86 protein-coding genes, 1 tRNA gene and 1 pseudogene (1 of these 88 only partly in view) are annotated in these 115,343 nt (G+C 42.9%); 28 read left to right on the top strand and 60 right to left on the bottom strand.

Annotated elements, in window-relative coordinates; genetic code table 11:
- From dnaG to IQO02_RS04105, 4 genes are all read left to right on the top strand, one after another.
- Nucleotides 1–1,039, top strand: partial view of a DNA primase gene (gene dnaG, locus IQO02_RS04120; protein ID WP_010434609.1) — the 3' portion only. It extends 713 nt beyond the left edge of the window; the window shows 1,039 of its 1,752 coding nt (coding positions 714–1,752); the start codon falls outside the window, past its left edge; the stop codon is at nucleotides 1,037–1,039.
- Nucleotides 1,040–1,138: 99 nt separating this feature from the next.
- Nucleotides 1,139–2,983: an RNA polymerase sigma factor RpoD gene (rpoD, locus tag IQO02_RS04115; protein ID WP_010434608.1), complete on the top strand. Its 1,845-nt coding sequence runs from the start codon at nucleotides 1,139–1,141 to the stop codon at nucleotides 2,981–2,983.
- A 163-nt stretch (nucleotides 2,984–3,146) separates the two neighbouring features.
- A tRNA-Ile gene (locus tag IQO02_RS04110) sits at nucleotides 3,147–3,222 on the top strand.
- A 203-nt stretch (nucleotides 3,223–3,425) separates the two neighbouring features.
- Nucleotides 3,426–4,694: an O-acetylhomoserine aminocarboxypropyltransferase/cysteine synthase family protein gene (locus IQO02_RS04105; RefSeq protein WP_102282634.1), complete on the top strand. Its 1,269-nt coding sequence runs from the start codon at nucleotides 3,426–3,428 to the stop codon at nucleotides 4,692–4,694.
- A gap of 575 nt (nucleotides 4,695–5,269) precedes the next feature.
- Here IQO02_RS04105 and IQO02_RS04100 read toward each other — a convergent pair.
- The 11 genes from IQO02_RS04100 to IQO02_RS04045 form a co-directional block, all read right to left on the bottom strand.
- Complete coding sequence (locus tag IQO02_RS04100) at nucleotides 5,270–7,063, bottom strand: hypothetical protein (protein WP_193838506.1); 1,794 nt, start codon at nucleotides 7,061–7,063, stop codon at nucleotides 5,270–5,272.
- Entirely contained in the window at nucleotides 7,063–9,585 is a 2,523-nt protein-coding gene (locus tag IQO02_RS04095; protein ID WP_193838505.1) for a sensor histidine kinase, read from the bottom strand. The genes IQO02_RS04100 and IQO02_RS04095 overlap by 1 nt, the downstream gene beginning before the upstream one ends.
- A gap of 1 nt (nucleotide 9,586) precedes the next feature.
- On the bottom strand, nucleotides 9,587–10,912 hold the full coding sequence (locus IQO02_RS04090; protein WP_193838504.1) for a DNA methyltransferase: 1,326 nt from the start codon (nucleotides 10,910–10,912) through the stop codon (nucleotides 9,587–9,589).
- Nucleotides 10,913–11,205: 293 nt separating this feature from the next.
- Nucleotides 11,206–13,278 (bottom strand): ATP-binding protein, encoded by a 2,073-nt coding sequence (locus tag IQO02_RS04085; protein WP_228005997.1) that lies wholly within the window; start codon nucleotides 13,276–13,278, stop codon nucleotides 11,206–11,208.
- 281 nt (nucleotides 13,279–13,559) lie between these two features.
- Nucleotides 13,560–15,191, bottom strand: coding sequence for a Tn7-like element transposition protein TnsE (locus IQO02_RS04075; protein WP_193838503.1), 1,632 nt, complete (start codon nucleotides 15,189–15,191; stop codon nucleotides 13,560–13,562).
- Between the two features lie 9 nt (nucleotides 15,192–15,200).
- Nucleotides 15,201–16,718 (bottom strand): TnsD family Tn7-like transposition protein, encoded by a 1,518-nt coding sequence (locus IQO02_RS04070; RefSeq protein ID WP_193838502.1) that lies wholly within the window; start codon nucleotides 16,716–16,718, stop codon nucleotides 15,201–15,203.
- Nucleotides 16,719–16,720: 2 nt separating this feature from the next.
- On the bottom strand, nucleotides 16,721–18,379 hold the full coding sequence (locus IQO02_RS04065; protein ID WP_193838501.1) for an AAA family ATPase: 1,659 nt from the start codon (nucleotides 18,377–18,379) through the stop codon (nucleotides 16,721–16,723).
- On the bottom strand, nucleotides 18,379–20,463 hold the full coding sequence (locus IQO02_RS04060; RefSeq protein ID WP_193838500.1) for a DDE-type integrase/transposase/recombinase: 2,085 nt from the start codon (nucleotides 20,461–20,463) through the stop codon (nucleotides 18,379–18,381). The genes IQO02_RS04065 and IQO02_RS04060 overlap by 1 nt, the downstream gene beginning before the upstream one ends.
- Complete coding sequence (locus tag IQO02_RS04055) at nucleotides 20,450–21,280, bottom strand: TnsA endonuclease N-terminal domain-containing protein (protein WP_193838499.1); 831 nt, start codon at nucleotides 21,278–21,280, stop codon at nucleotides 20,450–20,452. Before IQO02_RS04055 ends, IQO02_RS04060 begins: the two co-directional genes overlap by 14 nt.
- A gap of 139 nt (nucleotides 21,281–21,419) precedes the next feature.
- Nucleotides 21,420–23,252 carry a glutamine--fructose-6-phosphate transaminase (isomerizing) gene (glmS, locus tag IQO02_RS04050; RefSeq protein WP_016767767.1) on the bottom strand — a complete coding sequence of 611 codons (1,833 nt, stop codon included), beginning with the start codon at nucleotides 23,250–23,252 and terminating at the stop codon, nucleotides 21,420–21,422.
- A 105-nt stretch (nucleotides 23,253–23,357) separates the two neighbouring features.
- A complete protein-coding gene (locus tag IQO02_RS04045) occupies nucleotides 23,358–24,128 on the bottom strand; it encodes a DeoR/GlpR family DNA-binding transcription regulator (protein ID WP_010434523.1) in 771 nt (256 codons plus the stop codon).
- Between the two features lie 429 nt (nucleotides 24,129–24,557).
- Here IQO02_RS04045 and pykF point away from each other — a divergent pair, with 429 nt between their 5' ends.
- Together pykF and IQO02_RS04035 are read left to right on the top strand one after the other, a co-directional pair.
- Entirely contained in the window at nucleotides 24,558–25,970 is a 1,413-nt protein-coding gene (pykF, locus tag IQO02_RS04040) for a pyruvate kinase PykF (protein WP_010434521.1), read from the top strand.
- Nucleotides 25,971–26,145: 175 nt separating this feature from the next.
- On the top strand, nucleotides 26,146–26,817 hold the full coding sequence (locus IQO02_RS04035) for a GntR family transcriptional regulator (RefSeq protein ID WP_080572722.1): 672 nt from the start codon (nucleotides 26,146–26,148) through the stop codon (nucleotides 26,815–26,817).
- A gap of 661 nt (nucleotides 26,818–27,478) precedes the next feature.
- Here the strand turns inward: IQO02_RS04035 and IQO02_RS04030 are convergent.
- The 10 genes from IQO02_RS04030 to IQO02_RS03985 form a co-directional block, all read right to left on the bottom strand.
- Entirely contained in the window at nucleotides 27,479–29,362 is a 1,884-nt protein-coding gene (locus IQO02_RS04030) for a diguanylate cyclase (RefSeq protein ID WP_016788294.1), read from the bottom strand.
- Nucleotides 29,363–29,473: 111 nt separating this feature from the next.
- The gene (gene ilvN, locus IQO02_RS04025; protein ID WP_008219984.1) at nucleotides 29,474–29,968 is read right to left on the bottom strand and encodes an acetolactate synthase small subunit; all 495 of its coding nucleotides are present in this window, start codon (nucleotides 29,966–29,968) and stop codon (nucleotides 29,474–29,476) included.
- A 1-nt stretch (nucleotide 29,969) separates the two neighbouring features.
- A complete protein-coding gene (locus IQO02_RS04020) occupies nucleotides 29,970–31,709 on the bottom strand; it encodes an acetolactate synthase 3 large subunit (protein WP_016788295.1) in 1,740 nt (579 codons plus the stop codon).
- A gap of 460 nt (nucleotides 31,710–32,169) precedes the next feature.
- Complete coding sequence (locus IQO02_RS04015; protein ID WP_010434506.1) at nucleotides 32,170–33,978, bottom strand: AMP-dependent synthetase/ligase; 1,809 nt, start codon at nucleotides 33,976–33,978, stop codon at nucleotides 32,170–32,172.
- Between the two features lie 201 nt (nucleotides 33,979–34,179).
- Complete coding sequence (gene leuO / locus IQO02_RS04010; RefSeq protein WP_010434501.1) at nucleotides 34,180–35,139, bottom strand: transcriptional regulator LeuO; 960 nt, start codon at nucleotides 35,137–35,139, stop codon at nucleotides 34,180–34,182.
- 346 nt (nucleotides 35,140–35,485) lie between these two features.
- A complete protein-coding gene (locus IQO02_RS04005; RefSeq protein WP_016767771.1) occupies nucleotides 35,486–36,541 on the bottom strand; it encodes an MJ1255/VC2487 family glycosyltransferase in 1,056 nt (351 codons plus the stop codon).
- A 51-nt stretch (nucleotides 36,542–36,592) separates the two neighbouring features.
- Nucleotides 36,593–37,117 carry a phosphatase PAP2 family protein gene (locus IQO02_RS04000; protein ID WP_193838498.1) on the bottom strand — a complete coding sequence of 175 codons (525 nt, stop codon included), beginning with the start codon at nucleotides 37,115–37,117 and terminating at the stop codon, nucleotides 36,593–36,595.
- A gap of 265 nt (nucleotides 37,118–37,382) precedes the next feature.
- Complete coding sequence (locus IQO02_RS03995; RefSeq protein WP_016789710.1) at nucleotides 37,383–40,490, bottom strand: efflux RND transporter permease subunit; 3,108 nt, start codon at nucleotides 40,488–40,490, stop codon at nucleotides 37,383–37,385.
- Complete coding sequence (locus tag IQO02_RS03990) at nucleotides 40,487–41,824, bottom strand: efflux RND transporter periplasmic adaptor subunit (RefSeq protein ID WP_010434494.1); 1,338 nt, start codon at nucleotides 41,822–41,824, stop codon at nucleotides 40,487–40,489. Before IQO02_RS03990 ends, IQO02_RS03995 begins: the two co-directional genes overlap by 4 nt.
- Nucleotides 41,824–42,483, bottom strand: a complete 660-nt coding sequence (locus IQO02_RS03985; protein ID WP_016767775.1) for a TetR/AcrR family transcriptional regulator — start codon at nucleotides 42,481–42,483, stop codon at nucleotides 41,824–41,826. The genes IQO02_RS03990 and IQO02_RS03985 overlap by 1 nt, the downstream gene beginning before the upstream one ends.
- Before the next feature lie 567 nt (nucleotides 42,484–43,050).
- On the opposite strand from IQO02_RS03985, the gene leuA reads away from it, so the two are divergent.
- From leuA to IQO02_RS03960, 5 genes are all read left to right on the top strand, one after another.
- Entirely contained in the window at nucleotides 43,051–44,598 is a 1,548-nt protein-coding gene (gene leuA / locus IQO02_RS03980) for a 2-isopropylmalate synthase (RefSeq protein WP_010434490.1), read from the top strand.
- A 96-nt stretch (nucleotides 44,599–44,694) separates the two neighbouring features.
- Nucleotides 44,695–45,786: a 3-isopropylmalate dehydrogenase gene (gene leuB, locus IQO02_RS03975; protein WP_010434488.1), complete on the top strand. Its 1,092-nt coding sequence runs from the start codon at nucleotides 44,695–44,697 to the stop codon at nucleotides 45,784–45,786.
- A 117-nt stretch (nucleotides 45,787–45,903) separates the two neighbouring features.
- The gene (gene leuC, locus IQO02_RS03970) at nucleotides 45,904–47,316 is read left to right on the top strand and encodes a 3-isopropylmalate dehydratase large subunit (protein WP_016767777.1); all 1,413 of its coding nucleotides are present in this window, start codon (nucleotides 45,904–45,906) and stop codon (nucleotides 47,314–47,316) included.
- A gap of 14 nt (nucleotides 47,317–47,330) precedes the next feature.
- Complete coding sequence (gene leuD / locus IQO02_RS03965) at nucleotides 47,331–47,933, top strand: 3-isopropylmalate dehydratase small subunit (RefSeq protein WP_016799829.1); 603 nt, start codon at nucleotides 47,331–47,333, stop codon at nucleotides 47,931–47,933.
- 189 nt (nucleotides 47,934–48,122) lie between these two features.
- The gene (locus IQO02_RS03960) at nucleotides 48,123–48,905 is read left to right on the top strand and encodes a DUF547 domain-containing protein (RefSeq protein WP_016799830.1); all 783 of its coding nucleotides are present in this window, start codon (nucleotides 48,123–48,125) and stop codon (nucleotides 48,903–48,905) included.
- Nucleotides 48,906–49,005: 100 nt separating this feature from the next.
- Here the strand turns inward: IQO02_RS03960 and IQO02_RS03955 are convergent, their stop codons facing one another.
- Together IQO02_RS03955 and djlA are read right to left on the bottom strand one after the other, a co-directional pair.
- On the bottom strand, nucleotides 49,006–49,551 hold the full coding sequence (locus IQO02_RS03955) for a DUF924 family protein (protein WP_016792094.1): 546 nt from the start codon (nucleotides 49,549–49,551) through the stop codon (nucleotides 49,006–49,008).
- A gap of 57 nt (nucleotides 49,552–49,608) precedes the next feature.
- Nucleotides 49,609–50,463, bottom strand: a complete 855-nt coding sequence (gene djlA, locus IQO02_RS03950) for a co-chaperone DjlA (protein ID WP_016767779.1) — start codon at nucleotides 50,461–50,463, stop codon at nucleotides 49,609–49,611.
- A 149-nt stretch (nucleotides 50,464–50,612) separates the two neighbouring features.
- On the opposite strand from djlA, the gene lptD reads away from it, so the two are divergent.
- The 6 genes from lptD to IQO02_RS03920 all read left to right on the top strand — a co-directional run bounded on the left by lptD (nucleotide 50,613) and on the right by IQO02_RS03920 (nucleotide 57,399).
- On the top strand, nucleotides 50,613–52,955 hold the full coding sequence (gene lptD, locus IQO02_RS03945) for an LPS assembly protein LptD (protein WP_080572721.1): 2,343 nt from the start codon (nucleotides 50,613–50,615) through the stop codon (nucleotides 52,953–52,955).
- 43 nt (nucleotides 52,956–52,998) lie between these two features.
- Nucleotides 52,999–54,294: a peptidylprolyl isomerase SurA gene (gene surA / locus IQO02_RS03940; protein ID WP_010434450.1), complete on the top strand. Its 1,296-nt coding sequence runs from the start codon at nucleotides 52,999–53,001 to the stop codon at nucleotides 54,292–54,294.
- Nucleotides 54,284–55,273 carry a 4-hydroxythreonine-4-phosphate dehydrogenase PdxA gene (gene pdxA / locus IQO02_RS03935; RefSeq protein ID WP_016767782.1) on the top strand — a complete coding sequence of 330 codons (990 nt, stop codon included), beginning with the start codon at nucleotides 54,284–54,286 and terminating at the stop codon, nucleotides 55,271–55,273. Before surA ends, pdxA begins: the two co-directional genes overlap by 11 nt.
- Nucleotides 55,270–56,085: a 16S rRNA (adenine(1518)-N(6)/adenine(1519)-N(6))-dimethyltransferase RsmA gene (gene rsmA, locus IQO02_RS03930; protein WP_010434444.1), complete on the top strand. Its 816-nt coding sequence runs from the start codon at nucleotides 55,270–55,272 to the stop codon at nucleotides 56,083–56,085. Before pdxA ends, rsmA begins: the two co-directional genes overlap by 4 nt.
- Before the next feature lie 98 nt (nucleotides 56,086–56,183).
- Complete coding sequence (gene apaG, locus IQO02_RS03925) at nucleotides 56,184–56,564, top strand: Co2+/Mg2+ efflux protein ApaG (protein WP_016767783.1); 381 nt, start codon at nucleotides 56,184–56,186, stop codon at nucleotides 56,562–56,564.
- Nucleotides 56,565–56,595: 31 nt separating this feature from the next.
- Complete coding sequence (locus IQO02_RS03920) at nucleotides 56,596–57,399, top strand: symmetrical bis(5'-nucleosyl)-tetraphosphatase (protein WP_016767784.1); 804 nt, start codon at nucleotides 56,596–56,598, stop codon at nucleotides 57,397–57,399.
- A gap of 109 nt (nucleotides 57,400–57,508) precedes the next feature.
- On the opposite strand, the gene folA is transcribed toward IQO02_RS03920, so the two are convergent.
- The 6 genes from folA to rplU all read right to left on the bottom strand — a co-directional run bounded on the left by folA (nucleotide 57,509) and on the right by rplU (nucleotide 61,522).
- Nucleotides 57,509–57,988, bottom strand: a complete 480-nt coding sequence (gene folA, locus IQO02_RS03915) for a type 3 dihydrofolate reductase (protein WP_016792997.1) — start codon at nucleotides 57,986–57,988, stop codon at nucleotides 57,509–57,511.
- Between the two features lie 40 nt (nucleotides 57,989–58,028).
- Nucleotides 58,029–58,502 carry a threonine/serine exporter family protein gene (locus IQO02_RS03910; RefSeq protein ID WP_016767785.1) on the bottom strand — a complete coding sequence of 158 codons (474 nt, stop codon included), beginning with the start codon at nucleotides 58,500–58,502 and terminating at the stop codon, nucleotides 58,029–58,031.
- The gene (locus tag IQO02_RS03905; protein ID WP_010434431.1) at nucleotides 58,502–59,269 is read right to left on the bottom strand and encodes a threonine/serine exporter family protein; all 768 of its coding nucleotides are present in this window, start codon (nucleotides 59,267–59,269) and stop codon (nucleotides 58,502–58,504) included. The genes IQO02_RS03910 and IQO02_RS03905 overlap by 1 nt, the downstream gene beginning before the upstream one ends.
- Before the next feature lie 166 nt (nucleotides 59,270–59,435).
- Nucleotides 59,436–60,608, bottom strand: a complete 1,173-nt coding sequence (cgtA, locus tag IQO02_RS03900; RefSeq protein WP_010434429.1) for an Obg family GTPase CgtA — start codon at nucleotides 60,606–60,608, stop codon at nucleotides 59,436–59,438.
- A gap of 325 nt (nucleotides 60,609–60,933) precedes the next feature.
- Nucleotides 60,934–61,191: a 50S ribosomal protein L27 gene (gene rpmA, locus IQO02_RS03895; RefSeq protein WP_004735905.1), complete on the bottom strand. Its 258-nt coding sequence runs from the start codon at nucleotides 61,189–61,191 to the stop codon at nucleotides 60,934–60,936.
- A 19-nt stretch (nucleotides 61,192–61,210) separates the two neighbouring features.
- A complete protein-coding gene (gene rplU / locus IQO02_RS03890) occupies nucleotides 61,211–61,522 on the bottom strand; it encodes a 50S ribosomal protein L21 (RefSeq protein WP_004740823.1) in 312 nt (103 codons plus the stop codon).
- Between the two features lie 268 nt (nucleotides 61,523–61,790).
- Here rplU and ispB point away from each other — a divergent pair, with 268 nt between their 5' ends.
- Nucleotides 61,791–62,762, top strand: a complete 972-nt coding sequence (gene ispB / locus IQO02_RS03885) for an octaprenyl diphosphate synthase (protein WP_016789716.1) — start codon at nucleotides 61,791–61,793, stop codon at nucleotides 62,760–62,762.
- 100 nt (nucleotides 62,763–62,862) lie between these two features.
- On the opposite strand, the gene IQO02_RS03880 is transcribed toward ispB, so the two are convergent.
- Nucleotides 62,863–63,054: a hypothetical protein gene (locus IQO02_RS03880; RefSeq protein WP_016792996.1), complete on the bottom strand. Its 192-nt coding sequence runs from the start codon at nucleotides 63,052–63,054 to the stop codon at nucleotides 62,863–62,865.
- 124 nt (nucleotides 63,055–63,178) lie between these two features.
- Nucleotides 63,179–64,114 carry a malate dehydrogenase gene (gene mdh, locus IQO02_RS03875; RefSeq protein WP_010434414.1) on the bottom strand — a complete coding sequence of 312 codons (936 nt, stop codon included), beginning with the start codon at nucleotides 64,112–64,114 and terminating at the stop codon, nucleotides 63,179–63,181.
- Between the two features lie 351 nt (nucleotides 64,115–64,465).
- Here mdh and argR point away from each other — a divergent pair, with 351 nt between their 5' ends.
- From argR to IQO02_RS03855, 4 genes are all read left to right on the top strand, one after another.
- On the top strand, nucleotides 64,466–64,936 hold the full coding sequence (gene argR, locus IQO02_RS03870; protein ID WP_010434411.1) for a transcriptional regulator ArgR: 471 nt from the start codon (nucleotides 64,466–64,468) through the stop codon (nucleotides 64,934–64,936).
- Between the two features lie 343 nt (nucleotides 64,937–65,279).
- Nucleotides 65,280–66,248 carry a TAXI family TRAP transporter solute-binding subunit gene (locus IQO02_RS03865; protein WP_010434410.1) on the top strand — a complete coding sequence of 323 codons (969 nt, stop codon included), beginning with the start codon at nucleotides 65,280–65,282 and terminating at the stop codon, nucleotides 66,246–66,248.
- Between the two features lie 251 nt (nucleotides 66,249–66,499).
- Nucleotides 66,500–69,079, top strand: coding sequence for a TRAP transporter permease (locus IQO02_RS03860; RefSeq protein WP_016796055.1), 2,580 nt, complete (start codon nucleotides 66,500–66,502; stop codon nucleotides 69,077–69,079).
- Between the two features lie 107 nt (nucleotides 69,080–69,186).
- Nucleotides 69,187–69,624 (top strand): universal stress protein, encoded by a 438-nt coding sequence (locus IQO02_RS03855; RefSeq protein ID WP_010434405.1) that lies wholly within the window; start codon nucleotides 69,187–69,189, stop codon nucleotides 69,622–69,624.
- Nucleotides 69,625–69,697: 73 nt separating this feature from the next.
- On the opposite strand, the gene IQO02_RS03850 is transcribed toward IQO02_RS03855, so the two are convergent.
- Together IQO02_RS03850 and rluA are read right to left on the bottom strand one after the other, a co-directional pair.
- Complete coding sequence (locus IQO02_RS03850; RefSeq protein ID WP_016792995.1) at nucleotides 69,698–70,699, bottom strand: D-2-hydroxyacid dehydrogenase; 1,002 nt, start codon at nucleotides 70,697–70,699, stop codon at nucleotides 69,698–69,700.
- Nucleotides 70,700–70,733: 34 nt separating this feature from the next.
- On the bottom strand, nucleotides 70,734–71,468 hold the full coding sequence (gene rluA, locus IQO02_RS03845) for a bifunctional tRNA pseudouridine(32) synthase/23S rRNA pseudouridine(746) synthase RluA (protein WP_016788306.1): 735 nt from the start codon (nucleotides 71,466–71,468) through the stop codon (nucleotides 70,734–70,736).
- A gap of 156 nt (nucleotides 71,469–71,624) precedes the next feature.
- Here rluA and IQO02_RS03840 point away from each other — a divergent pair, with 156 nt between their 5' ends.
- Complete coding sequence (locus IQO02_RS03840) at nucleotides 71,625–72,902, top strand: NRAMP family divalent metal transporter (RefSeq protein WP_010434396.1); 1,278 nt, start codon at nucleotides 71,625–71,627, stop codon at nucleotides 72,900–72,902.
- A gap of 110 nt (nucleotides 72,903–73,012) precedes the next feature.
- Here IQO02_RS03840 and rapA read toward each other — a convergent pair whose 3' ends face one another.
- Entirely contained in the window at nucleotides 73,013–75,922 is a 2,910-nt protein-coding gene (gene rapA, locus IQO02_RS03835) for an RNA polymerase-associated protein RapA (protein WP_010434393.1), read from the bottom strand.
- Nucleotides 75,923–76,387: 465 nt separating this feature from the next.
- Here rapA and IQO02_RS03830 point away from each other — a divergent pair, with 465 nt between their 5' ends.
- The gene (locus IQO02_RS03830; RefSeq protein WP_010434391.1) at nucleotides 76,388–77,767 is read left to right on the top strand and encodes a PhoH family protein; all 1,380 of its coding nucleotides are present in this window, start codon (nucleotides 76,388–76,390) and stop codon (nucleotides 77,765–77,767) included.
- Between the two features lie 110 nt (nucleotides 77,768–77,877).
- Here the strand turns inward: IQO02_RS03830 and tldD are convergent, their stop codons facing one another.
- The 26 genes from tldD to IQO02_RS03700 form a co-directional block, all read right to left on the bottom strand.
- Nucleotides 77,878–79,323, bottom strand: a complete 1,446-nt coding sequence (gene tldD / locus IQO02_RS03825) for a metalloprotease TldD (protein WP_016796057.1) — start codon at nucleotides 79,321–79,323, stop codon at nucleotides 77,878–77,880.
- Nucleotides 79,324–79,342: 19 nt separating this feature from the next.
- A complete protein-coding gene (locus IQO02_RS03820; RefSeq protein ID WP_010434386.1) occupies nucleotides 79,343–80,155 on the bottom strand; it encodes a carbon-nitrogen hydrolase family protein in 813 nt (270 codons plus the stop codon).
- A gap of 137 nt (nucleotides 80,156–80,292) precedes the next feature.
- Nucleotides 80,293–84,165, bottom strand: coding sequence for a YhdP family protein (locus IQO02_RS03815; RefSeq protein ID WP_065099492.1), 3,873 nt, complete (start codon nucleotides 84,163–84,165; stop codon nucleotides 80,293–80,295).
- A gap of 10 nt (nucleotides 84,166–84,175) precedes the next feature.
- Complete coding sequence (rng, locus tag IQO02_RS03810; RefSeq protein ID WP_010434379.1) at nucleotides 84,176–85,645, bottom strand: ribonuclease G; 1,470 nt, start codon at nucleotides 85,643–85,645, stop codon at nucleotides 84,176–84,178.
- 20 nt (nucleotides 85,646–85,665) lie between these two features.
- Complete coding sequence (locus tag IQO02_RS03805; protein ID WP_016789720.1) at nucleotides 85,666–86,352, bottom strand: Maf family protein; 687 nt, start codon at nucleotides 86,350–86,352, stop codon at nucleotides 85,666–85,668.
- A 7-nt stretch (nucleotides 86,353–86,359) separates the two neighbouring features.
- Nucleotides 86,360–86,848 carry a rod shape-determining protein MreD gene (gene mreD / locus IQO02_RS03800; protein ID WP_010434372.1) on the bottom strand — a complete coding sequence of 163 codons (489 nt, stop codon included), beginning with the start codon at nucleotides 86,846–86,848 and terminating at the stop codon, nucleotides 86,360–86,362.
- Nucleotides 86,838–87,725 carry a rod shape-determining protein MreC gene (mreC, locus tag IQO02_RS03795; RefSeq protein WP_010434369.1) on the bottom strand — a complete coding sequence of 296 codons (888 nt, stop codon included), beginning with the start codon at nucleotides 87,723–87,725 and terminating at the stop codon, nucleotides 86,838–86,840. The genes mreD and mreC overlap by 11 nt, the downstream gene beginning before the upstream one ends.
- Nucleotides 87,726–87,819: 94 nt before the next feature.
- Nucleotides 87,820–88,863, bottom strand: a complete 1,044-nt coding sequence (locus IQO02_RS03790) for a rod shape-determining protein (RefSeq protein WP_010434366.1) — start codon at nucleotides 88,861–88,863, stop codon at nucleotides 87,820–87,822.
- Between the two features lie 150 nt (nucleotides 88,864–89,013).
- A complete protein-coding gene (locus IQO02_RS03785) occupies nucleotides 89,014–93,963 on the bottom strand; it encodes a DUF6701 domain-containing protein (RefSeq protein ID WP_016798617.1) in 4,950 nt (1,649 codons plus the stop codon).
- Between the two features lie 2 nt (nucleotides 93,964–93,965).
- Nucleotides 93,966–94,394, bottom strand: coding sequence for a hypothetical protein (locus tag IQO02_RS03780; protein ID WP_016799834.1), 429 nt, complete (start codon nucleotides 94,392–94,394; stop codon nucleotides 93,966–93,968).
- A complete protein-coding gene (locus IQO02_RS03775; protein ID WP_102282635.1) occupies nucleotides 94,384–95,130 on the bottom strand; it encodes a prepilin-type N-terminal cleavage/methylation domain-containing protein in 747 nt (248 codons plus the stop codon). Before IQO02_RS03775 ends, IQO02_RS03780 begins: the two co-directional genes overlap by 11 nt.
- Nucleotides 95,130–95,699 (bottom strand): prepilin-type N-terminal cleavage/methylation domain-containing protein, encoded by a 570-nt coding sequence (locus IQO02_RS03770; protein WP_102282636.1) that lies wholly within the window; start codon nucleotides 95,697–95,699, stop codon nucleotides 95,130–95,132. The genes IQO02_RS03775 and IQO02_RS03770 overlap by 1 nt, the downstream gene beginning before the upstream one ends.
- The gene (locus IQO02_RS03765; protein ID WP_016796771.1) at nucleotides 95,696–96,187 is read right to left on the bottom strand and encodes a prepilin-type N-terminal cleavage/methylation domain-containing protein; all 492 of its coding nucleotides are present in this window, start codon (nucleotides 96,185–96,187) and stop codon (nucleotides 95,696–95,698) included. The genes IQO02_RS03770 and IQO02_RS03765 overlap by 4 nt, the downstream gene beginning before the upstream one ends.
- 146 nt (nucleotides 96,188–96,333) lie before the next feature.
- The gene (locus tag IQO02_RS22415) at nucleotides 96,334–96,801 is read right to left on the bottom strand and encodes a prepilin-type N-terminal cleavage/methylation domain-containing protein (RefSeq protein WP_016799129.1); all 468 of its coding nucleotides are present in this window, start codon (nucleotides 96,799–96,801) and stop codon (nucleotides 96,334–96,336) included.
- Between the two features lie 35 nt (nucleotides 96,802–96,836).
- Nucleotides 96,837–97,412, bottom strand: a complete 576-nt coding sequence (locus IQO02_RS03755; RefSeq protein ID WP_010434354.1) for a prepilin-type N-terminal cleavage/methylation domain-containing protein — start codon at nucleotides 97,410–97,412, stop codon at nucleotides 96,837–96,839.
- Between the two features lie 79 nt (nucleotides 97,413–97,491).
- The gene (locus IQO02_RS03750) at nucleotides 97,492–97,947 is read right to left on the bottom strand and encodes a hypothetical protein (protein WP_016790950.1); all 456 of its coding nucleotides are present in this window, start codon (nucleotides 97,945–97,947) and stop codon (nucleotides 97,492–97,494) included.
- A 3-nt stretch (nucleotides 97,948–97,950) separates the two neighbouring features.
- The gene (locus tag IQO02_RS03745; protein ID WP_010434347.1) at nucleotides 97,951–99,174 is read right to left on the bottom strand and encodes a type II secretion system F family protein; all 1,224 of its coding nucleotides are present in this window, start codon (nucleotides 99,172–99,174) and stop codon (nucleotides 97,951–97,953) included.
- 12 nt (nucleotides 99,175–99,186) lie between these two features.
- Nucleotides 99,187–100,911 (bottom strand): GspE/PulE family protein, encoded by a 1,725-nt coding sequence (locus IQO02_RS03740; protein WP_010434345.1) that lies wholly within the window; start codon nucleotides 100,909–100,911, stop codon nucleotides 99,187–99,189.
- Nucleotides 100,901–102,049: a tetratricopeptide repeat protein gene (locus IQO02_RS03735; protein ID WP_102282637.1), complete on the bottom strand. Its 1,149-nt coding sequence runs from the start codon at nucleotides 102,047–102,049 to the stop codon at nucleotides 100,901–100,903. The genes IQO02_RS03740 and IQO02_RS03735 overlap by 11 nt, the downstream gene beginning before the upstream one ends.
- Before the next feature lie 2 nt (nucleotides 102,050–102,051).
- On the bottom strand, nucleotides 102,052–102,891 hold the full coding sequence (locus IQO02_RS03730) for an ExeA family protein (RefSeq protein ID WP_010434338.1): 840 nt from the start codon (nucleotides 102,889–102,891) through the stop codon (nucleotides 102,052–102,054).
- Nucleotides 102,892–102,944: 53 nt separating this feature from the next.
- Nucleotides 102,945–104,582, bottom strand: a complete 1,638-nt coding sequence (gene mshL / locus IQO02_RS03725) for a pilus (MSHA type) biogenesis protein MshL (RefSeq protein ID WP_016789728.1) — start codon at nucleotides 104,580–104,582, stop codon at nucleotides 102,945–102,947.
- A gap of 15 nt (nucleotides 104,583–104,597) precedes the next feature.
- Nucleotides 104,598–104,930 (bottom strand): MSHA biogenesis protein MshK, encoded by a 333-nt coding sequence (locus IQO02_RS03720; protein WP_016788320.1) that lies wholly within the window; start codon nucleotides 104,928–104,930, stop codon nucleotides 104,598–104,600.
- A complete protein-coding gene (gene pilO, locus IQO02_RS03715; RefSeq protein ID WP_010434330.1) occupies nucleotides 104,923–105,570 on the bottom strand; it encodes a type 4a pilus biogenesis protein PilO in 648 nt (215 codons plus the stop codon). The genes IQO02_RS03720 and pilO overlap by 8 nt, the downstream gene beginning before the upstream one ends.
- Nucleotides 105,570–107,012, bottom strand: a complete 1,443-nt coding sequence (locus IQO02_RS03710; RefSeq protein WP_102282638.1) for an MSHA biogenesis protein MshI — start codon at nucleotides 107,010–107,012, stop codon at nucleotides 105,570–105,572. The genes pilO and IQO02_RS03710 overlap by 1 nt, the downstream gene beginning before the upstream one ends.
- Before the next feature lie 2 nt (nucleotides 107,013–107,014).
- Nucleotides 107,015–109,030: an RNase E specificity factor CsrD gene (gene csrD / locus IQO02_RS03705; RefSeq protein WP_016767796.1), complete on the bottom strand. Its 2,016-nt coding sequence runs from the start codon at nucleotides 109,028–109,030 to the stop codon at nucleotides 107,015–107,017.
- A 161-nt stretch (nucleotides 109,031–109,191) separates the two neighbouring features.
- Nucleotides 109,192–109,746, bottom strand: coding sequence for a single-stranded DNA-binding protein (locus IQO02_RS03700; RefSeq protein WP_010434324.1), 555 nt, complete (start codon nucleotides 109,744–109,746; stop codon nucleotides 109,192–109,194).
- A gap of 278 nt (nucleotides 109,747–110,024) precedes the next feature.
- Here IQO02_RS03700 and IQO02_RS03695 point away from each other — a divergent pair, with 278 nt between their 5' ends.
- From IQO02_RS03695 to IQO02_RS22035, 4 genes and pseudogenes are all read left to right on the top strand, one after another.
- Entirely contained in the window at nucleotides 110,025–110,672 is a 648-nt protein-coding gene (locus tag IQO02_RS03695; protein ID WP_016767798.1) for a LuxR C-terminal-related transcriptional regulator, read from the top strand.
- A gap of 157 nt (nucleotides 110,673–110,829) precedes the next feature.
- The gene (gene galU, locus IQO02_RS03690; RefSeq protein ID WP_004735975.1) at nucleotides 110,830–111,702 is read left to right on the top strand and encodes a UTP--glucose-1-phosphate uridylyltransferase GalU; all 873 of its coding nucleotides are present in this window, start codon (nucleotides 110,830–110,832) and stop codon (nucleotides 111,700–111,702) included.
- 184 nt (nucleotides 111,703–111,886) lie between these two features.
- Complete coding sequence (gene uvrA / locus IQO02_RS03685; RefSeq protein ID WP_016792986.1) at nucleotides 111,887–114,718, top strand: excinuclease ABC subunit UvrA; 2,832 nt, start codon at nucleotides 111,887–111,889, stop codon at nucleotides 114,716–114,718.
- Between the two features lie 96 nt (nucleotides 114,719–114,814).
- Nucleotides 114,815–115,343, top strand: a pseudogene (locus IQO02_RS22035) (ligase); the annotation flags it as partial.

Raw genomic sequence — 115,343 nt, 5'->3', positions numbered from 1 at the left:
AGAAACGCCTATCTTCCATAAAGGTAAAGAGCTTTACGGCCTTTATGAAGTGATGCAAGCCTACCGTGAACCGCCTCAGATACTTGTTGTAGAAGGTTACATGGATGTCGTCGCTCTCGCGCAATATGGTGTCGATTATTCAGTAGCCTCACTGGGCACCTCAACTACAGGTGACCACGTTCAAATGTTATTCCGACAAACCAGTACCGTGGTTTGTTGTTATGATGGCGACAGAGCAGGTAAAGAAGCGGCGTGGCGCGCATTAGAAAACGCATTAGAGTTTCTAAAAACAGGTAATACGCTGAAGTTCCTATTTTTGCCTGATGGCGAAGACCCTGACAGCTATATAAGAGAACACGGTAAAGACGCTTTTGAACAACTGGTACAAAATGCGACCCCGCTCTCGACTTACTTGTTTGATAACCTCATCGAACTGCATAAGCTAAACTTAGGAACAACCGAAGGAAAATCGGCCCTGCGTGCACACGCCAGTGCCCTGATTAATAAAATTCCTGACAGTTACTTCCAAGAACTGCTCGAAAAATTACTCGATGAGCGTACTGGATTTGATAACCAATTGAGACGTGCTCGCGTTCATACAAAGAACCCGACACCTCAACCGCATAAAGAGCTCAAGCGCACTCCAATGCGTGAAGTTATCGCTTTGCTTATCCAAAATCCGAGCTATGCTGATATGGTACCGGACTTATCAAGCGTCAAAGGCTTACAGTTGCCTGGACTAAGTTTATTCGTTGAAGTACTTGATAAATGCCACGCGCATCCCCATATCAACACAGGCCAATTATTAGAGCATTGGCGACATAATAAACATGAGGCACTTCTGTCTCGTCTCGCGAGCTGGGAAATCCCCCTCGACGAAGACAATCAAGAAGACATATTTTTAGATTCATTGGACAATATCCTTGCCCAGTGCGTTGAAAAACAAATTGAAAACCTGCAGGCCAAAGCAAGAAGTGTCGGTTTATCAGCCGAAGAAAAAAGGGAGCTACTAGCTTTAATGCTAGATCTAAAAGCGTAACCCTGTTTGATTAGTCAGCATTTAATAAATTTGTTAACATAATTGGTTTGCATTTGAGAATGCAACGTCCTTCACCAGACCTGAAGTTGGATATCATCTATGGATCAAAATCCGCAGTCACAGCTAAAATTACTTGTTATTAAAGGCAAGGAACAAGGCTATCTGACCTACGCCGAAGTAAACGACCACCTACCTGCAGAAATCGTGGATTCTGAACAGGTAGAAGACATCATTCAAATGATTAACGACATGGGTATCAAGGTAGTAGAAACTGCACCTGATGCTGATGATCTAGCTCTTAATGATGACGATGCCAATATAGATGAAGATGCAGCTGAAGCTGCTGCTGCTGCGCTTTCAAGCGTAGAGAGCGAGATTGGCCGTACTACTGACCCTGTTCGTATGTACATGCGTGAAATGGGCACAGTTGAGCTACTAACTCGTGAAGGCGAGATCGACATTGCTAAGCGTATTGAAGACGGTATTAATACCGTTCAACTATCCGTTGCTGAGTACCCAGGCACCATTCCATATATCTTGGAACAGTTTGACCGCGTACAAGCAGAAGAGATTCGCTTAACAGACCTAATCAATGGCTTTGTTGACCCAGACGACGATGGCACAGCTGCGCCAACGGCAACACACATCGGTTCAGAACTTGCTGAAACTGATCTGGAAGACGAAGACAAAGAAGAAGCTGAAGACGACGAGGAAGAGGAAGAAGAAGATACAGGTATTGATCCTGAGCTTGCTCTTGAGAAGTTTACAGCGCTTCGTACTAGCTACCAAAACCGTCAGCTAGCAATCAATGAATACGGCCACGAAAGCCCGAAAGCAACGATTGCAACAACAATGATGCAAGACGTATTCAAAGAATTCCGTCTGACACCAAAACAGTTTGACTACCTAGTAAATGAACTTCGCACTTCAATGGATCGTGTACGTACTCAAGAACGCCTAATCATGCGTCAAACGGTTGAGTACGGCAAAATGCCGAAGAAATCATTCATTGCCTTATTTACTGGCAACGAATCTAGCGAAGCATGGTTGGATGAAGTTCTTGCTTCAGATAAGCCATACGCAGAAAAAATTAAACGTAACGAGCACGACATTCGTCGTTCTATCCAAAAACTGGATATGATCGAACGCGAAACCTCTCTTACTGTTCAAAGCATTAAAGACATCAGCCGTCGTATGTCTATCGGTGAAGCGAAAGCTCGTCGTGCGAAGAAAGAGATGGTTGAGGCGAACTTACGTCTAGTAATCTCGATTGCTAAGAAGTACACAAACCGTGGTCTACAATTCCTGGATCTAATCCAAGAAGGTAACATCGGTCTGATGAAAGCCGTAGATAAGTTTGAATACCGTCGTGGTTACAAGTTCTCTACTTACGCTACGTGGTGGATCCGTCAAGCAATCACTCGTTCGATTGCCGACCAAGCTCGTACTATCCGTATTCCGGTTCACATGATCGAAACGATCAACAAACTAAACCGTATCTCTCGTCAAATGCTACAAGAGATGGGTCGTGAACCACTTCCGGAAGAATTGGCTGAACGCATGCAAATGCCTGAAGACAAGATCCGCAAAGTACTGAAAATCGCTAAAGAGCCTATCTCAATGGAGACACCAATCGGTGACGACGAAGATTCGCACCTAGGTGATTTCATCGAGGATACAACTCTTGAGCTTCCTTTAGACTCAGCAACGGCAACCAGCCTACGCGGTGCAACTAAAGACGTTCTTGCGGGCCTAACTCCTCGTGAAGCTAAAGTACTACGTATGCGTTTCGGTATCGACATGAACACAGACCACACTCTTGAAGAAGTGGGTAAGCAGTTCGACGTAACTCGTGAGCGTATCCGTCAAATCGAAGCAAAAGCACTACGTAAACTTCGTCACCCAAGCCGTTCAGAAACTCTGCGCAGCTTCCTAGACGAGTAATCACACGCTTTAATGTGATTAGCTTTTAAGCTTAAAATAGAAAAGGTGAGCGTTGGTTCACCTTTTTTGTGCCTACATGATTTAAGTGGCTAAGATGTAAGCGGAATTGGCCCCTATAGTGTCTAGACACCATTGAGCGCTTCCCCTATAATCTATGCCCTACGGCCCCTTAGCTCAGTGGTTAGAGCGCACGACTCATAATCGTTCGGTCCCCAGTTCAAATCTGGGAGGGGCCACCAAATTAGAAAAGCCAGAACAGTTTATACTGCTCTGGCTTTTTGCTTTTCTGAAGCAGTACAACTCAATAGCTATATTTCCTACAAATAGCGAATCGTCCCGAACACAATTCCAATTGCCTCTCTGTGACTGAGCTTACTTTTCTTTTATAAAAAAATCGGCAATATGAACGTACATAAATCGTTCAATAGTTCAGGGAAGACACATGAAAGACGAAACACTCTCGATTCACTTCGGTTACGACACAGATCCAACAACTAAATCCGTTGCCACACCTATTTACCAAACCGTAGCTTACGAATTCGATGATGCACAACACGGCGCCGACCTGTTTAACCTTGCGGTGCCAGGCAATATCTACACTCGCATAATGAACCCAACCAACGATGTGTTGGAAAAACGTATGGCGGCCTTAGAAGGCGGGATTGCTGGCTTAGTCGTGAGTGCGGGCAGCGCTGCGATCAACTACGCGATTCAAACGTTGGCACAGATCGGTGACAACATTGTCTCCACACCTCAGCTTTACGGCGGTACTTACACCCTGTTTGCTCACATGCTACCAAACCAAGGCATAGAGGTTCGCTTTGCCAAAGACGATAAACCTGAAAGCTTAGCTGCACTGATCGATGAAAAAACCAAGGCGGTTTACTGCGAGAGTATTGGTAACCCAGCAGGCAATATCATCGACTTAGAGCGTGTGGCCGAGCTTGCTCACGCACAAGGTGTACCTGTGATTGTTGATAACACCGTAGCAACTCCGGTGCTGTGTAAGCCTATCGACTTTGGCGCAGATATCGTGGTGCACTCACTCACCAAATACGTGGGTGGTCACGGAACAACGCTGGGTGGCGTGATTGTCGACTCTGGCAAATTCCCATGGGCAGAGCACAAAGATCGCTTCCCAGTATTTAATCAGCCAGAACCTTCTTACCACGGTGTGGTGTACACCGAGGCTTTTGGTGACGCTGCGTTTATTGGTCGTGCTCGAACGGTTCCACTGCGTAATACGGGTGCAGCACTGTCACCCATGAATGCCTTCATGTTGATGCAGGGTCTAGAAACGTTGTCGCTACGCATGGAGCGACACACAGAGAATGCACTGAAAGTAGCTGAGTACCTTCAGCAACATGAGAAAGTGAGTTGGGTGAGCTACGCTGGTTTACCCACGTCTGAGTTCTATCCTCTGGCTGAGAAATACATGCAAGGTAAGCCGTCTGCCATTTTATCTTTTGGCTTAAAAGATGGTTATGAAGCCGGTGTGCGTTTCTATGATGCGCTGCAAATCTTCAAGCGCTTGGTGAACATTGGCGATGCAAAATCTCTCGCTTGTCACCCTGCTTCTACAACACACCGTCAATTAAGCGAAGCGGAACAAAAGCAAGCAGGTGTATCACCAGAGATGATTCGCCTCTCAGTAGGTATTGAACACATTGACGATATCTTGGCTGACCTAGAGCAAGCACTTAATGCTTAGCACTTAATGACGCTACCGCTAGCTCTAACACTGATCGTTAATTAACAGACACAAAAAAAGCCCATCACAGGATGGGCTTCTTATTATCTAATTGTCGGTGGACATTAAAGATTAAAACTTTTCTTTCTTCCAGAGCTTGTTGTTATGTAGATATACGGGGAATGAAGTAACAATAAAGATTGAAACTAAGTCAATATCCCGACCTTCCAAAGTCTAAAGTTATGACAATAAAGTTTAAAACTTTTAGAATACTTCTACTTAATCTCCATAAGCAGGGCGGGATCACACTTCGCTCACTTCTTAATCAAGCCGTATTCGAGCTTAAAATCTAAGTCGAATTTCCCGAAAACTGCCGAGAAAATACAAACTCCTCAGTTTGAAAAGCGACCAATATGTTTGCGGATTGAACGATTAAGTTAGTATGCTCTCACCCTGATCTCCATAAGGGCTTTGCCCCTAACCATAATACTTCTCAAAGATATGCATACATACCTCGCTACAAGTTTAAATCATAAGTCATCGTCATCAGACTCAACCCAAAACCAATAATTTTGCAAACGTATTATACAAAATAGTTAAATTGAAAAATCTTTCTCAAGTGCAATACGTGCTTTGTATCCTACGAAATAACTTCTAAGCAACTTATTGGAGAAGATTTCACGAAGGTGGGACACACGTTGACCGTTCATTAACAGTTTGTTGCTGAGTACCTTGATATCAAAGTTCTGAGCGTTACTCAATGTAAATGAAGAATACTGTTGAACTATTATTTCACTTAATGGCTCGTTGGTTAAAACACATGGAGCGACTGGAGAATAATGAGAGGGCTCTACTTGAGCACTCTTTGCCATTCTGAGAGCTTCTTTGAGTTGGTTAAACTTTTTGATCCACCCTGGTAGGAATACTAACGGTGGTAATTCCTGGTTATAATCAAAACTAATAAGGCCGGATGAATTAAATACACACAAGTCTAACCAATTGATATTTGCAGAAATCGCTTTACCAAAATTGAATGTATAGTAAATATTATTATTACTGTCTTTAGGAAGAACTATAAAGTCACAACTCTCACGTGAGTTTAATTGACGCTCATGAGCATCCTTACGCTTCTTTGTATTGCTAACTAATTCAGTTTTAAATGGAATTAATAACACTTCATTAACTGACCGTTCCCCCAATTCATCCGGCTTTCCCCTTACCATTAGGTCACAGGCTTGTTCCAAGAGAATGTATTTCTGCGCACCTATATCGAATATATCACCAGAACGTATAGGTGTATGTGTGATGTTTATTGTTTCATCAAAAACTTCTTGGTGACGAAGTTTAGAAAAATTGTTATTGGGTAAAATCAATCCTTTTAAATATTCCACATACGCTTCATCCCTCAAAATAGGAGAGGTTTGTACAGAACGGTAAGCTACTATCTTTTCTAGGATAGAATTCTGTTCATTCAAATATTGACTAATAGCTTCATACTGTTTAATTGAAAATAAGCGATGTAGTAAATCAATTTCAGAAGCACCTTCATCAAGTGAGCTCTTAAAAATTGAAGAATCAACTTCATAAATAGAATGTTGACTCAAATCTGATTTTAAATTGTTAATTGATTCAATAAGTTTCTCCGAAACGCTTTCAACCATTTCGGAGCTTAATTTTCTAAGAAATATTCGTTTTACAAACTCAGATGCTTTAAATTTAATACATATCTTTTTGTCATCTTCCATGATATCTTTGGATAGAACGGAAAAGTATTGAGAATTAATATGACTTGCTACTTCTTTTGTTATTTTAAATCGCTCATTTTCTTCTTCTGAACCGTTTTTTGTTTCGCTAGTAAATAAAACACAATAAATATTACTTAACTCGCTATTAAGCACATCAAATACTATTAATTTACCATGATCTTTAGGAAGGTTTTCACGAGAAAAATCATAGTCAATGAGGAAAAGATTTTCATCAGAATTCTTAAGCCAAAATTCCTTTTCTTGTTGCCATTTTTTATTGCTTAACGTGTGTACTCTTTTATTTGTGTGATCTTCAAATATATCTTTGAGATTTTGAAATTCTTCTGGAGTGAAATCGGGAAGATCTTTCTCGATATATTTGTAGAACTTTTCAATACTATCCTCATCTTCTGGTAACTGGTCTTTCCATATATCAAAAGGAGAATTCGATTGTAACTCTGCTATAGTTGAAAAAGGTTCAAACTCTTGAATCAAAGTTGGTTCTACTTCATAGTAGTTTTTAACTTCAGTTAAAAACTCATCTTTAAAGTCACCACTGTTAGGAGCAAATCGGTCGTCCACCCAAATTACATTATCTAATTTAATTGCGTCGAAAACGCTTTGTTTAAATTGTTCTACAGCCATTACACCAACGCCTCGATTAAATCAATTTCAAACTTATATCTTCTACCAAATTTATTTCTTTCTTCTAATAATTTGATAGAGCACCCTCTTTCTTTGAGTAGGGTTTGTACAATATATAACCCTAAGCCTTGGCCATATTCTTTATCTGATGCGAACATATCAAATAGCACATCTTCCAATGCAGGTCTAACGCCTTTAGCACTATCCCAAATTGTGATGATGCTATTGTCTACAGAGATCGTTATTGAATGTTCGTCTTGAGGGTAGTGAGCTTTATATACCGTTAACCAGTGCTCAGAGTTTCGCACAATGTTATCGATGATTTGGTATAGCTTACCTCGGTTATATGATACTGATTTGGAATTTTTCTTATCGTCTAATTTTATTTCAAGCCCTTTACTTGAAAAGTAACCCTTTCGTAACTCAAAATATTCATGAACGAAATCAGAGATACTAATTTCTTCCATTACTTGTCGTTGAGCTTTTACTAGAGGGTTAAGTGATGAAATAGCTTTTGACAAAACTTGAGTGTCACCCCTAATACCGTTAAGTTCTTTGGTCAATGGAACATCTTTAATACCTAAATCTTCTACTCGTTTTTTGGCTGCATTTAGGTGTAATCGCGTATTTCTGATCTGCTCATTGGCTTCGTGAGCCAATGTTTGTGCAGATAAACCAATCGCTACGTGATCATAAAAGTTCTTAATTTGATTCTCGTAGCTTTTAATTTCATCAATAACTTTTGTAGTCGAGTGAATGTGGCTAGCTAAGTCATCAGTAAAGGCTTTGTACTGCTTTAAACTCGAATTTACTTCAGACTCTAAAGATGTCACCAGATCTTTAATGGACGCTAGTTTCTCCGCTAAGATAGGGTCACTAAACATATCTTTCTGGTTTTCATCTATCGCCTTATCAATCTCAGCGCGCTTTTCGGTAAATGTTTTCTGAATGCGTGAAGTAGATTTAGTCACCTTCGGTTGAAGCTTTATACTCTTTTTGACAATATTATCGAGCTCAACAGTCGCTTGTTTTGCCGAGTAGCCTTTAGGCTTACCAGCATCTTCTAGAATCATTTCATCTAAGAACTTGTGTGTACTTCTTCTACTGTCGTTTAAAAAATGGTTCACTGTCTCAATGAAGTGACGACAGAGAACATAAAAAGCACGATATTGAGGGTTATCTACAAAGCTTTCACGGTCAGATTTTTCGATTAAGTATTTATTATTGTACCAGCTTAGATTGACATACCCTGTAACATTACCAGGTCTTAGTGAGTATGCAGCAGAACCCGATGTCATATCTTTTGATAACCCAAGCCAGTCTTTTCCTCCGGAACCAACCTTAAATCCATCGCGATAAACGGAGATATCACCAGAAATCGCTTTTATAGTTTCTCGCATTTCTTGGAGAGAGATATCTTCGACATTGAGCGCTTCTTTCATTAATGAAAAGTTAAATAGCTTTGCTTCAAAAACACCTGGAAAGTTTTCCGAGATTAATGTTGTGCTCATCTCATCAAAGGAAGTTCTATGTTCAAAATTCAGGAAATATTTGTTTTCGGAGTGAGTAAACTCATAACCTTGCAAGCGAGGTTGTCTTTTTATGTAGTCTAGAAGTGCAATTCCATTGTCTGACAAGACATGATTGTCGAAAGGAGCTCTTCGAGAGTCTGTCGTATTAGGTTTATAAGGCATAAGGTCTATCTTGCCTTTTACAACTGCCTCGGTTTCAGTGACTGCGAATTCAAATATACTGGACGCTTGTTCTAGTAGTTTATTCGAAACGATTTCTAATTCTTCGTTGACTCCATTACAGACATAAAATGTTTTGAAGTCTGAGATTTGACCGTGAGGGGACACCATAGAAGCTATCTTGTTCTTTATAGAGTTCGACTCTTGGCTTTCCCAGAAATCTATATTTCTAAGCCCAATAGCTTCAATGATGGTGCCACTTGAAGGTTTTGGTGAAAGGGGCTTTTCTTCAATATGAATGGTGTCAATGGTTTTACCGTGAGAGAAGTCGTCCCAATTAAACGAAACGGCAATACCAGGTTGGTTAGCTTGATCATGTGTTGATATTCGGCATAAAGAGCCTAGTTGCATAGAACCTAATCGACCTAAACCTTTGTCACCGACTAAAGTTCGATCGTATTTTTTGGTTACAACCCCTTGTTCTTTTGCTGCCTTTTTTTCTGAGTAACTAACTGTAAGCCAAGAGCGATCTATCCGGTTTCTGTTCATACCGTGACCATTGTCTTTTACAGAAATTCGACCTTTATAAACCTTCTTCTCTTTTACTTCTTTACCCTCAACCATTGTGATGTGTTCAACGGTTTCGGTATATCCAGTATCAACTTCTATATAGCAAAAACTCGCATCAGCATCGTGCGAGTTTTTAATAAGTTCGACTAGAGCTATATCTGGGCCACTGATTAACTCAGCACCTAGTTGCTGAATGACATGGGCATCGATTTTAAGCTTTAGTGGGTCTGGTTTTTTTTCTTTTTCTGACGTTGTTGCCATATTATCTCCGCATTATCAGGACAGTTTCTTTGCCCATCGTTGTCGCGACTTTGTTTCTTGAAGGCATTCGTTTAGCGGGTATGTCTCTTTCAAGCTGGTAAACAAATTTACAGCCAAAACTTTCAAGTACTTCACGCATAATTTTGTCTAGTGGTACTTCAATATTTGAGATTCTTCGATTGCCTAGGGTCCAAATCATATATGCATTATCACGCAGTTCATCAACTGCATTTTCAAGAGCTAGAGAGAGATCATAAACAAAGCTAATGAGCTTTTTTGTATTGTCTGGATTCACTAGATGAATAGTCTCGATGCATTGATTTAATGAAGGGGACTTATCTTTAAGTGCTTCATGCTTCTCCGCTGACTCTTTCAACGAACCACCTAAACTAGAACTATCAATCGTGTTTTGTTGGCTCAGCAGCTGCGGTTGGGTACTTTCATTAATGTCGTTCATATCTATCCATTGCAATGGTAAATATGAAAACTGGCCATATGTTACTGTAGTAGCATTATCACCATATGGTGGTGAACTAATTAGCAGGTCGTATTTCGTTTTAGAGCGCGTGCGAGCTTTTGCATCGACATTCTTAATGCTAACTTTGCTTACACCTTTTGAACGGACTAAATGTCCGTTGTCAGCAAGCAGTTGCTTTTGAGCTTTGATGTTTTCAACACTTTTCAGAACATTACGTTTGAAGATTTCTTCAGGCGATCCAATCTTTTCAATTTGTTCTTCAGATTTAATATGAAGCTTATATGTTGAGCTTCTGGAGTTACACGTAGAGCGAACTGTGTTACTAAGTGCTAGCCAGAAGATCTTACGCGCCCATTTTGAAGGTTCGGCTTTAATTGCCAAATAGATCGTACTCAGTTCAATTTGAACATTCGGTAAGAACCATTTATCTATACCTGTGAAATTTACGGCAACAACATCTGCTTTGCTTGTTTCAATAGTGAAAAGAAGGTTAGCTACTTTCTCTTGAAGCTTTTTGATGTATAGAGGGCCACTTTTAACTTCACAAGCTAAGATTGCGAGAGGGTTTATATCATGGCCCACAAAATCGAGCCCACGCATCATTGCTTCACCTAATGTGGTGCCGGAACCCACAAATGGGTCAAATACAGTCTTAATATCATTATCTTCACTACAAATCGCATCAATAAGCTCGCCCTGCATTTGAGGAACCATCATCGCTGGGTATTGAATAAGAGCATGGCAGTGTTGTCGACTTGAACGACCTTTGAAAGACCAGTACGAGTCATCTGCCAATGAGTAAGCCTTGATTTTATTGATAATTGTTTTGTCATGTACAGTTAAAGGCATTTAGGTCGAGCTCAAATTAAGTGAATGATTAAGAATCTAATGTATCTACATCGTTATTATCTAAGACATTTTATCATCATTTGGGCATAGACACCAGGAAGAGTAATCGTATTAAGCATCTATCATAACTTGGGCGCAGCTCTCGTTTCCCAATCCGATATCGATTCTACAGGGACTCCATTGAGTACCTTTCTTATGGCTCAGGGTGATAAATCGCAAACTACTTTTGAAAGCACGCTTAGCAACCACCTCTTACGTTGGTCTCACCAAAGCCATGCCTTCTACTCAAGAAACTAATTCTCAAACTGTTGATTAATATCATTCTCACTTACTTTAACTATGTGTAGGGCGCTCAATTCATCTTTATCTAAATGAACCAAAACATCACATACTGCCGCAAAAAAACCACAAGCATCAGCACATTCTTCTATTTTGGGCTTTGACAAAAATCTAGTAGATTGATGCGCTCCAACATGAGACAACTTAACTCCTAGTTTAATATTTCTGACATCTATTAGATTGGAAAACGTCCCATAGCTAATATCTAAAACTTCAGAGATTCTAGTTCTTAGCTTATTGTTTTTATTAACTAATGTCATTATTTGAACAACATTCTTACTAAGGCTATCGGGAATTTCTCTTTTTGTGGTTGATGTGAATTTTTTTACATCAAGCATACTAATTAGTTGTTTTTGTTTTTTCAGTACTTTATCAGCAGAAATTTCAAAGATAGCTCTAATCGAGCACGCTATAAGGGGTAAGTACTCATCACGTTTTTTGGTTGAATAAGCTTTATCAATTGCATAAATCAGATCTGACACTGTTTCTAACCTGATTTTATATTCAGCAGCTGAAGGCAGTGTAAACAATGAATTACCTAACACTTTGCCAGATATATTTGATACTTTTTTTTCAAATGAAAAAATTACTTCCACTGAAACAAGGCCTGTCAGTTCATCTTTGTAACGGTATCTAACAATAACCTCTTTGGGTTCTTCGATAGAATTTAATACTCTACTGGATGACTCTTCATCATTGATAGTAATAGATACTCTGCTCTTATCTACTCTTTCACCTTTACTATCCCTTACTTGAAATATATAGTCATCTAGCCCAATTTGACTAGAAGGTATATGAAAATTTGTATGCTTCTTTCTATCTATTGATATAGATGCAACTTTAATTTCATTCTCACAAAGCTCAGCTTCGGGAATCGCTTTTCCAGTTGGATACAGTTTGCTATCTTTTTTTAATTCTTTCTTTAGTTCTGCACCTTTAGTTTGAATCAGCTCATTTAAAGCTCTAAGATCATTTGTTAAGCTTTTTGTTAAACCATTTTCAACAAAGTTAGTTCTATCCGAGTTAAATTCAATATCACTACTTTCGCTTCTAATCAGAACATGACCTATTATTTGAGCTAGAGTATCACTTGATTTTTTCCTACGAAGTAAGTCTGGGTCAAAAAGCATTACATTGTTGAATAAGTTATTATTGACATACACAAGTGGGAAAAGTGCATTATCATGAACTCTTTTATACAAAGCAGAAATACCTTTTGAATTTCTTCCTTTCTGAAATTGGAAAACAATTAGTTCAACATTAACGCTATAGTCGCTTCTACTAATATCAAACGGTGTTTCATTTATTAACTTACCTAAATGATAGAATTCAATTATCCCTTTAAAAGAATTATACTTAACATAAAATAATTGATTTTCTTCACTTTCATTCTTAAACAATTTAAGCCCATTTGATGAAAGTACTTTTTCTCTATTTTCAACCTTTAATTTTATATTAAACCCTTCATTTATTATTGATGAAACCAACTTCTCTGATATCTTATTATCAGAGAGTTCAATAAGCAAATCGTCCATCTCTTCTTTGCTAGTTGATATTATAATTTCAGTTCCATCTTCCTTTCCCACATCAGTAGTTATCGGTATTTCTACTCCTGAAACATCATCCCTAGATACTAAATCTGATTTTCTAGCAGAAAACATGTTGACCTCTCCATTCTTACATGTTTTCCATATGACTTTATCACCAAATTTAAAAGCAGAAAGAAAACCAAGACCTTTGGAACCTTGTGTAATTCTAGTTTTACCATCTTGCGTTATTTCTTTGCCATAAGTCTTTGTACTTCTTGATACATGGAAGAGAGAATTAATATCATGTCTTTCCATGCCATTCCCTTTGTCAACAATAGTTATCTTATTCTTGGATGGTATTACGGTTATTGTTACTTCTGGTGAAAATGCATCGTAAGCATTTTTAATAAGTTCATTCAAAGCAAACAAGGAGGTAGGAATTTTGTTAGAGAGCTCGTTTATAATCTCTCCACCAAACCTTATTGATACAGATGTCATTTAACAGTAACCTTTTTATACAGATAAATAGCTGTAATGTACCCCTGATGGAGTAAACTTTCTAGCTTGTTGCTACAGATAAGAGATCTAAAGAGCTAATAGAAAGATAAATGCATCACTTATGCTTCCATCATTTAAGATACTTTCTTTTATAACTCAATTTAATTGAATTTTAAATAGACAGAAAATTATATTTTAAGTCAAAATACAACACACTAATGTTGCTAAAACAATCGATATCTATGCTCTAACGTTCGTAACATCTGTTAGCAAAGATTAATTTACAACTTGTTTGCAACTCTGGTAGCCCAATCTAAGATTGAATCGGTCGGAATACCTGTCGGATGCCCCTCTACTGACTTAGGGTGAGAAATACCAATATGCTTTTTGAAGCCAAACATGGCATCCATTTCTTGTGTTGGCCATCCCAGAGACTTTGTCACTACGCCTTTTTTGATTCGAGAAAACTGCTCTTTCCAATTGCGAGTATCAATCTGCCGTATACACTTTGTTGAGATCCATTTATTCAGTCCAGTGACATCAACTTCGAGCAAGTAATTCACATGACCATTACGCTCCACGACAACACAACGAATTGTTCTTTTTGCGCAAGAGTCAATCAAATGGCACTTACTGCGCCCGACTTGGTCTAGTTCATGAGTGTAAGAATCAATGATTGTGCAGGTGTACTTTTCCTCTAGCATTTTCACCATCATGTTAAAGGCTGTAAAACGAGACGCATACTCCTCTGATCGATCAGTGCAATCTTGCATACCTCCCCCCATATCTGCCGAAGGCATCTCACCGTTACTGCCTGGCTCATTGGTACTTACCTTATCACCAGCTTTCTCGGGGGCATCTTTGCTACTATCTGGCCGATGACTCCTTTTTGGGGTTGTTACTTTCGATGTTGAAAAACGATTTTTAAACCTTATTGAGCAAGTATTTTCTCCCAGTAAGAATGCTTGGTTCACATTGGAAGCTTCTCTATCGTCATCGATGATATGATCTTCTGGGCGCTCATACGGTTCAGGACCTTCTCCACCAATGGTTGGTTTTTGCCCTTCATCTGGGTGCGTAAAAGACGTGTTATGGAAGTAGACCCTAGACGGCATTTGAGCGTTAATTTCAATATCCGTGATCTTTTCAACTAGAAAGTAGCGGCCACTTGCATCAAGCCTTCCTTCGAACTCGAAAGACCACCCAGCCATTTGGGGAGGGTCAAAATGAAATAGCCAGCGCTTAAACTTCGGAGTTACATCTTTGTCCTTCTCGACGTTAAAATACCTAAAAATCGACTCAAATGAACGTTTTGCATTGCTATCAATAAGCAACCAGCTCAACATTGCTCTTGTTGCAGAATCATTGAATGCCGAAGGAGGAAAGTTTGATGTTTGCAACACTTCGATGTTGGCATAATTCTCCTTGGTGTTGACTTCGACTTTGAAGTCGGTGAGCAAACGAGTAGACATCAATGAGGCTCGTGATAAGTAAGAGCTGGCATAAAATAAAACCCTTGCCAACTCAAGCTGAGGTATTACTAGTTTAGGGGCAGTGCCTCGGTCTAATACAAATGCATGTTGTTCTGACTCCTTCTTTCTCAAAGACTCTGCTGACTCTGAGTCAGGGAACTCATTTAAGGTACTGTGTCGAAAGAACTCATTACTTCTAAATTTATGACGTCCTCGTTTAGCGTAACTTTCTGATACCCCTCTTTCATTAATTATTTTTCCTCGGTACAAAGCTGGGACGTTAGAAAATGCAGTCGCACGAAAATCATTTTTTTTCTGCTGTGGGGGATAGCACCAAACTTCAATTGAAGGCCGGTAAGATGAATCACTAGTTGGTACTAATATTTTACCTGTATGGACTATACGTACATCTTCGTCACACTTTTTAAACCTAGCTCCCATGTCATTTCCTTATTTGTAATCTGAACCTGTAGTTACCCAGCCAAGTAAATCATCGATAACTGGCATTATTTTCTCTTTAGGGAGGCTTGCTGAGCGCATTAATTGCCAGCGACTAATTCCTGAACCTGTTTGTGAATTTGCGATGACAGCCATGGTCAGCCGACGAGCTTGAAACTCAAAGACACTTTCTTGGTACTTATTTAAAGCAAAAGATAGCAAGGGTAATAAGTTCAGTTTTTTGCTCACAGAGCCGTAATCATCTAGCTGCTTGAGTAAGAAATTTTTGCTTCTTCGGGGGCCATCAATAGCAGTATCTAATCGCTCAACAACCCTAATAAGCTGCTTAGTTAATGAACGGTCTCTTACTCTCCAATCTACTTTTTTCTGTCTTACATGAGATTGGGATTGATGGGCTTGATTGAAAGCTAATAGCCAATCTCGATCATTTCGGTACAGCCATGAATACAGAGCACCACCACCTGGAAGCTTGCGTGCTTTCTTAATCGAAGTCTTGCCTATTAAGTTACGCCACAGCTCACGTTTCTCTTCACTTGGATTTGGCACAAGGTGAGCATTGTCCTTCGGGAGCGTTATCGTCACTTTACCTTTTGATTTTACTTCTTTTATGATTTCACTAGCCGACATTTCAGGAATAAAAGCAGACCAAACCGTTAAATGCTGTAGATAACTGAAAGCTTTGCGATGGTGGCGAAATATCGTGCGAAGCCAGTGAGTATCTCTATCAGAATTGATGGTTAGCTCAGGGGTAACGATCTTACTTACAATTAAGTCTGCAATCTTATCGTGTGCGATCTGTTTAGTGCCTTTTCCACATCCAAAGTCGTGCGCTAGATGATTGTAGAAAAGACTCCATTGATGCTGAGTCGGGGAACATTGGGCTGGTAAATGCATTACCTGTTGAGCTTTGCTAGCTAAGTAAGCAAACTGCTGCGCTGTTCTATTCTGGTCGTTACATAAAAAGGGCTGACATTGTATTCGGTCACATGCATGATAAGTGTGCCTACTACCATGGTAAGAGGTTGTCGATTGGCTCAGAACCCCATGCTCAGGGCAGTAAGTTAAAGATGGCAAGAACCACAATCTAGACCAATAACTTTCTCCATATTTTTTCTTTTGCTCTGCTATACAAGCTGGGCAAACACGAAAGTTGTCCGATGTTTTTACAATAGAAGCTGGGGATCCTAGCATTAGATGAACAGAACCCCTAGCGCAATGTTCCATTCGCTCCATCGCTCTAATCCTGATACTTTCATCAACAAAAGGAGCGTAAATCGGGAACATTGTATGTTCATAAATAAGCTGTTGGACGTCAAATCGTCCTGTGTTAATTAGCAGCTCTGATATCGAAGACAAATGACTTGGCAGGTCAATTGTCGCAATCACTTTTCTATCACCATACACTTCATCTATCAGTTGTTTCGAGCTTGTTATCGCACTGCGAATTCCAGCTCTAGCCACCAAGCTATAGATTAATTCATCTGGGTAAGGGACAGGGAAGCAACGCAATATTAAACCGCCTTTTCTAACAGTGACTGAATGTCTAGAATCAAACCTGACTTTGACATTGCAGCGTACACTTCGCTTCCAGAATCAGATTGAGAGTGAACAAACCTCAAATCCTCACTATCTAGGGTATGCCATTGCGTCTGTTTAATTGAGGATGCCCTTATACCTTTACTTGGTTTAACCTCTTTTTTCAATTGTAACTGTTCAGGATTGGTGAGTTGCCCATGTACCAGTGGTATTAAACTTATCCATGTCAAATCAGAGTGTTGAACAAATAGCTGTCGTATTACAGGAGCTAAAAGCGTTGAATCAAACTCATCTTTTAGGGCCATATATACACGCCGTTCCTCATCAGTTCTCAGCTGTTGATATGCGAACTCTTCTGGTGTCTGTTGAGCCGTCACAGCAACTTGCTGCTGGAGTTCTAACAACCGTTTATCGGTATCACTTAATTTAAGATCTGAAAACTTGATAATCTCTTCAGGGTCATCTGATCTTAAAGCTGCTAGCATTGGATGGACGGGTTTTAATTCATCTTCGTAAACCTGTTGCATTAATTTAGGCGTGATCCTTTCCACTTTTGTCGCGATTGCTCTCAACTGACACAATACGAATAACTTGACCACAATATCCAGTACACCTTGGCTCAGGTCATACCATAAAGAACGAATTTCATCTGACAATACCTCATCACGTTTTTGTAGCCATTGGAGGGCCCATAACTTATCTGTAAGTGCTTTCCACTCTCTTCCTTCTTCCATTGGGTCCCAAAAAATCGCACCAAGGCCAGAGCCTCTCCTTGCAGATCTCATATCAGCTTCAAATATCTCACGGGCTCGTGGCGTCCCGACCAAAATCACAGGAAGACCAATGGTATTTACTAATGTCACAAAGAAATTGAGCATTTTCTCAGAGCCACCAGAGCGGGAACGGCTTAAATGCTGTATTTCATCAATAATAAGAACACCTACTGCATGAGCATTTGCAACTTGAGCCATTGCAGCCAAGAGTGTTTCAATACTGGGCCTTTTGCTCATCGAGTATTGTCTTTCGTAGTTTGATGTTCCTAATGCCCTATCCATGGCACGAAAAAAGTTCAAGCACAGTTCTTTAAGTGATCCATCATGGGAGCAGTCAATTTTTAAATAAACGACTTGCTCAAGATTTCTGTCAGGGTGGTAAATAACTTGAGGGTATAACGACAAAAGCTGCTTGATCGCTGTTGTTTTGCCATTTCCGCTACATCCAATCAATGTCATGCTTTGAGCTGTAGAACTAACTTCCGTGAATTTTATCGCCTTCAAATCACCGGTTAAAACACGCTCGTAACCATTTTGAATGTGCCTTGCCCAATCTCCTGTTTCAGGGTTTCTTCCAACATAACCACGCCGTATCATCAATGACAGTCGTTCGTGCAACTGTATGTGTTGACTTAGGGGCTGGAAAAAATCATCAATAACACGACAAACACTATGCGCTCTTTCAATGCCATTTCGATGGATATCTTCTGCGGTACACCTTAACGAGCCCTTTAAAGCAATCGAGTCGTCCAGGAAACTATTTATCGGTGGTAATGCCTCTATCAGCGGGTTATTTCGATAAGCTGAGAGTGTTGCTCTTTGATAGACGGCAACTACACGATGATCTTGGCTTTTCTTCATCAGTTATCATCCTCATCATCAAATAGCTCAGGTATGAAGTCAGGCAGTTGATAGCTTTCCTCCTCTCCCTTTATAGGTATCACCGACGCAACTTCTTCTTGTTTAGCCCTCGTTGGTTGTATTGCTAGTTCCTTTCTCTCTTGCTCTCGCGCATTCCGTTTATTTTCTTTAATCTCATTTATCTTTTGTGCGTTGCTCAATGAACTGGTTTTACGATTCTTTTTAGCCTTCTTCAGTTTCTTTTCAAGAAGATCATCAAAATCTCGTTCTACTGGTGCAAATTGATAGCTAGCTTCAGCCAAAGTCTGTTTTTGAGCCGCTTGACGTTCCCATACTTGATACCACGTTAGATCACGGAACTCTCTACTTCGACTTGAAAGATCACAAACCCAAAATGTATTTTTTCCTTCTTCAGGAAACAAATATATGTGATTAGCAGAACCAAGCTCATAAGCTGCAAATAGTTTTTGGGGTCTCGAAACTTCCGAAGAGCGGTGCATCCAACCTGTCTGAATAATTTCTTTTCCTGTATAGGTTAATCCCCATAACTTTACGCCTAACTCGGATACAGTGACTTTTTGACGCGGTAACAGCAGTATCTTTGCAATATCCGTATCGATGGCTCGTAAACGTCCAGTTCGATGTTGAAGTCCCCACTTCCAAAGCTCAATTGGGATCGAGGGAAGGCTTTCTGGCATATCCGGAGCACGATCGTACTTTTCTAACGGTTTGTTTAAGTTGTGAGCAAGTATTGAATAGAGCAATATTTCAACAAAGTCAGACCTTGCCACAGCAGCCTCAACTCTATAATCTTTTTCACCGTGCTTCTTAACCTTGTTACCCGTTACGACACCAGGCATATAGGGCTTAAACTTCGCCTGTAACGTGCCAAATGATCTCTCGACAATACCTTTAGCATCGCCTCTTCGAGGGGGAGCACTCTCAAGCCGAACACCAATAGCGTCAACCAAATAATTTGCTTGGTGGCTCATCAATTCACCGCGATCGGCCAGCAGCACATCGGGAATACCTACGCATGGCCACTGTTCTTCTGAAATATCGATACCAAACTCTGTGCACGCTTTTACTTTGCTATCAAAGCTGCATATCAGTGCTTTCATTGCAACGGGGAAAGATGGGTTATCGAAACCAATGTAAAAACCAGCAACCATACGACTAAAAACATCAATGACCATATAAATAGTCGGCCGACCGATAACCTTGTCTGAGTCGTTGTCATCTACTAAGTAAATATCTGCAATGGTGGCATCAATCTCATATCGACTACCAGGGCCTAAAGCTTGCTCGGTCGCAGTTCCATGTAGTGGCCTAACATCTTTATTGTAATTGCCTTGAGGTGTTTGAACGGTAAGCTTTGTGACCTTGCTATACTCGGTTTTGTAGAAATATCTAAATTGGCGTAGTGTTGGAATTTCATGCTCTTCAACATATGAGTTCTTTAACTTATATGCTTTTGAAAACTTCCTATGTGCATAAGCAACGGAGTTCCCTTTGTCATTCATCAAATATTTATCACAAATAATTCGGAACTGTTTTCTGATTTCTTCAGTTACTTGTTTGCCATCACCGACGCCGTAAACCCTAGACTTTCCAGCTTTATTTTCTGTGAAGTTTCTTCTCTTTCCAGCAGCGCCTGAGTTTTTGTAATCTGGTATTAAGGCATTTTTTGTTTGTCCACGCTGCCAATATCTCCGAACTAAACGATAGATGGTCGATTTGGTTTTATTTGAATTGGCTACCGCATGGCTAACCCTTTTTGCTCGAACCCTTTTGTCAAACGCTCCTTCGTCATCTACGATAGGCTTAATCAAATCAAAGTCGTTGTACCTTTCCTGATAGGCGTTTGACTTTTTGGCCCAAGACTCTCCTTGAAGATATGAATAAGGGTCAGAAATTTTTTCTATACGCCCTTCATCGACCCAGTTGCGGCATTCATCAAAATAGACTCTTTCAGGTAAACCTTTATCCTCATCAATAGCAATCCAATAGAAGTAACTTGTCTCAGTAAAAAGCACGCGGTAAGCCTTACCGTCAAACGATAGAGTTTCGTTAACTTGCCACATTATGATGCCCCCCGAACAAAGATACGCTTCTAAACGCAATTTCTTTCGCTTTCAAACTATGGAATGGTAAACGGATATCGAACGTAATAAGCCTTGCTGCACACATTAAACGAATATCATAAAGTGACTGACCAAGATCTTGCTGGTATGCCATGTCATACTCTTTACAGAGATCTACGACTTTTCTTTCTGGGTGTTGAACAAAATAAGCACTGATATGCTCAAAAGTAAGCGATAGCTCATCCGTTATTACTTCATCAAAGTACCCCTTAACCCCGTATAGCCACTCAATATTCGATACGACTGTTTTGTCTATCTCTTTATCTGTTACGAGGAACCACGGGATTTTTTTGAGCTGCCAATAACGGCGTTCTATTTCAAGCTTTTCAATGGTTCTTGGGTCTTTTAGGTCTTTGGAGTACTTTGCTTGAATCGCAAACTTGGGCTGAGTTTTAGAAGCGGTGTTAACCAAAAAATCTGAGGACATGACAAGGTTTACCCCTCCTTGCGAAGGGTGCCAAAGCTGACCTTCCTTGGAAATTTTGAGAGTGTCATCCCTGTTGAGTGGAAACTGCTCACGAATGTCTGTTACGGCAGGATTATGGTCTAGAAGGAGAAAGACTGCGAACTCAAGATCCGATAGTACATGATGAATCCGGCCAGTTAGGTGAGAGTAGACTCTCTGAGAACGGCCTGCTGAAGGGACCTCATTAACATACAGCCACGGCTTATAATCAGAAAGCTTTCCTGCACCTCGGCCTTCATTTATCCGCTTGATGATTTGCTTTTCAGTTAAAACGTACTTTGATTTTGCCATAACAAAAACCCGGTTAACTTTTAATCAGTTTAACCGGGTTTAAAAAGTTTTCAACTTTAATGTCACAGTTCCAAACTTTAGTGTCATAGTTTCAGACTTTAATGTCTACCGACACTAATTTTCTTAGATGGGCTAACGATTACTCAACCGTTACTGCTTTCGCAAGGTTACGAGGTTGGTCAACATCGGTACCCTTGATTAGCGCTACGTGGTAAGACAACAGCTGCATTGGTACTGTGTAGTAGATAGGTGCTGTTACTTCACTTACGTGAGGCATCTTGATGATCTTCATGTTCTCATCGCTTTCAAAGCCTGCATCTTCATCTGCGAATACGTAAAGTAGACCGCCACGAGCACGTACTTCTTCAACGTTTGATTTCAGCTTCTCTAGCAAGTCGTTGCTTGGTGCAATAACCACAACAGGCATATCTGCATCGATAAGCGCTAGAGGACCGTGCTTAAGCTCACCTGCCGCGTAGGCTTCTGCGTGAATGTAAGAGATCTCTTTCAGCTTAAGAGACGCTTCCATCGCGATTGGGTAGAACTCACCACGACCCAAGAACAGTGTGTGGTGCTTATCTGCAAAATCAGGTGCTAGCGCTTCGATCTCTTTATCAAACGCTAATGCTTTCTCGATATCAGCAGGCAGTTGATGCAGTGCTTGAACGATTTCCGCTTCTTTCTCCTCATTGATGCGACCTTGCAGGCGACCAATTGACGTTACCATCATCAGCATAGCCGCTAGTTGAGTTGTGAAAGCTTTAGTAGAAGCAACACCGATCTCTGTTCCTGCGCGAGTCATGAAGGCAAAATCAGATTCACGAACTAACGAAGAACCTGCAACGTTACAGATAGTCATTGCTGACATGTAACCTTTTTCTTTTGCAAGACGAAGTGCAGCAAGCGTATCAGCCGTTTCACCAGATTGAGACAGAGTTACCAATAGGCTGTTCGGGCGAACAACGAAGTCACGGTAACGGAACTCAGAAGCGATCTCTACGTCACAACTCACGCCAGCTAGAGATTCAAACCAGTAGCGAGCCGCCATACCTGAGTTGTAAGACGTACCACATGCGATGATCTGCACGTGTTCAACCTTGCTTAGGATCTCTTCTGCCTTAACACCAATTGCATTAGTGATAACAGACGTTTCAGAGATGCGACCTTCCATCGTGTTGATTAACGCTGTTGGCTGTTCAAAGATCTCTTTCTGCATGAAGTGACGGTATTGACCTTTATCACCCGCATCGTGTTCTGCATTTGACTCAACGATGTCACGTTCAACACGCTCACCCGCTACATCAAATACCGTAACATCACGACGAGTTACCTCAGCAACATCACCTTCTTCAAGGTACATGAAGCGACGAGTTACACTTAATAGTGCCAATTGATCAGATGCTAGGAAGTTCTCACCAACACCGAAACCGATAACAATCGGGCTACCAGAACGAGCCACAACAATACGGCTAGGATCTTTACGATCAACAGCTACCGTGCCGTATGCACCGTCTAATTGTTTTGCTGTTTTTTGCAGTGCTTCAACCAAAGAGTCTGATGTGCGCAATTCCCACTCAACTAGGTGAGCAATAACTTCAGTATCCGTTTGTGAAGTAAACACGTAACCACGCTCTTGCAATAGAACGCGCAGTGCTTCGTGGTTTTCGATAATGCCATTGTGTACAACGGCAATATCGCCAGACATGTGTGGGTGTGCGTTCGCTTCAGATGGCTCACCGTGTGTCGCCCAACGAGTATGAGCAATACCAGTACCGCCAATCACATGTTGCTCGTCTACTGCGTCTGCTAGCTCTTGCACTTTACCTAGGCGGCGTACACGAGTTAGGTTCGATTCACTATCAACCACAGCAACACCTGCTGAATCATAACCTCGGTATTCTAAGCGGCGAAGGCCTTCTACTAAGATTTCAGCTACATCACGTTGTGCTACTGCACCAACAATTCCACACATAGTTTTACTCCATCAATTTCGTTTATTCCTACTGGCAGCAAGCAAAGGCCATATCTTCAATAGATCAATTATAGGAAGTTAAATGCACAATAATTTAAATTAGGTTTAGGTTGGATCCGTTAGGATCACTCGAACGTCATGTGATTCAATACTTGCTTGGGATTCTTTACCCAAGTCTGTATCTGTTATCAAAATATCGATGTGTTCCCACGCTAGTTCCAAATTAGGGATCTTTCGTCCCACTTTTTCAGACTCAACCATCACGATGACTTCTCGTGACACTTCAGCCATAACTTTGCTCAGACCAATCAATTCATTGAAAGTAGTCGTTCCCCTATCAAGGTCGATACCATCAGCACCGATAAACAATTGGTCAAAATCGTAAGCACGAAGTACCGACTCTGCGACCTTGCCTTGAAAAGAATCCGAATGGGTATCCCAAGTACCACCCGTCATTAATAATGTCGGTTCACTTTCAAGCTCATTAAGCGCATTAGCCACATGCAACGAGTTGGTCATAACAACCAAACCACGCTTAGTATTAAGTTGCTGGATTAAGGCACCTGTCGTACTACCACTATCAATCACAATACGATTATGGTCACGAATCAAATCTGCAGCGGCTTTTGCTAGTGAAATCTTTCGAGTCGAAACTTTTTGACCCAGTTCTTCGTTCACAACCTCTTTCGGTAATGAAATCGCACCACCATAACGGCGTAAAAGCTGACCGTTTTTCTCTAAAGACGCTAAGTCCTTTCTAATAGTGACTTCTGAGGTTTCAAACTTAGCGGATAATTCATCAACACTAACCTCCCCCTTTTCATTCACTAGGTTAGAAATTGCATGTCTTCTAAGCTGGGTGTTTCGTTTCGACATTTAAAAAAGGCCAATAAGTTTCGATATGAAACATATTATAGTTACAACGAAACTATTTAGTCCATTTATTTTGATCCAAAAAATTAATAAATAGCGATGAAACCTTGTCCTAAGACAATTGTTAAGCAGTGATATTGAAGTCATTAGGTGGTAGAATCCGCACCCGAAAAGAAAAAAAATTACAGAACTGACCGTTATTTTTCTGCAACTTTCACCTGATATGTTGGTGTAAGTCACAGAAACACGACGTTGAATCAAAATCTTTTAGTCATAAAATGACTAAAATTGATGAAAGACTTACAACTCTGAAGGACATATTGGAAGTCCCACGCTTTTACACAACAGGCACAAAATGTTGATGTAGCGGGCCAATCTTCAGAACTTAAATAAATTTCAAATTGTAACAATACTTACCGGAGAGTACCTTCCATGAAAAAGACCAAAATCGTATGTACGATTGGCCCTAAAACTGAATCTGTAGAGAAGCTAACTGAACTAGTAGATGCTGGCATGAACGTTATGCGTCTTAACTTCTCTCACGGTGACTTCGCAGAGCACGGCACTCGTATCGCGAACTTCCGTACAGTAATGGAAAACAAAGGTGAGCAACTTGCTATCCTTCTAGATACTAAAGGTCCTGAAATCCGTACTATCAAGCTTGAAGATGGTAACGACGTAGATCTAGTAGCTGGTCAAGAGTTCACTTTCACAACTGACGCAACAGTTGTTGGTAACAAAGACGTAGTAGCAGTAACTTACCTAGGTTTCGCTAAAGACCTAACTGCAGGTAACACAATCCTTGTTGATGACGGCCTAATCGAAATGGAAGTTATCGCAACAACAGAAACTGAAGTTAAGTGTAAAGTTCTTAACAACGGTGCTCTAGGCGAAAACAAAGGTGTTAACCTTCCTGGCGTATCTGTTCAACTTCCAGCTCTTTCTGAGAAAGACAAAGCTGACCTTAAGTTTGGTTGTGAGCAAGGCGTTGATTTCGTAGCTGCTTCTTTCATCCGTAAAGAAGACGACGTTAAAGAAATCCGTGAGCTTCTAAACGCTAACGGTGGCGAAAACATCCACATCATTTCTAAGATTGAAAACCAAGAAGGTGTAGATAACTTCGATTCAATCCTTGAAGCTTCTGATGGCATCATGGTTGCACGTGGTGACCTAGGTGTTGAAATCCCAGCAGAAGAAGTAATCTTCGCTCAGAAAATGATGATTGAGAAGTGTAACCGTGCACGTAAGATGGTTATCACAGCAACTCAAATGCTTGACTCTATGATCAGCAACCCACGTCCAACTCGTGCAGAAGCGGGTGACGTTGCGAACGCAATTATGGATGGCACTGATGCTGTAATGCTTTCTGGTGAAACTGCTAAAGGTAAGTACCCAGTTGAAGCTGTTACTATCATGGCTCAAATCGCGAACCGCACTGATTCAGCTCTTAAAGCTGAGCTAGGTTCTCGTCTAGACAGCCCACGTCTACGCATCACTGAAGCAGTATGTAAAGGTGCTGTAGACACAGCAGAGAAGCTAGCTGCTCCTCTAATCGTTGTTGCAACTGAAGGCGGTAAGTCTGCACGTTCAGTACGTAAGTACTTCCCAACAGCAAACATCCTTGCTCTAACAACTAACGAAAAGACAGCTGCACAGCTAGTTCTTACTAAAGGTGTTAAACCAGTTCTTGTTGACTCTATCGAGAACACAGACACGTTCTACATCAACGGTAAAGAAATCGCTCTACAATCTGGCCTAGGTAACAAAGGCGATATCGTAGTAATGGTTTCTGGCGCTCTAGTGGCTTCTGGTACTACAAACACGGCATCTGTTCACGTTCTATAAGAATGAACCGATTCGCATAAAAATATAAAAGAGGGCTTCGGCCCTCTTTTTTTATGAAACAAATCTTGCCTAACTTTTCAGTACGCTATATTATCAAAAAAGATAGAACTACGTACTGTTAATATCCAATGGCTCTTTCCAAGAGATGGATTAGCAGACTAGAAATCAAATATACATGAGGTTTGTAATGTCTAGTCCTACTCTCACTGACAAAGTATCAAAGATGATTCGCCAAGATATTCTCAACGGTGAATTAACCCCAGGTCAAAAGCTCGTTGTTGCTGATCTAAAAAATAGATACAACGTTGGTGCATCTCCAATTCGTGAAGCCCTAGTGCAATTGTCTTGGAGTAAATACGTCAAACTAGAGCCACAAAAAGGCTGTTGGGTTTCTCCTGTTTCAAAGAAAGAACTCAATGATCTTTACGAAAGCCTTCGTGTTGTCTCTTCTGTTTTACTTAAAAAAGCGATTTCTGCAGGCGATGAAAGCTGGGAACTAGAAGTACTGACGTCTTACCATAAACTGTCACGCGTCCAACATGTATCAGAAGAGTTTGATTGTGTTGAGTGGGAAGAACGCCACCAACGATTTCATGCAGCATTGCTCGAAGGTGCAGACTCAGAGAACATGTTTAAGTTCTTTGACGACCTGATTAACCAAGTAAAGCGCTACCGTTTTCTAGCTATGTCAGCAGAAACTGTCGCTGATGATCTGTTCAATATTGATGAACACGAAATGATCATGAAGTTAGTATTGGCTAAAAATATTGAACAAGCGACAGAACTACTCGATCAGCATTTACTAGGCTCAATGAAACGTATTGAAGAGATTATCGAAGCCGCATAATACAAAAATAAGCTTTGATCATATAAAAACGGAGCCTAATAGCTCCGTTTTTTGTTTCCAGCATTACAACTGAACTACCACCCAAAAAACTCTTTATGATGAGTATTGAGCAGCACAACCATAGGTAAAAAATACAACGCACTGAGTTGAAAACCAAGAATGGCCAATGCACCTATAGTTAATCTCACTAAAAAATCGACAAACATACCACGCCTCTTTTAACCAGACAGTATGATCCCCAAACTCTTGCTCCTGCTAACCTAATTCTACTGCTGCCAATCAATTAATTGATAAGGCTAGATAACCAGTTGAATTACGTTAACGGTGTCGTCCTTTACATCTGGTAAACACTTTAATTTACTGTTCCGCTCTATACGGTCCAATTCGAAGCAAGGTAGTTTACTTATCGTTCAGTTTAGCTCAAATTATCACCAACATTAGACTTTAGTCTAACTGTAAGGATTTCGTGACACAGATCGCTCAAAAGTGAGATTCATAGAAATAGCACCTACCAAAGTGCTGGTTATGACGAGAAAAAGTCGAGTTAAAGTTGGGATCAAAGCGTGGATCTCATGTAGGGTTTAAGAGCGGCGTTAAGGCGTTAGACAGATCGAGAGTAGGCGATTATCTACTTGTTTGGTCTACTGAACCAATAAGATAACTACGCCACATCAGCATGACTTGGACACATTGAAACAGTATTACGCCCAGACGATTTTGAGTCATAAAGCCCGACATCAGCGCATTTATATGAACGAGTGCTGTTACTCGTTAAATCCGTAAAGCCAACGCTCACTGTCACTTTAGTACCAACAGACAGTTCTATCTCTATTCGCAAGCGATCCAATACACGTTGAGCTTCAGATAATGAAGTGTGTGGCATCAGAAGGGCAAACTCTTCACCACCGACCCTAGCAACAAAGTCAGTACTACGAAGACTGTCTTGCAGAATCTTAGCAACACAAGCAATCACACGGTCACCTTCATCATGGCCAAGCTCGTCGTTAATTCGCTTAAAGTTATCGATATCGACTAAGGCTAAACAAGTGGTCGCTTCATTAGGGTAACGCTCGACCAAACGAGAATAATACGCGAGCTGTTCTTCGAACTTACGTCGGTTCCAAAGGTTACTCAAAGAGTCTCTCTCACTGAGTACACGCAAACGCACTTCAAGCTCTTTTCTGACAGAAATATCGACTAAGGAAGTAATATAATAGCTGACCTTTCCAGAGCTATTTTTAACCGCTTGGACTCTCATGATCGCGGTGAAAGGAATACGCAGTTTGTTCTTACACTCTACTTCACCTTCCCAGACTTCTTCTTGCTCTAAATGACTCCAGATATCAGAACTTGAGAGCACTTGGTCGGTATTCTCAAGCAATAGCTGCAATGCATTCTTTCCGATAACTTGAGTTTTGCTGTACCCAGTCATGTTCTCAAATTCGTTATTGATCATCATAGTACGGTGGTGCCTATCTGAGATCATCACAGCGGACATACCATTCAAAGCGGCGCGCGCCAACTTACTCTCTAAACTACGACGTCGATAATGAGTCACTAAATAAGCAAACGGGAACGCAAAAACCAGTACCGTCAGTAACACAAACACCTCTTCTTGAGAGAGGTCACTTAGGCTTTGTTCAGCCCTATCCATCAATTGCTTCTGATCAAGATGGATCAGTAGATGGATTTTTTGATTATTGGCGAGCATAACGGTGTTAAACGCAAACAAATTACCATCTTCGAAAACGTACCCTATCTGATCGCTACTGATTGCTTGCCACGTTTTCGGGGCAATATTTTTCAGGTTGTGCCCTTTCCTTTCAGAAATAGCATCACCAAATAGCTTATTACTATTGCTGCTTGCGATGTAGTAGCCCGCCTCATTAATGACTTCGGCTCTTAAGTCATTGTCTGGTGAAAAACTAAGACGTGACGATAATCCCCATACATCGAGGTTGATAACAAGATAGCCAACTCGCTTCTCTGGTGTTTCCACAGGCGTAAATACGCGGATTACTGGCATATAGGGGAAAGTTAGCTCACCGTGCTCCGTTTCAAGCTCAATTCCCCAGCCGCCAATTTGTTCGGCCTCTAAGTTTTGAGCATGTTGGAAATAGCTTGAATCAGACTTGTTTTGTAACTCTTCTGGGATTGTCACCTTTCCAGTGTCTGACGAGTAATTCACTCGAACTAGCTCTTTACCAGTGATATCCAATAAGTGAATCTGGGTATACCATTTCTGATTGACGAGAACAGATTGCCAGACCTCTTCGAGTAGATCTTTGGTTCGTTCCGACGGAGATTCGGCAAAATTGACAAGACTTTGGCTTTGGCTGAGCAGCCCCATTACTGAAACTAATTGAGTCTTAAGCAGATCGTAATCTCGCTTGGCATAAACGAGTTGATGGACAGCTTGTTTCGCTGAGTAGTCGAAGCTCTGCTGTTTAACTTCTTTGTAGCGCTGTAAGTAATAAAGGGCAACGGCAGAACAGAGTGTGATTGAGATAATTAGTAATGTAATTATTGATTTTTTATTTCTCATTACTAGCTCAGGAGGAAAAATAGAGCGGAGGATTATAGCACTCTATAAAATTAACAAAATAAAAGCCGCCTAAAAAAGCGGCTTAAAAGCTGTTTTTAAAAGATTTATTGTTTAGGCTTTCAACGCTCGCTCACCGCGAGCAATACCAACAACACCGCTTCTAGCGACTTCAAGCACTTCTGTTACTTCAGACAATGCCTGAATGAAGGCATCAAGTTTCTCGCTAGTACCAGCCATTTGAACCGTGTACTGAGACGCGGTTACATCCACAATCTGTCCACGGAAAATATCTGCGGTACGTTTAACTTCAGCACGAGCAAAACCACTCGCACGTACTTTTACCATCAATAATTCACGTTCAATGTGCTCAAGTTCAGAGACTTCTTGTACTTTCAGTACATCGATAAGCTTATGTAGCTGTTTCTGGATCTGCTCAAGCTGCATTTCGCTTGAATTAGTGGTGACGTTCAAACGAGAAAGTGTTGGATCATCGGTCGGAGATACATTCAAAGACTCAATGTTATAGCCACGCTGAGAAAACAGACCAACCACTCGAGAAAGTGCACCAGGTTGGTTTTCCATTAATAGTGAAATAATGTGTCTCATATTATGTTCTCTCCGTTTTACTTAGCCACATGTTGTCCATACCCTCGCCTTTGATCTGCATTGGGTATACGTGCTCGGTGTCATCCACACTGATATCGACAAATACCAAACGGTCTTTCATCGCTAGTGCTTTTTCCAAACCTGATTCCAGTTCATCCGGAGATGAAATACGCATACCAACATGGCCATAAGCCTCGGCAATTGCAGCGAAATCAGGAACAGAGTCCATATATGAATTAGAGTAACGACCTTGATAAACAATGTCTTGCCACTGTTTTACCATGCCTAAGAAACGGTTGTTAAGGTTAATAATCTTAACTGGAATATTGTATTGCAGTGCAGTCGACAGCTCTTGGATATTCATTTGAATACTGCCGTCACCAGTTACTACAACCACCTCTTCATCTGGTTTAGCAAACTTAACGCCCATACCTGCAGGTAGACCAAAACCCATCGTGCCTAGACCACCGGAGTTAATCCAACGGCGTGGCTTGTTAAACGGGTAATACAAAGCAGCAAACATTTGGTGTTGGCCTACATCAGAAGCAACATAAGCATCGCCATTGGTTACTTTATGAAGTGTTTCAATAACTTGTTGTGGCTTAATTCTCTCAGATGATTTCTCATAAGCTAAACAGTCGCGTTCTTGCCACTGTTTAATTTCACTCCACCAGCTTTCCATCGCTTGCGCATCGTTACTTCCACCTTGTTCAACAAGCAGGTTGACCATGCTCTCTAGAACTTTCTCCGCTGAGCCTACAATCGGTAGGTCCACTTTCACGTTCTTAGAGATAGAAGATGGATCGATATCAATGTGCATGATCTTCGCATCAGGGCAGTACTTATCCAGGTTATTGGTCGTTCGATCATCGAAACGCACGCCAATACCAAAGATCAAATCTGCGTTGTGCATTGCCATGTTGGCTTCATACAAACCGTGCATGCCCAACATACCCAAAGAGTTTCTATGGGTGCCCGGAAAAGCGCCAAGCCCCATTAGGGTGCTAACCACGGGTAAATTCAATGCCTCTGCTAATGTTAACAGTGGCTTATCAGCCTCAGAAATAACCGCACCACCACCGACATAAAGTACTGGCTTCTTCGCTTCAAGGAGTGCTTTTAATGCTTTCTTGATTTGACCTTTATGACCCGTAACCGTTGGGTTATACGAACGCATCTTCAGCGTTTCTGGGTATTCATAAGGAAGCTTGATTTGTGGGTTTAAAATGTCTTTAGGCAGATCAATAACCACAGGACCAGGACGTCCTGTCGTTGAAATATAGAATGCTTTTTTAACGACTTCAGGGATATCTTCCGCTTTCTTCACGAGGAAGCTGTGCTTAACGATCGGACGGGATACGCCCACGATGTCACACTCTTGAAAGGCGTCGTTACCAATAAGGTTATTTGGTACGTTACCAGAAATAACAATCATTGGGATTGAGTCCATGTAGGCTGTTGCGATACCAGTAACGGTATTGGTTGCGCCTGGACCAGAACATACCAGTACTACACCAGGTTTACCGGTAGAACGAGTATAGCCATCGGCCATATGGGTCGCGGCTTGTTCGTGTCTTACTAATACGTGTTTAATTTCAGCAGTTTTAGCATGCAGTGCATCATAGATATCAAGTACAGAACCACCTGGGTAACCAAAGATTTGTTCTACACCCTCTTCAATTAGAGACTGCACCACCATCTCAGCGCCGGATAACATTGCTGTTTCAGGTTTTGTTGTCATATTGCTCTCCTCATCAGTTTCCAATCATATTTGGTGAACATGTTGGGCTGATTTTTCATAGTCTAGGGCTTATTCGTAGCCTAATTCGAAATACTTCCACTTTTTCGGCTATGGCTGTCTGTAGTGATAACAACAAACAGTAATACGAAACAACTTTAACGCTTTATTATCATCTGGTCTAACACCTGTTATCTGACAATCGTGGTAAAAAACCAACTATCAGCTCAAAGCATTAAATAAAACCTAAACTAAGCCCATTAAATAGCTATAACAACTAGATTGACCAACAAAAAAAGCACTTAATATTTAAATGAATCGCTATTTATCTATAAATAACAGCTTAATCAGTGTGCGCTTTCGCACATTGTGTTGGATCGCTAGACACAAAAAATCCCCCTAAAAATGCAATCACATTCGTAGGGGGATTTTTGAACAACTGAAAATTTATCTAAGCAGAAAACTACTTATCTTTAGGCTTTTCATTGTACATTTCTTCGATTTCGTCTTGATACTTATCGTTGATAACTTTACGACGCAATTTCTGAGTCGGTGTCAGTTCACCATCATCCATAGAAAATGCTTTTGGCAGCAGTTTGAATTTCTTTACTTGCTCAAACTTAGCCAGTTCTTGCTGTAGGTTATTCACACGTTTCTCTAGCATCTCGATAATTTGGTGATGCTTAACAAGCTCAACGCGGTCATGATATTTGATATTAAGCTCTTTGGCATACTCTTCTAGAGAGTCATAACAAGGAACAATCAGAGCTGAAACGAATTTGCGTGTATCAGCGATAACGGCTATCTGTTCGATAAAATGATCTTTACCAATCGCGCCTTCAACCACTTGTGGGGCAATGTACTTACCGCCAGAGGTCTTCATCAATTCTTTGATACGATCAGTAATGAACAGGTTACCATTTTCATCAAAATGACCCGCATCGCCGGTTTTCAGGAAGCCATGCTCGTCAAACGTGTTAGCGGTCTCTTCTGGCATCTTGTAGTAACCACGCATCACCATTGGACCACGAACAAGAATCTCGTCCTTAGCACCAATTTTTACTTCAGCACCCGGCATCGACATACCAATCGAATCAGGGTTAAAACAGCGGTCATCCCAGCACGATACTGTTGCCGTGGTTTCTGTCATGCCGTAGCCAAGTTTTACGTTGATTCCGATAGCATGGAAGAAGCGACCAATGGTTTCATCAAGCTTCGCGCCACCACATGGCATGAAGTTGATATTACCGCCTAGCAGAGCTCTCAATTTAGATAGCACAAGTTTATCGGCTAAAGCATGACTCTTCTTCAGCATAAACGATGGAGTACGACCTTCTTGGTGACAAACAGAAAGCTTTGCTCCCATGTTCACCGCCCAAGTAAACAGCACCTTACGGATAAACGGTGCTTTTGATACCTTCTCGTGAATCGCTGAGAAAATCTTCTCGTAGAAACGTGGAACTGCACACATTACTGTCGGTTTCACATCGCTTAGAGCATCACGCACTTGCATCGTATCTTGTAGGTAACAGTTGGTTGCACCTTTATAGAGGGCATAGAAAGTCCAAGCGCGCTCAAACACATGTGACAAAGGTAAGAAACACAGTGATACATCATCTTTAGTCAAGCTGAGACGTTCATCGTGACCTTTTAATTGATAGCCAATATTGGTGTAATCAAGCATCACACCTTTTGGTTGGCCTGTCGTGCCAGAGGTATAAATAAGGGTCAGTAAGTCATCCATGCTTGCATCAGCCAAACGAACGTCAAGTTCAACTTGTTGAGCTTCAACACCACGTGCCATGAAATCTTGCCACGATACGGCAAAGCTGTGTTCTTGAATGTTGATATCATTAGACATCGCCACAACAACTTCCAGCTGTTCGCACTCTTCAAAGAGGCTAACCGCAGCATCGAATTGAGCTTGCTCACCAACGAATAAGATCTTCACATCCGCATTTTGGATAATGTAAGAAGACTGCGCAGCAGTATTGGTTGGATAAATCGGCACAGTGACAAGACGAGCCTGCAAAGATGCGAAATCTGCCACAGTCCACTGAGGCATATTGTTGGAAAAGATACCGATCTTATCTTGAACTCTCAATCCTTGAGCCAATAGTGCTAATGAAAGCGTATCGATCTGCTGTCCAAACTGCTCCCAGCTAATACCTTGCCATACATTGTCGACTTTGTGCTTCAAAGCTGTACGGTTGCCGCCTTGGGCAATTTGGTCACGAAGTCTTTTTACGATATGAAAATCTAAATTGGCCATCTCTTTACCTTTGGCTTACACCTGTAAGCTTTTTTGAGCGCACAAGTGTACCTCCGATCATAGAAAAGGCAACTGACGAAGCTCAAAGTTATAAGTAATAGTACGTCTCACGCTAAGTTTTCTATCAACAAAAATAGCAGGTACAAAAAAGCCCTAAGCCAGACTCCCAGCTCAGGGCTTATAAATCATAGGGATTAGTGTCTAGTTAAGTGCCACTACTTCGCCACAGATCATCATTAACTGATCTCGTAACCAAATGTGTCCTTTATCCTTTTCACTTGATTCGTGCCAGCTTAGGAAGCCTGAAATTGCCGCATTATCGAATGGGAAATCTAGAATCTGAAGCTGCTCTTTATTTGCTGCATGTTCTACCATCCAACGAGGTGCAATCGTCACTAATTCAGATTGACCAACAACGTAAAGAACGTTGCTCAAGCTCGTACCTTCGTAGAAAGGCGTGCAATCTAGGTCACGGTAAGCTTGCTCAGAGAAGCTACGTTGACCGTGAATGCGAGACAATTTTGCGTGCTTTTCATTCAACAACTCAGTTGCTGAAACTTCACCATTAATTCGAGGGTGAGAAGCAGAAGCAACCACAACCAATTCATCTTGGAAGATTTCAGTGCTTGAGAAACCTTGCTCATCAAAACGAGCGTAATCAATCACGAAGTCGATTTCTTGGTAACGCATACGCTCAGAAAGCTGACGATCGAACTCTGCATCCATATGCAGCTTAACGCTAGGTGCTTGGTCGTTGATTGTCGACATAATCTTAGGAGCAAAACGCATATCACAAGGGCTACAAATCGCAAGTTTGAACAGGCGAGAAGACGACTCTGGCGAGAACACAGAACTTGGTAGTTCGTTGCGTACTAACTGCAGTGCTTGGCGGATTGGGCCAAACAGTTGACGAGCACGTTGAGTTGGTTGAATACCACGACCTTGACGCATGAATAGTTCGTCGTTAAACATCACTTTTAGACGAGCAACAGCGTTACTTACAGCAGGCTGAGACATGCCCAGGTTGTGAGCTGCACGTGTAATGTTTTGCTCTTGCATAACTGCATCAAATACAGTCAAAAGATTTAAGTCGACTCCACGAAGTGTGCTTTCCATTCTGTAGCTTGCAATTGCACTCATTGCGTCTTTTTTCTCTAACATTCAAGTTGCCTCTAGTCGCTTCGACAGCGTTAAATTGGTAATGGTATGGCAATAGATAACCACTAATTCTTATATTTACCAGACCGATACTTTTCGGATTGCCATTACTATTAACCAATACATCTCGAGCTACCAACAAGATTGATAAAGAATAATTTAATTTTACCTTAATGATTAAATAACATTTTAAAATCATGTATTTATGGAGTTATAAAAAAACATAAAATAAGACATTTATGAGTTTCATTTCGACTTATTTAGCTGTTCTATCGTTCAGTTACATTTGTTACAATTTATTGAACTCATGAATTGTTTAGCTAGTTAATTCAAAAACTCCACTTATGAATCAGGTTAACGATGCATAACTAGGAAAATCCACCTTATCCCAAAGCTGTTTACTTAAGGCATCTTGGTCAGACCAATTCCCCGCTAAAACCCACTCAACGAGTGCACTTGCCACGTCGGGATAGGTCACTATTTCTGCCTGTTTTTCATTGAGCCAGCTACGTAAAATAGCCGCATCTAAAAAGCTCATCGTTTGTGCCAACCCCAGAGCTTCTAGCGTGGCGACATTGCTTTGTTGTTCGAACTGCCCATCAAGCGGTTTGAGAAGCAACTTTTTACCCAAAGTTAAGGCTTCTGATGGCAATTCGAAGCCACCGTTAGCGACCACACCAGAGCACTGATTCAGGTCAAATTGGAAGCCTGCATGACTGAGTGGTTTGAACTCAATATTTTCGACTCGACTGTGCTCAATAACATTGGGGTGATAACAGATAAAATGATGAGAAATGAACTTCATCAACAACTCCGAAATCGCCTCAAGATCTTCAAACGGTAAATAAACCAAAGTGAAATTTTGTGGCGCTGTCGTTTGTTCATGATGAGTCAGCGTGTGAACTATAGGAGGTAATATGGGTTGCTCAAAGTGATACCAATGAAGACCAATAGAGTGCTCTGTTGGCGCGAAGTACTGAATCACTGAATGTTCAATCCAGTTTCCTCCTTCTTTAGGCACATCGTAGCGGAACGCATTTTGGTGGCTTATGCCAATACATGGTACACCCTGTCTCTTAGCCGCCCATGCAGTCACAGGTTCAAAGTCATTAAGCACTAAGTCATAAGGCATCAGATCGATCTGGTTAATTTCACGCATAAATCGCCAGATATTATTCTTGATGAATGTTTTACCGTACTTAACCTGCCCTTGCTCACTGAAAAAAGTTAAGCCATCGCGGGTTTGATAGTTCCCAAACTCTTCCATTGAGAAGTACTTGCTCTCATCTCGTCCTGAGAATAGGAAGTCGACATCGATATTTTGTTGGCGAAAAGCCACCGCCATTGCTCTTGCACGAGCGATATGACCATTCCCTGTACCTTGTACGCCATATAATATTTTCATGGGTGTTCCTTTAGGTTTGAGCTTAAGCTCGGCAACGACTGACAAAAGTGATTACAAAATGAAGCTGATGGCTAGGCTAGTACAAGCTACCCCCAAGACAGCGCCAATTAGCACATCCGTTAAAAAGTGCACACCAAGCAAGATTCGCGAGCCCGCAATCGCTGCAGCCCAAATCAAACTAAAGAGATACAAGCTTGGATAGAAATGTCCGATTAAGGTCGCCATAACAAAAGCAGCAGCCGAATGTCCAGATGGAAGGCTGTATTTGTCAGATGGAACGATATGGGAGTAAAGCAGTGAAGAGAATTCAGCTGGTCTGCGACGCTTGAGGGTATTTTTGGCAAACCAGTAAATAGGTAACTCGATTGCAAAGGCAGTTAAGCCCACCAAGAGAAAATCTCGGCCAGCATTGCTATCCACCAACAGCGCGACCAGAGCAATCAAAATGTAAAGGTGTCCATCTCCAGTATGAGATATCGCTTTACTCAGCGTTGCATGTTGCCCGCTATAACGACTCTTCAAACAGAAAACAGAAAATGCCACATCCCAGCGGACAATAGGTTCGATAGTACGCATACGATCTCCTTAACAATCCTTATTCAGTTAAGGCTCAAGTTATGCCTCACAAATGACAGTTAAGTGACGTTTTGAATGAAGTAAAATGAAATTTGTTCTAGAGACTGTGTTGCCACTGTCCCATCCGAAAGGCCAAGGATGTACACGAAGAATCGCACCCAGCAAGTTAACCCAGATAGACAAAGACTCAACCAATAAAAAAGCGACACTAGGTCGCTTTGTTTTAAATCGATTTTGCTCCTTTATAAAGGAGTCAATCCAACGTCTATAATTCGAGTGGCTCGTGCTTTTTCACTAAACCAAAGTCCGCCAGTATTGCGTAAGCCGCCGGAATCATAAACAGCACTAGCAAGGTCGAAGCAAAAATACCAAACACAATTGATATCACCAGCGGTTGGATAACCTGAGCCTGCAAGCTGGTTTCTGTTAGCAGTGGTAGCAAACCTGCGGCTGTGGTCATTGAAGTCAAAAATACTGCTCGGAAACGCTCGCGACTCGCTTTCACCACTGAGTCATGTACGCTATCGCCTTCATCGACGTGATGGCGAATGTATTGCACTAACAAAATAGAATCATTGACCACGATTCCGGCCAGCGACACAAAGCCCATCATGCTTGGCATACTCAAAGCGTGCCCAAGTATCCAGTGACCAACAACCACGCCAATAAAGGCGAGTGGAATGGCTAACATCACGACCACAGGCTCTAAGTAGCTTCGGAACTGATAGCTAAGAATCGCAAACACACCGAATAAGCCGAGTAAGAACCCTTTACCCATTGATGCTCCTGTCTTAGCGGCATCTTTGGCTTCACCTTCAAAATCAAAGCGCAAGCCTGGGTATTTTTGAATGAGCTTGGCTGCTTCATCTTTTTGGAACTGAGCCAAAATCGCCGACGAGCTCGCCTTCTTATTATCAATATCACCAAAGATGCTGATAGTTCTCAGTCCATCAATACGCTGAATTCGCACGTAGTTACGTTGGAAATCTAATGTCGCCAACGTTGCTAACGGGATCTGACTGCCGTCGGCGGTAATGATCGGGAAGTTAGCCAGCTGCTGTATGTCGCCCGCTTGTTCCTTATCAAGACGCACCTCTATCGAGATATTCTCAACACCGATTTGAATCTCATCCGCCGTTTGCCCGAAGAATGCAGCACGCAACTGAGAAGCAATCATCTGCCCATTCACATTGTAGGTTTCGGCTCCTGGGCGCAGCTTCACTAAGATCTCCTCTTTACCCATGCGCATGTCATCTAGAACACCATGCACGCCATCAAACTGATTGAGGTATTCCTGAATATCCAAAGAAGCCGATTTCAACGCTGCAAGATCATCATGTTTAGCGCGGATCTCAATAGCACGACCGCCAGGCCCCATGGTGGGTTGTTTAAAAACTAACGAGATAGGATCTGCCAAGTCACCGATATCTTCTCGCCATGCATCAATGAAATCATCGATCACCGTGTTTCGACTTTCTGCACCACGCAGATCTAAACGGACAGTCGCGAGATGCGGTCCAGATTCACTGGCATCAGCATTAGCATTAAATTGGCTCGTGATGTGTTCCACCAACTCATTGCCCTCTTCGACCTCTTCACTCCACCGCACGTTCAAACGCTCAGCAGACGCGACTATTTTATCGACGACTCTCTCGGTTTGAGACAATGACGCCCCCGGCGGAAGAATGATACGCGCTTCAGCAATGTCTCCATCCAATTCGGGGAAAGGTTGGAACTTAACAGCACCACCCGCAATCAAGGCAATAGAAAGCAACAACAGTGTCAGCACTCCGCCCATAAATGCATAGCGGAACGTCACGACCTTCTCGACCATGTTCATCAAAGTTGTATTGCGGAAGTTCTCAAATTTTTCAAGCAACACTACTTTGAAGCGCAGCGCTGGCTTATCATTTTTTTCTTTGTGTAATGAATGAGATAAGTGATTGGGTAAAATAAGAAACGCTTCGATTAAACTCAGAGACAACACCAAGATAAGTACCTGAGGCACCGCTTTAAGCACCGCGCCCATTTCCCCATCAAGGAATAGTAAGCTACCGAAAATACACACTGTAGTTAAAAAAGAAGATAACACCCCGGGGAGCACTTTCTTAACACCGTTGTACACCGCATCATCAACGTTTTGCCCCCTATCTAAATGGGAGGCTATCGATTCGGCAATCACGATGGCGTCATCCATCATAATACCAATCGCCATTAATAAGCCGACCAGTGACATGATGTTGATCGATAGGCCAAGGTTCGCCATTAAGAACAAGCCACCAAGGAAGGCTACGGGCAAACCTGCCGCAACCCAGAATGAATATCGCAAACTGAAGAACAACCACATAGTAGCAAACACCAGCACAATACCTTGCCAGCCGTTGCGTACCATCATGGTTAGACGATCCCAGAGTACCGATGATAGATCATTGGTCATTTGTAGCGTCACGCCATCGGGGGCAATCGCGCTTTGATCTTCCACGAATCGAGTAACGTTCTCTTTGATTCGTAGCGCATCATCTTCTTTGTTTTTACTGATCTTCAATAGCGCAGAAGGCTTACCATCAAACAGAACCTTCTGTTCATCCAGTTCAAAGCGATCGGTGATCTTGGCAATATCCCTCAAACGGATCACTGAACCATTCGGCGCAGAACCCACCACGATACTCTCTAATTCAACCGGAGTGATGCGTCTCTCATCAAAACGAATCAGGAAGTTTTTGTCTGGCGTTTCAACATTGCCGCTCGGTAGCTTTACATTCTGACGACCGATTTGGTCCGCAATATCACCGACACTCAAACCTAACTGACGAATGGCTTGGGTATCCAGTTCCACACGATATTGGTGATCCGAGAATCCACTGACTTCGACCAATGAAACGTCGTAATCGAGCTTCATGGTACGTTTTAAGTCTTCCGCATAGGCCTTAAGTTCCGGCCATGACGTTTCTGCTGTAATCGCGATATCAACAACCGGTTCATTCCAATCCAGCTCTTGAACAACCGGAGATTCAATCTCGCTCGGAAAATCATTGATCGAATTGATCTGAGTTTGCACGTCCACCAGCATTCGACCGATGTCTGCTTTCTCATTGAGCTTCAGAATTAAACGCGCGCTGCCTTCAATCGCCTCACACTGAGTTTCTTCAATGTTGGCTAGGCCATCAACAGCATCTTCCATTCGTACACATAAGCTCTCTTCCACTTCTTGTGGGGAAGCTCCGGGATAAACAATGGCCGCCATGATGTAAGGTGGGTCGTAGGCAGGGAAAGTCTCACGCTTAATGGTTGATAATGAGGTTAAGCCCATAATCAACAACCCAAGCATCAACAGGTTCGCTGCTGTTGGGTGCCTAGAGAAAAACTTGATCATGACGCACTCTCCTGAGTATCAGGTTCAAGTGCCACTTCTTTTGAGCCCGATTCTTTGAGTAACATGCCTTCAATGGCTGGTAATAAGTCATTGAGAACCAGTTTGTCGCCCGTTTGAAGCTCCCCGTTCACAACCACTTGGTTGTCTCTACGATAAAGCACTTCAACATTCACCATTTTCAGACGAGAGTTATCGTCCATTAGATAAATTTTGTCACCATGTAGCGCTCGTTCAGGCAACACCCAACTTAGATTTGCTACACCTTCAATCTCAGCTTTTACAAACATACCGTTGACCAAAGGGGTCGCATTGCTTGGCTGCAGTTGTGAATAGTCTTGAGCGATCTCGAGAATAATCCCCGCCGTCGCTTGGTTTTCATCAACGGTTTCACTAATTCTCGCTACCTTTGCAGGCCAGCTCAGATTCAAACTGCCACTATTCAGTTGAACACTCGCTTTGATCGGTGCTTGGTCAGGGGTTGGAATTCCAGCAGCATCGCGAGGGAATTGAGTAAAACTTGAAGCTAAAGTTTGCATGTCGTGAATAGAAAGTTGTGCCTCAACTTCCATAATATTAATCCCATGAGCAACAAACATTTCTTGCTGAAGATTAACTACTTGGTTTTGTTCGATATCGACTTGAGCAATTCGCATCGCTCTTGGCAAAGTGATGGTCGTCTTATCCAAAGAGCGTTGTGCCTCTTTCACCTTAGACACGTTCACCTTAATCACGGCCTCCGCGACGCGTTTTTCATCAGGCATCAAGGTAATTTGGTTAGCAATATCTAACACTAACTTCTGTTGAGACAACGCGCTTTGTTGTTGGAGGTCGACATCCGATTGAGATGTCAGCCCTTTCTTACGCAGGTCTTGTTTACGTTGTAGCTCTTTATTGCTGATCACCAAGCGATTCTTTTCGATCTTTAGAGTCTGATTCAGGTTGTCTTCTTCTTGATTCAATTTTGCTAGCGAAGTTTGGCTTGATTTAAGATCCGCTTCCGCTTGTATCAGCTTCAGCTCGTAATCCAAAGGATCAACCTTGAGTACAACCGTTCCTGCAGGGATCACTTGGCCTTTATCAAGATCCGGATGTCGATACACAATCTGTCCTGTCACCTCAGCAATCGCTTTCCATTCGACTTTTGGCACCACTTTGCCAAAGCCAACCGCTAATGGCGCTATCAGTTGCTGTTCTAAGCTTAGAGTTTCCACTAAACGAGCTCGGTCACCCGCAGGTTTAGTTGGAAGATCCGGCTTCAAATTAATCGCAACCACCAAACCAATTACACCAACTGCCAACGCTGGAAAAAAGAGGAGTTTTTTACTTATTTTCATTATCTTGGTTCCTGCAAGGTCGAAGTGCTCTCTACATTAATAAAGCCTTCGGTCATCAATTGGATGTTGTGTTCGATTAAACGATTTAGAAACTCTTCATTAAGCTCAATACCATGAATCGCTAGTAAAGGAGGTGGTGCAATAAAGGGGAAAACCATCAAGCTTATATACGAAACACGACACAGTTTTGGATCCATGTTTTGTTTCAATATTCCCTGTTCAACAAGCTTTTCAAAAATGACGTCTTGCGCCGGTTTGGCAACATCGAGGAAGACCTTTTCGAGCAACTCTCTTTGCACTTCCGATGGCGGCATATTCATTACCTGGGCAATCAACCGAGGAAACTTGGGCACTTTAACCATCTCTTTGTAGTAAGTCCGCATTAAATCGAGAAAGTTCTCATGACTGCTTTCTTCAACTAACTTCTGCATTTGTAGCTGCATCGGACGAAGCGTTTCCCGCAGCATCGCCTCGAACAACCCCGCTTTATTACCGAAGTAATAACGGATCATGGCAATGTTTACTCCAGCACGCTCTGCAATTAGGCGTGTCGATACTTTATCGTAGGATTGAACAACGAACAGATCCCGAGCGTGTTCAATGAGTAGTTGCCGCACATCAAGGTTCTGCTGAGGTCGCCCGGCTTTACGTACTGTCATTGCTTTGACCTGCTCTATAATTAATCGTTTGATTAATTATAGAGATAAACAAGCACAACTGTAGAAGATTAATTACTCATTATTTAATCAATTGATTAATTAATTTCGCCGCACATTCGATTTTGCTGGTGAATCGTTCCAACAAAAAGATTTACTACAAAGTTTTAACCTATACATAAGCCAATCGATAAACTAACCCGCCAACACAAAACCAACAAACAAATGAATAAACCAACATAAGGGACAAAAACAGCATAAACCAAACAAAAACACCAGCGATGCACACTGATATTGGATTTTCTTGTTTGACGCTTAGAATAAATTGCGGTAAATATGGTGTTAACAGTTTATTTACGGATATTTGTGTAATGATTTTTTCTTCTTCTCGACTGCTGAAACTTCTCCTTATCGTGAACCAATCGCGCGGGTAAGTTGTGGGTCAAGAACTACACAAATATTAAAACCCGCGCTGAGCGGGTTTTTTTGTAACTGGCACTTTTAAAAGAACATCATTCTTAATAATAATTTGGATAGCAATCGATTCATTATCGATATAAGGAAGCACCCATGAACGATCAAGTAATAATTTTTGATACGACCTTACGTGACGGCGAGCAAGCATTGGCTGCAAGCCTGACAGTAAAAGAGAAGTTACAGATCGCTTACGCTCTTGAGAGACTGGGTGTGGATGTTATCGAAGCTGGCTTCCCTATCTCTTCTCCAGGTGATTTTGAGTCCGTACAAACCATCGCTAAACACATTAAAGGTAGCCGTATTTGTGCGCTTTCTCGTGCCGTTGCAAAAGATATAGACGCCGCTGCAGAAGCACTAAAAGTAGCTGACCAGTTCCGTATTCATACCTTCATCTCAACATCAACGGTTCACGTACAAGACAAATTACGCCGTAGCTACGATGATGTCGTAGAGATGGCAGTGAAAGCAGTAAAACATGCACGTAACTACACCGACGATGTTGAGTTCTCTTGTGAAGATGCTGGTCGCACCCCTATCGACAACCTATGTCGTATGGTTGAGGCCGCGATTAACGCAGGCGCAAAAACCATCAACATTCCAGACACCGTTGGCTACACAGTACCGAATGAATTCGGTGGCATTATCCAAACACTATTTGATCGCGTACCCAACATCGATAAAGCAATCATCTCTGTTCACTGTCACGATGACTTGGGTATGTCGGTTGCTAACTCAATCGCTGCCGTTCAAGCGGGTGCTCGACAAATTGAAGGCACAATCAATGGTATTGGTGAGCGTGCGGGTAACTGTTCTTTAGAAGAAATCGCAATGATCATCAAAACTCGCCAAGAGTTTTTGGGGGTTCATACCGGCTTAGATCATAAAGAGATTCACCGTACAAGTAAGTTGGTGAGCCAGCTTTGCCACATGCCAATTCAAGACAATAAAGCTATCGTCGGTGCCAACGCATTCAGTCACTCTTCAGGTATTCACCAAGATGGCATGCTTAAGAATAAGAACACTTACGAGATAATGACACCTGAGTCTATTGGCTTGAAAAACAAGGCATTGAACCTAACAAGTCGTAGTGGCCGAGCGGCTGTTAAGAGCCATATGGACGCAATGGGTTATAAAGATAATGAGTACAACCTAGATTCATTGTACGAAGACTTCTTGAAGCTAGCTGACCGTAAAGGTCAAGTATTCGATTACGACCTAGAAGCATTAATGCACTTCGCCAATCTACGTGACGAAGATGACTTCTATAAACTTAACTACCTAAGCGTACAATCTGGTAGTGTTATGTCTACCACCAGCATCAAATTGCAATGTGGTGATGAAGAAAAATGCGAAGCGGCTGTAGGTAACGGCCCTGTTGATGCTTTATACCAATGTATCTACCGCTTAACGGGTTACGAAATTGCATTGGATAAATTCGACCTTACTGCAAAAGGTGAAGGCGAAGATGGCTTAGGCCAAGCGGATATCATTGCGAATTATAAAGGCCGTAAGTACCACGGCACAGGTGTTTCAACAGATATCGTTGAAGCTTCTGGTCAAGCGTTACTGCATGTTATCAATAGTATTCAACGTGCAGACACTATCGCTGAAATGAAACAACAAAAATTCGCAACAGTTTAATACCCAATAACAGAGCCCTAGAGCCGATGTTGTTGGCTTTAGGGACAAAATTTAAAACGAGCCAAACCGCTCAGTAACAAGAATTAAAGGATTAACATGACAGATAAATCATACAAAATTGCCGTACTACCTGGTGATGGCATTGGCCCAGAAGTAATGCAGCAAGCACACAAAGTGCTAGACGCGATTGAAAAGAAGCACGCGATTAGCTTTTCTCGTGAAGAGTATGATGTTGGTGGTATCGCCATTGATAACCACGGCTGTCCACTTCCAGAAACGACAGTAACAGGCTGTGAAGAATCTGACGCAGTACTATTTGGCTCGGTTGGCGGTCCTAAGTGGGAACACCTTCCACCAAACGATCAACCAGAGCGTGGTGCCCTACTTCCTCTACGTAAGCACTTCCAACTGTTCTGTAACCTACGTCCTGCGCAAATCCACAAGGGTTTAGAGTCTTTCTCTCCTTTACGCGCTGACATTTCAGGTAATGGTTTCGACATCGTTGTTGTTCGTGAACTAACCGGCGGTATCTACTTCGGCCAACCTAAAGGTCGTGAAGGCGAAGGCGCAACTGAGAAAGCTTTTGATACAGAGGTTTACCACCGTTACGAAATCGAACGTATTGCAAAGATTGCGTTTGAATCTGCACGTCTACGTAACAAAAATGTTTACTCAATCGACAAAGCGAACGTTCTGCAGAGCTCTATCTTATGGCGTGAAGTGGTTGAAGAGATCGCAAAAGATTACCCAGATGTCACGCTAAACCATATGTACATCGACAACGCGACCATGCAGCTAATCAAAGATCCATCTCAGTTTGACGTAATGCTATGTTCAAACATCTTTGGTGACATCATCTCTGATGAGTGTGCAATGATCACGGGTTCGATGGGTATGCTTCCTTCTGCAAGCTTAAACGAAAGCAACTTCGGCCTATATGAACCAGCAGGTGGCAGCGCACCAGATATCGCAGGTAAGAACATTGCAAACCCAGTCGCGCAAATTCTTTCTGCAGCACTAATGCTTCGTTACAGCCTAGGCGAAGAAGCAGCAGCACAAGACATCGAAGCGGCGGTATCGAAAGCACTTTCTGCAGGCGAGCTAACGGCAGACCTTGCAGGTAAGAACCAAGCACTGACTACCTCAGAAATGGGTGACAAGATCGCTGAGTACATCTTAGCTTCATAAGCGAGATGCTTAGATTAGAAGCAAGTACATAAGAATAATATCAAGCCAAGTCTGCTTAAACCGCATGACTTGGCTCGAAACAAACACTGGGACTGATACTCCCAAGGAAGAAAAGCTATGTCGACAAACCAGCAAGCAAAAACCTTATACGAAAAAGTTTATGACGCTCACGTTGCAGTTGCAGCGAAGGGCGAAACGCCAATTCTTTATATCGATCGCCACTTAGTCCACGAAGTAACGTCGCCACAAGCCTTTGATGGCCTGCGTGAAAAAGGTCGTAAAGTTCGCCAAGTAGGCAAAACCTTCGCGACCATGGATCACAACGTATCGACACAAACCAAAGACATCAACGCTTCTGGTGAGATGGCTCGTATCCAAATGGAAACGCTATCGAAGAACTGTGAAGAGTTTGGTGTCACGCTTTACGACCTAAACCACAAATACCAAGGTATTGTGCACGTAATGGGGCCTGAGCTAGGTATTACTCTGCCGGGTATGACCATCGTATGTGGTGACTCACACACGGCGACACACGGTGCATTTGGTTCATTAGCATTCGGTATCGGTACTTCAGAAGTAGAGCATGTTCTAGCGACTCAAACGCTAAAACAAGCGCGCGCTAAAACCATGAAGATCGAAGTAAAAGGCAAAGTCGCAGAAGGTATTACAGCCAAAGATATCGTGCTCGCGATCATCGGCAAGACAACAGCTGCAGGCGGAACAGGCTATGTAGTTGAATTCTGTGGTGAGGCAATTACAGACCTTACAATGGAAGGTCGTATGACAGTATGTAACATGGCAATCGAGCTAGGCGCGAAAGCGGGTCTAATCGCTCCAGATGCAACCACATACGAGTACATAAAAGGTCGTAAGTTCTCTCCAGAGGGCGAAGACTTAGAAGCGGCAATCGAATACTGGAACACATTGAAAACCGATGCTGACGCAGAATTCGATGCAGTTGTCACGCTAGAAGCAGCTGAAATCAAACCACAAGTCACTTGGGGTACTAACCCAGGTCAGGTTATTTCAGTAGACACACCAATCCCAGCACCAGAAAGCTTCGCAGATCCTGTTGAAAAAGCATCGGCTGAAAAAGCGTTGGCTTACATGGGGCTAGAAGCAGGTAAATCTCTATCTGAATACAACGTCGATAAGGTCTTCGTGGGTTCTTGTACTAACTCTCGTATCGAAGATATGCGCGCAGCCGCTGCGGTAGCGAAAGGCCGCCAAGTAGCGAAACATGTTCAAGCATTGATCGTTCCGGGCTCAGAGCAAGTTAAAGCACAAGCAGAAGCTGAAGGTTTAGATGTAATCTTTAAAGAAGCCGGCTTCGAATGGCGCTTGCCAGGTTGTTCTATGTGTCTTGCAATGAACAACGACCGCCTTGGTCCACAAGAACGCTGTGCTTCTACATCAAACCGTAACTTTGAAGGTCGCCAAGGCCGTGATGGTCGTACGCACCTAGTTAGCCCAGCAATGGCAGCCGCAGCAGCAATCGCTGGTCACTTTGTCGATATTCGTGAACTTTAATTAGAGGATTTAACATGTCAGGTTTTCAACAACACACCGGATTAGTCGTTCCTCTAGATACGGCCAACATCGATACGGATGCGATCATTCCAAAGCAGTTTCTACAGAAAGTAAACCGCATCGGTTTTGGTAAGCACTTATTCCACGATTGGCGCTTCCTAGATGATGCAGGCCAACAACCAAACCCAGAGTTTGTAATGAACGCTCCTCGCTACAAAGGTGCTTCAATTCTCCTAGCTCGTGAAAACTTCGGTTGTGGTTCATCTCGTGAACATGCACCTTGGGCGCTTGCTGATTATGGTATTCAAGTGATGATCGCGCCAAGCTTCGCAGACATCTTCTATGGTAACTCGATCAACAACCAAATGGTGCCAGTTCGATTGACTGAGCAAGAGGTAGATGAGCTATTCCAATTCGTAGAAGCGAATGAAGGCGCTGAAATCACTGTTGATTTAGAAGCGATGAAAGTCAGTGCTAATGGTAAACAATACTCGTTTGAAATTGATGAGTTCCGTCGTCACTGCTTACTGAATGGTTTAGACAACATAGGCCTTACACTTCAGCACGCCGATAAAATCTCAGAATTTGAAGCAAAGATTCCTAGCTTCCTGAAATAAAGAACCATGAAACAGCACAGTCTAGAAATAGAGTAAGCGTTTTCAATAACACCTAAAGGTTGGCCCAGTGCCAACCTTTTTTATTCGATTCAACTTCTTCATTTAACTCAACTCTGTGGTTTAACTGAAGAGCTATGAAAGAAAATAGTAAGCCACAAGGTCTTAGTAGTTAGTCATCAGGAGAATGCCATGAAACAACTACTTGTTATTATCAGCCTACTTTTCTCAACCTTCGCGTGGTCTGCGCCTAAGTCCGAACTTTGGCCTTACTGGAATCAAAGTAATGAAGCCAACTCTGAGAAAGTTTCTCATCAAGATTGGCAACAATTCCTCGATAACTATTTAGTAAAACAAGGTCAACACGCCTTAGTTAGATATCAAACGGTGAGTTCTTCAGACAAAACCAAACTGAAGCAGTACATAAGCCGACTTGAACAGATTGACCCTCTCGACTATCCAAAAGCTGAACAGTATGCCTATTGGGTTAACCTATACAATGCAGTGACTGTTGATTTGATTCTTAATGCATACCCAATTAAATCTATCACTAAGCTCGGCGGACTATTCAGTTTTGGACCTTGGGGAGATGATGTAGTTGCAGTTAATGGAAAGACACTGACACTCAATGATATCGAACATCGAATTTTAAGACCGATTTGGCAAGACCCTCGCACTCATTACGCGGTGAACTGTGCAAGTCTAGGTTGTCCTAATCTACAATCTCAAGCATTTACTTCTGATAATACAGAAATGTTGCTAGAACTCGCTGCAGCTGAGTATATCAATAGTGATAAGGGTGTATTGGTTAACAACAACCAGCTTCAATTGTCATCGATTTACGAATGGTTTGCTGTTGATTTTGGCAACCAACAACAACTGATTAAACACTTAGATAAATACAGAACAAAGTCGGTAACGTACACGGGAAAAATAAGTTATGACTATGATTGGTCACTTAACCAAGCAAACTAGTTCTAACGCGAAAGTTAATCACTAAAGCTAAACAAAAAAAGAGGCTAGAGGTTTTATTAACCACTAGCCTCTTATCAATTCTTTGACCGTATATCCACAATTAAAAGCTTGAGTCTGGTTGCTGTAAGAACTCAACTTCCTCAGGAGTCGAAGTTCGACCTAGTACTTCATTGCGGTGTGGGTAACGACCAAAACGCTCAATGATCACCTTGTGCTTAAACTCAAAATCAAGGTTATTCTCTAGCCCTGTCTGGGAAAAAAGCAGCACCGCTTGCTCATGCATCAGCAAAGATTCGCTGTGCATATAAGGCATGTAGAGGAAGCTTTTCTGTTGTTGATTGAGTTGGTGATCAAAGCCACTCGCTACCGCTTCTTGAGCTAGAACCAACGCCATAGGATCTGCAGTAAACGCATCTGGACTATTTCTACCAAGATTCCGAGAAAACTGGTCAAGCACGATAATCTCAGCCAAGCGACCCTCTGCTGTCTGACGCCATTCAAATAACTCACCTTGAATGGCGGCTTTGTGCAGTTCAGAAAAACGAGACGCTATCAAAGCGTCAATCTCGGCGCCGCCAGTAAACCAATCTTTAGGCGTCAATTCATCGAACCAAAACTCTAGAACATTCTGATACGTTAACGTCATATAATTCCCTTTAATAAAAAACCGAGTAACTTTGTTATTACTCGGTTTGGTGTTCGATTACTTAAAACCTTTGACCTTCTTTATCAGGTCATAAGCATTTTGAATTTCTTGCGATTTTTCTTTCGCAACATTCATCATCTCAGGCGGTAAGCCCTTCGCCATCAGTTTATCTGGGTGATGCTCATTCATCAATTTACGGTAGGCTTTCTTCACCTCTTTACCATCAGCACTTTCACTCACACCAAGAACCTTATATGCATCGCCAAGCTGGTTCTGTTGCGAAGCCTGTTGCCAACCTGATGATTGCCCATGGCCTTGATTCCCCCCAAAGCTTCCACCTTGCTGTTGGAAACGGAACGCTGCTTCCTGCATCTGCAAGCGGCGCTCTAGTTGCTCTGCCGAAAACCCTAGGCCTTGAGCTATCTTATGCAGAACCTGACGCTCACTCGGGTGCAAGCTTCCATCAGCAAACGCAGCAGAGACTTGTAGCTCTAAAAAGAACTGCAAAAGATCAAAACGACCACCCGATGAGATTTTTACACGCTCAAGTACGTCGCTCAGAGGGAAGTCGCTCTCTTTTCCATCTCGGAATGCATCTTGCGCCGCTTTGCGCTGTTCGCCATGCAGGTTCATGCGTTCCATCATGGTAGAAGCGAGTTGAATCTCTTCCGGCGTTACCTGCCCTTTCGCTTTAGCAACGTGCCCCATAACCGCAAAGGCGGATTTAAAAAACTCGTTCTGTCTTTCTGCTTGGCTTGGACCTCGACCAAAACCAGAACTATTGAAACCAGATTGGTTCAATCGGCGAGCTTTATCGAATTGGTGCCCTAAAAATAGGCCAAAAACTAAACCAAGCGGCCCTCCAAATAGAAAGCCAAAAAAAGCGCCCAAAATTTTGCCAAATATTTGCATTATGTGTTCTCTATCTATGAATTTTGTCTGAGTAATGCTGTCTGATGATGCTGAATGCTAATATTTCCTTTATCATAAGGAAAATGGTTTATTAATTGGATTGATACTAGATCAACCCTTCATCTAGTGACACAGGATAGTTCAACTTCATGCAATGTTTTTCCCGCACCTTGTTAGCCGCGTCGATAACGACAGCGTTATACGTGTCGACAACTCAAGCTGAAACAATTACCGATAGTAGTGTGCAGGAAATGCCCTCTATAGATCAATGCTTGATCGAGCCCGCTGCAGAAAACGAGACACAGCTACCCGCTCATGTTGAGTCAGATCGCTTAGAAGCTATCAATGGTGACAAAGCAATATATTCAGGAGATGTAAGAGTTACGCAAGGAAATAAAACCATTCTTGCTGACAATGTAACTCTACACCAACAAGAAAACATCGTTGTAGCTGAAGGCAACGTAAACTTTAGTGATGGTCAAATCAAGTCAGTGTCAGACAGAGCAACGAATAATCTGACTACAGATGAAATGACGCTAGAAAATACCGATTACGAATTTCTTTGCGAGCCAGGGCGCGGTAATGCAGTCTACGTATCTAAGACGGGCAAAGCAGTTTATGAAATCGAAGACGGTTCCATTACCTCTTGCCCTATTGGCGACAACGCCTGGCGCCTAAGAGCATCAAGTATCAGCGTCGACCAGAACGAAGAACAAGCTACTTTTTATAATCCACGCTTTGAGATCCAAAGTGTCCCTGTTTTTTACTTACCGTATTTAACCGTACCAGTCGGTGATACACGTAAAACCGGTTTCTTGTATCCAACCGTGTCATACGGTTCTAGCGATGGTTTTGAAGCGGAGATTCCTGTTTATTGGAACTTAGCTCCAGACTACGACTTGGAAACCACCTTCAAGTATATGCAAGAGCGTGGCACTCAACTTAACAGTAAATTCAGATACTTGAGTGACTTCGGTTCAGGCAGCCTCGAGTCTGAATATTTACCAGACGATCAAAAGTACACAGACAAAGGCGACCGTTGGGGTTTCCAACTAGAACATTCAGGAATATTTCAACAATCTTGGTTGTTCGAAGTCGATTACTCTAAAGTCAGTGATATTGATTACTTTACGGATATGAGCTCAGGAATTGGTAATCGCGAAGATGGCCAACTACTTCAGGAGGGTAAAGCGACGTATCGTTCTCAAAACTGGGATGCATCAGTATTGGTCCGAGACTTCCAAGTCCTCACAACAAGTAATAACTTGCCTTATCGCTTAATGCCACAACTTGAGTATAACTATTATGCTCCTGAGGTGATGGATTACCTAGACTTCGATTTAATCAGTCATGTTTCATTATTCGATACAGACGCCTCGGGCAAGCCATCCGCAACTCGTGTCCACGTTGAACCTGGCATTACGATTCCTGTCGGCAACACCTGGGGTACGTGGACAACAGAAGCTCGATTACTTGGAACTTATTATCAACAGGATCTTGATGGTGTTGACACTGGTTCTGGTTCCGATTACGAAGGCCTAGAGGAATCGGTAAGTCGAGTGATTCCTGAGTTTAGAAGTCACGCTGGTATCGTTCTAGAAAGAGATACCAAGATAGTCAACAACTACACTCAAACACTCGAGCCACAAGTACAGTACCTGTATGTTCCCGAACAAGATCAAAGCGATATTGGCCTTTACGATACAACGCTACTCCAGACCGATTACTACGGCCTATTCAGAAGCCGTAAATATAGTGGTGTAGATCGTATTGCAGCGGCAAACCAGATAAGTTATGGCGCGTCATCTCGATTCTTTGATGACGAATATAAAGAACGTCTTAATATCTCTTTTGGTCAAATTTTTTATTTCGACAAAGACACAAAGCAAACTCTGAGCAGCAGCGAAGACTCGGGTGAAAAAACCAATTATTCATCTTGGGCTATTGAAATGGACTTCAACTACGATGATTATCTGTTCTACCATGGTGGCGTGCAATACGACATTGACTCAGCTTCAATGCAACTTGCCAACAGTACACTTGAATACCGCTTTGCTGGTGGTTATATACAAACCAACTATCGCTATGTTACGGAAGAATATATTGAGGATAATGTAGGCGAAAGTATCGATGTTGGGTCAATAACTCGTGATGGTATCTCTCAAGCCGGTTTGCTTGGTGCTTATCAAATTTCGCGGAAGTGGAATGCCAGTGCTCAATACTTCTATGATTTAACGACACAAGAGAATCTAGAGTGGTTGGCTCGCTTGAACTATAAATCGGATTGTTGGTATATCGGATTTACGTATAGCAACCAGTTGACAAATAATATTAGTGATCCAAATACTACACCTGAATATGAAAATAACTTTGGTGTGAATTTCGGTATTGTTGGCTTTGGTACTAATCTAGGCTCTGATTCAGGCGCAGTTGGGGATAGTAGTTCAGACAACTCTCTAAGTTACGGTCGCCCATTCTTCTTAAATAATTAATTCTCTTTATTGATAAAACATCAGTAAATTTAAAGGACTACACATGACATTGTGGAAACGCACATTAATCGCTATCGCATCGGCTTGTACTTTATCTGTAAGCTATGCTGCGCCAGTTGAACTCGATAGCGTAAAAGTGATCGTTAACGAAGGCGTAATTTTACAAAGCGATATCGACGCTTCAATGAAGACGTTACGTGCAAACGCGAAGAAAAGCGGTCAAACATTACCATCACAAGACGTGTTGAATGAGCAAGTTCTAGAAAAATTAATCATTGATACGATTCAAACTCAAGAAGCGGAACGTATTGGCGTTCGTATCGATGACGCTCGACTTGACCAGGCAATTGAAGGTATCGCGAAAGACAACAATCAAACGGTAGAGCAACTTACCGCATCGGTTGCAGAAGAGGGCCTTAGCTACAATGCATTCCGTGAGCAAGTAAGAAAAGAAATTGCAGCCAGTGAAGCTCGTAACGCCTTAGTTCGTCGCCGCATCAACATTCTTCCAGCTGAAGTCGATAACCTAGCAGACATCTTAGCGCAAGAAACTAACGCGACCGTTCAATACAAAATTGGACACATTCAACTTCGCTTTAACGATGACCAAACAAAGGAAGAGCTAGAAGCTCAAGCTAACGATTTAGTTGAAGAGCTAAACTCAGGTAAAGACTTCAGCACCATGGCTTATACTTACTCTAAAGGCCCGAAAGCACTACAAGGTGGTGATTGGGGTTGGATGCGAAAAGAAGAGATGCCAACCATTTTTGCAGACCAAATCAAAATGCAAAACAAAGGCAGCATTATCGGTCCTTTCCGCAGCGGTGTTGGCTTCCATATTTTAAAAATTGAAGACGTAAAAGGCTTAGAAACCGTTGCTGTTACCGAAGTTAATGCACGTCATATCCTGATTAAACCTACCGTAATCCTGAGTGATGATGGTGCCAAAGAACAACTTGAAGAAATCACTCGTCGCGTGAACGCTGGTGAAGCGACCTTTGGAGAGCTTGCTCAGCAGTACAGCCAAGACCCAGGTTCTGCAGTTCAAGATGGCGAACTAGGTTATCAAACGCCTGATTTATATGTTCCAGAGTTCAAACACCAAGTAGAAACTCTTCCTGAAGGGAAAATCAGCGCACCATTTAAAACGGTTCACGGTTGGCACATTGTTGAAGTATTAGACCGCAGAGAAGTTGATCGTACGGATTCTGCTTTGAAGAACAAAGCTTACCAAATACTATTTAACCGTAAGTTCAATGAAGAAGCTGGCGCTTGGCTACAAGAAGTAAGAGCAAGTGCCTTTGTTGAAATGGTTGAGGACGACCAAAATGACAACTAAACGCCTTGTCATTACCGCAGGTGAACCCGCAGGGATAGGTCCAGATTTAACTCTGGCTTTATCTCAAGAAAGTTGGCCTCATCAACTCGTGGTGTGTGCCGATAAAAATTTACTCGCACAGCGAGCGGAAATGTTAGGGATTGAAGTTGAGCTGTTGGATTACGACCCAATGGCGCCTAAGCAACCCCAACGCTCTGGTACTTTAGTAGTGAAACACGTTCCATTAGCTGAAAGCGCCATCGCAGGCCAACTCAACGAAGCTAACGGTCATTACGTATTAAATACTTTAGAAACCGCCGCAATTGGCTGTATGAATGACGAATTTGATGCTATTGTCACCGGCCCTGTTCACAAGGGTGTAATTAACCGAGCTGGCGTTGCTTTTAGCGGTCATACCGAGTTCTTTGCAGAGAAGTCCAATACACCACTCGTGGTGATGATGTTGGCAACTGAAGGGCTGCGTGTTGCATTAGTCACAACGCACATCCCACTAGCTTATGTATCTCAAGCTGTGACCGAAGACAGATTAGAGCAAATTATTGCGATTCTGAATAAAGATTTGGTCGAAAAGTTTGCAATAGAGAAACCAACTATCTACGTGTGTGGCTTAAACCCACATGCAGGTGAAGATGGTTGTTTAGGCCGTGAAGAAATAGAAACCATCACCCCTACGCTAGAAAAAATTCGCCAGAAAGATGGCATCAATTTAGTTGGCCCATTGCCAGCAGACACCATCTTTAATGAAAAATATTTGCAAGATGCAGATGCTGTTTTAGGTATGTATCACGACCAAGTACTCCCTGTATTGAAATACAAAGGGTTTGGTCGCTCAGTGAACATCACACTAGGCTTACCGTTTATTCGTACATCAGTCGATCACGGTACCGCCTTAGACTTGGCAGGGAAAGGCCAAGCCGATACAGGGAGCTTTAGAACAGCGCTCACGCACGCCATTGAATTAGTAGAGAAAAAGCAATGAGAAATGATGTCCACTTAGGGCACAAAGCGCGTAAACGTTTTGGTCAAAACTTCCTTAACGATCCATACATTATAGATGGCATCGTATCGAGTATTAACCCACTACCAGGCCAAAACTTGGTAGAAATTGGCCCTGGTCTTGGTGCTATTACAGAGCCTGTTGGCAAACTTGTCGATAAATTCACAGTAATTGAACTGGATAGAGATCTTGCTGAACGTCTGCGTAATCACCCTGATCTTGCTGAGAAGTTAACGATCTATGAAGGTGATGCAATGAAGTTCGATTTCGAACAACTTGTTAAGCCAAACAACAAGCTACGTATCTTCGGTAACTTGCCATACAACATCTCTACACCATTGATGTTCCATCTTTTTGAGTTCCATAAAGATGTGCAAGACATGCACTTTATGCTTCAAAAAGAAGTGGTGAACCGCCTAGCAGCAGGCCCTGGCACTAAAGCTTATGGTCGTCTAACAGTCATGGCTCAATACTACTGTAAAGTGACACCAGTGCTAGAAGTACCACCAACAGCATTCGTTCCGCCACCAAAAGTAGATTCTGCTGTCGTACGCCTTCAGCCATATGAAGTGCTGCCTTATCCGGCAAAAGATCTTAAATGGTTGGACCGCGTATGTCGCGAAGGTTTTAACCAACGTCGCAAGACAGTACGTAACTGCTACAAAAGCTTAATCAGTAAAGAGGTGCTTGAAGAGTTAGGGGTAAACCCTGGCATGCGCCCTGAAAACCTGACGCTCGAACAGTTTGTCGATATGGCGAACTGGTTGCATGACAGTCACAACACTGAAAAATAAGTCAAAAGGCTCCTACACTACGGTGAGGGGCCTGTTTTTTATGTAAAACTTTTATAGGGTCTTTTGCCCTTAGCATACCAACAACAAAAGGTGCGAATATGGATATATCTACGCCTTGTATCAAATGTCAGGTTCACTCTAAATACATAGAGGAACAATCTGAACCTACGAAGAACCGCTACGTCTTCGCTTACATCATTACCATCAAAAACCTCAGTAAAACAACGGTACAACTTATGTCACGTCGCTGGCTAATTACTGACTCCAACGGTAAACAACTCACTATTGAAGGTGATGGTGTGGTTGGGCAACAACCTGTGATTGAAGCCAACGATGAATATACTTACACCAGTGGTACCGTCATCGAAACTCCTGTGGGTGTTATGCAAGGTCATTATGTTATGACTGATCACAAAGGCATCGATTTCATAACTGAAGTCGACCCGTTCAGGCTCGCCATCCCTAACATTCTTAATTAGTACACACCTCTACTACTTACAGGAAATTATTTTGTCGAATTACATTGTCGGAGACATTCAAGGGTGCTTCGACGAACTTCAGTTGCTGCTTGAAACTATCAGTTTTGATAAACACAAAGATACTTTATGGGTCGCTGGTGATTTAGTCGCTCGAGGTCCTAAATCATTGGAGACACTACGCTTTATTCGCAACCTTGGTGACGCAGCTAAGGTTGTATTAGGCAATCATGACTTGCATCTACTTGCGGTTTCCTTAGGGCTATTTTCGGCTAAGCCAAAAGATAAAACTCAAACTATCCTTGATGCAGAAGATAGGGAGACGTTACTTGAGTGGCTAAGGCAACAACCTTTAATTCAGGAACATTCAGAGTTCGTAATGTCTCATGCAGGTATCTCACCGCAATGGGATCTAGAACGAGCACGTATCGAAAGCCGAGAAATAGCTGACTTATTAAAATCAGAACAATGGCAATGGCTTATCGAGAATATGTACAGCAATACGCCTGATTTATGGCATCAAGATTTAGAAGGCATTGAGCGCTATCGCTATGCGATCAACAGTCTGACTAGAATGCGATTTTGCTTTACTGATGGTCGACTTGATATGGCCTGTAAACTTCCACCAAACGAAATTACCGTTGAGCCTTTGGTACCTTGGTTTGACCTTACACAACGTATAGAACTGGATAAGACGGTTTTATTTGGACACTGGGCTGCATTAGAAGGCTACTCAGGGAAAGATGTGATTGGTTTAGACACAGGGTGTGTTTGGGGAGGACAATTGACGGCACTGCGCTGGGAAGACAGACAGTTTTTTACTCAAGAAGCACTATAAAAACACGAAAAAATCATGCTTGCGATATAGCTAAATAACTAAATAACTAAATAGCTAAATAGCTAAATAGCGCAAGCATGCATCAAGATATTACGACTTAAACCTCAATCTAACGTTCGAGAATAACAAACTCCATGTTGTGCTTATTCTTCTCATCCGATTGATAAGTCTCACTAAAAACTTGCTTCCAATCCTCTCCCCACTCAGGGAACTGAGTATCTCCATCAACAACGAAATCGATGTAAGTCAGGTACAGTTTGTCAGCTTTAGGTAAGCAACTCTCATAAATTGAACCGCCACCAATAATCATCACTTCATCAGCATCATTTAGCAGTTCTAATGCTTGTTCAATCGAAGTAACTGTCGTCACACCTTCAATCTCTAAGTTTTCATCGCGACTGATTACGACATTCAATCGACCAGGTAGAGGACGTCCAATAGATTCATAGGTCTTACGTCCCATCACGACCGGTTTACCCATGGTTGAGCGCTTAAACCATGCAAAGTCCGCAGGCAAATGCCAGGGCATCTGATTATCTTTACCGATTACACGATTGTCTGCCATTGCCGCTATCATACTGATGATCATAAATCGAAGGTCCTGTCCTTACTTGAGAGTGAAATTGAAGCTAGACGATAGGTCTACGGCGGTAGAATAACAGGCCGGGCACCGCTAAGCCAACCGCAAGCCCTGCGATAATAAACATCGATTTCAAAAAGTTCTCCATCAACAAAGCCAATAACTCCGGGTTGTATCCTGCCCGGTTAATTTCAACCATGGCAATCATCGCCTTAAAGGCAAACACACCAGGTACCATGGGAATCAGCGCTGCGACGGTAAACACTTTAGGGTGTGCCAAGAGCTTATGTGACCAATGGACTCCAATCATCCCTACCAATGTAGCCGCGAAGAACGTCGCCCACTCAATAGGTATGCCGAAATGCATCATTAAATAACGGCTACCGTGGCCAATAGACCCTCCGAGAGCACAGTAGATCAACGCACGTTGTGGTACGTTAAAGACCAATGCAAAGCCGACGGCAGGTATCGCCGCAAAAAACATATCGTTCAGAAGGCCTACCAATAATTCAAAGATAGTCATTAGCTTGCCCACCCCCACACGTCTGAAAGGCTCATCGCTGCAACAATACCTAAGCTTGTCGCTAGGGTTAATAGACTGGCCATGGTAAAACGAGCCAACCCCATATTGATGTGGCCTTTAAGCATATCCGCAACAGAGTTAATCAAGGGAAAACCGGGCACTAGCATCAATACTGACGAAGCCATCACGATGGTGGGTTGACCACCAATATTGTAGAGCACCGCCTGAGCAGAGATGGTCGTAGTAACGAATGCCGTAATGGCAAAATTTAGTAGTGGGTTAAAGTGACGGTGACCAATCTCTTGTCTTACGATCATGCCGCAAGCGGATGCAATAAAGGTCATGATGAACACGTGCCAATCGCCGCCAGCAAGATGACTAAAAGAAGCACATGATAATCCAATCATCACTACAACCAGCCAACGGTTATAACGTTCAGGGCTGATCCCTTGGATCTTCTTGTAAGCTAAATCATAATCAAGAATCCCTTTCTCCATCATGATACAAACACGTTGAATCTCTGTTATCACCTGCATATTAATGCCACGATCAGCACAGCTTCTAGTTGTCGTTATACAATGGTCATCCATTACTGTTGTCACGACCAACGCATTGGCTGACAGTGCAACTTCAACCTCATTCACCCCACAAGCGATACCGATACGGCGCATAATATCGCCGACTAATGTGCTCTCTGCACCATGTGCTAATAACATTTGTCCTGATTGAGCGACGAGTCTTGAGATCGCTCTTTGCTTCGATGCCATGATTTCCTTCCCATAGGCGTTAATTATCTAAAGATAAATTTTGCATAAAAAATAGCGAGACGTCATGATTTAGATACAAAAAAACCGCAATTTTCATTGCGGTTTAATAAAACTATCAGCGTATCTTAGAAAAAGTGACTAAAGTGCGCATAAGAAACAGCGAGGATTAGTCACGAACGTAGATAACATGACCGTCATCTTCTTCGTCATCCCAATCATCCCAGTCGTCGTCATCTTCAGTTACGACGTTCTTACCGCTCATTGCATCTTTATGGTAGTCATCCCACATAAAGTTAACTTTTTCTTCTTCTTCAATTGCTTCAACTTCACGAGGTAGGTTCTCCATGAACTCACCCAGTTTAAAGCAAAGATCTTTAGTGCCGATTTTGTTCACTGCAGAGATCTTGAAGTACTCGCCTTCCCAACCCAAAGCTTCAACGATTTCTTGAATTTTTTCATCAGCTTCTTCTTCAGGCATTAAGTCAACTTTGTTAAACACTAACCAACGTGGTTTCTGTGCAACTTTTTCACTGTATTGCTCAAGCTCATCAATGATCGTCAATGCATTCTGAATAGGATCAGAGCCGTCAATCGGCAGAATATCGATCATATGCAGAAGAACACGACAACGCTCAAGGTGTTTCAAGAAGCGAATACCAAGGCCTGCGCCATCAGCTGCGCCTTCGATTAGACCAGGAATGTCGGCAACAACGAAACTCTTCTCAGGAACGACACTCACCACACCCAAACTTGGGATCAACGTAGTAAATGGGTAATCAGCCACTTTTGGTTTCGCAGCAGATACTGAGCGAATAAAGGTAGATTTACCTGCATTTGGTAAGCCAAGCATACCAACATCAGCCAATAGAAGAAGCTCTAAGCGTAGTTCTCGAACTTCGCCTTTAGTACCCATTGTCTTTTGACGAGGAGCACGGTTAACAGACGACTTAAAGCGCGTGTTACCAAGACCATGCCAACCACCTTTACCAACCATTACTTTCTTGCCGTGTTCAGCAACTTCAGCAACGATTTCATTAGTGTGAATGTCAACAGCACGAGTACCTACAGGTACTTTCAGTGTAATATCTTTACCACGTTTACCAGTACAGTTGCCACCGCGGCCATTCTCGCCACGTTCAGCGCTGTAAAAACGTTGGAAACGATAATCGATCAGTGTATTTAAGTTTTCATCAGCTTGAATGTAAACATCACCGCCGTCACCACCATCACCGCCATCAGGACCACCTTTAGCAACGAATTTTTCGCGCCAAAAGCTGACTGTACCATTACCGCCATCACCGGCTTCTATTTTTACTGATGCTTCATCAACGAATTTCATTTTTTAACTCCGCACTTACGTTGCGTTACCACTCATCAAGGAGTGATATAAATTCTAGCAGATCCGAGTTTAGATCGATCACCTAAGATCTAGATCGATCTGCAATCAAGGAACAAATAAGGAGAGGTTCTTTGCTTTACGTGTTTTAAAAACCAAGCTGCTTTTTAAAAACCGAACTGTTTATCAAAAAGCCATACAGCTTCTCAAAACCCAAGCCAGAGCGTCTACTTTTTTATTCTCGCTATAAATAAAAAACCCTGCCGAATCGGCAGGGCTTTTGAATTCAGCTTGAAAGCTAGTATAAATAATCTAGTTAAAGATTAAATTACTCAGCTTCGATGCTTACAAACTTGCGGTTTTTAGGACCTTTTACTGCAAATTTCACTTTACCTTCAGTAAGAGCGAAAAGAGTATGGTCTTTACCGATGCCAACGTTTGTGCCAGCGTGGAATTTAGTACCACGTTGACGAACGATGATGTTACCTGCAAGAACAGATTCACCACCAAAACGCTTAACACCAAGACGTTTGCTTTCTGAATCGCGGCCGTTATTAGTAGAACCGCCAGCTTTTTTATGTGCCATTGTTAAACTCTCCTAATACTTAAGCGTTAATGCCAGTGATTTTCACTTCTGTGAACCACTGACGGTGACCAGCTTGCTTGCGAGAGTGCTTACGACGACGGAACTTAACGATTTTTACTTTATCGCCACGACCGTGTTGTACTACTTCCGCAGTAACCTTACCACCTTCTACAAGAGGTGCACCAACAGCGATTTCTTCGCCGTTAGCAACAAGAAGAACTTTATCAAATTCAACAGTTGCACCAGTTTCAACGTCTAATTTCTCTAAACGAAGTGTTTGACCTTCGCTTACTCGGTGTTGTTTGCCACCAGATTGGAAAACAGCGTACATATTTTACTCCGCTTTTTCCGCACAGCCTATGGTTGTTAATTGTACAACTCGGGTGTGCGCTAAACTAATCAATAGGGCGCAGATTCTACGGGAATCATGGCGCTATGACAAGCCATATTTTTAAAATATTGGCGAAAACATGTTCGCCAAAGAAAAGTGCGGCAATGATGCCCTTAAGTGATGTATTAATCAACGTTTTTTAGTGTATTATTCAACAATTAAATACAACGTATAAGCCTTACAGGGTCTAACTTCAGCCGGATGAACAATGGATTTTAAAGCTATCCAAACGCTTACTGCCAATGATATGGCAAAAGTGAATGAAACAATTCAAGCCCAACTTAATTCTGACGTAAGTTTAATCAACCAGCTTGGTTTTTATATCGTTAGCGGCGGTGGCAAACGCCTACGTCCTTTGCTTGCTCTTTTATCTGCTCGTGCTCTTGGTTATCAAGGTGAAGCTCATATCACCTCTGCGGCCTTTATTGAATTTATTCACACAGCAACTTTGCTTCATGATGATGTCGTCGACGAATCGGACATGCGACGTGGTAAAGCGACAGCCAATGCTGCTTTCGGTAATGCCGCTAGCGTTTTAGTTGGAGATTTTATTTACACTCGCTCATTCCAGATGATGACAACGCTAGGATCTTTAAAGATCCTCGAGCTAATGAGTGAAGCGGTAAACGTGATTGCCGAGGGTGAAGTTCAACAATTGATGAACTGTAACAACCCCGACACCACAGAAGAAAGCTACATGCAAGTCATCTACTCTAAGACAGCTCGCCTGTTTGAAGCTGCAACACAAATCGGCGCAATTCTCACAGAGTCGTCACCTGAAATCGAAACAGCAATGCAGAACTACGGTAAATATCTAGGTACCGCATTCCAACTGATTGATGATGTGATGGATTACACAGCTGATGGTAAAGAGATGGGTAAGAACGTTGGTGACGATCTTGCCGAAGGCAAACCAACACTGCCTCTACTTTACGCAATGCATAATGGCTCTCCAGAACAAGCAAGTATGATTCGTGAGGCTATTGAAAAAGCCAATGGCATGGAACGTCTTGACGATATTATGGCTGTTATGAAAGAAACAGGTTCTTTGGAGTACACTACAAATAAAGCTTATGAAGAAGCAGATAAAGCCATAACTGAGCTTGCTGTGCTTCCTGACTCAGAATATAAGCAAGCATTAATTACGCTCGCACATCTTGCTGTTAAACGTAGTAAGTGATTCCGACGTCATTAGCAGTAGAATAACGACACGCTATAAATAGACAAAAGAGCCTCAGGGCTCTTTTTTGGTTTTAACGTCTTGTGCGAGTTAAAGCCAATCAATATCTGCTCGACTTTAGAGATAACGGCTGCTCAGTTTCAATTTCTTCAAGCTCAGCCATTGGCACTGCGTACTGGAATTGTCCGCTGTAAGTCTCCACTAGGGCAAATTGTTCTTGTTCATCAATAACCAATATTTTCCCCAAACGCCCTAAATATTCGACATTCATTCCTTTTTGAACACTAGACATAACTTTTCCTCTAACTTAGCTATAGAGACCGTTACGAATCGCTTGAGCTAAAGGATCAAAAAAGCCGATCACAAGGATCGGCTTTCGTTAACTGTCTTTTTAGCAGAGTTTAGTTATCTATCACTTATTTAGCGAATTCAACACCAATCTCAATATCGCCATTTAACGTTTCTAGCATGCTGTCTAGTGCGTTGCGTTCGAAGTCGCTCAACTCACCGTAGCTAAGGATCGCTTCTGCGCCCTCTTTGCCAAGTTTAACTGGTTGTGCGAAGAATGGTGCGTGCTCGCCTTCGCCTTCAACGTATGCACACTCAATCACGTTCTCTTCGCCTTGAAGCGCTTTCACTAGAGCAAGACCGAAGCGACAAGCCGCTTGACCCATAGATAGAGTAGCACTACCGCCACCCGCTTTAGCTTCAACAACTTCAGTACCTGCGTTTTGGATACGAGTCGTTAGCGCTGCGATCTCTTCATCAGTGAACTCTACGCCTTCAACTTGAGAAAGAAGAGGAAGGATCGTAACACCTGAGTGACCGCCGATAACAGGAACACGAACATCGCCTGGATCTTTATCTTTAAGCTCAGCAACGAACGTTTCAGAACGAATCACATCAAGAGTCGTAATACCGAATAAACGACGCTTGTCGTAAACGCCCGCTTTCTTAAGTACTTCAGCAGCGATTGGCACTGTTGTGTTTACTGGGTTAGTAATGATACCAACACAAGCTGTAGGACAAGTAACTGCAATTTTCTCAGCTAGAGACTTAACAATGCCAGCATTAACATTGAAAAGATCCGCACGATCCATACCAGGCTTACGAGCTACGCCCGCAGAAATAAGTACAACATCCGCACCTTCTAGTGCTGGTGTTGGATCTTCGCCCGCATAACCTTTGATCGAAACAGGGGTTGGGATATGGCTAAGATCGGCAGCTACACCCGGTGTTACCGGTGCAATGTCGTAAAGTGCAAGATCTGAACCAGCAGGTAGACGGTTCTTAAGTAATAGGGCTAGGGCTTGACCGATGCCACCAGCGGCACCAATAACAGCTACTTTCATTGTTATTCTCCTTGAGAGCTTTCTCTTATAAATTCTTTGTAGGGTAGTTCTTGAGCTAGATTAAGGCTAAAAAGCTAAATTATCGTTAAAAAACTATATTAATCACAAAGTGATTACAATCAATTAACGCCAGCTTTGCGACTTCGCGCAAGTCAATAAAACCGTGCTACACAGCGAGTTCGCATTATGGCGATAATCGACTGAAATAACAAAATAACTCGTCGCAAATAACACATTATTCTATTAAAAATTTACAGTGATATGACTAACAAATTACTGGGATACTTTGGCTAAAATTGAATATGTATGCGAGAATATGCAAATATCTTTGTTAATGAATAAGAATGACATATGCGCAATACAGAAAAACAAGACAACTTAGTTCGCGCTTTTAAAGCTCTATTAAAAGAAGAACGTTTTGGTTCGCAAGGTGAAATTGTTGACGCCCTCAAACACGAAGGTTTTGAAAGCATCAACCAATCCAAAGTTTCGCGTATGTTAACCAAGTTTGGTGCTGTTCGAACTCGCAATGCAAAAATGGAGATGGTTTACTGCCTTCCAGCTGAACTTGGTGTTCCGACAGTTTCTAGCTCTTTAAGAGAGTTAGTACTAGATATTGACCACAACAATGCATTAGTTGTGATACACACAGGCCCTGGTGCTGCACAACTTATCGCTCGTTTATTAGACTCATTAGGTAAGTCAGAAGGCATACTGGGTGTAGTCGCAGGCGATGATACAATCTTCATCACCCCAACCTTGACGGTCACCACTAAGCAATTGTTCGATTCAGTATGCGAACTGTTTGAATACGCTGGCTAATTGTTCCCGGTTTCATAACTATCAACCGTACTAATGGATCATGAATATCTATTTACTTCGTGATCCAAATCACATCCTAGAATATATCCCCCCTCCCCCTGTTATCTACACTAAACCATTGATTTTAAAAAAATCAGTAGCAAATTAAACACGATATCTAAGCCTCATTTGTTAGATTTATTAGCTATATCTTTTAACATTCGAGTAATTTTCTGCCAATTTTTGATATTATTCAGACACTTTTTCATCACATGGATTGAAAAAGGTGCCGTTTCCAAATAGGAAACTCCAGAAACAACTACACTTGTTTCAGGGTTAATAATGAATAAAGGAAGGGAAATTCATGGCATTTACCAAACTGATTAAAGTTGGTGCTATTGCAGCTGCTGTAATGGGCGCTGGCGCAGTTAACGCTCAAGAGTTCATCACAATTGGTACTGGTTCAGTTACAGGTGTTTACTACCCAACTGGCGGTGCAATTTGTAAGCTAGTGAACAAGGGCCGCAAAGACCACAACATCCGTTGTTCTGTAGAGTCTACTGGTGGTTCAATCTACAACGTTAACACCATCCGTGCTGGTGAACTTGATTTCGGTGTTGTTCAATCGGACTGGCAATACCACGGCTACAACGGTACAAGTAAGTTCAAAGATCAGGGCGAATACAAGAAACTTCGCGCTATGTTCTCTCTACATACAGAACCGTTCAACATCATCGCTCGCACCGATGCTGGTATCAACAATGTTGCTGACCTTGCTGGCAAGCGTGTAAACATTGGGAATCCAGGCTCTGGTGATCGTGCAACCATGGGTGTTGTAATGGACGCTATGGGTTGGACTAACGACAGCTTCAAGCTTGCTTCTGAACTAAAAGGTTCTGAGCGCTCGCAAGCACTTTGTGATAACAAGATTGATGCATTCATCTACATGGTTGGTCACCCGAACGGATCAATCAAAGAAGCAACAACGTCTTGTGATGCAAAACTGGTTTCAGCAACAGGTCCACAGATCGACAAGATCGTAGCTGAAAACCCATACTACGCTTACAGCACAGTTCCTGCTGGCATGTACCGTGGTACAGACGCTGACGTAAACAGCTTTGGTGTTGCTGCAACAATGGTAACGACTTCAGACGTTTCTGAAGAAGTTGCATACAACGTTGCTAAGGCAGTATTTGAAAACTTCGCTACATTCAAACGCCTGCACCCAGCATTTGCTAACTTGAAGAAAGAAGACATGGTTAAAGCGGGTATCTCTATCCCACTTCACCCTGGCGCAGTAAAATACTACAAAGAAGTAGGTCTTCTAAAGTAACTCTACTTTAAGCTTACTCTACCAATAAGGAGGCATGCCCTCCTTATTGGCTTTTCACGTTTATAAAAATAACCCAAGTGAAAAGAGCAAACCTTTAAGTTTCTCCAATTTGGAGAACTTACCTTCGTATCAAGCCTAAGACAAAGACGAACAAAAACGCATTTACCTGTCAGTTCACTACACTAGATAAGGGATAAATAATGTCTCGTTGTTCGTAAGAAAGGCAGACCATCAATAAAAGGATAAAGTACATGACGCAGACAACAACACCGTCTCCAGATGTGCAAGAAATGGTGGCACAATCAGATACTGGTGCGCGTAGCCCTCACGGTATCCAAGGCCGTATTTTATGGTTTGTGCCTCTATGTTGGTCACTGTTCCAACTTTGGTATGCATCTCCGCTGCCGTTCATTTTTAACTTCGCAATTTTAAACGACACTGAAGCTCGAGCAATTCACCTTACGTTTGCTATTTTCCTAGCCTTTACCGCTTATCCAGCCATGAAAAATTCGCCTCGGGATCGCATCCCTGCTGTCGACTGGATATTAGCGCTTGTTGGTAGCTTTTCAGCTTCTTATATCTATATTTTCTACACTGAACTCGCTGAACGTTCGGGCGCACCAACAACATTTGATATTATTGCGGCCGTTTTCGGAATGATTCTACTGCTTGAAGCAACACGACGCGCTTTAGGTCCACCTCTTATGGTTGTGGCAGCAGTATTCCTACTTTACACCTTTGGCGGCCCTCACATGCCAGACGTTATTGCCCACAAAGGTGCGAGCCTAAACAAGGCAATGTCGCACCTGTGGCTAACAACTGAAGGTGTATTCGGTGTTGCACTTGGCGTATCAACATCATTTGTATTCTTGTTTGTACTGTTTGGTGCAATGCTAGAACGAGCAGGCGCCGGCGCGTACTTTATCAAAGTCGCGTTTTCCTTACTTGGCCACATGAAAGGCGGCCCAGCGAAAGCAGCCGTTGTCGCTTCTGGCCTATCCGGCCTGGTTTCAGGCTCATCTATCGCCAACGTGGTAACCACAGGTACCTTTACTATCCCGCTAATGAAGCGTGTCGGTTTCCCAGGTACTAAAGCAGGTGCGGTAGAAGTCGCGGCTTCAACGAATGGTCAATTAACACCACCTATCATGGGTGCAGCAGCCTTCTTGATGGTTGAGTATGTGGGTATTTCTTACGTAGAAGTAATCAAAGCAGCACTATTGCCCGCTCTAATCTCTTACATCGCTCTGATTTACATCGTTCACTTAGAAGCATGTAAAGCGGGCATGACTGGCTTACCTCGCCGTCACACACCGACACTTGTACAAAGCCTACTTTCCTTCACGGGTACCATTCTTGGGCTATGTGTGATTAGCGCTGCGGTTTATTACGGTGTAGGTTGGACAAAAGATGTCTTTGGCGATGCTGCAACACCAATCGTGACAGTAGCGCTATTGATCGCTTATGTTGCCCTCGTTCGCGTATCAGCAAAGTACGCCGCTGAAGGCGGCATGGAAATCGATGCTGAGCTTACTGAGGTTCCAGACCCAGGCCCAACGATTAAATCAGGTCTTCACTTCTTACTACCGATTGTCGTACTAGTATGGTGTCTAACCGTTGAGCGCTTCTCTCCGGGTCTATCTGCATTTTGGGCAACAGTTTTCATGATCTTCATTTTGATCACTCAGCGTCCTTTGATGACTCTGATGAACAAATCGAACGATCTTGCAGAACAAACCAAAGCGGGCTTCGTTGACCTCGCAGAGAGCTTGGTTTCAGGCGCACGTAACATGATCGGTATCGGCGTAGCAACAGCGGCTGCTGGTACCGTTGTAGGTGTAGTAACTCTGACCGGTATCGGCCTTGTTATGACCGATTTCGTTGAATTTATCTCAGGCGGTAGCATCATTCTTATGCTGTTGTTTACCGCGGTAATCAGCTTAATCTTAGGTATGGGCTTACCAACCACAGCGAACTACATTGTTGTTTCAACCTTGATGGCTCCGGTCATTGTTACCCTGGGCGCAGCACACGGCCTAATCATTCCATTGATTGCGGTTCACTTGTTTGTGTTCTACTTCGGTATTCTTGCGGATGATACACCTCCAGTAGGTTTGGCAGCCTTTGCTGCCGCCGCGATTGCGAAATCAGACCCAATTCGCACTGGTATTCAAGGTTTTACCTACGATATCCGGACCGCGATATTGCCATTCATGTTTATTTTCAACACCCAACTACTGTTAATGGGGATTGATTCTTGGTGGCACTTAGCGCTGACTATCTTCTCCTCTGTTACTGCAGTACTTATCTTTGCAGCAGCAACACAAGGATGGTGGTTTACTAAGAACAAGTGGTGGGAAACATTACTGCTGTTGATTCTAACCTTCTCTTTCTTCCGCCCTGGTTTCTGGTGGGACATGATCTATCCAGAGAAAGTTCTTTCACCAGGAGTTGAGATCGCTCAAATCACAGAGAATCTATCTGTGGGACAATCACTTGAATTGAGAGTAGGTGGTGAAAACTTAGAAGGTAACTATTCTGAGAAGACAGTTCGCCTTCCGTTTGAAGATTCTGCAACAACAAGTGAAGACCGTATTGCTTCAATGGGCTTAATGCTGACACAAGCTGACGACAAAATGATTGTTGATATGGTTGAGTTCGGTAGCCCTGCAGAAGCCGCTGGTATTGACTTTGATTGGGAAATTAAATCCGTTATCCAAGATGCAGATCGACCAATGAAAGAGTGGGTGTTCTTGCCTGCCCTACTGATTTTGATTGGTTTAGCAATGAACCAAAGAAGGCGTGCTCGTAAGGATGAGATTAGCGCGTAATGGATAGAGCCAAGTAGCGCTCTACTCTATTTGGCTTTTTTACTACATGGAAAAGATAATTACAGCGTTTGGTGTTTACTTAGCGCTGCTCAAAAAGAGACGAATACATGTATAGACAGATCCTTGTTCCCGTAGATCTTAACGACAAAGGCTTTTCAGACAAAGCTGTCGAGCTAGCGGTATGGCACGCAAAACACAGCAATGCTGAGATCCATATTCTGAACGTACTACCTGGCATTCACATGTCGATGGTTGCGTCTTACTTCCCAAAAGATGCGGCGAACCAAATGAAGCTCGATGTTAAAAATCAGCTGAAAGAGTTTGCCGATAAGCACATCGATGATGAAGTGGTGTATAAGGTTCATGTTGCCGAAGGCAAAACCTACACAACGATCCTAGATTACGCTGAAAAACTTGGTGCCGACCTTATCGTCATGCCTAGCCACAAGCGTTCAAAAATCGACAAAGTTGTACTGGGTTCAGTCGCGAGTAAAGTCGTACAGAACTCACCAATCAATGTGTTAGTGGTTAAGCCTCAAGGCTAACCCGTTCGATAAACGTTAAGATAAACACCTAAAAAGGTTGGCCTAAAAGCCAACCTTTTTGTTTCTGCAACGCTTAATTAGCGTCCATGAAGACACTCATATCATGAATGAACTCACTCACTAAGTTCTGTGGCTTACCCTCAACAAATGCCTCGATGTTATCCATTAAGATATCCGACAGTTTTTGAATTGAGCTGTCACTGCCCCATGCCACGTGAGGCGTTAATAGTAAATTGGATAAGTGACTGTTAGCCAATAGTGGATTCGACTTGTCCGCAGGCTCTTGTGTAAACACATCCATACCCGCACCTGCAATCTGATGATTGACCAAAGCCTCAACCAAAGCTTGTTCATCGACAAGCCCTCCACGCCCCGCATTAATTAATACCGCACTTGGTTTCATCATTGCTAGCTCTGGCTCTGAAATCAAATTGCGAGTTGCTTCGGTTAACGGACAATGTAAGCTGATCGCATCGGCTTGCTGTAAGACAGCATCGAAAGGCAGATACCCTTCTCGACAAGAATCAGCCCCTTTACGTTCTGCGAAGATCACTTTCATTCCAATCGCTTTAGCCAGTGCGGCAGTTGCTTGTCCTAAGCTCCCACTGCCCATTAAGCCCAATTTACTGCCTGCGATATCTTGAATCGGATGGGTAAAGAAACAGAACTGTTTATCCTTTTGCCACTCACCAGCTTCAATATCTTGATGGTAACCAACGAGATTACGCTTTAACGCAAATAGCATCGCGATTACATGTTCGGGCACCGATTGAGTCGCATAACCTTGGATATTAGCCACTGCTATGTTTTTCTCATTGCAGTAATCAACATCAACGTTATTCACACCCGTCGCAGAAACCGCTATTAACTTAAGTTGTTGTGCTTGAGATAAATTGTCTGCGTTGAGCACAACCTTATTGGTGATAATCACGTCCGCGTCCAGGACTCGCTCTGCAACTAGATCGGGAGCTGTAAAATCATACTCCAACCACTCATGTTCAAAGCTGAGCGGTTTTAAATGGATTTGAGATGGGATGGTGGCTCTGTCGAGAAAGACCACTTTCAACTTCGGCATTGTACGTCCTTGAGTTTATGTCAATTGAGTCATTCTAAGCTTTTAGCTTACTGTAGTCTGGAAGCTCTGGCGCAATTTCAAAGTGCTGTTCAATTTGCGCTCGTGCTTGAGGATAAAAGTCACAAGGGACAAAGGCTTTGAATAATTGATTGGTGCTCGGATGATAAAAACTCAATTCACAAGCGTGCAAAGCTAACCTATCGCTATAATTAAACGCATCTGACGTTGCGTAAAACTCGTCGCCTACAATTGGATTCCCTAGCGCCATGCAGTGCACGCGTAACTGATGGGAACGACCCGTAATAGGAAGTAACTTCAACAGTGTGGTTTGAGGCTCTTGTTGTTCGACGATATAACGAGTCTGAGAGGGTTTTCCATCCTCGAAGCACACTTTTTGTCTCGGTCGATTTGGCCAATCACAAATGAGTGGCAGATCAATCAAACCTTCTGCTTTTTCCAATCGGCCCCATACTCGCGCGTAATAGAGTTTGTGTGTCAGTCGATATTGAAACTGCTTCTTCAAATGACGCTCAGCTTGTTTGTGTTTAGCGAGCAGCATCAAGCCCGATGTCGACATATCCAAGCGATGCACCACCTGAATATCTGAAAAATCCACGACTAGGCGACTCCACATACTGTCGTAATGCTCTGGTAACCTCCCAGGAACTGAAAGTAAGCCAGCAGGTTTATTTACCACAAGAATATCGTCATCTTGATAAACAATATCAATCCAGGGGTCACGCGGTGGTGCGTAATGTTCTAACGCCATTCTAGCCTCTAGTTACTGTTAAATAATAACTTATGGTCAAGTTGTTTATTAAAAAATACAATTTAAGTCTTTTTTGTACATAAAAGTTGACGACCTTACAAAACATGGTATTGATAGGGGAACGGAAAATAAGAAGTCAGCATCAAAGGAAAAATGATGGAAAGTACGGTTAAAACTACAACAACAAAAGCACAAACCTCTGCTCCCCTATCAACGTTAATTCGGTCTCTTGGCCCAGGTATTATGATGGCAGCAGCTGCTGTGGGAGGTTCACATTTAGTTGCATCCACTAAAGCTGGTGCGATATATGGCTGGCAACTTGCCGCTCTTATTATCCTCGTGAACCTATTTAAGTACCCGTTCTTTAAAGCCGGCATCCAATATACATTGGGAACGGGTCAAAGCTTGGTGGAAGGTTACTCTAACTTAGGTCGCCCTTACCTTGTGATCTTTTCTATTTTGAGTGCTATTTCAGCCGTTGTGAATACCGCAGCCTTACTGTTATTCAGTGCAAGCTTACTTAGCTACTTTGTTCCTTTTGATTTGGCCACCAGCACATTGTGCATGATCGTTTTAGCGACATGCTTAATCATTCTATTCGCCGGCCATTATCGCGCTCTCGACACGCTATCTAAATCGATCATGGCGATACTGACCATCACAACCTTAGCGGCAGTCGCCATTGCGATTGGCTCTCCCGTTGAACCTGATGCGGCTTTTGTTCCACCGTCGCCTTGGTCATTGGCTGCTATCGGCTTTATCGTGGTAACCATGGGTTGGATGCCAGCTCCTATCGAGATCTCAAGCATCACTTCTATGTGGCTAAAAAGCCAAAAAGAGAAACAAGAAGTGACCGCTCAATCAGCCCTGTTCGATTTCAATGTCGGCTACATTGGTACAGCACTGCTTGCTTTAGTATTCGTTGCTTTAGGTGCGCTAGTCCTTCACGGTTCAGGTGTTGAACTGTCTCGCTCTGGTGTTGGCTTCACTCATCAATTGGTGGGTATCTACGCTTCGACGATTGGTGAATGGTCTCGTCCATTAATCGCTCTGATCGCATTCTTCTGTATCTTTGGCAGCACCATTACCGTTATCGATGGTTATTCACGCGTGCTTGCTGAATCACAACGTCTATTGCTTAAAAAAGAAAGCAGCCCAAAAATGCTACAGGGTTGGATCGTCATCGTCTCTCTCGCAGCACTCTCCATCGTGATGTTCTTCAGTGCTGCTTTAATGCCTATGCTTGATTTCGCGATGGTACTTGCTTTTGCAACTACGCCATTCTTCGCATTGCTTAACTTCATCTTAGTCAGTAAAACAAAGCTTCCAAAAGCGCTCGCGATTGGCACTAAGCTAAAATGGTTGTCTGTCGCAGGTCTTATTTACCTATTTGGTTTCCTAGCCGTATTTGTTTGGTGGAAATGGTTAATGTAATTCCTTTACCATTGCACCTTTCAACAATCAAAACACCTTTCAAACGCTAGATAAAAAGAAGGCCTTCATCATGAAGGCCTTCTTTTGTTAAAGCATTTACTAATTCAAAACTAGTTGTGAGAAACCACTATCAAACGTAGTGAATCTAATTGAACCTGAGCTTTGCTGATGTAACCTGTCAGTTCATTGATTTGAGCTTCGATAACCTCTAGCTCTTCATCACGAATATTAGGGTTCACGGCTTTAAGCGCTTGTAGACGCTCTAATTCACCGTTCAGGTTAGTCTGCATATCTCGTTGAGCCTGTTCACGCACTTCTTCCACTTTAGGAAGTACGTGCGTCTCACCCGCTTCAATTAGCTTGTGAATCTCACCTTGTACCGAGTTCACTAGCTTGCTCGCTAAGTGACGGTTTACAGGGCTTAGTTGACGGTTAAAGCTGTCGAACTCAACCTGAGCAGATAAATCGTTACCACGGCCATCCATCATCAAACGAATTGGCGTCTTAGGTAAGAACTGGCTGATACCGCTGCGCTTTGGCGCTTGCGCATCCACAAGGTAAACCAACTCGAGCAAGATAGTACCCACTGGCAGCGCTTTGTTTTTCAGTAGCGATACCGCTGATGCACCGACACCTTCACTCAGTAGCAGATCAATACCGCCCTGAATCATTGGGTGTTCCCAGCTAATGAAGTTCATGTCTTCACGAGACAGCGCAGTATCACGATCAAACGTAATCGTTGCCCCTTCATAAGGTAAACCTGGATAGCTTGGCACCATCATGTGCTCAGACGGCGTTACAACTAGCGCATTTTCACCCTTGTCATCTTGGTTCAGGCCAATGGTGTCAAACAGGCTCAGAGCAAAAGAAACTAGGTTAGTGTCGCCATCAGTAGACGCGATCTTTTCTGCAATCTCATGAGCTTTATCGCCACCATTTGAATGCATCTCTAGTAGGCGATCTCGACCCTTTTCTAAATCTGATTTCAGGCTTTGGTTTAGCTTCGCTGACTCTTCAATCACTTCATCCAATTGCTCTGTGTTACCAGAAGCTAGCATCTCGATAAGAACATCTGAGTACTTGTCGTAAACCGTGCGACCGGTTGGGCAAGTCTCTGCAAACGCATTCAAACCTTCATCGAACCAACGCGCTAGAATCGCTTGTGATGTACCTTTTAGGTAAGGAACATGAATGTCGATATCTCGAAGCTGACCGATACGGTCCAAACGACCAATACGTTGCTCAAGCAAGTCTGGGTTGAACGGTAGATCAAACATCACAAGTTGGTTAGCGAACTGGAAGTTGCGACCTTCAGACCCGATTTCACTACAGATAAGCACCTGAGCACCGCCCTCTTCTTGAGCAAAGTAAGCCGCCGCTTTATCTCGCTCTAGAATCGACATGCCTTCGTGGAATACGGTTGCACGCACGCCTTCACGTTCACGCAGTGCTTGCTCTAATTGAAGAGCCGTACTCGCACGCGAAGCGATTACTAGGATCTTTTCGCTGCGCTTGTCTTGGATCTTTTCAATCAACCAGTTAACGCGTGAATCGAACTGCCACCAGCTTGAGTCTTCACCTTCAAACTCTTGGAAGATCTCTTCTGGATACAGCATCTTCATCGCACGAGCTTCAGGAGCCATCTTGCCGCCGATCATGCCAGATACGCGCATCGAAGTTGTGTACTGCGTTGGAATTTCCATCGGCAGTAAGTTTACATTACGCTTAGGGAAACCTTTGATTGCAGCACGTGTGTTTCTGAATAGAACACGACCTGTACCATGGCGATCCATAAGGTTATCAATCAATTCTTGACGAGCTAACGCTTGCTCTTCTTCGCTGCTATCACCTTCAATGATGCGGAACAAAGGCTCAACATCTTGCTCAGAAAGCAGTTCAGTAATCTGGTTCTTCGCGCTGTTTTCAAGCTTCACGCCAGAGAACAGTGCAGTAACTGCATCAGCAACCGGTGCGTATTGGTCTTCTTCTTCAACGAATGCTTCGTAATCGTAGAAGCGATCAGGATCCAGAAGACGCAGACGTGCAAAGTGGCTCTCACGACCAAGCTGCTCAGGCGTTGCTGTCAGTAGCAGTACGCCAGAGGTATTTTCAGCCAAACCTTCAACCACTTGGTATTCGCGACTTGGTTTGTCTTGGCTCCACTCAAGGTGGTGCGCTTCATCGACAACCAACAGATCCCACTCACCCTCAAGTGCTTGTTCGTAGCGCTTGCGGCTCTTACGTAGGAAATCCAAAGAACACAGAACATATTGTTGTGTATCGAATGGGTTATCTGATTCTGCAAAGGCTTCAATACAACGCTCTTCGTCAAAGATAGAGAAGTGCAGATTGAAACGGCGCATCATCTCTACTAACCATTGGTGTTGCAGAGTTTCAGGTACCACAATAAGAATACGTTCAGCACGGCCAGACAAAACTTGTTGGTGGATGATCATGCCCGCTTCGATGGTTTTACCTAGACCCACTTCATCGGCCAGCAAAACACGTGGAGCGTGACGACGACCCACCTCATGAGCAATATACAGCTGATGAGGAATTAAGCCTGCTCGCATACCACACAAGCCACGCATTGGGCTCTTGTGTTGTTGATATTGATTGCTTAGCGCGCGGTAACGCAACACAAAGTTATCCATACGGTCGATTTGGCCCGCATACAGTTTGTCTTGCGGCTTATTAAAGCGGATTTGATTGCTTAAGAAGATTTCACGCAGAGTCACCTCTGTTTCTTGAGTATCTTCACGCGTACCTAAATACGTCAGCAGCCCTTTATCTTCGATAATTTCTTCGACAGATAAAGACCAACCTTCTTGGCATTCAATGACATCGCCTACATTAAACGTTACTCGGGTTACGGGAGCATCAGTACGTGCATAGACACGGTTTTCTTCTGACGCTGCAAACATTAGTGTCACTGTACGAGCATCCATTGCTACAACGGTACCTAAACCTAAATCGCTCTCCGTATCGCTTATCCAGCGTTGCCCCAAAGCAAATGTCATGAATCGACTACCTCAATCTTATAGTTGGAATTTGGTCATTTGAACTGCAATTTAAACAAGAGCGTTATCGCTCCTGCATTAAAAATATAGCCAAAAATGCCTAGTTTGCAGCCACTTTTTAAGTGCGCTCTCGATAATAAATATCTCAAGAAAATGGTGCAGAAAAAGGTCGCTAATATTACTCGATGCTGTGATTTAGGTCACGCCTAAAGGCGATGATTTCACACTTTTTTTCTGTTTTCGCCAATGCAATCAAACTGTCAAAAAATCATGGTTAATCTATAGGTAGCAGATTGCTGCTCTTAAATGAACACGCCATATTCACTCACAACGATATGTCGATATTCCTCTAGATGAAGTTTAGGTAAGTAGTTGACTATCACCAGAATGAGCTACTAATCTTTATATGAGCTTTATCTACGTTCAATGAATGCAAAGCAAGCCGTACGACGGCAAGGAGATGCTATGGGCGAGACCAACCGGAAGCTATTTGTTTTAGACACCAATATCCTACTTCACGAACCCTTCGCTATATTTTCTTTCCAAGAGCACGATGTCGTTATCCCGATGACCGTGCTAGAAGAACTCGACAGAATCAAAGACAGTAAAAGAGACGTTGCTCGAGATGCGAGAATTGCGATTCGCACGCTCGAAGATTTATTCAGGGAAGCCACACCCGATCAAATCTCGGAAGGCATTCCTTTCTCTAAAGAAATAAACGCATCCGGCAGTATTTCCATACTCGCAGACTACGAACTTCAAGAAAGCATTAAGGCCTTCGCTGATGATAAGGCAGGCGATAATCGAATCCTCAACGCCGTCCTCTACCTTCAAAACAAACGCGCGCCACGTGAAGTGGTTCTCATCACCAAAGACATCAACATGCGCTTGCGAGCCAAAGGCGCAGGTGTTCGCTTCGTTGAAGATTATCAAACAGACCAATTGATCGATGATATCCAATACCTGACTAAAGGCTTTCAGCAACTCGAAGGGGCATTTTGGGATGGCATTGATAATGTCGAGAGTAAGGCTCTAGGGGGAAAGACGTTACACACTCTAGCAAGAGCACCTTTCGAGCCAACCTTTCTCAACCAATATGTGATTGACGAGGAGAGTGACTTTGCCGCTCGGGTCGAAGAGATTGAAACCGAAACCATCACTCTGAGAGATCTTAGTCGTGAACGGTTGATGAACCGAAGAGCATGGGATATTACACCTAAGAACATCTATCAAGGTATGGCGATCGACGCCCTACTCGATCCCGATATTGACCTTGTGATCCTAACGGGGGCTGCAGGGAGTGGTAAGACACTGTTAGCTATGGCTGCAGCGCTAGAGCAAACCATTGAGCGTAAACATTTCGATAAGATCATCGTAACTCGAAACACGCCCGATATTGGCGAGTCGATTGGCTTTCTTCCCGGAACCGAGGAAGAAAAGATGTTGCCATGGTTAGCAGCAGTAACGGATACCTTAGAGGCGCTACACAAAAATGATCATTGCACAGAAGGCTCAATGAAATACATCTGTGATAAAGCCAATATCCAATTCAAATCGATCAACTTTATGCGTGGCCGCTCGATCCAAAATGCGTTCGTTCTTCTCGACGAGTGCCAAAACCTAACCGCTTCACAAATCAAAACCATCATCACCCGCTGTGGTGAAGGCACCAAGATTGTCTGTTCAGGAAACCTAGCCCAAATAGATTCTTCCTACTTAACCCCTGTGACTTCAGGTTTAACCTACATGGTTGAGCGTTTTAAAAACTTCGAAGGCAGTGCCAATATCCACCTCAATGGCGTGGTACGTAGCCGACTGGCAGAGTTTGCCGAAGAGAACATGTAGCAACTCGATACACTCACACTGAATCCGTAATCTAAAAACAAAAAGCGCCTCACATTGGAGGCGCTTTTCAATTTAATCTTTTGAAGTAAGTTGGCAGAGATTCTTCTGAATTACTCAGTACCACCCACCGTTAGCGAGTCTAGCTTCAATGTTGGTTGACCAACACCAACAGGGACACTTTGGCCTGCTTTACCACACACACCCACACCACGGTCTAGGCTAAGGTCGTTACCCACCATAGACACTTGCTGCATCGCTTCAATACCAGAACCGATCAGCGTTGCACCTTTCACTGGGTGAGTAATTTTGCCGTTTTCAATCATGTACGCTTCAGAAGCTGAGAACACGAACTTGCCAGAAGTAATATCTACCTGACCACCGCCGAAGTTCGGCGCGTAGATGCCTTTCTCAACAGTAGCAATGATCTCTTCCGGTGTGTGCTCACCCGGCAGCATGTAAGTGTTTGTCATACGCGGCATCGGAAGATGTGCGTAAGACTCACGACGACCGTTACCCGTAGGTGCTACATCCATTAAACGAGCATTAAGCTTATCTTGCATGTAACCTTTTAGGATGCCATTTTCGATCAGCGTGTTGTACTGACCATTAACGCCTTCATCATCAACGTTCAATGAACCGCGCAGGTCAGTCAATGTACCATCATCAACGATCGTACATAGGCTTGATGTAACTTGTTCGCCAACTTTACCAGAAAATACTGACGACTCTTTACGGTTGAAGTCGCCTTCTAAACCGTGGCCTACCGCTTCATGCAGTAAAACGCCTGGCCAGCCAGAACCTAATACTACAGGCATCGCACCTGCAGGTGCCGCAACCGCTTCGAGGTTAACTAAAGCTTGGCGAATCGCTTCATCTGCAAATTGATAAGCAACCTGAGAGCCATTAGCATCACTTAGGAAGAAGTCATAACCAAAACGACCACCACCGCCAGCACTACCGCGCTCACGACGATCGCCTTTTTGTGCCAGTACACTAATAGACAAACGAACCAGCGGGCGAATATCACCAGCATAAGTGCCGTCAGTTGCAGCAACCAGCATCTGCTCATGCACACCGCTTAAACTCACCGAAACCTCAGTAACCATCGGTTCTTTAGTTCGAATATAAGCATCAAGCGCTTTGAGTAATTCTGTTTTTTGTTGTTTTTCCCAGCTAGCGAGTGGGTTAACAGCATCGTAATAAGCTTGGTTAGAATTGCGTTTGAAGGCCTGTATCTTGCCGTTTTGACCTTGCTTAGCGATACCACGCGCAGCAATCGCACTCTGCTTAAGACCGTCTAGTTGGATTTGATCAGAGTAAGCAAAACCGGTTTTTTCTCCCGATACCGCTCGCACACCAACACCGCAGTCAATATTGAAAGAACCGTCTTTAATGATGCTGTCTTCTAGCACCAAGGATTCATGCCAGCTTGACTGAAAATAGATATCAGCATAATCAATTTGGCGGGTAGCAATGCTCGCCAATGTATCTGCGATATTTTGCTCCGTAAGCCCTGTCGGGTTCAGTAGCGCTTCTTCAATTTGATTAATGCTCATAAATGGCTCTTATTTGTAATTAAAATTGATTGGTGAATCGAGAATGTTGCGTTATCGGCATATTTTGCCTAATTGACTCACAACTGGATATGTCTATTTCGACCACCATACTTTTAGGCTCTTGGTCTAATTGTGCGACCACTCGTCCCCATGGATCAACCACCATTGAGTGTCCCCATGTTTCTCTTTGACAAGGATGCTTACCTCCTTGTCCTACCGCGACAATCCAAGATTGTGTTTCGATCGCACGACACCTTAATAAGGCTTCCCAATGCGCTTGACCAGTCACTGCTGTAAACGCCGCCGGTACGATAATGATCTGCGCACCTTGCTTGCGTAGCTCTGAATACAAGTGCGGAAAGCGCACATCATAACAAATACTCAAACCTAAGCGACCAAAAGGCGTTTCCGTCGTCACAACGCGATCACCCGGAGTGAAAATATCGGACTCTCGATAGCATTTGTGCGCATCGGCCACGTCAACATCAAACATATGTAACTTATCGTAATGTGCAACTAAGCAGCCAAAGTCGTCAATCACCAATGTTGTTGTAGTCACGCCTTCAATCGTGCTTATCGGCATGCTACCGACAATAATCCAGATTTGATGAAACGAAGCTAATTCAGACACTTTCTTCTGCAACGGGCCATCATTTAAGGGCTCTGCATACTGGTGATAGTCGGCTTTACTGCCAAAAACTAATGCATTTTCAGGGCAAACTACCCACTTAGCCCCTAGTGCTTTGCACTTTTCTACTTCTTGAACAAGATAATCAAAGTTTAACTCAGGACTAGGACCTGATGTCATTTGAATCAACCCAACACAATCCATGTGTATAGTTCCTCCATTCATTATGATTCAGAAAACAGCGTTTATCGTATGTTAATCAGCAAGTGTATTGACCAACTCAAGTATTAGCTCATTTGTCTATTGACCTGTTCGAGTATGAGCTATTCAAGCATTCACGACTATTGAGCTAATTTCCTAAGCTTTTCGGGTAACTGAAACTCACCAGAGCTACGAGAAAGCTCACTCACCGTTGGTGAATCCAATGGTCCTTTTACCGAATAATTAACTTGGGTAAAAACTTCAACAACTGGAGAAATAACCGTAGTCACCGCTAATACGTACAGCGCCGTTTGAGGGGTTACCGCAAAGGCCGTTAATACAGGAATGCCAGAGGTAATATCTGGGGTAAAATTAACTTCCGCATCCACCTGTCGGGTATTAAGATTAGCGATACCTTTGATCTTCATCTCACCAGCAACGGCATCCATGTTTAAGTCATTAGTCAGAAAGATACCATTTTGAATCTTACCCGTTCCTGTGATGCTGTTGAACGCCATGCCTTTATCAAACACGTCTGAGAAATCGAGCTGCATCTTGCGGATGATCGAATCTAGGCTAAACAGGCCAAGTAAACGAGCCGCACCGCTCACATCCGAGATAATACCTTTACCAAACTTGGTTTTAACGTTGCCATCAAGGGTATCCATTTTAATCCCCCAAGGCGAACCATCCCAATTTAGTTGACCTTCCAACGCGAATGGTGCTTTTTGAATTCCTGAAGTAATACCGAATCGTTCCATCAATTCACTGTTGTTTTCACCTTCTACATCAACAGCCAACGATGAATGACTCTTGTCACCATTCAGTTCCCACCAACCGCTGATATCGGCTTTATTGCCACCACTTCGAACCTGGATCTTATTCCACTCTATCCGATCTTCGTTCCTAGCCACTTCAACATCAACCTTGCCAACCTTGTAACCTTGTAGCCAAAAGTCGTTCAAAGTTAACTTCAGGTTCGGCATCGCATCGTGGATCTCTCGATCCAAATCAGAGATCAACGGTGCTTCTTGCGCTTTACGTTGTAGCAGTTGCTCTTGGTTTTTCTGATCGCTCCACTCTGGAACAAACAAATGTAAACGATCTAATGAAACCGTTAAATCGTAAGGAGGCAGATAATTAATATCTCCTTCGATCTCTTGGCTAGAGACTTCCATTTGCCATGCTTGTTTGTTTTTACGAGCACTAAAGTCGACATCATTCCAAGGAATGCCACCTAAAATTAGCTCCTTACTCTCGAACGTAACACGGCTTGGCGCAGGAATTGTTGGAGTATTCATTTGACTGAGCACGGCGTTTGAAGGCTTCACAGGCTCCATCACGACCGATAACCAATCATCAGCATTGAACTTATCAGTACGAATTAATGCATGATGGCCAACGACAGGGCTAATTTTGTAACCTCCTCGACCAAGCACTAAATTGGTCGCCGTTAACTGAGGAACATCACCTGTGATATCAATTTCAGCCTGATATTTGGTACTAGGGAGCTGTAAACGTGCAGTAATCGCTTCTTGGTTGCCCGAGGCTTGTAACCTTGCAGAGCCACTTTCTAATGACTTTTTCGCCAATGGATATGGATAATCACTGGCCAAATACTTAAGATCTGACTGCAAATCCAATTGGTAACTAAAACCGATATCGTTAAGCTGAATATCAATTTGGCTTTGCCACTGAGCATGGCCAGACAAACGGCTTAGCCACTGTTCACCAATGTAAGGCTCTAGAGGTTTAACATCCCAATCGCCTAGAACATCGATATCAACCGCGTAGCCCGGGCCATCATTCAAGCCTTTGAAATCAAGAGAGATACCCTGTTTAAGTAAATCTGCAGCAAGGCCATTCGCCGTCACTACATCATTATCAAACTCAATACGTCCAGTGGTGTTTTCAAGTACCATCGGCGGAGCTTCAATCTCGACATGGTTACCATTGAGATCAGCATAGCCCCACGCTCTTGCTTCCTTTTCAGAATCAAACGGAATATTAAGCTGAAACTCGGATGACACATCGCCACTCACTTGAAGCGCCGTTAAGGCAGCCCCGACTGAATCGACGAGTGGAGAAGCTGTCATGTAATCACGTACCGCATTGCCAGACGCGGTTGCTTTCGCTTCAATTTCAATATGGCCGCCTTGACCTAAATAAGGAATACGCCCCGTAATACGATCTGCAGTGACATCCATTAATTGAGCTGAGCGAGAATCCAAGTGCATCGCATCATTTTCAAATAACAGATCAAGCTGAAGATCGGTAATCAAAGGCCAGCCGGTATCAAAACTAAATTTCGCGTTTTCTAACCCAACCCAAACTTGGAAAATACCATCATGATTGGTATACGGATATTGAGCTAATTCACCATGCCAAAGTAATTTAACGGTGTCGGCTTTACCGGCTTGAATCGCCGTGGAAAGGTAATCAGTTAAATCTTGGCCAAGTGCCAATGTCGGTAAATAACGCCAGGTTTCACCAACATTGTAAGCGTCCGCTTCACCATAAAAAGAAAGATAAGGGCTTGCGTCATTTGGAAAATCTAAACGAAATGCGCCGAGAACTTGTAAATCTGGCGTTGCTGCCGTGATTTTATCCGACCAAAGCTTCCAGCCGTTTTCATCCTGCTGCCAAACAATGTCAACCTGACCTTGTTTGATATTTAGAGGGGCTTGGAAAACATCGCCATAAGGAAACACATCATCAATAACATGCAAGCTGGCTTTCGCTTCAGATGCTGAACCAAGAACACTGCCTGACACTTGGCTAAAGCCTGGAACTAACTCCCATTGCTCGATAGCCATATCAGAAAAACTTGCAGAATAACGCAAGCTTTCGATGCCTGAATCCATGGAGACGCGAATATCAGAAACCAAACCGCCTGGAGCCAACGAATTAATCATTTGAGTGGATTGCTCGGAATCAGGCAACAACTTAATTAGCGGAGTAATGGTGGCAATATCCAACTCAGAAACGTTGAGTTGCCACGGACCTTTGTTCCATTTGAATGCAACATCGAGTTCTGGCCAAGGCGTGTCATCGGTTCTTAAGTTAAGTGAGTGACCATTTACTTGCCAGCCATTTTCCAACGGAGAAAGTTTAAACACGCCAGATTCAATCATCAAATCGTGGCGCCCGTCTTCATTCCAAGTCAGTTCAGAAGGTAATACCTCAACGTAAGCGCTCACTGGCTTACTGTTTTTCAGAGTTAACCAACTATTAAGGCTCACCGTACCCGTTTCCACACCGGACTCTGCCTGCATGTAACGCGTTAACCAAGGTTTTATCGAGATGCTATCCGCGCTCACATAGAACTCACCCGACATATCGGTCAGCGAGCCACCATCAACAAAGTTAGCACTCACTGACAGGGAGTTTAAGTTGGCATCTTTAATACTCACCACACCTTCTGCAAGGTGGTGTTTACCTGAGTTTTGCCATTTTAAAGTTTCTATGTCGAGTTGACGTTCTTCATCAGAGATTGCACGGTATAAAAGGGTTGAGTCTTTAGCCGTCACATCCACTAAAGTTTTCAGGAGTAGATTATCCAGCTCCTGTATAACCCGCTTTGAAGAATTCGACTTTTTCGGTTTCTGTTGGCCGTTTTGACCAGCAAACAGATCAATAGATCGGATATCAAGATACATTTGGTTCATGACCAGATCGGCCACAACCGGACGCATCTGAACGAACGATTGAATCAAGTCAAACTCAACTTCAACACGCTCAACAGAGAAAGTGACATCTTCTGCGTTAGGAAGGCTGGCTTTAACACCTTGTAAAGCTATAGAAGGGTGAGTGTTGCGCCAAAAACCGCCCACATCTTGAATGGAGAATTCAAAACCGGAATGTTGATTTACCCAAACCTCAATTTCAGATTGATATTTGTTTAAATTAGGTAAGGCTACACGAAGTGTAGTCACGGCAATGGCTAGCGTTACTAAGAGAGTAACCACTAACCATAAACATGCACGAAGAATCAGAGTAGCGCTTGAGCTCACAAAATATCCATTACATCATAACAACATCAAACTGCTCTTGTATGTACAGAGGCTCAGCCTGGATTTTGACTTGTTTACCAATAAAGACTTCAAGCTCAGCAAGCGCATGAGATTCATCGCCCTCTAACGCCTCAGCGACTGCGGCTGCGGCATAGACAACGAACTTATCGGCGTCGTAGGCACGATTCACGCGCGTGATCTCTCGAAGTATTTCATAACAAACCGTTTCGACTGTTTTCACGCTGCCGCGGCCTTCACAAGCGGGGCAGCTTGAACACAGAATATGCTCAATACTTTCACGAGTACGTTTACGAGTCATCTCCACCAAACCAAGCTGTGTGAAGCCATTAATATTGGTTTTCACGCGATCTTTGTCTAGCGCAGCTTCTAATGAAGTTAGTACTCGCTTACGATGTTCCTCAGACAACATATCGATAAAGTCGATAATGATGATGCCACCTAAGTTACGCAGACGCAGTTGTCGAGCTATCGCTTGAGTCGCCTCTACGTTGGTATTGAAAATGGTTTCTTCTAGATTACGACGACCAACAAATGCGCCAGTGTTAATGTCGACAGTGGTCATCGCTTCCGTTTGGTCGATAATCAGATATCCACCAGATTTTAATTCGACTTTACGATCCAATGAACGTTGAATTTCGTTTTCGGTATCGTACATATCAAAGATAGGCTTATCGCCTTCATACAGCTCAAGCTTGTCAGTCAGCTCTGGCACGTACTCAGAAGTAAACTCTTTAAGATTTTCATACTCTAGACGAGAATCGACCTGAATCTTACTCAACTCAGTACCAACGAAGTCACGCAAAATACGTTGGCTTAGGCACAGCTCACCGTACAAGCGTGTACGAGCTTTGTGCTTACCACGACGCTCTAATACTTTTAGCCATAGTCGCTTTAAGAATGCCGCATCTTGAGCCAACTCATTCGAATCTGCACCTTCTGCTGCGGTACGGATGATAAAGCCACCATGTTCGTCACAGTAACGAGACACGACTTTTTTAAGACGATTACGTTCAGACTCACTTTCAATTCGCTGAGATACGCCAACATGACTTGCACCAGGCATAAAGACCAGATAGCGAGATGGCAAAGTAATATCAGTGGTTAAGCGGGCACCTTTGGTACCAAGAGGATCTTTGACGACTTGAACCACAATGTCTTGTCCTTGACGGACAAGCTCTGAAATATCACGAACCTGAAATTGCTTCTTTTCGTTTTCAGCAACACATTCAGTGTGTGGAACAATATCAGAGGCGTGCAAAAAAGCTGCTTTTTCAAGGCCTATATCCACAAAAGCCGCCTGCATTCCCGGAAGTACACGGCTTACACGTCCTTTATAGATATTTCCTACGATACCGCGTCGAGCATCTCGTTCGACATGGATCTCTTGAAGAGCCCCCCCTTCAATCATGGCCACACGAGTTTCACTCGGGGTCACGTTCAGCAACAATTCAGCACTCATGGTGCACCTCAGATTAGTAATTATAAGAATTCTTGCAGTAGCTGGTCCGTTTCAAATAAAGGTAAGCCGACAACGGCGTAATAACTACCTTCGATTCGGGTAACAAAGCGTCCGCCCAAACCTTGGATTCCATAGCTACCGGCTTTATCGCATGGCTCCCCTGTTTGCCAGTATTGTTCTATTTCTTTTTCACTGAGGGGTTTAAACCATACGTCGGTAATAATGATTTCTGTTCTTTGTTTTTCTTCCGACACCACAGAAACAGCCGTCATCACTTGGTGACGATCATTCGCTAACTGAGTAAGCATGCGCTTAGAGTCGGCAAAATTAGTGGGCTTCTCGAGCACTTGCCCTTGGCTAACGACAACTGTGTCAGAACCAAGAACCACTGTTTCAGAATCAAGAGAAACAGCTTCAGAGCTAAGATCGACGATCTCAGAGCCAACAGCTGCATTATCAAAACTAGGATCTACAGTATCAGAACTAGAAATGACATTCTGCTTTTCAGAAGGGTTATCTTTCAATAAAGACAACGCTGCTAAGGCTTTATCTAAAGATAGTCGCTTAACATATTCTTCGGCGGTTTCTTGGGCATGTTTACACTCTTCAACATCGGTTACGAGGACAGAAAACTCATAACCAAGTTGCGATAGCAATTCTTTGCGGCGTGGAGAACCGGATGCCAAAACTAAATGTTTCTTTTCCATCGTCATACTACCTCACATGCCAATGGCGACGCACACGTCTCATTAATAAAAACATCCAAGGCCAAAGTATACAGTTTATCAATGCGCTCCATAACGATAATGGATTGAAAACGACATCTTGGATCAAATATTCACCAAAGAAGATCAACACTTCAAACAATACCGTCAACGCCGCAATGATCATGGCTTGTTGCCATAGCGCCATATTACGTATCACGAGGAAGTTAAGCGCAATAATGTACATCACTATTGCCATCATCATTCCACGAATACCCAATGTTGAACCAATCAATAGGTCCCACAGTAGGCCCAAAATCAACGCACTACCCACGTTAACACGGTGTGGCAGAGCAAGAACCCAATAACACGTCACCAGTAACAACCATGACGGTCGAAATAGATCTAAGCTACCAGGCCAAGGAATGGTTTGCAGAATAAGCGCGATCAAAAATGAGCAACCAATTACTACTTTGCTTCTTAAAACGCTATTGGCCATCTTCACCCTCTAACAATACTTGTTTAATGCTGATTTGATCCGCTTGCATCTGTTTGTTTTCATCAGGCCAAACAAGCAATAAGTACCTGAGCTTATCAAACTCAACCACAGGCTCTGCTTTAATAACCGCAAATTCACGTTTCGGGTCATAGTCGACTGAAGAAACATAAGCCACAGGGTAACCTTCCGGATAAACCCCGCCTAAACCCGATGTCACCAACAAGTCTTCTTCTTGAATATCAGTACTGGTTGGAATGTGTTCTAGTTGAATCTCATCAATCATGCCATTACCGGAAGCGATCACTCGAATATCATTACGAATGACTTGAACAGGAATCGCATTGTTTGCGTCAGTCAATAACAGGACACGGCTATTGTGAGCAGCGACAAAAGTCACTTGGCCGACAATGCCTTTTTCGTTGATCACCGGTTGACCTTCATACACCCCATCAATCTGACCTTTATCGATCACAACTTGATGACGATAGGGTGAAGTATCTACCGCCATAACTTCTGTGACGACTTTCTTTTCATCACGGATAAACGGAGATCCTAATAGCTTACGAAGGCGCTTGTTTTCTTCTTGGTATTGCTCAAGCAGAATCAGCTCGCTTTTTAGACGCAAGACTTCTCGTTTAATATTATGGTTGGATTCGATTAGTCCTTTACGAGTACTAAAACGGTCGTAGACACCATCGAACATAGTGCGAGGTAAGTTGGCTGCGTATTGAATTGGGGCAACCATGCTGTTCAATAGATAGCGGACATTTGAGAAAGCATCTAAACGACTATCAGCCAGCATAAGGCTGGCTGATAAAATTACAGCAAAAAACAGGCGCAATTGTAGAGAGGGACCTCTACCAAAAATTGGCTTCATTCTATATTTGGTCCTAGAGCTACATTTGATCCTATAGACAAGGTCCTAGGCTCTTTACATAAAACTAGATAATAAAAGAGCCTAACACTAGATATTATTCTTCGCTGAACAGGTCGCCGCCGTGCATGTCGATCATCTCTAGGGCTTTACCGCCACCTAGAGCAACACACGTTAGTGGCTCTTCTGCAACAACAACAGGGATACCTGTTTCTTCCGTTAGCAGACGATCAAGGTCTTTAAGCAGTGCACCACCACCAGTCAGCACCATACCGTTCTCTGATATATCAGAAGCAAGCTCTGGCGGACATTGTTCTAGTGCAACCATGACAGCAGATACGATACCTGATAGCGGCTCTTGAAGCGCTTCAAGAATTTCGTTTGAGTTCAGGCTAAAACTACGAGGCACGCCTTCCGCTAAGTTACGGCCACGTACTTCGATCTCTTGTACTTCATCGCCAGGGTAGGCTGAGCCGATTTCGTGTTTGATCTTTTCTGCCGTTGCTTCACCAATCAAGCTACCGTAGTTACGACGAACGTAGTTGATGATAGCTTCATCAAAACGGTCACCACCAATACGAACAGAAGAAGAGTAAACCACACCATTTAATGAGATAACCGCAACTTCAGTAGTACCACCACCGATATCAACCACCATTGAACCTGTTGGCTCAGAAACGCGCAGGCCAGCACCAATCGCCGCAGCCATTGGCTCATCGATTAGGTAAACCTCACGAGCACCAGCGCCTAGCGCTGATTCACGGATGGCACGACGCTCAACCTGTGTTGAACCACAAGGAACGCAAACCAAGACACGAGGGCTTGGTTTAAGAACACTGTTGTCATGCACTTGCTTAATAAAGTGCTGAAGCATTTTTTCCGTTACGTAAAAGTCGGCAATTACGCCGTCTTTCATTGGACGGATCGCTGAAATGTTACCTGGCGTACGACCAAGCATTTGCTTAGCAGCATGACCAACAGCAGCGACACTCTTTGCAGACCCTGTACGATCTTGGCGAATAGCGACAACTGAAGGCTCATCAAGAACAATGCCTTGGCCTTTTACATATATAAGGGTATTGGCAGTACCTAAATCAATCGATAGGTCGTTTGAAAACATGCCACGAAGTTTTTTAAACATATTCTTCGCTCATCCTGCAAGAATTAGAAGACAAAAATTGCACTAAATGTACCAATGCCTTGCTGTCACGGCAAGGCATTGAAGTATAAACATGGACTGAAACCCGCAATTTCTTACAGATTCCTAACTTAAGGGGCAAAAATTATATTATTACTGACCTGTTAAGCCACTTTCCCCTCGGTAGATCACACGATCGTTACCGCGGTAGATGCCAAATGTGACGACGGTTGAGGGATCTTCATCGCCTAGCTGTCTCCAGTTATAGCGCAACCATGGCTGTTCTTGATCACTACCTAAACATGTAATGGGGTTTTCACCCGTTTTAGCGGTTGGTGCTGAATCATCCATTCTTAACCACAGGCGAACTTGTTCACGTGGTGCGTCAGTCCCTGAAGGCGTATTTTGATTTGCAGTGACTTCTTCCTCTCCATCATCAACACTTCTACTACCGCTCAGTGAAGCTAATGTTGTTGTCACCCCTTCACTATGCCAAATAACTTGTTTACAAGTATTTGAGCCATTGAAGGTACTGCGATTATCATCATCGTTAACAACAAATTCGCTCCCATCCCAGAACTCAGCACGAAGTGGAATAGTTAGAGTAGTATCGGAATTGCCACCAATATCATCTAGCGCCATTCGGCCATAACGAGCAGGAGGTTGAACAGGAAACGCCGCTGAGTTTGTTAAAGTATCAGAATCAGTAAATGACACAGGATCTGTTCCTTCAATCGTTAAACCAAAGTTTGTAGCAGTAGAGTTGGCATCTGACGTATTAAACGGAGCATCTCTGCGGCTAACATCATCTGAGTCCGTAACTCGTTGAAGTTCAGCTGCATTGTCATTCAGCAACCAATGATAACGAGTAGTAGACCAAGTGCCAGCCTCCGTATCTAACAAGAAACCATTATCTATACTGGCATCATCCAAAATACCAAAACTAGCTTGCAGATCTGAGCTGAAGAACCTGTAGTTATTGAGCGCATTATCCGTATCGTTCTCACCTGATGCCATTGGATACACTTGGTGAACTGTAGAATCATAAGGTTGACTTAGGTATGCAATATCATTTTGGTTAGCGACATTCCATTCTGGGGAGCCTTGTATGAAGTATTTAGGGTAAAAGCGGCCAATAGACTTACTTCCAGAAAAGCCGCCAAGGATACTCCCGTAGAAGCTGCCAGTTTCAGTTGCAACAAAGTTAAAACTACCCACCTCTGAGTATTTTAAACTTTCAAATTTATAGCCTTTGTTAGACTGATCATTCGATGAAATTTGTTTAATTAGCTGAGTTTCAGGGGTTAAATCACCTAAATTAGCGTCAGGATAAGCCGTAATTAGAGGTGTATCTAAAGTCGTTGTAACTTCCACGCTTGCTGTCGACTTAAAGTAATTGTTCGTCAACAAGTTATCATCGCTACAAACAGAAGATGAGTTAGTATATTTTATTGGACGAGCGTACACATCAAACGCCTCACCGGCGGCAACAAACGCTGCCCCACTACTGCTGTTACCATCAGAGTTATTATCCGTACAGATCGCAAATTGCCACGGGCGAGAATAAATAGAAAAGTTCCCTTCTAAATCGTAACTCCCATCATCAGGACAACCAGCGAAACCAGTACAATCAAAACTGCTATCTTTTAAAGTGACGTTGAAAAGCCCTGACTCAGAGATAGTTAAGTCAGTTGCAGCGCTGCCTTTTTTGAATTCAGGTAAGTAAGTTAACGTTCCATCAGAGCCATTCCAAGAATTATCCAGCTCATGAGTAATGGTTACTTGCTTCTCGGCTTCTCCTACATAGTTTTCGGCAACTACAATAGAGTCACCTAGGTCACAGGCTAAAACTTTAGTTACCGTAGGAGTAGCTTGCCCCGCAATAACGTCAAGGCGATTTGTTGGACTATCACCATCCACTAAAGAAAATTTAAATGGTACGAACTTGAACTGGCTTTCTACCTCTTTGTCAGAATCCTCGACTAATATCGCGGTTAGCTTATAACTTGTATCAAAATCAATGCTGCTCGTACTTTTGGCTGTGACTTGTATTGTCAACTCGCCATCATTATTAGAAACATAATTCGGGTAAGCACCTGAACCTTTTAGCAAAGAAACATCGAATTCATCAGCGTCAGGCGTAATACCTACGGTAACACCTAGGCTTTCCCCCACACCATTGTTAGAGGTATTAATAGTAAATTGAGGGGAATCGTCGCCACACATCAAAGCTAAGTCCGTCGCGGGAGATATCTCTATCTCGTAATCATCGCTTGGTAACATACAAGATGTTGCCGCAGAAATAAGTGATTGACCTGACATATGAACACTCTCAGCAGCAACCCCGCCATAAATTCTGGCGTCATTACTAATTCTTACAGGTTGTTCACTATACAATAAGCCGACAAATGTGCTTGGCTTCGTTGAACTATTGCTATTGATATTCACACTATTGGAATTCGATTCCAATACATTGACACGCAAATAAGTATCGGCCTCTAGAGTTGGTTTATCAACGACCCTGCTATCAATAGGTACACCAAAAAACGCTCGGTTATTAAGCTGGAGTTTATTGGTGAAAATCGTAACGGAGTCACCGCTCTTGACTTGTACCTCACCATCTTCCCAGACATTGATGGACCCTATTTTATACTTACCTGCTTCTATCGTTACTATTCCACCAACATTCAAGGTTTGGTATTCGTAAATTGGTTGGCCGTCGCTGTCAGTCAAAGGTAAGGTTAGCGTATCCCCCGCATTAACATTGACAGAAACAGTTAGGTTATCAGGCATATCCTCTAGCAGTTCTTTAGGTACCATCAAGTCTTCTAAGCCGCCACACTCTAAACCATCACAAGCCCCCCCGGTTGACCAATTTGTACCATCAGTCATCCAGTCATCATCAAAGCCGAGATACCTCCGGTTTCCATCTTTAAAAGAACCAATAACGCGAGATGAATTATAAGCTTCGAATGCTCCGATAGTTCCATCGGTTCGTATCCAAGTTTGGACTGGACTTTTGTTATTAAAACCATCACAAATACCAAGTTCGTTTGGTCGATCAAACATAAAAAAGCCAACATCCTCTGCTATATGTGAGCGTTCGCTGTCCTTATCCATGTCTTCTTCAACAATAAAATAAACTTCATCTTCAGTAACATGACAACGACGAACCCAACCACCATTATTACCACTTCTTGAGTTTTTATTTGCAATTAGGATTGGTGGGGCATCAAAATTAGCTTCGGAAATACTGGTTGATTCCTCACAACCAATTTCTATTGGGGAAATGACTTTTTCATTAAGCGTGGTAGTGACTCGAGTCTCTCCATTTCCTAAAAAGAAGCGAGCACCTTGAGTAATGCCTGAACCTTCACCAGCGACAAAAGCGACTTTCTCTGGTTCACTAATGTCGTTATTGTTGATGACTTCAGATTTTTCAAGGGCTAAATAAAAGCGTTCGGTATTCACACCTCTTGCCATACCCGTAAACCAAGCTGAGCTATTATTTTTGGTTTGCGGTTGAACAAGCACACCTGGAATATTTGAGAAAGTACTTAGACCAAAATCTTCAAATTTAATAAGGTCAGCATTATTTCTTTCACTACTAATTTGTGAAGCTGCAGTATTTGTTTCCACTAAGCCCGCGACAATTCGTCCTTTTCCGTTCCCAAGAGAAATCACCCCTTCTTGAATAACGAAATAATCGATATTAAGTGAATTTAAATCTTCATCACTCAACATTGGGGCATCAAGGTATGTCGTATTACTGGTATTACGTTTAGCGCTCGGTGCAATCTCTTGTACTACAGTTGCAGAGGTCAAACTTGTTCCAATAACAGAAGCTGTTGAGGGTAACTCTGTCGTTCTCGCGCTCAAAACTGATAGACTGGCATCAATGGTAGGCATAACAAACACCAAAGGAACCGTAGTGTAAGTTTTGTCGAATTCCAATGTGCAAGACACTCTTTGTCTATCTGCATCATCGTTAGTACCAGATTCGATAATGCGACAACTGTCTTTGGTTAAGGTCCCAAATTCAAATTGTGGATTTTGGTTGATAGGCGGTTCTATCGCACCACAGGCGTCTTCAGGTTCTGTTCTATAGAGACAGGTGCCATGAACTACACTTCTATCACTATCGTCATAATCATTAAAATGTATTGTCGCCCAGTTATTATTTGCCGCAGTAGCATTGCCATGAACCTCTGCACCGTTATCAAGCTCAATGTTATGGTTAGCACTACTAATATTGCCATCAATCTCTGAATCAAAGATATTTAACTTACCTTGAGCAGCAACATCTCCACCTATTTCAGAGTCATTTAATACGAATATTTCGTTATTACTTCGGTTAATGACATTACCAGTGACTTCTGAATCATCAATGGTTATTGTTGTGCCACCATCAATATAACCTCCTATTTCGGAATCATTTAGTACATAAATATTATTATCACTACGATTAACAACATTACCGGAAACTTCAGAGTCATCAATAGTTATCGTTGTACCACCATCAATATAACCTCCTATTTCAGAATCATTTAACACTGAAATATCATTATTATTCCGATTAGATACGTAACCAATGACATCTGAACCATCGATAGTTATAGTAGTTCCTGCATCAACATATTCACCAATCACACTGCTATAAATACTGATATTATGATAGGTTGTGTTTTTTACGTATTTTTCAATATTGGAGTTTTTTATAGATATTGCATAGGGAACATAAATAGAACCTTTAAGTACGACTGAGTCAAGATTCGTATCGCCCCCCCAATTATTTGATTGCAATTCAACATAACCCGATGTTGGTTCTATGGTCGTAGATTTTATATCGTAGCCACTATAAGCATTAATTACAGAACCGCCATCTAGAGAAACAACTGCATTATCAGCTTTAAACTGACCTTCACATAGATACACTCTAGGGTTGTTAGAGGTTGAATGATTACCAGTACATAATTGTCCGAAATCATCGGAGTTATTCAGATCATAAGGGATTGAGTATGCAGAAGAAGTCATAAAAAAAAGAATGACTAGTAAACCAATTCTTAACTTGAGTCCAAGATTCTTGCTTTCACCCACAACCATAACTACTCCCTCACCCAAACTTCTTGAATACGCTGTACTTGGTTAATACCCGAACCACAAATGGCCGTTGATTCTATTTTGAAAAAGCCAACACCATCTAACACACCGATCTGACTACAAGTTAGTTGGTCTACAGTACAGATAGTCGACATGCCGCTGCTCACTTGATTTGAATTTAAGTTGCTACAGACAGTGCTTACACTTGTTGAAACCGCAGGTGATACCGTCAAAGGGTAAATTTGAGTGAGTGCCCACTCATTAGCAGAATGCGCGAGCAACCAGGCTTGTGTACCAAGTTGTTTACGCGTCAAGGTATCGTGATTTGACCACTGAACTTGCACTAAAGAAGTCGCAAGGAAACCCATCACCACAATAACAAATACTGCGACGACCAAAACACTGCCTTGTTGAAATGATTTTCTATGGCGCATTGAGTACCTGCACATCTTGTTGGTAAACGCTTACTTCACTGTTTTGCTCAAGTACGAGGTCAATGTGTATCACACCGCCTCTTTGTAAGCTTGGCTCTTCGTAGCGGAAGTTACTTTGAGCATAATTAATGCTATCTGCAACGGTGACTCCATTACGTTGGATTAGGCCTTGATTCTGAACAGTATCATTCACTAAACAATAACTCACCGGGTCACTACCATCATAAATATAATGGCGTTGAGCAATAGACTGACTACTTAAATTAACTGAAGGCGCAGTAAATAAATTATTTGTTGAGACTAACCCAACAAGCGGAATGCGTTTCGTTGAACCAGCCACAAATTCAGAATAAGCAGTTGGGTTGATAATAAGGTAGTCGTCGGCCTCCAATTCAGGTGCGTCTTGTCCAATTATGAAATTCAAATCGTTTGTCGCTTCATCAAAGTGATAAAAACCTGAATATTTAATAGCATAGAATACTAGACATTTTTGAGCATAGGACGAAGCCGAAGCTGGAGTAATACTCGAATCAAAGCTGTTGGGCACAGCATGGCTTATCTCTCGCGACATTTTCTCAACAACAAATTGACCTTTTACTTGTACTTTTTGACGATCGATAGTTTCAACATAGCCTTTCATGCCATATTCGACAAAACCGGCAATTGCGAGGCCAATGACGGCAACCACAACAATGGTTACGATCATCTCTATCAAAGTAAAACCACGTTGTTTCATTAGTAGTTCCCCTTATAAGCAACCAAGCTATAACGGTTGTTACCACCAAAGATCTGTAACTCAACGCGCTTCATTGTACCAATAGCATTATCGTTAACACCGTCCATGTTTTGATCATAAAACACCAAGACCTCAACACGGAAATTGGCATAACTGTCTTCGATGTTTTCATCTAGGATATTAGCAAGCGGATACTTCGTCGATGATACACAAGCTGACTCAGTGGTATCGGTATACCAACAACCAATATAGTCATCGACATCATTAAAAGCAGCGGGCGCAGTCTCTGCCCCATCCACTCCCAGTTCATTGGGAGCAGAACAAGTCGCAGCTCCCGAATCGCCACAGCGAATCAAACCACCATCAAAATCACTGTGTTCATCAAAGCCGCGAGCTAAAATTTGATTCATCAAACTCTGACCTAAGGCTACGGAGCGGTTTTGATATTGTGGGTCGGCCGAACTTGCCACTTGAGGTGCTAAAAAACTGCTAATTGTGACCATCGCAATACCCAGTATGATAATCACAATAATGCTCTCTATAAGAGTAAAACCACGTTCGCGAATCATAGACACGCCCCTTCACGCACATAACCTTGAGAATTGATACACACCTGAGCACTATTGCTACTAGTGGTTGAGTTAATCGTGATGTTCACCCCAGCACTCACCGAAGGGTTTCCTAATAAATCAAACTCTATAATGGTATTCGGAGAAGAAAATGAAATATCTGATTCACGAACATAATCACTACGCGCATCAGCTTGTGATTTCTGAGCGCTATTCGATAAGTTTAAATTACAAGCGGCAACAGAGCCCAGACAGTCATTATTAACAGTAAGACGAAAACTGTCATCAGCAGCCGAAACGTTCGACTGCATTCGGTTCACTTGAATTTGACGAATCACGGAGATGGCCTGCTCTTGCGCAGTAAAAGTGGAATAGCTAGAGGTACCAGTGAAGCGGCTCGCGGCAAAAGTGGAAATAATACCGAGGATAATGATAACGATGATCAGCTCAACCAGAGTAAAGCCGTTGGATTTTGGGCTGCTATCCATAATGAGCCTCTAACTGTCTAGCGAATACTGATTATACAAAATAACGAAGCTTTCGATATTATGTATATGAATAGTTTTGATATTTATGTGCTTTAGATAGAAAAAAGGCCAGCGAGAGCTGGCCTATTAAAGCTAAATAGAAATGATTACTCACACGCACCAGTAACAGCATCATCACCAGTAGAACTAACTACTCGAGCTGTAGCTTGTGCCGCAGACGTCGCAGAAGTATAACGAACACATTGAGCGGTATAACCTTCAAAACCATAGTCAACTGTAGCACCAGCACTAACAGAACCGTCAGCAAGATATACAAACCCATCCACATCAATAGCTGCTGCAATACCTTCAGAAGTAGCTGTTGGATAACCCCAAATAGTTTGAACACCTTCAACGTCTACAGTTGTATCTGAAGTTTCTTCGCCTTCAATGGCAGCTTTACCAAATACAATGCCCGAAGCACCGTTCATTGCTCCGGCTAAACCTTGTAGTGCAGATTCTTTCGCATCATCTTGCAGGTTTAGGAAACGTGGTGCCGCAGTTACAGCAAGAATACCTAGAATAACAATTACAACCACTAGTTCGATTAGGGTGAAACCGCCTTGTCTTTTCATAGTTAAGCTCTCTCTATGTTTAATTTTACGCAGACTTACTGCAAAGTTACGGTCACACGACCAGTTTTAATTTCGTAAACGAATTGGTGCTCGGTATTACCTTCTAACTGAATGTAAGTACACGTTGCCTCACCTGAATTCGCTTCCGCTGAATATTTATAATTTGAGTCGTCATCAACATCATCGACTGCTGCCACATTCGGTGGGTTTTGCAGTAAATTCTGCATCAATTCAGCACAGGTTTCTGAAGAAATATCTCCTGGTGCGACTGAAGAGTCACTATTCACAGTCCATGGGTAACCATCTCGAAAGTCGGTATCTTCACTCTTGCTGTTCTTTGATCTTGTTAACCAAAAATCAACACCATCATAATTTACAGTATTGTATGTTTCAACACCAATCTTCTCAGATGGTCTTGCTTCGGCTTCCCACTGTGCTCTTGCTGATAATACTGCGGTTGCAAAACCACCAGCGACACCTTCAATACTGGATTTTTTAGCCTCATCGGTCACATCTAAGAAGCGGGGTAAAGCCGCCACTGCCAATAAACCAACGACAACAATTACGATGACTAATTCGACAAGGGAGAAACCCTTTTGATTTTTAAGCATTTTCTACCTACTCATCTAATTACTAACGCGCATTATACATTTGCACACGTATAAAACCATAAAAACAGTGTCAATATTCTCACAAAGCCAAAATATTGGCTTTTACACTAAACCTTTCTTTTTCGAGCAATATATCTATTTGATACTTATCGCTATAATGATAACTACAATGAAACTGTATGTTATCACTTTTATCTTCAATACTGGGAAAAGTCAGCCCTAAAATGCTCTGTGGGGGATACAATTGCTCTAACCAATAGCGACAATCCCGTTCCGAACCTTTAATCGGCTTTATCCATCCCGTTCTGCTGTAGCGCATTAACTGTTCTGAGTCATTAGTTTGTTCCGGGCCCGTTAACAAATACTCTTGTTTAAACAAATTAGCCTGCTCAAGAATCCGCTTACTCGCGACGATCAATGCCGTGTTACTCGCTTCTTCTTCTACCGTATCCAATGCAGATAGCAGCCCTACAATTAGAAAAAGGATAACCACACTCCAAATAACAAAACGTGAGCGTTGTAGGTTATTTAGCATTCATTAGCCTTTGATTGCATCCAGCATTCCCCACATCGGCAGGAAAATACCTAAAGCCAATACTAAGACCATACCAGCGACAACGACCAACAAAATAGGCTCTATTCTAGCGGTTAAGGTTTTCAAATCGTAATCAACTTCTCGATCATAATAATCTGACACCTCGAGCAATAGCTCATCAATACGACCCGTTTCTTCACCGACTGAAATCATTTGTATCACGAGCGGTGTGAAGATTTCGCTGTTAATCGCGGTTGAAGAAACCGTACTACCCGCTTCAATTGCCGATTTCATAGCTTGAACCCGTAACTCTAAAAAGCGGTTATCCAGAGCTTCAGCCGATAGCGCTAACGATTGATTCAATGGCACACCCGCTTTGAGCATCAATGCGAAAGTACGTGAGAAACGAGACAGTAAAGCTCGGTTAACAACGCCACCAATGACAGGTATTTTTAGGCGCCACCGATCCCACGTTTCTAAGCCGTTATCTGTTTTAACCCAAGCTTTAAACGCAAAAATAAGGCCAAAGATCACGCCTAGCATCAAGCCCCAATAATTCACGAAAAACTCTGACATACCAATCAAGATACGAGTGGGGAGTGGAAGATCGACACCAAACCGTGCGAACATGCTAGAAAACTGTGGGATAACCTTAATGTTAAGAATGAACATCGCAATCAAAATGAAGCAGATCACGAATGTTGGGTAACGCATCGCTGTCTTGATTCGCTTGCGAGTCTCCACTTCTTGTTCATAGTATCCAGCTAACTGCAGCAGCGCTTGGTCTAAACGACCCGTATTTTCACCAACACTGATCATCGATACAAACAGCGAGCTAAATACCTTAGGATGCATTTGCATCGATGCCGCTAACCCACGGCCATTGGTTAGCTCAGCAACCACTTCTTCTAAAGCTGCTTTCAACTGTTTGTTTTCACAATTTTGAGTCAGACCTTTCATCGACCTCAGAAGCGGCACGCCCGCTTTGGTTAGACTGTATAATTGTCGACAGAACAGAACCAAGACCTCAAGAGGAACATTGGGTGAAAACAGGCTAGATATATCCATATCTAATACTGAATCACCACTTCTCCCCAACTTAATTGAGGTTGGAATGATCCCCTTGCTCATCAAGCTTTCAGCGGCAAGATCTTCGTTATTCGCATCTAATTGACCGGTAACCTGGCTACCATCCGAACTGCGACCTACATAACGATACGTTGGCATATCACTCTACCCCTACAGATAAATTGGGTCAGTGGCACCGGAAGCATCCCCTTCACCAAGGTACATTATCTCATCGAGACTCACGACACCTTGCAGAGCCAGTTCCATCGCAGAAGCCAATAACGGTTTGTAGTTTTCAGACTGCCTAGCTGTTTGAGCAAAACCGACCGCATCATTCGCTCTAAGCGCATCCATCATGTTTTGTTCTAGCTCTAACATTTCAAACACCCCAATACGCCCACGATAGCCGGTTAAGTTACAGTTCTGGCAACCACGACCTTTCACAAATGGCACACCCACTTGGTTGGGGAAACGGACGCTCAACCATTGCTTGCGAGGTTCATCCAATTCATCTTCAACTATACAGTCAGTACATACTTTACGAACCAATCGCTGCGCCACTACCGCTCGCACAGCGCTCGCTACCAAGTAACCTGGAGCGCCCATATCCATCATACGCAGTGCGCTGTCTACCGCATCATTGGTGTGCAGCGTACTTAATACTAAGTGACCCGTCAGTGCGGCTCTCAATCCAATCTCAACCGTTTCGTGGTCACGCATCTCACCAATAAGAATGATATCGGGATCCTGACGCAGGAAAGTTCTCAATATAGTAGAGAAGTCGAGATTAATCTTAGGGTTAACCTGAACTTGGTTCACACGCGGAAGTCGGTATTCCACCGGGTCTTCCGCAGTAATGATCTTTTTACCCGGTTCGTTTAATTCGCTTAACGCACCGTACAAGGTAGTGGTTTTACCTGAACCTGTCGGCCCAGTAACCAAGATCATCCCATGTGGACGGCGTAATTGTTGACGAAGACGAACCAGCAGATCGCTCGGTATACCCGACGCTTCTAATTTACGTAAACCGGCTGATTGGTTAAGCAGACGCATCACCACAGACTCACCGTGCTGCACTGGCATAGTCGACATACGAATATCGACAGATTGGCCTTTCGCGCGAATATTGAAACGGCCGTCTTGAGGAAGACGTTTCTCTGAGATATCAAGGTTTGCCATCAGCTTCAAACGCAGAACCAGGGCAGACGCAATATTGACTTCATTCAACAATGTTTCATGCAGCACACCATCAATACGCTGACGAAGACGCAATACGTTTGAATCGGGCTCAATATGGATATCAGAAGCACCAACTTGGATTGCATCTTCAAATAACGAATTGATAAGCTTAACGACCGTAACTTCGTCACTGTCTTCACCTGCTATATCAAAATCAAAGGCATCATTAACTTGGTGCTCGGCATGCAGTTGCTCAGCGAAAGAGGCGATTTCTTTGGTTCGACGATAATAGCGGTCAAAGCCATCAACGAGTTGTCTTTCTTTAGCGACCACAAATTCTAGAGCATAATCGCCGAGTTGACCGAGCAACGATTCTTGTGCAAACAGATCGGCAGGGTCACTCATTGCAACACGCAAAGTGTCACCTTGGCGTCCAATCACCAATGCGCGAAGGCGACGAGCATGTACTTCGGGTAAAAGCTGTACCGCTTCTACATCGACGTTGGCTCGGCTTAAATCAATAAGAGGAATCGCTAGCTGTTGTGATAGGAAGCTCAACATCTGTTGCTCTGATAAGAAGCCAAGCTCAATCAGTGCATCACCTAGCTTACGTCCGGTACTTTTCTGAGCCGCTAGAGCTTGTTCTACTTGAGACTCGGTAATAATGCCTTCTTCAACAAGCAAATCACCCAATCGCTTTCTTAGTCTAATTTGCATCGTCGTGCTCCTCTAAGGCATCGAGTATTTTTAATCGATCTCGCACAAAACTTTGCGATTGAGATGAGATTCCTACTCGAGTTAAAGCGCCTTGGTATGACTCTTTTGCAGCCGTAAAATCAAGCTGACGTTCCTGTTGAATGGCCAGACCGAGCCACCAGCGAGCATTATCAGAATCAACATCGACCAACTTTTTGTAACTCTCTAATGCAATCTCTTCTTGCTGCGATTTTTGGCTCAACGCCGCACGCATGGCTAGATAATCTTTGGTTGGGTTTGGCGGTAAATGGACTAATGGACTCAATGCCGCTTCCGCTTGGTTCGCTTTGACAAGCAATGTTGATAAGCCTAAACGCAGCTTTTCACTATTGATATTAAGTTTGATACCCGACTGAAAAAGTTCGTAAGCCTTACGAGTATCACCTTTCCCAAAATAGAGAATCGCGAGTTTCTGGCGAACGTCCTCATTTCTAGGGGCATATCGAAGAGCTTCGGTATAACCTTTCAAGGCACCAGTAAGATCGTTCGCATCAAGCGCTTTCTGAGCACGACCTTGTGCATTGGCTGATAGTTGATCAGACGTTAGCTCCACCTGCTCAATCAACATTCCATTATTTTCTGAACCTTCAGAAATGGCGACTTCGCCAGAGATAGAAACAGGCTCTTTTTTTGTCACACTAGCCACGTATATGGGCTCGGGAATTTTAATTTTATTCCCTTTAGGTGCACTGGTCGTGTTAAGTACCGCTTTACGAGGAGTTACAATCGTTGAATCAGACGAGACTGACTTAGCTTTTACATTGTTTGACGTAGCGACATGCTCTACAGAACGCTCAGGTACGTCTAACGTGACTAATTTCTTGGTTGGCGACGAGATAGGCTGCGCAATTACATTCTGTATTTCGCCCGAACTATCAATGACAGAAACCTCAATCTGCGCGTCTCTTGTAGAGATTGAATTGCCGACAGCAGGACCTTTCGATATCGCCCAACCGCCCATGGCTAAGCTGAGTGTAAAGCCCGCAGCAACCCATACTAATGGAGAGCGTGTTTTGACTTTTGGTACTACTGCAGCTTCAATCGAAGTCGCTGATTTTTTCTTTGCCAATTCAGACAACGCGCTATTAATGACGCTCATAATTAATTCCAACCCCACAGTATTGGCGTTTTAAATTTAGGCTTACATACATCGTAAGTTTCATGCATGGCTGAAAACAGGTGCTGGTTGTCGATACTTTTTTTATCTTCACTGAAAGAGAGCAAAAGTGCCTTATGACATAGTTGATTTATCAACCTTGGAATACCTAACGATGAGCGACAAATCGCCTTTTTTTGATTCAAGCTGAACAACTCAGAGTTGCCACCAGATTTAGCAATCCGGTTATCAATATACGCTACCGTTTCATCGAGATTGAGCGGCCTCAGTGTTGAACTGAATGTGATTCTCTGTCGAAACTGCCGGAGGTGGTAAGCCTCTAACCTGACATCCAGTTCAGGCTGTCCGAGTAACACTATCTGAAGTAATTTTTTATCTTCAGTTTCAAGATTACCAAACAACCTTAATGTTTCGAGCGCTTCATCCGATAGCGCTTGAGCCTCATCAAGAATGGCGACGACTCTTAAGCCTGAGTTGTGTAATTCAATTAACTTGTGCTGGATGTTATCAACTAAGGTTGCTGGATTATCGATAGTCAAACCTAGCTCTTTGGCGACGGCTTGACGCAGGTCTGCACCAGACAAAACAGGGTTTGGCAGGTAGATTAACGCCGTACAATCCTTTAAATGATTAACCAGCATCCGACAAACCATGGTTTTTCCCGTACCGACTTCGCCAGTGACTTTGATTACGCCCTCTCCCATATCTAACGCCGAGATGACCGTTTGAATCGCCTCAAAATGAGGCGCCAAACCATAAAAGAAATCGGTATTCGGCGTTAACGTAAATGGCAGTTGTTCAAAACCAAAGTGAGCTTGATACATATGACGACCTAGCTTAGTAAAAAACAGCCAATCTACATTGAGAAAGTAAGTATTTACTCTTCATCAGGGAACCACTCTTGAAGAAGATCACGAGAACGCTCCAACTCAGTTTGCCAAGTATTCACACCCACGATCGTGGGTTTTAGCAAGATCACGAGCTCAGTTTTTTGCGTTAACTGATTGGTATTGCGGAACAAATGCCCTAAGGCTGGAATATCACCCAGGAATGGAACTTTAGACGTCACATCACTGGTATTTGATTTCATTAACCCGCCAATCACAACCACATCGCCATCTTTTGCGCGAATCACTGAGTCAGACTCTCGAATAGAGCTTTTCGCTAAAGGAAGTTGCACCAAACCTGTCGTTGAACCTAAATTGAGCTCTTTCACTTCTTCCTCGACCTCAATAACGGCAGGGTGAACATGTAAAAATACGCCCCCTTTGTCATCTATCTGAGGAGTTACATCCAAAGAGATACCAGAGAAAAAGGGAGTGAGCTCAACTTCAGGAGCCACATTCGCGTTATCACCACTACCGACTGAGCTTGATAAATCTGTTACGTAATACTCATCGGTTCCCACTTTGATAACTGCTTTTTGGTTGTTCGCAGCCGTTACTCGCGGGCTCGATAGAACGTTAAGGTCACCTTGAGTATCCATAAAGCTCAAAACCGCTTCGAAGCTACCATCAGAGATCGTGACATTAGTTTGCCCACCGAGTAGAGAACTGATCGCATCTAACGGCGGTAGAGTACTTGTAGGGCGGTCAATAACAACACCACCGCTACCAATAGATTTAGATAGATTCGACCAGCTAATACCTTGTTGGTAACCATCACTCAAGGTCACTTCCATGATTTTGGCTTCCAAGATAACTTGGCGCTGCAAACGCTTCTGAGAAATGCCTAAGAACTCACGAACTTCACGAATTTCGTCAGGGTAAGCTCGAACCGTAATCACACTCGCTTGCGGGGTTACCACAACGCTTTGCCCGTCACCTGAACCAATAAGGTGAGCAACTGCTGCTTCAAGTTGTGGCCAAAAATCGCTTTCAGAGGTCGTTTCAATCTCTGTACCACCGTTCGATGTCGAGTTCGAAGAATTAGAAGAATTGGAGGAGTTGGATGAATTAGAGTCTGAACTTGATGAGCTTGACGAGCTGTTATCTGAATTCGAGATCGTTCCAGTGGTGATAGTCGTCAATGATCGACCTGCACGCTTAACTTGCAAGTAATCGACAGGAATCGTTACGGTGCGAAGACCAGCAGGATAAACTTGAATCACTTTGCCACGCTTTTCGATATCGTAGCCATACATATCCTGAGCAACAGCCAGTACTTCGTCTAGTGTCACGTCCGTTAGATTAAGCGTAAGGTTTCCTGACACGCCAGGGTGAATGGCCGCACTATACTCAGTACCTTTCACTAAGCTGGCAAAGAAGGTTCTCGCTTCAACGCCTTTTGCTTGAATACGAAAGCGCTTAACGGTTTCCGTCCCCGGAGACATGGAGTCAGAATTAAGCTGAGGCATAAGGTCATCTTGAACCGACGAAGGCAGTTCATGAAGTGCTCGACTATTGGCTTCATTAATGGATTCGTTCAAAGACTCTTTAATCTCAACAGGATCTCTGTGTCCCATCGAACAGCCGACTAAAGATGACACTAGAATTGCTACTACAAGTTTACGCATGTCTTCACTCAAACCTTAATTATTCTTAACATCTAAAGAGAACATCTCTAATTTCCACTGCTTAGAGCTTCTCTGCAGAGTGACGTATTCTGGATCTATGTTTTTCACTCGGTACCCTCTGATCGTTTCTCCTTGACCTAAAATCTGACCATTCATAATCGCATAGCAAGGCGTATCACCTTTACAAACGATGCTTTCTAGGGACGGTAGGCGATAGCGAGTTGGCGCCTTTTTAGCAGGCGCGGCTTTTTGTTCAGGAGTAAGCCAACCTAATGGTGCCGTTGGATCTTGCTCTGCCCAAACCACTGAGCTACTTAAAAGTAGGGACAACAATAGAGTTCTAACCACCGATAAACTCCTGTCTAGTACCAAGTGTGTAAACCTCAAATACGAGTCGAGCTTTAGGGTACTCTTCAACTGAGTATTTAAATGTTCGCCAGTAATAGCTAACAGGAAGAGATTCAAGGGCTTGAAGGTAAGCAGAAATATCAAAATAGCTGCCCGTCAATTCCATTCTCACAGGATGAAGAAAGTAACCTGAATATTCACTGGTCTCTTTATTGTTCGAAATCGCTTCTGGTTTTAATGACTCTAGCGACTCAAGCTTTAGCCCACTACCAGCGTTAAGAACGCTCTCCAGTAACTGCGACATTTGAGAAGGCGTGATCAACCCATCGACAATCTGCGAAAGCTGAAGTGAAAGGTCTTGGCTTTCAACAAGTAGCTTTTTGTACTCGATGTTGATTTCTTTATCTGGGTTTTTATTGAGCTTAGCTTGCAGAACGAGTAGCTCACCCTGCTGTCTTTGATTTGATTGAGTCAGGCTCATCGTCTTAGCATTTTTGGCTTGTAAGTCGAGATACGCAGGTTCAACCAACAAGGTGAACAACAGCATGGATAGCCCAACAAAACCACACACGAAAAGTAGCCATTTTTCTCTTTGGCTTAATGCAAGAAACTTATCGTTAAGCTGGTTCCACTGTTGCATTATTTACTCTCCCTGCGAGTACTTAATTCAAACGTCACCACATCTTGCTCATTGCGACCTATTTTAAGTTTTTCAAAGGCACGCCCGACTAAATTAAGCTCTGTTTTAAATTGACCAATCCAATTCGGAACAACATTGGCGTTACGAGCTAAGCCACTGAGGTCTAAAGTATCGTGCGTCATATAAATATGCGAAAGCGATATGTCATTTCGGCCTAATTTAGCTAAGGAGTTCATGACGCCAGAATACCCGACTTGTTGTGATTCGTCGTATTGCCCGACCGCCTTCAATGCCTCTTTTTTGGCCTGAGTCTCACGTTTGAGACGCGCAACAGCGGCCACTTTCTCTGGAGACGGTTTGTGTTGAGTTAACTTACTATTCAATTGGTTAACTTGCTTGTTAAGTCGGTTCGAGTCATGTTGCAGAGCTGTTAGTTCTTTATCTAGATTAGAAACTTGATACTGCATTACAAAGTAACCACCCAGCAGCAAAACACAAACTAGCCCCCAAATCGCAACAACATTTGTCAGCGTAAAATATTCTTTTTTAGGCTTGAGGTGTTCAGGGTAAAGATTAACATTAAAAGTATCTTTTTCAGCTGCGAGTTTAACCAACAAACTCTCTGAATTATCACGTTCACCTTCCACCAACAACGAAACTGTCGAGCTCAGTGTGTCATTTAACGCACTTTGTAATTCAGTCTCGTCTTCCTCATCACAGCAGATTTTTAACTGATGAAGTTGAGTACCTTTGATTTGAGAAGAAAGATAATCAATTGAGCGTTGCAACTCTAAAGCAAGGCCATCTAACTGAAGAACACTTGATGCAACACCGGTTAAAGGAGGGACAACGCTACGGATCGTTCTTTGGAAACAAACCGTATTTTCAACAAACGCACCAAGCTTAAAATGTGAATTGGAGCTACGTTGTAAAAGGATAAAATTAGAAAGCTCACCTGCGCTATAACCCCAGATTTCATCTTCAGGGGCAACGCCTTTAAGTTCCACTTGCGCTGATTGAGTAATGTTTACAAGCTTATTTAACAGCTTTTTAGGCAAAACATACACTTGTAGCTTATTCGAAGTAGGTAAGGCTACCGCACTCGCCGTAATCTCAGTCACCCTTTCAGATACAAGATCTTTCAGTAAAAATGGCAGTGCAACCGACCACTCGTTCTCTGGAATGTCCGGTTTATCAATTTGGTAGGTTTGGTAGTAGTTAGCACAAACTATCAACTGCAGGCTATTACTGGTAAATGCCTCACTGCTAAGCGATTTCTTTAGTGCACTCTCCCAATCCCCGTTAACCACAGGGGTGTTGGTTACTTGAGATTCTTGATCTGCCGATGAAATATAAATGGCATTGTTGCCTAACATAACAACCTGAGAGCTGCCTTTGTTATTCGTTGGCTTTATCTTGTCTAAAATCGCTTTAAAATTCATGCTTAACTACTACTCTTACGCCATCGATTTCTTCGACCAACTTTTACCACGGATTCAGCTTTCACTGTCTTTTCACCTTGATTAGGCAAAGGGATAATTTGTTGCTCTTCGTCAAAATATCTCCCTTGATAGCCGTTAATACCTAACTCTATCAAGGTATTCTTTTCTTGTTTTGTCTCGACCCCTACGGCAATAACTTGAGTTGGGGAGTCGCCACATGCCCCTATTAAACTACGGACAAACAGCTGATTCTCATGCCTTTGATCGATTTTCTTTATCAGGCTTCGATGAAGCTTAATAAAATTGACCTTTAAATCTTTGATGTAGTGAGTGCTAACAATGGTTCGCCCAGCTTGGCCAACGATAATTTTACACCCTAGCCCTTTCAACATCTTTGCGACTGGTCTCATATAATCAAGATGAGCAATCAAGTGCCCTTCAGGGAACTCAAAGGCCAATTGAGAACGGTGCTGAGCCGAGAGCTGCAACAACTCACTTCTAAACCACTTAAAATGCTGTTTACTGGCAAACGGGGTGACATTCAAATTCACCGAATAGTTGGTAGGTTTTGTTGATTCTTTCAGTGATGTTAACAGTACTTTCAGAACCGATTGATCCATTTGAGCTTGATAGCCCACTTGCTCTACCGCGGGCATAAACCGAGACGATTTCAGTAAACCTTTGTCTGGATCTTGAATCCGAACAAATATTTCTCTATGTAATTCATCAGCTTGACCTGATTCCGGTATAAGATAACATCGCTGAGCAAAGATTACTAAATTTTCAGGGAGTAGAGCTTTATCAAGTAGTGTTCTCCACCGAACGCTGCCTCTATCAAGCTCATTTTTGTTCTGTTTAGGGTAGCGGCTCCAGTTATTGATACGTTCCAACTGAGCACTCTTTAATGCGGTTTCCGTTTCATCCATGATCTTGCTATGGCGCTCACCTTCGGTATACATGGTCACACCGATATGACACCAATTGTCAGGTTCCAAAGGCTCAGGTGGCGTTAACTTATCTAACTGCCTTAAACATTGAGCCGCCAAGGTCGCAATATCCTTTGCTCCCTGATGAGGAATAAACACCGCAAAGTCAGCTTCGTAATAACGAGAAAAAATGACATCAGGATAACGCTGAACAATATTCGATAATACTTCACCGACTTCAATAATAAAGCTGTCAGTGGTTTGCTTGTCATTAGCGTCACAAACTTGCTCCCACTCGTCGATACGTATTAGTAATACGCCACCTCGAGCACCGCTTTCATGTAAGGCTGATTCAAGTTTGTTATCAAAGAGTACTCGATTGGCTGTGCCTGTGAGTTTATCTAGAAAAGTATGAGTACGGATAAAGGTATCAAAGCGGCTTCTTTCTTGACGAGCATCTTTCAGCTCTTCTATCAATACATCTAAGGCTTCGCTTGCAGTATACGGCCATTCTCGCTCATCGCCTTTTGCATGAGCTTCAACTTGCCCCGCAAGGATCATTCGGCCTCGCTCTTCGAGCATTTCGGATCCCATCAATTGCTCTTTTAGCCATCGGACACCACGAATCAGACAGAAAATAATCAAAGCAACGGCTAAAGTAATCGACCACATAGCCTCCATTGAATAGCTATAACCAATGTAAGGCGGAAGTGCTTTAAATTCGATTCGATAGCCTTCATTTCGCTCTAAAACAAAACTTCTTTCATAGAGACGACTAGGATCGATTTGCGGGGAGGTATCTTTAAAGCGATAAACGATGCCAGTCCTGTTCGAGAGTTTCATCTCAACAATATTGCTCGCTTGTAACATCTTAGGCATCCAACGCTGCATCGAATACGCGGCGTCCGGGTCTTCCATCTCTTTATCTACAACATCGACAATACCAACCAAATAATGGTCTAAATATTCTTGCCCAATACGCTTAAAAGAAAGTGTGCCACCGATAAAAAGAATGAACATCGCACTGATAACTATCACGGTGACAAATGCCACTAAGCGAGTGCTCAATTTTAGTGTGGGGGTATATCTCATGAATAACGAAATCCTTTTCAACTCACATTATACCGTATTGCTACTTATACTATAAATTGACGTTGTAAATAAAGCGTTAAGAATTGTAGGTAACAAAAAGCCGCGATAAACGCGGCTTTTTCCAATTTAATACTGTCTTTATAATATATTAAAAACAGGGTCTAAAATGGGATGTCATCATCAAAATCCATCGGTGGCTCATTATATTGAGGTTGAGCCTGCTGAGGAGCTTGTTGAGGTGCTTTCGGCTGCTGTTGAGCAGGAGCACTGTATTGTTGTTGCTGCTGTTGTGGTTGCTGTGGTTGACCCCAACCACCTTGCTGTTGGTTACCCATACCACCTTGAGCAGGAGCACCGCCTTGAGCACGGCCACCAAGCATTTGCATTACACCGTTGAAGCCTTGAACAACCACTTCAGTTGTGTAGCGATCTTGACCGCTTTGATCTTGCCATTTACGAGTCTGAAGTTGACCTTCAATGTAAACTTGAGAACCTTTACGTAGGTACTCACCAGCAACTTCCGCCAGCTTGCCAAACAGAGCAACACGGTGCCATTCTGTTTTTTCACGCTGTTCGCCAGTTGCTTTGTCACGCCATGACTCTGACGTTGCAATGGTAATGTTCGCTACTGCGCCGCCATTCGGCATGTAACGAATTTCAGGGTCATTACCTAGGTTACCCACTAATATAACTTTGTTAACTCCACGGCTAGCCATGATTTGCTCCGTCTAAATTCATAGTCTCAGAAAATTTTAGCGCACAAGAATAGCATGCTTTTCTACAGTGATAAATCGCATTCCTATTCTCGCTCTTATACAAAGAATAAAAACGTAACAAATCATGATATTCAGAGCGATGTTGCTTTTTTCTCCACTGACAAACCACTCATTTACTTTGATCATTGATATTCAACGCAAGACACAACCAAGGCGCTAGAGAAGCAATGGCGTGCATGACAACGTGAAATCTAATTCTACCCTTACAAGGATTATCAATGAGAAAATCTCGATATGCTCGCACTTTACACTTTCTGTGCATAGATCCAAGCGAGACTCACCTACACGTAAAAGAGATAGAAAAGCACCTAATTATCCCACTCTACAAGATGACAGCGGGCGACTTGATGCTTTTCGATAGAAAGCAAAGTAATCGTATCTTACTCATCGACTACAAAGAGGTGCCACAGTTAATCGTTGTTTTCCCTAACTTACCCGTCATGTGGAAAAACAATGAGATCATCTTGTTCAATGTACCTCAACAGCTCCCTACCTCGGAGTTGCTCACTTTCGGCGTATTAAAAGGGCTATTTTATGACTCCGAACAAAAAGTGAAAATAGCAAAGGGGATTCAACAGGTCATTAATGGTGATAATTGGTTACCACGAAAAGTAACCAATCAACTGCTTTTTTATTACCGTAATATGGTGAACACCAACACGACACCCACCAATGTAGATTTGACGATCAGAGAAATCCAAGTGATCCGTTGCCTTCAATCAGGGTCATCCAACACTCAAATAGCCGATGATTTATTTATTAGCGAGTTCACCGTAAAGTCACACCTTTATCAGATTTTCCGTAAGTTAGCGGTTAAGAATAGAGTCCAAGCTATCGCATGGGCTAATCAGAACTTACTTGCATAATTGATCCGCCTCTTAAACTGAGGATAATTTTGAGGAAAACTCTAGTAAACCATACGTATTGTTGCTGAATTTTCGACATAACTTATGCTAGAGTTGCCCTCAGAAATATCAGCCACTCAGGTTGAATCAATAATTATTATAGATAAAGGGTCTTATCATGATCAAAAAGTGCCTTTTCCCGGCAGCTGGCTACGGTACACGCTTCTTACCTGCAACTAAGTCAATGCCTAAAGAGATGATGCCTGTTGTAAACAAGCCTCTAATTGAATACGGCGTTGAAGAAGCTATCGAAGCTGGTATGGACGGTATGTGTATTGTTACCGGTCGTGGTAAGCATTCTCTGATGGATCACTTCGATAAAAACTACGAACTCGAACATCAGATCAGCGGCACGAATAAAGAAGACTTGTTGATCAATATCCGTGAAACAATTGAAGCGGCAAACTTCACTTACATTCGCCAACGTGAAATGAAAGGTCTAGGTCATGCTATCTTGACTGGTCGCGAGCTTGTGGGTGATGAACCGTTTGCAGTCGTGCTTGCTGATGACCTTTGTGTGAACGAACAACAAGGTGTGTTGGCTCAAATGGTTGCACTGTACAAACAGTTCCGTTGTTCAATCGTTGCTGTTCAAGAAGTGCCAGAAAACGAAACGCACAAATACGGTGTTATCTCTGGTGAAATGATTAAAGATGATCTTTTCCGTGTTGACGACATGGTTGAGAAGCCAGAACCAGGTACTGCACCAAGTAATCTAGCGATCATTGGCCGTTACATTCTGACTCCAGACATCTTTGAACTTATCGAGCAGACTGAACCAGGTAAAGGTGGCGAAATCCAGATTACCGATGCATTGTTAAAACAAGCCAAAGCAGGCTGTGTATTAGCATACAAATTTAAAGGCCAACGCTTTGACTGCGGTAGTGTAGAAGGCTATATCGAAGCAACAAATTACTGCTTTGAAAATCTATACAAAAAAGACCAGCAACAAATCGAACTAGGTAAGCACTCAACAACAAAAGAAGCTTAATCGCTAGTTTTGGCATACTAACTAATGATACGTAGCGATGAGTTAGTCGCGTAATAAATGATTTAAAGGGTGACTCGAAAGCGTCACCCTTTTTTTTGTTTACTGTTTTTTTATCCAGTAAAACTTTGCACAAATCTCACTCTATGTAATACTTTAGCCACTTAAAATTACATGGTCTATTGAGATGGATAAAATAGAAATCAGAGGCGCTCGCACGCATAACCTCAAAGACGTCAACCTAACCATTCCCCGAGATAAGCTCATTGTTATCACAGGATTATCTGGTTCAGGAAAGTCGTCACTTGCGTTTGATACCCTTTATGCCGAGGGGCAGCGTCGCTATGTTGAGTCTTTGTCCGCCTATGCTCGTCAATTTCTATCCCTTATGGAAAAGCCTGATGTTGACCACATTGAAGGTTTGTCTCCTGCTATCTCAATAGAACAAAAGTCAACCTCTCACAACCCCCGCTCAACCGTGGGTACAATCACCGAGGTTTATGATTACTTAAGACTGCTCTACGCACGAGTAGGTGAACCACGCTGCCCAGATCACAATACTCCTTTGGCTGCACAAACCATCAGTCAAATGGTCGATAAGGTGTTAGAACTGCCTGAAGGCTCGAAGATGATGCTAATGGCACCCATCGTCAAAGAGCGCAAAGGTGAGCACGTTAAAACACTTGAGAATTTAGCCGCTCAAGGTTTTATCCGCGCTCGAATTGATGGGGAAACCTGTGACTTATCCGATCCGCCAACCCTCGAGTTGCATAAAAAGCACACCATAGAAGTCGTCGTTGATAGGTTCAAGGTTCGTCCTGATCTTCAGCAACGACTTGCTGAATCCTTCGAAACGACATTAGAGCTTTCTGGTGGCATTGCAGTTGTCGGTTGGATGGATGAAACAGAACAAGAAGAGATTGTGTTCTCTGCAAATTTCGCTTGCCCTAAGTGTGGCTATAGCATGCAGGAGCTTGAGCCTCGCCTGTTCTCATTCAATAACCCAGCAGGTGCTTGTGGTACGTGTGATGGACTTGGGGTTCAACAATATTTCGATCCAAGTCGGGTGATTTTGGATGACAATCTGAGCATTGCTGAAGGCGCAATTAAAGGTTGGGATCAAAAGAACTATTACTATTTCCAAATGTTGACGTCACTATCAGAGCATTATGGTTTTGATCTTTATTCTCCATTTAATTCTCTGCCAAAGAAAACTCAAGAGATCATCCTGAAAGGCTCTGGCCGCACAGAAGTAGAATTCAAATACATCAATGATCGTGGTGACATTCGAGTTAAGCGTCATCCATTTGAAGGCATTCTCAACACTTTAGAACGTCGTTATCACGACACCGAGTCAAGCGCTGTGCGTGAAGACTTAGCTAAATATATTTCGACAAAATCTTGTTCTAGCTGTAACGGCACTCGTTTGAGATTAGAAGCAAGAAACGTCTTTATTGGTGACACCACACTGCCTGAAATCGTTGAGCTCAGCATTGCCGATGCACTGCAATTTTTCCAAGAATTGAAGCTAGACGGTCAACGTGGACAAATCGCAGATAAAGTGATGAAAGAGATCAATGACCGACTGCATTTCTTAGTTAATGTCGGTTTGAATTATCTCAACCTATCACGCAGTGCAGAAACGTTATCTGGCGGAGAAGCACAACGGATCCGCTTAGCAAGCCAAATAGGCGCAGGCTTGGTTGGTGTTATGTACGTACTCGATGAACCATCGATTGGTCTCCACCAGCGCGATAATGAACGCCTACTTCAAACTTTGGTTCACCTAAGAGACTTAGGCAATACCGTACTTGTCGTTGAGCATGATGAAGATGCGATTCGCTGCGCTGACCATGTTATTGATATCGGTCCAGGTGCCGGGGTTCACGGCGGTCATGTGGTTGCTGAAGGGACAATGCAAGATATTCTCGATAACCCAGAATCATTAACTGGGCAATATCTGAGCGGTGTAAAAGAAATTGCTATACCAACAGAAAGAACACCTATCGACAGAAAGAAGGTCGTTGAGATAGTCGGGGCGACAGGTAATAACCTCAAAAATATCACGGCAACCATTCCAGTCGGTTTGTTTAGCTGTATCACAGGCGTATCAGGTTCCGGTAAATCTACGCTAATCAACGATACCTTTTTTAAGATCGCTCATACCCAACTCAATGGTGCGACGACAGCCGTAGCTGCGCCGCATAAGAAGCTCAAAGGGCTAGAACATTTTGATAAGGTGATTGATATTGATCAGAGCCCTATCGGTCGTACACCAAGATCAAACCCTGCTACTTATACTGGGATCTTTACTCCGATCCGTGAGTTATTTGCGGGTACACAAGAGTCGCGATCTCGTGGCTATAAACCAGGACGATTCAGTTTTAACGTTCGTGGTGGTCGCTGTGAAGCGTGTCAGGGAGACGGTGTGATCAAAGTAGAGATGCACTTCTTGCCAGATGTGTATGTGCCGTGTGATGTGTGTAAAGGTAAGCGTTATAACCGTGAAACTTTAGAAGTTCGCTACAAAGGCAAAACCATTGACGAAGTTCTAGAGATGACCGTAGAAGATGCGCGCGAATACTTCAACCCTGTTCCTGTGATTGCTCGTAAGCTACAAACCTTAATGGATGTTGGTCTTTCTTACATCCGTCTTGGGCAAGCAGCAACAACCTTATCCGGCGGTGAAGCACAACGTATCAAACTCGCACGTGAGCTATCTAAACGAGATACAGGAAAAACCTTATACATTCTAGATGAACCAACTACTGGCCTTCATTTCCATGATATTCAACAGCTACTCACGGTTCTACACAGGCTGCGTGATCACGGAAATACGGTTGTTGTGATTGAACACAACCTAGATGTCGTCAAAACCGCAGATTGGATATTAGATTTAGGCCCTGAAGGTGGTCAAGGTGGTGGTGAGATTGTTGCAGAGGGTACACCTGAAGATGTGGCGTTAGTCGAAGGTTCACACACTGCTCGCTTCCTTAAGCCTATGTTAAATTTGAAGTAGGTGTAAAATAGCGCCCTGCGGGCAGACAGAAAAATGTTAAAGTAACAGAGCTTGTTTCAAAAGGAACAAGCTCTGTTTTTATAAGGTTAGGGATTTATGGCAACAATACATACTAGCGGTACCCAGCTAGAAAATCAGATAACTCAGCTACCACTCAATAAAGCCTTTCTTGCTTCTTTAGCTGTCGTATTCTTATTAGCTATGCATTTTTTCATGCCGAACCCTGGGGGCTCTGGCCTAGCTTTATCCTTTAACCCTATGACTTGGTTAGCACTAAGCTTTACGTTAGCGATTGGCTTTTATCAGCTAGCGACTAACCGGGTGCTCAAATATTCCAAACTAACCGTTGGTTTACTGGTTAGCTGCATCATACTTACGCTACCCATCTTTTACAGCAACGCATCACCTCAAGGGGCATCAGGGCGCTTGCTTGGATTGTGGGCAGGCTTTGCGTTATTCGTCGTCCTCCAGCAATTTAAATTCAGCAATAAACACAAGCAACGTATATTGTGGTTCATTGTACTCGCTGTCGTCATTCAAGCGTTGTTTGGTTATGTACAATATTTTGCCTTAGAGCCAGGAAACCCATTTGGCTACAACACTGCTGCGAATCGACCTTACGGGA

The sequence above is a fragment of the Vibrio sp. OPT24 genome, assembly GCF_015163545.1.
In the GTDB taxonomy this organism is placed as follows: Bacteria; Pseudomonadota; Gammaproteobacteria; order Enterobacterales; family Vibrionaceae; genus Vibrio; species Vibrio cyclitrophicus.
This window is presented reverse-complemented; position numbering and strand designations above follow the sequence as displayed.

What these genes read in the sequence shown, in the direction of transcription:
- rpoD (WP_010434608.1), top strand. Translation starts at nt 1,139, where the DNA reads ATGGATCAAAATCCGCAGTCACAGCTAAAATTACTTGTTATTAAAGGC.
- IQO02_RS04105 (WP_102282634.1), top strand. Translation starts at nt 3,426, where the DNA reads ATGAAAGACGAAACACTCTCGATTCACTTCGGTTACGACACAGATCCA.
- IQO02_RS04100 (WP_193838506.1), bottom strand. Translation starts at nt 7,063, where the DNA reads ATGGCTGTAGAACAATTTAAACAAAGCGTTTTCGACGCAATTAAATTA.
- IQO02_RS04095 (WP_193838505.1), bottom strand. Translation starts at nt 9,585, where the DNA reads ATGGCAACAACGTCAGAAAAAGAAAAAAAACCAGACCCACTAAAGCTT.
- IQO02_RS04090 (WP_193838504.1), bottom strand. Translation starts at nt 10,912, where the DNA reads ATGCCTTTAACTGTACATGACAAAACAATTATCAATAAAATCAAGGCT.
- IQO02_RS04085 (WP_228005997.1), bottom strand. Translation starts at nt 13,278, where the DNA reads ATGACATCTGTATCAATAAGGTTTGGTGGAGAGATTATAAACGAGCTC.
- IQO02_RS04075 (WP_193838503.1), bottom strand. Translation starts at nt 15,191, where the DNA reads ATGGGAGCTAGGTTTAAAAAGTGTGACGAAGATGTACGTATAGTCCAT.
- IQO02_RS04065 (WP_193838501.1), bottom strand. Translation starts at nt 18,379, where the DNA reads ATGAAGAAAAGCCAAGATCATCGTGTAGTTGCCGTCTATCAAAGAGCA.
- IQO02_RS04060 (WP_193838500.1), bottom strand. Translation starts at nt 20,463, where the DNA reads ATGTGGCAAGTTAACGAAACTCTATCGTTTGACGGTAAGGCTTACCGC.
- IQO02_RS04055 (WP_193838499.1), bottom strand. Translation starts at nt 21,280, where the DNA reads ATGGCAAAATCAAAGTACGTTTTAACTGAAAAGCAAATCATCAAGCGG.
- glmS (WP_016767767.1), bottom strand. Translation starts at nt 23,252, where the DNA reads ATGTGTGGAATTGTTGGTGCAGTAGCACAACGTGATGTAGCTGAAATC.
- IQO02_RS04045 (WP_010434523.1), bottom strand. Translation starts at nt 24,128, where the DNA reads ATGTCGAAACGAAACACCCAGCTTAGAAGACATGCAATTTCTAACCTA.
- pykF (WP_010434521.1), top strand. Translation starts at nt 24,558, where the DNA reads ATGAAAAAGACCAAAATCGTATGTACGATTGGCCCTAAAACTGAATCT.
- IQO02_RS04035 (WP_080572722.1), top strand. Translation starts at nt 26,146, where the DNA reads ATGAGGTTTGTAATGTCTAGTCCTACTCTCACTGACAAAGTATCAAAG.
- IQO02_RS04030 (WP_016788294.1), bottom strand. Translation starts at nt 29,362, where the DNA reads ATGAGAAATAAAAAATCAATAATTACATTACTAATTATCTCAATCACA.
- ilvN (WP_008219984.1), bottom strand. Translation starts at nt 29,968, where the DNA reads ATGAGACACATTATTTCACTATTAATGGAAAACCAACCTGGTGCACTT.
- IQO02_RS04020 (WP_016788295.1), bottom strand. Translation starts at nt 31,709, where the DNA reads ATGACAACAAAACCTGAAACAGCAATGTTATCCGGCGCTGAGATGGTG.
- IQO02_RS04015 (WP_010434506.1), bottom strand. Translation starts at nt 33,978, where the DNA reads ATGGCCAATTTAGATTTTCATATCGTAAAAAGACTTCGTGACCAAATT.
- leuO (WP_010434501.1), bottom strand. Translation starts at nt 35,139, where the DNA reads ATGTTAGAGAAAAAAGACGCAATGAGTGCAATTGCAAGCTACAGAATG.
- IQO02_RS04005 (WP_016767771.1), bottom strand. Translation starts at nt 36,541, where the DNA reads ATGAAAATATTATATGGCGTACAAGGTACAGGGAATGGTCATATCGCT.
- IQO02_RS04000 (WP_193838498.1), bottom strand. Translation starts at nt 37,117, where the DNA reads ATGCGTACTATCGAACCTATTGTCCGCTGGGATGTGGCATTTTCTGTT.
- IQO02_RS03995 (WP_016789710.1), bottom strand. Translation starts at nt 40,490, where the DNA reads ATGATCAAGTTTTTCTCTAGGCACCCAACAGCAGCGAACCTGTTGATG.
- IQO02_RS03990 (WP_010434494.1), bottom strand. Translation starts at nt 41,824, where the DNA reads ATGAAAATAAGTAAAAAACTCCTCTTTTTTCCAGCGTTGGCAGTTGGT.
- IQO02_RS03985 (WP_016767775.1), bottom strand. Translation starts at nt 42,483, where the DNA reads ATGACAGTACGTAAAGCCGGGCGACCTCAGCAGAACCTTGATGTGCGG.
- leuA (WP_010434490.1), top strand. Translation starts at nt 43,051, where the DNA reads ATGAACGATCAAGTAATAATTTTTGATACGACCTTACGTGACGGCGAG.
- leuB (WP_010434488.1), top strand. Translation starts at nt 44,695, where the DNA reads ATGACAGATAAATCATACAAAATTGCCGTACTACCTGGTGATGGCATT.
- leuC (WP_016767777.1), top strand. Translation starts at nt 45,904, where the DNA reads ATGTCGACAAACCAGCAAGCAAAAACCTTATACGAAAAAGTTTATGAC.
- leuD (WP_016799829.1), top strand. Translation starts at nt 47,331, where the DNA reads ATGTCAGGTTTTCAACAACACACCGGATTAGTCGTTCCTCTAGATACG.
- IQO02_RS03960 (WP_016799830.1), top strand. Translation starts at nt 48,123, where the DNA reads ATGAAACAACTACTTGTTATTATCAGCCTACTTTTCTCAACCTTCGCG.
- IQO02_RS03955 (WP_016792094.1), bottom strand. Translation starts at nt 49,551, where the DNA reads ATGACGTTAACGTATCAGAATGTTCTAGAGTTTTGGTTCGATGAATTG.
- djlA (WP_016767779.1), bottom strand. Translation starts at nt 50,463, where the DNA reads ATGCAAATATTTGGCAAAATTTTGGGCGCTTTTTTTGGCTTTCTATTT.
- lptD (WP_080572721.1), top strand. Translation starts at nt 50,613, where the DNA reads ATGCAATGTTTTTCCCGCACCTTGTTAGCCGCGTCGATAACGACAGCG.
- surA (WP_010434450.1), top strand. Translation starts at nt 52,999, where the DNA reads ATGACATTGTGGAAACGCACATTAATCGCTATCGCATCGGCTTGTACT.
- pdxA (WP_016767782.1), top strand. Translation starts at nt 54,284, where the DNA reads ATGACAACTAAACGCCTTGTCATTACCGCAGGTGAACCCGCAGGGATA.
- rsmA (WP_010434444.1), top strand. Translation starts at nt 55,270, where the DNA reads ATGAGAAATGATGTCCACTTAGGGCACAAAGCGCGTAAACGTTTTGGT.
- apaG (WP_016767783.1), top strand. Translation starts at nt 56,184, where the DNA reads ATGGATATATCTACGCCTTGTATCAAATGTCAGGTTCACTCTAAATAC.
- folA (WP_016792997.1), bottom strand. Translation starts at nt 57,988, where the DNA reads ATGATCATCAGTATGATAGCGGCAATGGCAGACAATCGTGTAATCGGT.
- IQO02_RS03910 (WP_016767785.1), bottom strand. Translation starts at nt 58,502, where the DNA reads ATGACTATCTTTGAATTATTGGTAGGCCTTCTGAACGATATGTTTTTT.
- IQO02_RS03905 (WP_010434431.1), bottom strand. Translation starts at nt 59,269, where the DNA reads ATGGCATCGAAGCAAAGAGCGATCTCAAGACTCGTCGCTCAATCAGGA.
- cgtA (WP_010434429.1), bottom strand. Translation starts at nt 60,608, where the DNA reads ATGAAATTCGTTGATGAAGCATCAGTAAAAATAGAAGCCGGTGATGGC.
- rpmA (WP_004735905.1), bottom strand. Translation starts at nt 61,191, where the DNA reads ATGGCACATAAAAAAGCTGGCGGTTCTACTAATAACGGCCGCGATTCA.
- rplU (WP_004740823.1), bottom strand. Translation starts at nt 61,522, where the DNA reads ATGTACGCTGTTTTCCAATCTGGTGGCAAACAACACCGAGTAAGCGAA.
- ispB (WP_016789716.1), top strand. Translation starts at nt 61,791, where the DNA reads ATGGATTTTAAAGCTATCCAAACGCTTACTGCCAATGATATGGCAAAA.
- IQO02_RS03880 (WP_016792996.1), bottom strand. Translation starts at nt 63,054, where the DNA reads ATGTCTAGTGTTCAAAAAGGAATGAATGTCGAATATTTAGGGCGTTTG.
- mdh (WP_010434414.1), bottom strand. Translation starts at nt 64,114, where the DNA reads ATGAAAGTAGCTGTTATTGGTGCCGCTGGTGGCATCGGTCAAGCCCTA.
- argR (WP_010434411.1), top strand. Translation starts at nt 64,466, where the DNA reads ATGCGCAATACAGAAAAACAAGACAACTTAGTTCGCGCTTTTAAAGCT.
- IQO02_RS03865 (WP_010434410.1), top strand. Translation starts at nt 65,280, where the DNA reads ATGGCATTTACCAAACTGATTAAAGTTGGTGCTATTGCAGCTGCTGTA.
- IQO02_RS03860 (WP_016796055.1), top strand. Translation starts at nt 66,500, where the DNA reads ATGACGCAGACAACAACACCGTCTCCAGATGTGCAAGAAATGGTGGCA.
- IQO02_RS03855 (WP_010434405.1), top strand. Translation starts at nt 69,187, where the DNA reads ATGTATAGACAGATCCTTGTTCCCGTAGATCTTAACGACAAAGGCTTT.
- IQO02_RS03850 (WP_016792995.1), bottom strand. Translation starts at nt 70,699, where the DNA reads ATGCCGAAGTTGAAAGTGGTCTTTCTCGACAGAGCCACCATCCCATCT.
- rluA (WP_016788306.1), bottom strand. Translation starts at nt 71,468, where the DNA reads ATGGCGTTAGAACATTACGCACCACCGCGTGACCCCTGGATTGATATT.
- IQO02_RS03840 (WP_010434396.1), top strand. Translation starts at nt 71,625, where the DNA reads ATGGAAAGTACGGTTAAAACTACAACAACAAAAGCACAAACCTCTGCT.
- rapA (WP_010434393.1), bottom strand. Translation starts at nt 75,922, where the DNA reads ATGACATTTGCTTTGGGGCAACGCTGGATAAGCGATACGGAGAGCGAT.
- IQO02_RS03830 (WP_010434391.1), top strand. Translation starts at nt 76,388, where the DNA reads ATGGGCGAGACCAACCGGAAGCTATTTGTTTTAGACACCAATATCCTA.
- tldD (WP_016796057.1), bottom strand. Translation starts at nt 79,323, where the DNA reads ATGAGCATTAATCAAATTGAAGAAGCGCTACTGAACCCGACAGGGCTT.
- IQO02_RS03820 (WP_010434386.1), bottom strand. Translation starts at nt 80,155, where the DNA reads ATGGATTGTGTTGGGTTGATTCAAATGACATCAGGTCCTAGTCCTGAG.
- rng (WP_010434379.1), bottom strand. Translation starts at nt 85,645, where the DNA reads ATGAGTGCTGAATTGTTGCTGAACGTGACCCCGAGTGAAACTCGTGTG.
- IQO02_RS03805 (WP_016789720.1), bottom strand. Translation starts at nt 86,352, where the DNA reads ATGGAAAAGAAACATTTAGTTTTGGCATCCGGTTCTCCACGCCGCAAA.
- mreD (WP_010434372.1), bottom strand. Translation starts at nt 86,848, where the DNA reads ATGGCCAATAGCGTTTTAAGAAGCAAAGTAGTAATTGGTTGCTCATTT.
- mreC (WP_010434369.1), bottom strand. Translation starts at nt 87,725, where the DNA reads ATGAAGCCAATTTTTGGTAGAGGTCCCTCTCTACAATTGCGCCTGTTT.
- IQO02_RS03790 (WP_010434366.1), bottom strand. Translation starts at nt 88,863, where the DNA reads ATGTTTAAAAAACTTCGTGGCATGTTTTCAAACGACCTATCGATTGAT.
- IQO02_RS03785 (WP_016798617.1), bottom strand. Translation starts at nt 93,963, where the DNA reads ATGGTTGTGGGTGAAAGCAAGAATCTTGGACTCAAGTTAAGAATTGGT.
- IQO02_RS03780 (WP_016799834.1), bottom strand. Translation starts at nt 94,394, where the DNA reads ATGCGCCATAGAAAATCATTTCAACAAGGCAGTGTTTTGGTCGTCGCA.
- IQO02_RS03775 (WP_102282635.1), bottom strand. Translation starts at nt 95,130, where the DNA reads ATGAAACAACGTGGTTTTACTTTGATAGAGATGATCGTAACCATTGTT.
- IQO02_RS03770 (WP_102282636.1), bottom strand. Translation starts at nt 95,699, where the DNA reads ATGATTCGCGAACGTGGTTTTACTCTTATAGAGAGCATTATTGTGATT.
- IQO02_RS03765 (WP_016796771.1), bottom strand. Translation starts at nt 96,187, where the DNA reads ATGGATAGCAGCCCAAAATCCAACGGCTTTACTCTGGTTGAGCTGATC.
- IQO02_RS22415 (WP_016799129.1), bottom strand. Translation starts at nt 96,801, where the DNA reads ATGAAAAGACAAGGCGGTTTCACCCTAATCGAACTAGTGGTTGTAATT.
- IQO02_RS03755 (WP_010434354.1), bottom strand. Translation starts at nt 97,412, where the DNA reads ATGCTTAAAAATCAAAAGGGTTTCTCCCTTGTCGAATTAGTCATCGTA.
- IQO02_RS03750 (WP_016790950.1), bottom strand. Translation starts at nt 97,947, where the DNA reads ATGCTAAATAACCTACAACGCTCACGTTTTGTTATTTGGAGTGTGGTT.
- IQO02_RS03745 (WP_010434347.1), bottom strand. Translation starts at nt 99,174, where the DNA reads ATGCCAACGTATCGTTATGTAGGTCGCAGTTCGGATGGTAGCCAGGTT.
- IQO02_RS03740 (WP_010434345.1), bottom strand. Translation starts at nt 100,911, where the DNA reads ATGCAAATTAGACTAAGAAAGCGATTGGGTGATTTGCTTGTTGAAGAA.
- IQO02_RS03735 (WP_102282637.1), bottom strand. Translation starts at nt 102,049, where the DNA reads ATGAGCGTCATTAATAGCGCGTTGTCTGAATTGGCAAAGAAAAAATCA.
- IQO02_RS03730 (WP_010434338.1), bottom strand. Translation starts at nt 102,891, where the DNA reads ATGTATCAAGCTCACTTTGGTTTTGAACAACTGCCATTTACGTTAACG.
- mshL (WP_016789728.1), bottom strand. Translation starts at nt 104,582, where the DNA reads ATGCGTAAACTTGTAGTAGCAATTCTAGTGTCATCTTTAGTCGGCTGT.
- pilO (WP_010434330.1), bottom strand. Translation starts at nt 105,570, where the DNA reads ATGCAACAGTGGAACCAGCTTAACGATAAGTTTCTTGCATTAAGCCAA.
- IQO02_RS03710 (WP_102282638.1), bottom strand. Translation starts at nt 107,012, where the DNA reads ATGAATTTTAAAGCGATTTTAGACAAGATAAAGCCAACGAATAACAAA.
- csrD (WP_016767796.1), bottom strand. Translation starts at nt 109,030, where the DNA reads ATGAGATATACCCCCACACTAAAATTGAGCACTCGCTTAGTGGCATTT.
- IQO02_RS03700 (WP_010434324.1), bottom strand. Translation starts at nt 109,746, where the DNA reads ATGGCTAGCCGTGGAGTTAACAAAGTTATATTAGTGGGTAACCTAGGT.
- IQO02_RS03695 (WP_016767798.1), top strand. Translation starts at nt 110,025, where the DNA reads ATGAGAAAATCTCGATATGCTCGCACTTTACACTTTCTGTGCATAGAT.
- galU (WP_004735975.1), top strand. Translation starts at nt 110,830, where the DNA reads ATGATCAAAAAGTGCCTTTTCCCGGCAGCTGGCTACGGTACACGCTTC.
- uvrA (WP_016792986.1), top strand. Translation starts at nt 111,887, where the DNA reads ATGGATAAAATAGAAATCAGAGGCGCTCGCACGCATAACCTCAAAGAC.